The organism is Sphingobacteruim zhuxiongii (assembly GCF_009557615.1).
GTDB classification, from domain to species: domain Bacteria; phylum Bacteroidota; class Bacteroidia; order Sphingobacteriales; family Sphingobacteriaceae; genus Sphingobacterium; species Sphingobacterium zhuxiongii.
Window position 1 is genome coordinate 749731 of sequence record NZ_CP045652.1, and the last position, 115343, is coordinate 865073.

At 38.2% G+C, this 115343-nt stretch carries 103 protein-coding genes and 6 tRNA genes (2 of these 109 only partly in view); 56 read left to right on the forward strand and 53 right to left on the reverse strand.

All coding sequences use genetic code 11. The features are described from left to right. The 11 genes from GFH32_RS03270 to GFH32_RS03315 all read right to left on the reverse strand — a co-directional run. Positions 1 to 40 carry the 5' end (the start) of an AP2 domain-containing protein gene (locus GFH32_RS03270; RefSeq protein WP_153509720.1) on the reverse strand. 611 nt of this gene lie to the left of the window's left edge, so 40 of the gene's 651 nt are visible here — the first part of the coding sequence; it begins with the start codon at positions 38 to 40; its stop codon lies beyond the left edge, outside the window. 87 nt (positions 41 to 127) lie between these two features. Beyond that, positions 128 to 724: a hypothetical protein gene (locus tag GFH32_RS03275; protein ID WP_153509721.1), complete on the reverse strand. Its 597-nt coding sequence runs from the start codon at positions 722 to 724 to the stop codon at positions 128 to 130. A gap of 11 nt (positions 725 to 735) precedes the next feature. Beyond that, positions 736 to 1425 (reverse strand): DUF6633 family protein, encoded by a 690-nt coding sequence (locus GFH32_RS18235; RefSeq protein ID WP_194285666.1) that lies wholly within the window; start codon positions 1423 to 1425, stop codon positions 736 to 738. Continuing rightward, a complete protein-coding gene (locus tag GFH32_RS03280) occupies positions 1340 to 2275 on the reverse strand; it encodes a DUF6291 domain-containing protein (RefSeq protein ID WP_153509722.1) in 936 nt (311 codons plus the stop codon). The genes GFH32_RS18235 and GFH32_RS03280 overlap by 86 nt, the downstream gene beginning before the upstream one ends. Positions 2276 to 2286: 11 nt before the next feature. Further along, entirely contained in the window at positions 2287 to 2523 is a 237-nt protein-coding gene (locus GFH32_RS03285; RefSeq protein ID WP_153509723.1) for a hypothetical protein, read from the reverse strand. Between the two features lie 315 nt (positions 2524 to 2838). Continuing rightward, on the reverse strand, positions 2839 to 4086 hold the full coding sequence (locus tag GFH32_RS03290) for an SIR2 family protein (protein ID WP_153509724.1): 1248 nt from the start codon (positions 4084 to 4086) through the stop codon (positions 2839 to 2841). 2 nt (positions 4087 to 4088) lie between these two features. Continuing rightward, a complete protein-coding gene (locus GFH32_RS03295) occupies positions 4089 to 4568 on the reverse strand; it encodes a hypothetical protein (RefSeq protein ID WP_153509725.1) in 480 nt (159 codons plus the stop codon). A gap of 2 nt (positions 4569 to 4570) precedes the next feature. Next, the gene (locus tag GFH32_RS03300) at positions 4571 to 5212 is read right to left on the reverse strand and encodes a phage replication initiation protein, NGO0469 family (protein WP_153509726.1); all 642 of its coding nucleotides are present in this window, start codon (positions 5210 to 5212) and stop codon (positions 4571 to 4573) included. Between the two features lie 239 nt (positions 5213 to 5451). After that, positions 5452 to 5745, reverse strand: a complete 294-nt coding sequence (locus tag GFH32_RS03305) for a hypothetical protein (protein WP_160366923.1) — start codon at positions 5743 to 5745, stop codon at positions 5452 to 5454. Between the two features lie 289 nt (positions 5746 to 6034). Beyond that, positions 6035 to 6811, reverse strand: coding sequence for a phage antirepressor KilAC domain-containing protein (locus GFH32_RS03310; RefSeq protein WP_153509728.1), 777 nt, complete (start codon positions 6809 to 6811; stop codon positions 6035 to 6037). After that, entirely contained in the window at positions 6811 to 7038 is a 228-nt protein-coding gene (locus GFH32_RS03315; protein ID WP_153509729.1) for a hypothetical protein, read from the reverse strand. The genes GFH32_RS03310 and GFH32_RS03315 overlap by 1 nt, the downstream gene beginning before the upstream one ends. Positions 7039 to 7202: 164 nt before the next feature. On the opposite strand from GFH32_RS03315, the gene GFH32_RS03320 reads away from it, so the two are divergent. The 7 genes from GFH32_RS03320 to purE all read left to right on the forward strand — a co-directional run bounded on the left by GFH32_RS03320 (position 7203) and on the right by purE (position 12941). Continuing rightward, complete coding sequence (locus tag GFH32_RS03320) at positions 7203 to 7970, forward strand: LexA family transcriptional regulator (RefSeq protein WP_194285667.1); 768 nt, start codon at positions 7203 to 7205, stop codon at positions 7968 to 7970. Between the two features lie 19 nt (positions 7971 to 7989). After that, on the forward strand, positions 7990 to 8571 hold the full coding sequence (locus GFH32_RS03325; RefSeq protein ID WP_153509731.1) for a DUF4468 domain-containing protein: 582 nt from the start codon (positions 7990 to 7992) through the stop codon (positions 8569 to 8571). 137 nt (positions 8572 to 8708) lie between these two features. After that, positions 8709 to 10052: a signal recognition particle protein gene (gene ffh / locus GFH32_RS03330; RefSeq protein WP_153509732.1), complete on the forward strand. Its 1344-nt coding sequence runs from the start codon at positions 8709 to 8711 to the stop codon at positions 10050 to 10052. Between the two features lie 122 nt (positions 10053 to 10174). Beyond that, complete coding sequence (locus GFH32_RS03335) at positions 10175 to 10768, forward strand: NADH-quinone oxidoreductase subunit A (protein WP_153509733.1); 594 nt, start codon at positions 10175 to 10177, stop codon at positions 10766 to 10768. Further along, the gene (locus tag GFH32_RS03340) at positions 10765 to 11277 is read left to right on the forward strand and encodes an NADH-quinone oxidoreductase subunit B (RefSeq protein ID WP_153509734.1); all 513 of its coding nucleotides are present in this window, start codon (positions 10765 to 10767) and stop codon (positions 11275 to 11277) included. The genes GFH32_RS03335 and GFH32_RS03340 overlap by 4 nt, the downstream gene beginning before the upstream one ends. A gap of 8 nt (positions 11278 to 11285) precedes the next feature. Further along, positions 11286 to 12428, forward strand: coding sequence for a 5-(carboxyamino)imidazole ribonucleotide synthase (locus GFH32_RS03345; RefSeq protein ID WP_153509735.1), 1143 nt, complete (start codon positions 11286 to 11288; stop codon positions 12426 to 12428). Between the two features lie 12 nt (positions 12429 to 12440). Beyond that, positions 12441 to 12941 carry a 5-(carboxyamino)imidazole ribonucleotide mutase gene (purE, locus tag GFH32_RS03350; protein ID WP_153509736.1) on the forward strand — a complete coding sequence of 167 codons (501 nt, stop codon included), beginning with the start codon at positions 12441 to 12443 and terminating at the stop codon, positions 12939 to 12941. A gap of 28 nt (positions 12942 to 12969) precedes the next feature. On the opposite strand, the gene GFH32_RS03355 is transcribed toward purE, so the two are convergent. Next, positions 12970 to 13965 (reverse strand): sugar phosphate isomerase/epimerase family protein, encoded by a 996-nt coding sequence (locus tag GFH32_RS03355; protein ID WP_153509737.1) that lies wholly within the window; start codon positions 13963 to 13965, stop codon positions 12970 to 12972. Positions 13966 to 14093: 128 nt separating this feature from the next. Between GFH32_RS03355 and GFH32_RS18320 the strand changes: the two genes are divergently transcribed. Beyond that, positions 14094 to 14522 (forward strand): helix-turn-helix domain-containing protein, encoded by a 429-nt coding sequence (locus GFH32_RS18320; RefSeq protein ID WP_228384109.1) that lies wholly within the window; start codon positions 14094 to 14096, stop codon positions 14520 to 14522. Positions 14523 to 14536: 14 nt separating this feature from the next. After that, positions 14537 to 15385 (forward strand): IS3 family transposase, encoded by an 849-nt coding sequence (locus GFH32_RS03360; protein ID WP_237249276.1) that lies wholly within the window; start codon positions 14537 to 14539, stop codon positions 15383 to 15385. Positions 15386 to 15455: 70 nt separating this feature from the next. On the opposite strand, the gene frr is transcribed toward GFH32_RS03360, so the two are convergent. The 3 genes from frr to bshA are packed head-to-tail and all read right to left on the reverse strand — an operon-like array spanning position 15456 to position 17956. After that, entirely contained in the window at positions 15456 to 16019 is a 564-nt protein-coding gene (frr, locus tag GFH32_RS03365) for a ribosome recycling factor (protein WP_153509738.1), read from the reverse strand. Between the two features lie 30 nt (positions 16020 to 16049). After that, entirely contained in the window at positions 16050 to 16754 is a 705-nt protein-coding gene (gene pyrH / locus GFH32_RS03370) for a UMP kinase (RefSeq protein WP_153509739.1), read from the reverse strand. 53 nt (positions 16755 to 16807) lie between these two features. Next, a complete protein-coding gene (gene bshA, locus GFH32_RS03375; protein ID WP_153509740.1) occupies positions 16808 to 17956 on the reverse strand; it encodes an N-acetyl-alpha-D-glucosaminyl L-malate synthase BshA in 1149 nt (382 codons plus the stop codon). 92 nt (positions 17957 to 18048) lie between these two features. Between bshA and arfB the strand changes: the two genes are divergently transcribed. The 6 genes from arfB (at position 18049) to GFH32_RS03405 (ending at position 22372) form a co-directional block, all read left to right on the forward strand. Beyond that, complete coding sequence (gene arfB, locus GFH32_RS03380) at positions 18049 to 18456, forward strand: alternative ribosome rescue aminoacyl-tRNA hydrolase ArfB (protein ID WP_153509741.1); 408 nt, start codon at positions 18049 to 18051, stop codon at positions 18454 to 18456. Positions 18457 to 18699: 243 nt separating this feature from the next. After that, positions 18700 to 19071, forward strand: coding sequence for a BlaI/MecI/CopY family transcriptional regulator (locus GFH32_RS03385; protein ID WP_153509742.1), 372 nt, complete (start codon positions 18700 to 18702; stop codon positions 19069 to 19071). 188 nt (positions 19072 to 19259) lie between these two features. After that, positions 19260 to 20318 (forward strand): M56 family metallopeptidase, encoded by a 1059-nt coding sequence (locus GFH32_RS03390; RefSeq protein WP_160366879.1) that lies wholly within the window; start codon positions 19260 to 19262, stop codon positions 20316 to 20318. Between the two features lie 33 nt (positions 20319 to 20351). After that, a complete protein-coding gene (locus GFH32_RS03395; RefSeq protein WP_153509744.1) occupies positions 20352 to 21194 on the forward strand; it encodes a hypothetical protein in 843 nt (280 codons plus the stop codon). A 236-nt stretch (positions 21195 to 21430) separates the two neighbouring features. Then, positions 21431 to 21868, forward strand: a complete 438-nt coding sequence (locus GFH32_RS03400; protein ID WP_153509745.1) for an energy transducer TonB — start codon at positions 21431 to 21433, stop codon at positions 21866 to 21868. A gap of 18 nt (positions 21869 to 21886) precedes the next feature. Beyond that, positions 21887 to 22372 carry an energy transducer TonB gene (locus GFH32_RS03405; protein ID WP_153509746.1) on the forward strand — a complete coding sequence of 162 codons (486 nt, stop codon included), beginning with the start codon at positions 21887 to 21889 and terminating at the stop codon, positions 22370 to 22372. A gap of 44 nt (positions 22373 to 22416) precedes the next feature. Here the strand turns inward: GFH32_RS03405 and GFH32_RS03410 are convergent, their stop codons facing one another. Together GFH32_RS03410 and GFH32_RS03415 are read right to left on the reverse strand one after the other, a co-directional pair. Then, positions 22417 to 22689 (reverse strand): chaperone modulator CbpM, encoded by a 273-nt coding sequence (locus GFH32_RS03410; RefSeq protein WP_153509747.1) that lies wholly within the window; start codon positions 22687 to 22689, stop codon positions 22417 to 22419. A gap of 3 nt (positions 22690 to 22692) precedes the next feature. Then, a complete protein-coding gene (locus GFH32_RS03415) occupies positions 22693 to 23619 on the reverse strand; it encodes a DnaJ C-terminal domain-containing protein (protein ID WP_153509748.1) in 927 nt (308 codons plus the stop codon). A 150-nt stretch (positions 23620 to 23769) separates the two neighbouring features. Between GFH32_RS03415 and GFH32_RS03420 the strand changes: the two genes are divergently transcribed. Beyond that, positions 23770 to 24324 carry a ferritin gene (locus GFH32_RS03420; RefSeq protein ID WP_153509749.1) on the forward strand — a complete coding sequence of 185 codons (555 nt, stop codon included), beginning with the start codon at positions 23770 to 23772 and terminating at the stop codon, positions 24322 to 24324. 131 nt (positions 24325 to 24455) lie between these two features. Here the strand turns inward: GFH32_RS03420 and GFH32_RS03425 are convergent, their stop codons facing one another. The 14 genes from GFH32_RS03425 to GFH32_RS03490 form a co-directional block, all read right to left on the reverse strand. Beyond that, positions 24456 to 25238 (reverse strand): hypothetical protein, encoded by a 783-nt coding sequence (locus tag GFH32_RS03425; RefSeq protein WP_153509750.1) that lies wholly within the window; start codon positions 25236 to 25238, stop codon positions 24456 to 24458. Continuing rightward, complete coding sequence (locus GFH32_RS03430) at positions 25235 to 25594, reverse strand: GntR family transcriptional regulator (RefSeq protein WP_153509751.1); 360 nt, start codon at positions 25592 to 25594, stop codon at positions 25235 to 25237. Before GFH32_RS03430 ends, GFH32_RS03425 begins: the two co-directional genes overlap by 4 nt. Beyond that, positions 25595 to 26380 carry a hypothetical protein gene (locus GFH32_RS03435; RefSeq protein ID WP_153509752.1) on the reverse strand — a complete coding sequence of 262 codons (786 nt, stop codon included), beginning with the start codon at positions 26378 to 26380 and terminating at the stop codon, positions 25595 to 25597. Next, entirely contained in the window at positions 26377 to 27192 is an 816-nt protein-coding gene (locus GFH32_RS03440; protein WP_153509753.1) for an ATP-binding cassette domain-containing protein, read from the reverse strand. The genes GFH32_RS03435 and GFH32_RS03440 overlap by 4 nt, the downstream gene beginning before the upstream one ends. Positions 27193 to 27322: 130 nt before the next feature. Then, the gene (locus tag GFH32_RS03445; protein WP_153509754.1) at positions 27323 to 28912 is read right to left on the reverse strand and encodes a M28 family peptidase; all 1590 of its coding nucleotides are present in this window, start codon (positions 28910 to 28912) and stop codon (positions 27323 to 27325) included. A 24-nt stretch (positions 28913 to 28936) separates the two neighbouring features. Beyond that, a complete protein-coding gene (gene rpiB, locus GFH32_RS03450) occupies positions 28937 to 29374 on the reverse strand; it encodes a ribose 5-phosphate isomerase B (protein ID WP_153509755.1) in 438 nt (145 codons plus the stop codon). A 9-nt stretch (positions 29375 to 29383) separates the two neighbouring features. Beyond that, entirely contained in the window at positions 29384 to 30253 is an 870-nt protein-coding gene (tatC, locus tag GFH32_RS03455) for a twin-arginine translocase subunit TatC (protein WP_153509756.1), read from the reverse strand. A gap of 92 nt (positions 30254 to 30345) precedes the next feature. Next, entirely contained in the window at positions 30346 to 31707 is a 1362-nt protein-coding gene (gene accC, locus GFH32_RS03460) for an acetyl-CoA carboxylase biotin carboxylase subunit (RefSeq protein ID WP_153509757.1), read from the reverse strand. A 60-nt stretch (positions 31708 to 31767) separates the two neighbouring features. Continuing rightward, entirely contained in the window at positions 31768 to 32241 is a 474-nt protein-coding gene (gene accB, locus GFH32_RS03465; RefSeq protein ID WP_153509758.1) for an acetyl-CoA carboxylase biotin carboxyl carrier protein, read from the reverse strand. Positions 32242 to 32309: 68 nt separating this feature from the next. After that, entirely contained in the window at positions 32310 to 33299 is a 990-nt protein-coding gene (locus tag GFH32_RS03470; RefSeq protein WP_153509759.1) for a beta-ketoacyl-ACP synthase III, read from the reverse strand. Between the two features lie 5 nt (positions 33300 to 33304). Next, a complete protein-coding gene (gene plsX, locus GFH32_RS03475) occupies positions 33305 to 34243 on the reverse strand; it encodes a phosphate acyltransferase PlsX (protein WP_153509760.1) in 939 nt (312 codons plus the stop codon). Positions 34244 to 34348: 105 nt separating this feature from the next. Next, on the reverse strand, positions 34349 to 34540 hold the full coding sequence (gene rpmF / locus GFH32_RS03480) for a 50S ribosomal protein L32 (RefSeq protein ID WP_149527021.1): 192 nt from the start codon (positions 34538 to 34540) through the stop codon (positions 34349 to 34351). 15 nt (positions 34541 to 34555) lie between these two features. Further along, the gene (locus GFH32_RS03485) at positions 34556 to 35095 is read right to left on the reverse strand and encodes a YceD family protein (RefSeq protein WP_153509761.1); all 540 of its coding nucleotides are present in this window, start codon (positions 35093 to 35095) and stop codon (positions 34556 to 34558) included. 73 nt (positions 35096 to 35168) lie between these two features. Beyond that, entirely contained in the window at positions 35169 to 35837 is a 669-nt protein-coding gene (locus GFH32_RS03490) for an epoxyqueuosine reductase QueH (protein ID WP_228384206.1), read from the reverse strand. Positions 35838 to 35943: 106 nt separating this feature from the next. On the opposite strand from GFH32_RS03490, the gene GFH32_RS03495 reads away from it, so the two are divergent. Continuing rightward, positions 35944 to 37011 carry an SdiA-regulated/phytase-like domain-containing protein gene (locus GFH32_RS03495; protein WP_153509762.1) on the forward strand — a complete coding sequence of 356 codons (1068 nt, stop codon included), beginning with the start codon at positions 35944 to 35946 and terminating at the stop codon, positions 37009 to 37011. Between the two features lie 107 nt (positions 37012 to 37118). On the opposite strand, the gene GFH32_RS03500 is transcribed toward GFH32_RS03495, so the two are convergent. From GFH32_RS03500 to GFH32_RS03540, 9 genes are all read right to left on the reverse strand, one after another. Further along, positions 37119 to 37964 carry a transglutaminase-like domain-containing protein gene (locus tag GFH32_RS03500; protein ID WP_153509763.1) on the reverse strand — a complete coding sequence of 282 codons (846 nt, stop codon included), beginning with the start codon at positions 37962 to 37964 and terminating at the stop codon, positions 37119 to 37121. 40 nt (positions 37965 to 38004) lie between these two features. After that, positions 38005 to 38670, reverse strand: a complete 666-nt coding sequence (locus GFH32_RS03505) for an ABC transporter ATP-binding protein (protein WP_153509764.1) — start codon at positions 38668 to 38670, stop codon at positions 38005 to 38007. Between the two features lie 100 nt (positions 38671 to 38770). Beyond that, positions 38771 to 41104, reverse strand: coding sequence for an ABC transporter permease (locus GFH32_RS03510; RefSeq protein ID WP_160366880.1), 2334 nt, complete (start codon positions 41102 to 41104; stop codon positions 38771 to 38773). Between the two features lie 368 nt (positions 41105 to 41472). After that, positions 41473 to 43869 (reverse strand): ABC transporter permease, encoded by a 2397-nt coding sequence (locus tag GFH32_RS03515; protein ID WP_153509766.1) that lies wholly within the window; start codon positions 43867 to 43869, stop codon positions 41473 to 41475. A 251-nt stretch (positions 43870 to 44120) separates the two neighbouring features. Further along, a complete protein-coding gene (locus GFH32_RS03520) occupies positions 44121 to 46505 on the reverse strand; it encodes an ABC transporter permease (RefSeq protein WP_153509767.1) in 2385 nt (794 codons plus the stop codon). Between the two features lie 70 nt (positions 46506 to 46575). Further along, positions 46576 to 49002, reverse strand: coding sequence for an ABC transporter permease (locus tag GFH32_RS03525; protein ID WP_160366881.1), 2427 nt, complete (start codon positions 49000 to 49002; stop codon positions 46576 to 46578). 198 nt (positions 49003 to 49200) lie between these two features. Continuing rightward, complete coding sequence (locus GFH32_RS03530; protein WP_153509769.1) at positions 49201 to 51549, reverse strand: ABC transporter permease; 2349 nt, start codon at positions 51547 to 51549, stop codon at positions 49201 to 49203. 44 nt (positions 51550 to 51593) lie between these two features. Beyond that, positions 51594 to 52274 carry an ABC transporter ATP-binding protein gene (locus GFH32_RS03535; RefSeq protein WP_153509770.1) on the reverse strand — a complete coding sequence of 227 codons (681 nt, stop codon included), beginning with the start codon at positions 52272 to 52274 and terminating at the stop codon, positions 51594 to 51596. Positions 52275 to 52364: 90 nt separating this feature from the next. Next, positions 52365 to 53618 carry an efflux RND transporter periplasmic adaptor subunit gene (locus GFH32_RS03540; RefSeq protein ID WP_153509771.1) on the reverse strand — a complete coding sequence of 418 codons (1254 nt, stop codon included), beginning with the start codon at positions 53616 to 53618 and terminating at the stop codon, positions 52365 to 52367. Positions 53619 to 54135: 517 nt separating this feature from the next. Here GFH32_RS03540 and GFH32_RS03545 point away from each other — a divergent pair. From GFH32_RS03545 to GFH32_RS03555, 3 genes are read left to right on the forward strand one after another with little or no spacing between them, the layout of a single operon-like run. Then, positions 54136 to 55449, forward strand: coding sequence for a TolC family protein (locus GFH32_RS03545; protein ID WP_194285668.1), 1314 nt, complete (start codon positions 54136 to 54138; stop codon positions 55447 to 55449). A gap of 16 nt (positions 55450 to 55465) precedes the next feature. After that, positions 55466 to 56821: a sigma-54-dependent transcriptional regulator gene (locus GFH32_RS03550; protein WP_153509773.1), complete on the forward strand. Its 1356-nt coding sequence runs from the start codon at positions 55466 to 55468 to the stop codon at positions 56819 to 56821. A gap of 4 nt (positions 56822 to 56825) precedes the next feature. Continuing rightward, entirely contained in the window at positions 56826 to 58145 is a 1320-nt protein-coding gene (locus tag GFH32_RS03555) for a sensor histidine kinase (protein WP_153509774.1), read from the forward strand. A 440-nt stretch (positions 58146 to 58585) separates the two neighbouring features. Here GFH32_RS03555 and GFH32_RS03560 read toward each other — a convergent pair whose 3' ends face one another. Next, the gene (locus GFH32_RS03560; protein WP_153509775.1) at positions 58586 to 59755 is read right to left on the reverse strand and encodes a BamA/TamA family outer membrane protein; all 1170 of its coding nucleotides are present in this window, start codon (positions 59753 to 59755) and stop codon (positions 58586 to 58588) included. Positions 59756 to 60040: 285 nt separating this feature from the next. Between GFH32_RS03560 and GFH32_RS03565 the strand changes: the two genes are divergently transcribed. The 16 genes from GFH32_RS03565 to GFH32_RS03640 all read left to right on the forward strand — a co-directional run bounded on the left by GFH32_RS03565 (position 60041) and on the right by GFH32_RS03640 (position 75954). After that, a tRNA-Thr gene (locus GFH32_RS03565) sits at positions 60041 to 60113 on the forward strand. 25 nt (positions 60114 to 60138) lie between these two features. Further along, positions 60139 to 60219 (forward strand) — tRNA-Tyr (locus tag GFH32_RS03570). A gap of 59 nt (positions 60220 to 60278) precedes the next feature. After that, positions 60279 to 60351, forward strand: a tRNA-Gly gene (locus GFH32_RS03575). An 88-nt stretch (positions 60352 to 60439) separates the two neighbouring features. Next, a tRNA-Thr gene (locus tag GFH32_RS03580) sits at positions 60440 to 60511 on the forward strand. A 71-nt stretch (positions 60512 to 60582) separates the two neighbouring features. Continuing rightward, positions 60583 to 61770 (forward strand): elongation factor Tu, encoded by a 1188-nt coding sequence (gene tuf / locus GFH32_RS03585; protein ID WP_153509776.1) that lies wholly within the window; start codon positions 60583 to 60585, stop codon positions 61768 to 61770. Between the two features lie 245 nt (positions 61771 to 62015). After that, a tRNA-Trp gene (locus GFH32_RS03590) sits at positions 62016 to 62086 on the forward strand. Positions 62087 to 62109: 23 nt separating this feature from the next. Then, positions 62110 to 62304, forward strand: a complete 195-nt coding sequence (gene secE / locus GFH32_RS03595; RefSeq protein WP_153509777.1) for a preprotein translocase subunit SecE — start codon at positions 62110 to 62112, stop codon at positions 62302 to 62304. 20 nt (positions 62305 to 62324) lie between these two features. Next, on the forward strand, positions 62325 to 62870 hold the full coding sequence (gene nusG / locus GFH32_RS03600; protein WP_099365880.1) for a transcription termination/antitermination protein NusG: 546 nt from the start codon (positions 62325 to 62327) through the stop codon (positions 62868 to 62870). 314 nt (positions 62871 to 63184) lie between these two features. Continuing rightward, on the forward strand, positions 63185 to 64396 hold the full coding sequence (locus tag GFH32_RS03605) for an FG-GAP repeat domain-containing protein (protein ID WP_153509778.1): 1212 nt from the start codon (positions 63185 to 63187) through the stop codon (positions 64394 to 64396). A 245-nt stretch (positions 64397 to 64641) separates the two neighbouring features. Further along, on the forward strand, positions 64642 to 65085 hold the full coding sequence (rplK, locus tag GFH32_RS03610) for a 50S ribosomal protein L11 (RefSeq protein ID WP_153509779.1): 444 nt from the start codon (positions 64642 to 64644) through the stop codon (positions 65083 to 65085). Between the two features lie 22 nt (positions 65086 to 65107). After that, positions 65108 to 65806 carry a 50S ribosomal protein L1 gene (rplA, locus tag GFH32_RS03615; RefSeq protein ID WP_153509780.1) on the forward strand — a complete coding sequence of 233 codons (699 nt, stop codon included), beginning with the start codon at positions 65108 to 65110 and terminating at the stop codon, positions 65804 to 65806. A 2-nt stretch (positions 65807 to 65808) separates the two neighbouring features. Then, the gene (rplJ, locus tag GFH32_RS03620; protein WP_153509781.1) at positions 65809 to 66327 is read left to right on the forward strand and encodes a 50S ribosomal protein L10; all 519 of its coding nucleotides are present in this window, start codon (positions 65809 to 65811) and stop codon (positions 66325 to 66327) included. A gap of 79 nt (positions 66328 to 66406) precedes the next feature. Then, entirely contained in the window at positions 66407 to 66784 is a 378-nt protein-coding gene (gene rplL, locus GFH32_RS03625) for a 50S ribosomal protein L7/L12 (RefSeq protein ID WP_153509782.1), read from the forward strand. A gap of 176 nt (positions 66785 to 66960) precedes the next feature. Next, on the forward strand, positions 66961 to 70755 hold the full coding sequence (gene rpoB, locus GFH32_RS03630; RefSeq protein ID WP_370626524.1) for a DNA-directed RNA polymerase subunit beta: 3795 nt from the start codon (positions 66961 to 66963) through the stop codon (positions 70753 to 70755). 72 nt (positions 70756 to 70827) lie between these two features. After that, positions 70828 to 75105: a DNA-directed RNA polymerase subunit beta' gene (rpoC, locus tag GFH32_RS03635; RefSeq protein ID WP_153509784.1), complete on the forward strand. Its 4278-nt coding sequence runs from the start codon at positions 70828 to 70830 to the stop codon at positions 75103 to 75105. A gap of 135 nt (positions 75106 to 75240) precedes the next feature. Beyond that, a complete protein-coding gene (locus GFH32_RS03640) occupies positions 75241 to 75954 on the forward strand; it encodes an MgtC/SapB family protein (protein ID WP_228384207.1) in 714 nt (237 codons plus the stop codon). 5 nt (positions 75955 to 75959) lie between these two features. On the opposite strand, the gene GFH32_RS03645 is transcribed toward GFH32_RS03640, so the two are convergent. Next, a complete protein-coding gene (locus GFH32_RS03645; RefSeq protein WP_228384208.1) occupies positions 75960 to 76625 on the reverse strand; it encodes a beta/alpha barrel domain-containing protein in 666 nt (221 codons plus the stop codon). Continuing rightward, positions 76612 to 77601 carry a sugar kinase gene (locus GFH32_RS03650; protein ID WP_153509785.1) on the reverse strand — a complete coding sequence of 330 codons (990 nt, stop codon included), beginning with the start codon at positions 77599 to 77601 and terminating at the stop codon, positions 76612 to 76614. The genes GFH32_RS03645 and GFH32_RS03650 overlap by 14 nt, the downstream gene beginning before the upstream one ends. Before the next feature lie 145 nt (positions 77602 to 77746). Between GFH32_RS03650 and GFH32_RS03655 the strand changes: the two genes are divergently transcribed. Then, a complete protein-coding gene (locus tag GFH32_RS03655) occupies positions 77747 to 78568 on the forward strand; it encodes an SDR family oxidoreductase (protein WP_153509786.1) in 822 nt (273 codons plus the stop codon). 13 nt (positions 78569 to 78581) lie between these two features. Then, positions 78582 to 79751 carry a mannonate dehydratase gene (uxuA, locus tag GFH32_RS03660; protein ID WP_153509787.1) on the forward strand — a complete coding sequence of 390 codons (1170 nt, stop codon included), beginning with the start codon at positions 78582 to 78584 and terminating at the stop codon, positions 79749 to 79751. A gap of 243 nt (positions 79752 to 79994) precedes the next feature. On the opposite strand, the gene GFH32_RS03665 is transcribed toward uxuA, so the two are convergent. Both GFH32_RS03665 and GFH32_RS03670 read right to left on the reverse strand, forming a co-directional pair. After that, entirely contained in the window at positions 79995 to 80636 is a 642-nt protein-coding gene (locus GFH32_RS03665) for a LolA family protein (protein WP_153509788.1), read from the reverse strand. Between the two features lie 2 nt (positions 80637 to 80638). Then, complete coding sequence (locus GFH32_RS03670; protein WP_153509789.1) at positions 80639 to 83254, reverse strand: FtsK/SpoIIIE family DNA translocase; 2616 nt, start codon at positions 83252 to 83254, stop codon at positions 80639 to 80641. A 202-nt stretch (positions 83255 to 83456) separates the two neighbouring features. On the opposite strand from GFH32_RS03670, the gene GFH32_RS03675 reads away from it, so the two are divergent. Continuing rightward, positions 83457 to 84110: a DUF4397 domain-containing protein gene (locus tag GFH32_RS03675; RefSeq protein ID WP_160366884.1), complete on the forward strand. Its 654-nt coding sequence runs from the start codon at positions 83457 to 83459 to the stop codon at positions 84108 to 84110. A gap of 57 nt (positions 84111 to 84167) precedes the next feature. Here the strand turns inward: GFH32_RS03675 and tyrS are convergent, their stop codons facing one another. Further along, positions 84168 to 85451 (reverse strand): tyrosine--tRNA ligase, encoded by a 1284-nt coding sequence (gene tyrS / locus GFH32_RS03680; RefSeq protein WP_153509791.1) that lies wholly within the window; start codon positions 85449 to 85451, stop codon positions 84168 to 84170. 92 nt (positions 85452 to 85543) lie between these two features. On the opposite strand from tyrS, the gene GFH32_RS03685 reads away from it, so the two are divergent. Both GFH32_RS03685 and GFH32_RS03690 read left to right on the forward strand, forming a co-directional pair. Next, entirely contained in the window at positions 85544 to 86227 is a 684-nt protein-coding gene (locus GFH32_RS03685) for an ACP phosphodiesterase (protein ID WP_153509792.1), read from the forward strand. Positions 86228 to 86270: 43 nt separating this feature from the next. Beyond that, a complete protein-coding gene (locus GFH32_RS03690; protein ID WP_153509793.1) occupies positions 86271 to 87962 on the forward strand; it encodes an amino acid permease in 1692 nt (563 codons plus the stop codon). A gap of 285 nt (positions 87963 to 88247) precedes the next feature. Here GFH32_RS03690 and GFH32_RS03695 read toward each other — a convergent pair whose 3' ends face one another. Together GFH32_RS03695 and GFH32_RS03700 are read right to left on the reverse strand one after the other, a co-directional pair. Beyond that, complete coding sequence (locus GFH32_RS03695) at positions 88248 to 89474, reverse strand: IS110 family RNA-guided transposase (RefSeq protein ID WP_153509794.1); 1227 nt, start codon at positions 89472 to 89474, stop codon at positions 88248 to 88250. A 113-nt stretch (positions 89475 to 89587) separates the two neighbouring features. Next, positions 89588 to 91528: a KUP/HAK/KT family potassium transporter gene (locus GFH32_RS03700; RefSeq protein WP_153509795.1), complete on the reverse strand. Its 1941-nt coding sequence runs from the start codon at positions 91526 to 91528 to the stop codon at positions 89588 to 89590. A gap of 208 nt (positions 91529 to 91736) precedes the next feature. On the opposite strand from GFH32_RS03700, the gene GFH32_RS03705 reads away from it, so the two are divergent. Next, positions 91737 to 92192 carry a T9SS type A sorting domain-containing protein gene (locus GFH32_RS03705; RefSeq protein ID WP_153509796.1) on the forward strand — a complete coding sequence of 152 codons (456 nt, stop codon included), beginning with the start codon at positions 91737 to 91739 and terminating at the stop codon, positions 92190 to 92192. A 429-nt stretch (positions 92193 to 92621) separates the two neighbouring features. On the opposite strand, the gene GFH32_RS03710 is transcribed toward GFH32_RS03705, so the two are convergent. Beyond that, positions 92622 to 93908 carry a citrate synthase gene (locus tag GFH32_RS03710; protein WP_153509797.1) on the reverse strand — a complete coding sequence of 429 codons (1287 nt, stop codon included), beginning with the start codon at positions 93906 to 93908 and terminating at the stop codon, positions 92622 to 92624. 300 nt (positions 93909 to 94208) lie between these two features. On the opposite strand from GFH32_RS03710, the gene GFH32_RS03715 reads away from it, so the two are divergent. Beyond that, positions 94209 to 94571 carry a BlaI/MecI/CopY family transcriptional regulator gene (locus tag GFH32_RS03715; RefSeq protein WP_153509798.1) on the forward strand — a complete coding sequence of 121 codons (363 nt, stop codon included), beginning with the start codon at positions 94209 to 94211 and terminating at the stop codon, positions 94569 to 94571. 4 nt (positions 94572 to 94575) lie between these two features. Beyond that, positions 94576 to 96687: a M56 family metallopeptidase gene (locus GFH32_RS03720; protein WP_153509799.1), complete on the forward strand. Its 2112-nt coding sequence runs from the start codon at positions 94576 to 94578 to the stop codon at positions 96685 to 96687. Positions 96688 to 96767: 80 nt separating this feature from the next. Here the strand turns inward: GFH32_RS03720 and pth are convergent, their stop codons facing one another. Then, complete coding sequence (gene pth / locus GFH32_RS03725) at positions 96768 to 97331, reverse strand: aminoacyl-tRNA hydrolase (protein ID WP_153509800.1); 564 nt, start codon at positions 97329 to 97331, stop codon at positions 96768 to 96770. A 230-nt stretch (positions 97332 to 97561) separates the two neighbouring features. Here pth and azu point away from each other — a divergent pair, with 230 nt between their 5' ends. From azu to ric, 3 genes are all read left to right on the forward strand, one after another. Continuing rightward, complete coding sequence (gene azu / locus GFH32_RS03730; protein WP_153509801.1) at positions 97562 to 98113, forward strand: azurin; 552 nt, start codon at positions 97562 to 97564, stop codon at positions 98111 to 98113. A 75-nt stretch (positions 98114 to 98188) separates the two neighbouring features. Then, on the forward strand, positions 98189 to 100429 hold the full coding sequence (locus GFH32_RS03735; protein ID WP_153509802.1) for a nitric-oxide reductase large subunit: 2241 nt from the start codon (positions 98189 to 98191) through the stop codon (positions 100427 to 100429). A gap of 1 nt (position 100430) precedes the next feature. Beyond that, on the forward strand, positions 100431 to 101153 hold the full coding sequence (gene ric / locus GFH32_RS03740; protein ID WP_194285669.1) for an iron-sulfur cluster repair di-iron protein: 723 nt from the start codon (positions 100431 to 100433) through the stop codon (positions 101151 to 101153). Positions 101154 to 101329: 176 nt separating this feature from the next. Here ric and GFH32_RS03745 read toward each other — a convergent pair whose 3' ends face one another. Both GFH32_RS03745 and GFH32_RS03750 read right to left on the reverse strand, forming a co-directional pair. Then, positions 101330 to 101926, reverse strand: a complete 597-nt coding sequence (locus GFH32_RS03745) for a 50S ribosomal protein L25/general stress protein Ctc (protein WP_153509803.1) — start codon at positions 101924 to 101926, stop codon at positions 101330 to 101332. 369 nt (positions 101927 to 102295) lie between these two features. After that, a complete protein-coding gene (locus GFH32_RS03750; RefSeq protein ID WP_153509804.1) occupies positions 102296 to 103252 on the reverse strand; it encodes a ribose-phosphate pyrophosphokinase in 957 nt (318 codons plus the stop codon). A gap of 501 nt (positions 103253 to 103753) precedes the next feature. Here GFH32_RS03750 and GFH32_RS03755 point away from each other — a divergent pair. The 4 genes from GFH32_RS03755 (at position 103754) to GFH32_RS03770 (ending at position 105905) form a co-directional block, all read left to right on the forward strand. Continuing rightward, on the forward strand, positions 103754 to 104251 hold the full coding sequence (locus GFH32_RS03755) for an RNA polymerase sigma factor (RefSeq protein ID WP_153509805.1): 498 nt from the start codon (positions 103754 to 103756) through the stop codon (positions 104249 to 104251). 18 nt (positions 104252 to 104269) lie between these two features. Continuing rightward, positions 104270 to 104551 carry a transposase gene (locus GFH32_RS03760; RefSeq protein ID WP_153509200.1) on the forward strand — a complete coding sequence of 94 codons (282 nt, stop codon included), beginning with the start codon at positions 104270 to 104272 and terminating at the stop codon, positions 104549 to 104551. Continuing rightward, complete coding sequence (locus GFH32_RS03765) at positions 104548 to 105432, forward strand: IS3 family transposase (RefSeq protein WP_153509806.1); 885 nt, start codon at positions 104548 to 104550, stop codon at positions 105430 to 105432. Before GFH32_RS03760 ends, GFH32_RS03765 begins: the two co-directional genes overlap by 4 nt. A gap of 68 nt (positions 105433 to 105500) precedes the next feature. Beyond that, positions 105501 to 105905 (forward strand): transposase, encoded by a 405-nt coding sequence (locus tag GFH32_RS03770; RefSeq protein ID WP_228384209.1) that lies wholly within the window; start codon positions 105501 to 105503, stop codon positions 105903 to 105905. A gap of 117 nt (positions 105906 to 106022) precedes the next feature. Here the strand turns inward: GFH32_RS03770 and GFH32_RS03775 are convergent. Then, positions 106023 to 106093: transfer RNA gene (locus GFH32_RS03775), tRNA-Gln, on the reverse strand. A 258-nt stretch (positions 106094 to 106351) separates the two neighbouring features. Between GFH32_RS03775 and GFH32_RS03780 the strand changes: the two genes are divergently transcribed. The 5 genes from GFH32_RS03780 to GFH32_RS03800 form a co-directional block, all read left to right on the forward strand. Next, entirely contained in the window at positions 106352 to 109372 is a 3021-nt protein-coding gene (locus GFH32_RS03780) for a glycosyltransferase family 117 protein (RefSeq protein ID WP_153509807.1), read from the forward strand. 115 nt (positions 109373 to 109487) lie between these two features. Then, positions 109488 to 110033, forward strand: coding sequence for a bifunctional pyr operon transcriptional regulator/uracil phosphoribosyltransferase PyrR (gene pyrR / locus GFH32_RS03785; RefSeq protein ID WP_153509808.1), 546 nt, complete (start codon positions 109488 to 109490; stop codon positions 110031 to 110033). 28 nt (positions 110034 to 110061) lie between these two features. After that, positions 110062 to 111000 (forward strand): aspartate carbamoyltransferase catalytic subunit, encoded by a 939-nt coding sequence (locus tag GFH32_RS03790; RefSeq protein WP_153509809.1) that lies wholly within the window; start codon positions 110062 to 110064, stop codon positions 110998 to 111000. A 300-nt stretch (positions 111001 to 111300) separates the two neighbouring features. After that, positions 111301 to 114330, forward strand: a complete 3030-nt coding sequence (locus GFH32_RS03795; protein WP_153509810.1) for a tetratricopeptide repeat protein — start codon at positions 111301 to 111303, stop codon at positions 114328 to 114330. A gap of 12 nt (positions 114331 to 114342) precedes the next feature. Next, positions 114343 to 115343: the 5' portion of a TonB-dependent receptor gene (locus tag GFH32_RS03800; RefSeq protein ID WP_153509811.1), read on the forward strand. Its footprint extends 727 nt past the window's final position; the window shows 1001 of its 1728 coding nt (coding positions 1-1001); the start codon lies at positions 114343 to 114345; the stop codon falls past the right edge of the window.

Below are 115343 nucleotides of genomic sequence, written 5' to 3' on the forward strand. Positions count from 1 at the left end.
TACCTCCTATGAGATTTTCTAAGTTTATTTTTACAGCCATTTCGATCTATTTTAATAAACAAATATACTAAAAATTTTAGTAAAACCTTGCCATGCTTCGTTAACTGATAAAGGCTTAATATCAATCCTAATCATGCCCCTTTAAACCATTTATGAGAAAGCGAATATCATCATACTGAACATCAGTAAGCGGAGAAACTTGATCTTTCAAAAACGCTAAGTTATTGACACAAAATTTTTTCTTTGACACGGATGTTACTTCTCCTACGATAGCGCAGTCTGTTCGGATGCCGATTACTTTATCGCCGAGTTTTAGATCTTCTTCGGGTTTGATACGGTATTCATAGTTTTCACCATCCCATATAGGATTAGTAGCTTTAGTCCAATCACCAATCCAATTTTTAGGTATCGACTCAATCACCGCTCCATTACTATGAGCTTCTTTAAGTTCAGCGAATTTGTCCTTCACTTCCTCTCTTGATATGTAAAGCTCAAACAAATCATTTAGCGATCCTTCTTTTGAGTGGTTAGGCGTTGGATCTTCTACTAATGTTAATTGTCCTTGTTGGTGGACTAAGTGATCGTGGCCATGTGCATGAAAGTCGTAGTACATTTCCTTATCGTAAGGGATGTTATTTTTTCTTGCTCTAGTGATTACCTCATCTAACATCTCATGTCCGTAGACTACTACGTGGATGTTATCTATTGTTGTTTTATCTGACATAATTAAATTGTTTATCTACTAGTGTTAGCAAATTTTCTTTCTAGAAATTTATTAAGGTCGAAAACTGTATTTCCTATTTTTATAAATCTCCCAGAGATGTTAGTGATCCCATATCGTGAAAAAAGATTGTCGAATTGTCGAATGCATTTTTGCGTAAATATTTCCGATGGAGTAATAACTCTTTCTACTTTTTCAATTTTTGGAACCTTTTTTTCTCCTATAGCTTTTTTAATAGCTGCGATAACATCCGGATGATATCCTTCGCCTATTGGGTTTTCCTTGATTTCCTCCCTATGTTTGGCTAATCGTAGCTGTTCAAACTCGTTCATTCTATCCTGCGAGTATTCTTCCATCTTAGACAGTATTAATTGCCCGTCTACGCTATCGTAAAACTTACCATAGTGTCCTAGCTTCATTTTGTCAAAAAAGAGCTTTAAATCGCCTAAATTGAAGTGAGGAAAATATTTAAGAATGTAACTCGATGTTTGGGATATCTGTTCCTTGTTCATTATTTTTCCAACGTTCAGAAATTCAACCAAATCTGAAACTAGTTCCTTAACAACCATTTGAGCAATTTCAGGGTCTTGTTTTCTAATTTTAGCTATAGATGGTAGGTTACTCTGGATTACTTGTGATATACTGCGAAAGTCTATCGGCAAGAGCTTGTCTATTATCGGATCTGAACTCTCGAACTTCCTCAACTCTTTCCTGTCTTGATTGATTTGTTGTATTTGATTGTTTTCCTGCTGCATACTTTTGTTTGTTTAAAATCCATTGATATTCAAAGCCGCGCCAACTGTATTCAGCGCACGCCTGAACTGCTCGCGCAACCGGATAATTATTCCTGTCACACTCGTTTAATAATTTGTTTAAGGATGTTTGAGTAAACGAGGCTTTAGCAGCAGTACGAACTTTTAACCAATCGTCTACATGCTGTTCGTTTGCGTCTCTGTCAAGCAAGGCTTGTTTGAAGTCTGATTTCCCGAAAGCTTTTTCTTTTTGCGCGGAACTTTTTTCTTTTTCTTCTTTTGGTGGTGTAGAAGACCTAAAACATAAATTATCAACTGTTTTTTTTTCAGCGTCAGCGCCTAAAAAATTATTAATATCAGTATCATTAACAGTTACAGTATCATTTACATTAACAGTATCATTAACAGTATCAGCGATGTTTGCGATAGGTGCCGATCGGCTACTATCGGTAGGCGATTCCTTGCGAGTAGAGGCGATTTTTACAGCTTCTTCTAAACTAATTTCCTTCTTTATATACTTTTCGTATAGATCAAGATGCCATCTTTTCAAGTTTCCTATGATTCCATTAACAGCTTTATCTTGTTTTGCAGACTCGTATTTTTTTAAATCTCTCTTAAGTTGGAGCTTTATAGGTTCAAAGGCAATCTGTATAATTCTGTCATCTTGGGGTAGCGTTGGGTTCTCGTCATTGACATAAGACAATATGTGTTTTATCAAAATCCCTGCTTCCTCATTTGATAGTAGATTAAATTGAGTCTTCCAATCGGCATAAGCGAGAAATGATTTTTTATCTTCTGCCATTTCCTACCTCCTTAATAAGCCTTAGCTCTTATTTCTCGGCTATAGCCGATGATATTAGTCACTACTTTGTTAGTATCTACTTTTGAGAGTATTCCTTGAATACCCATGTCCTTGCAAGCGTTTAAGGCTTCTGTAGCTTTTTGTTCATCGCTGAATCGAAGCGTTACTAAGGAATACTTAGGGGCTACTAAACGAAAGGGCTTAGTAAAATCTTCTTCACTAAGCCAGTTTTTATAAATGTTTTTCATTATTCTGGAAATATAACCCAAGATTTAACCTGCTCATTGGGATCAGGTATATAAACCCCGAGGAACTCTATGGCCCATCGTTGAATATCTTCTTTGAACAGGAAAAATTGGGTGTTATTAAGTTCGTTGACTGATTTGGGGGATACTATATATTCTCCCTTTTCGTTGCTCCACGTTTCTTGTGTTGGGCAAAATCGTTCTCGTAAATACATATGCACTACTTCCTTTGGATATACTTCTGATTGAGGTACACCAATGTCAATTAAACACTGTTGGACGATAGGAACTATAGTGCACATGTAGTACTTTAATAGCTTAGGCGACAGCATCGTTAATTAGATGATATTCTATTTCTCCTCCGTCAAAGTCAGGACGCTCGATAAGTAATTGAAGGTCGTTTTCTTCTGCCCACTTTTCAATGTCTTGAAGTGAGTTTTTGTCAAGATATGAAGCGTCGAAATGAAGCGTCTTAACCTCGCCAATATTGAGCGCTGCTAATTTTAGAGCTGCAATGTAAATAGCTGAACTGCTTAACTGCTCTTTAGATAGCGAATGGCCCAAGTAAGTTACGCCATCATCAGAGAAGCCGAAACCGTCAGGTAGCTTTGCTTTCTTAATAAGATTCAGCTTTTCTTTTTCAATCGATTTCACTAGCTCATCGGCGGCTTTTGCTTCCTTAACATACTTATCGTATTCTTTTTTGATTAGCTTGGCTTTGTTGTTTTTTTCTATTTTCGAGTTTGTTTCGATGATGTCAAGAATTTTACGGTCGATGTTATCAGCTTCATCCTTCGTCTTAGGTTTGTTTTCTTCAATACCTAACCATTTCAAACCTCGGTCGATATCTTCGTTTAATTCTTTTATCTTCTGCTTTACTTCCTCGAGAAGACCTTGAAGTCTGATCAATTCCTGTTCTTGCGCATCAATTTGCCTTTGCTTCTCCTGCATGCCGTTTTCGACATACGTGTACTTTTCGTTGTGCGAGTCGATGCCAGCAAGCTCCTTCTGTAGTTCTAAGTAGTCCGAAGGCTCTGTGGGTAATGTCTCATCAATATCGATTAGTTTTAGTTTTTCGATTTCGACCTGCTTGTTGGCAAAAGTCCTGTTTTCGTAGGCTTGCTTATACCTAGTGTCGATATCTGCAAAGTCAATCCCAACAATCTTTTGCAACATTTCTCTTTGAATTTTTGGGCCTTCTTTAAGGAACTTATCAATATCAAATCCTTTAGGGAAATAACGATCCGCCAGCTCACGGGTTAATGAAGTTTTGATGTTGTCTTTTGTGATGAAAATTAGTTTTTCTCCTGCTTTGGTTTTGTTATCAAATTGCCAAATCAGTTTCTCGCCTGTAGTCAATTCCCATTCAGCGAATCCTTCTGACTCTCCATCTTTTAATATGACATCTGGCTTAACTTGTTTTAAGCGGTCAGGGAGCGATTTAAGAAAGGAGGATTTACCTTTGTTGTTACCTCCTGTGATAATTGCTGTGCAGCCGTTAAAATCGGCTGTAAGGTTAGATATAGCTTTTAGATTAGATACCGTAATCTTTTTTACTTTGCTCATAATTATTTTTTTAATGAAAGTTTATAACCTAATTTTCCAGTTCTTAAAGGCGGCTGGATAACTTCGCCTGTGTCTTCGTCTATAAACTCTTTCCTTAGAGTTTTAAGAAATTCTTCCCTGTTCTTCTTTTGGATAAGTAGGGGTTCTATTTTTTCAGTAATTGTATTCCATTCTGAATCATTACAGATCGAATAGTCGTATTTAACCCCAGTTTCTTCTTCTTTTATTTCTACATCAAACGCAAGGTGTGATTCTCCTTTTTGCAGCTTAATTTTGCCAGAAACCAATTGACGAACCGATTCATTATATTGCTTGGATAGTTCGTCTAATTTCTTTCCGATCACAAGTGCTTTGACAGGATCTTCGTTGCCTTCATTAATGCTGTGGCAAACTTCACTTACAAGAAGATGGATGGTTGATTTATTTAGAGAAAGGAGAGGTGATTGTTCAGGGAGAATTATTAATTTTTTATCTTTCTCCATTTCTAAAAGGGTAGTCCGTCGTTATCTTCAGGCGGTGCGTTTTCAAATCCCTGTGTTTGGTCATAATCTGCACGTTCTAAGTTTCGCATGTGATTGTATTCCAAGGACTGCGATACCTTTTCCTTGATGAAGTTAGGCAGACTATTAAATGTATCTTCGCTCCAATTGTCATATTCTAAAGTGACAGGAGTATTAATTGGTTCAGGTATTGTTGTTCCTTTAACCACATTTGAAATTGACGCTATTTCTTCATATACTTTGCCGTTGGTACTTTTTTTATGAGTGATTGTTAGTAAACAAGGGACACCTACTAAGACCGAAATATCAAATTGTTTTACTTCTTCTTCGGTAAAGTCCTTGCTTCTCCAGGATTTCAAGTCTTTTCGTAGATGTGCATTTTCATGCAGAGATAAAGTGTATTCTTTTGAGATAACAAGTGGCTGAGGGCCATTTTCCTCTTTAAATACTTTTAATTCTGTTGGAAGTTCCCATCCTATACGTACTTTGTTTAGAGTTTTTTCATCGCCTTGGATCGTTTCTTTCACTGTTCCAATATGAATCATTTGATAGCACCGAGCAATGTATGTGCCTTCTGCTATAAGTTCTCTCGGGGTTGTGGGTTCTGATGTCGCGTAAATAGCCATTTTAATATTATTTTGGTGAGTTAATTAATTCATGTAAGTAGACAAATAAGAGAGGAAGACAAGCGACTATCATTATCATCAAAAAGACGCCTATTCCAAGTATGAACTGCCTGAAAACAAATCTTAAATTATCCTTATCATTTACTCCTAAATAACAAAGTCGCCCTACTAGAGCGACCATTACTGAAATCCATCTTTCTAAAAGTGGATGTAGTGTTTCTTTCTGTTGGTGCATAGGTTTATGAATTGGAAGCAAGCTTTTTTAAGTTTGTCCTCGACTGCTCGCTTAATTTGATAATTGTTTTATGTGAATAGTAAACCTTAGCCCCTCGGCCATTTTGACTTACAGGCTTCAGTAGTTTTGCTGAAATCCAATCTTTAACCCGGCTTTGACCGTAAAGCTCGATAGCTTCTTTGTAGGTTAGTTGTGGTTTAGCTAATGTTTTGTTCACCAGGAAAAGGGCTACCTTCTCTACTAGTGGGTAATCTTCTTCTAGTATCATGACTGTATATTTTTCAGTTAGCTGTTTCATCGTTTCCGAATCATCAGTACACGCACACACGTGTATACAGCTTATTTGTGCCCGTAGTACTATTTCAAACTTGAGGGTCTGCTTCGATCCAAGTATAATGCTGATACTTTCAAACAGCTGGTCGGCGCTTTAAACCTGCGCACGGTTTATAAAGAACTATTGTGTTGATCCCGATCAAGGTTTCGAGCCTTACTGCCTATAGTTTATCGGGAAATTTTAAACATGGCTCACGCCTGAACAAGTCGTTTTAAAACTTGTAACTAATTGATTTTGAGATGTTATTTAGATTTTAGTTCTTGAATAATGAATGGATAAACTCACGTCCTTTTTCTGTCCAGCGCATTTCTATATTAGTTGCACTTTCGCCTTTAGAATTTATATACTTAAACGTCGATGTGCCTGAATATCCTTTATCTCTATACTTAGATGATATAAGCCATTTATCGCCCTGCTTATATTGCACGCCCTTTTCTTTAAGAATTTTATTCAGTTTTATAGATGACATCCCTAATTCCATAGCTATTTGATTGATAGTAATAAGAGATGTTGAAAAAAGAACATCATCATAATACAACTCCTTAGGTCTTACTCGATTGAAATATTTCTCAGCGACTTTTAACTGATGATCTTTTTTCTGATTTTCAAGTCGCAACTGCTTCAATTTCGTAGCCATTTCAATGATCATGTCGGGATTTGACAACATGTCTTCAATTGTCTGAGGTGTAGCAGTAATTCCTACCGAAAGAAGTTCTTTGATACGGTCATTACACCAAATCGAAAATGCGGGGGATAGCCATCGGCTAAATTCTAATGCTACATCTTCATGCATCCATGTGCCAGGATTTGAACCACCTTTGCTAACTATCACTAATTCAGTCAAAGTGTGATTTCTCACTTTGGATAATTCATTAAGAAAATTCTGCGCCTGTTCAAATCTTAGCCAATCCGTTGGTCTTTTGTCAAATGATTTAGCCATTTGAGTTGCATTAACATAAGCAACCCCTTCTGAATTCCTGAAAGTAACCTCGTTACCGTTATAGGAAAATAATTTGGTTAGTTGGTTCATTACGCAGTCCTCCCGATATATGCTCCATCACTTTCTTCCCATACAACAAAAGCACGTCCTTTAAATAAGCCTTCTAGCTCTTCCTTGATATTCTTAGCGTACCCCTTGGATCGACCAACTTTAGTGTATTGATCAACTTCTAATCTCCTCGCCCTTTCTTTTACTGGTGTCGTTTTTTCGACAGCATGTCGAGGAATTCCTGTCATGATAATGTCTTTTGTAATCATTTCTCTACAAATTGTTTAATTACTGGTGTCTAAAAATTTAGTAAAGTGTCGAAAAGTGTTATATTTGCATTGTCAAAGTAAACATAACGTCTAATACACTGATTCAAATGTCGAATTATTTTTCGACACTTGCAATAAAAATTAGACACTTTACTCTATTTTTTATGCAAACATCTGATAGTCAAGGAGAAAAATTTCGACAGATTGTCGAAAAATCAGGATTAAGTATTGCTGAAGTTGCTAGGAAACTAGACACAACTCGTGATACTGTATATGCATGGTTTAAAAAGGATTCATTGATGCTAAAGAACAGAATTAAGATATCTAAGGCGTTCAATGTGGATATGCATAAGATTTGGCCAGATGTAAATGATCCTATGTTAGAAGCTTATGAATTTACAGGGGATCATCTTGTTGATAAAGCAATAGAAAAAAACTTTACCAAACCAAAACAAGAAATTACACCAATACCTTATGAAGATTATATGATGGTTGAATACGTCGACCTATCAGCGAGCGCCGGAATGCTTGGGGGATCCAATGTGGATGTATTACCGGACTCGAAAAAGCGTTTAGTTCCGAGGGAATTTGAACGAGGGAATTATTTAGTTGTTCGTGTTAATGGGGACAGCATGACGGACGGCACCGACATTTCAATTCCTGATGGCGTTGGCGTTGAGATACTGGTCAAAGAGCATGTCCTAGAAAACGGAGATAAACTGCCGATTAGAGGTAATCTGTTCGTGGTAGTATCAAGGGATGGCAACGTCTTTAAACAGATCGTAGAACACAACACCGAATTAGGGTATATTAAATGTCATTCTTACAATCCTAAATATGAAGATTACATAATTCCTATGGATGATGTATTCCAAATATTTATTTACCGCAAAATAGTAGGATATAGACCAAATATTCCAGAAATTAGATAAATTCTAACCTAATTATCAAATGAAAAATATATTGATAGCCCTAATATTATTAATGCCTCTATTAACGATAGGGCAAGACTTACCGATTGTGAATGACAAAATAGTCTACGAACGAATAATCGAGTCACCAAACCTCTCTAAACCGGAACTATACGCTGCTTGTAAAAGGTTTATTGCAAATACTTTTAAGAGTGCGAAAAGTGTAATACAAACCGAAGATGAGAATACAGGATTAATTATTTGCAAGGGGAATACCATTCTTGATTATCCAAAGACAAGAAATTCGCTAATCGTGACAGGCATGCCGGTAGGTGGTCGGAAGTCATTTACAATGCAATTCGAAAACAAAGAGGGCAGATGTAGAGTAAAGATTTATGATATATTCGAAGACAATTCGTTGAGTGCTTATCAGCGAAATTATTCTTTAGAAGAAATTATGTTTGATTTAGCAAAGAGAGCTAATTCATCGAAAGGTAAGACAAAAGAAAAAAGGACTGCCGTATTTGACGAATCAGTATCAATCGTTAATAACAGTTTTCTAGGTTTGATAAAAGAGTTTGAAGAAAGTATAGCAACCTACAAATCAAACGATAATTGGTAGCGATTAAGCTATTAATCAGTGTCAAATATTAAATCAAAGGGTTATATTTGCGTATTGGAATTCGAAAAGCTTGTTTTATAAAAGTTTTATAAGAATTCTAAAAATAACTAAAAGTATTGATAATTAGATAGTTATAGATGTTTTCAAATCTACAGGATAAATTAGACAGAGCCTTTAAAGTACTTAAAGGGCAAGGGAATATTACGGAAATTAACGTAGCAGAAACAATGAAAGAGATTCGCAAGGCATTACTCGATGCCGATGTGAATTATAAAACTGCGAAAACATTTACCGATGATGTTAAAACCAAGGCTTTAGGACAAAATGTATTAACGAGTATTTCTCCTGGTCAATTATTGACCAAGATTATGAACGATGAGCTGACCGAACTAATGGGCGGTACAGTGACAGAGTTGGAGATTACAAAGAATCCTACGGTTATCTTGATTGCTGGTTTGAACGGTGCGGGTAAAACTACCTTTACTGGAAAGTTAGCGAACTTCTTGAAAACGCAGAAAGGTAAAAAACCATTATTGGTTGCAGGCGACGTTTATCGTCCTGCGGCGATTGATCAATTAGAGGTTTTAGGCCAACAAGTGGGCGTACCTGTATTTGTTAATCGTGAGTCTACTGATCCGATTGCAATTGCTGTTGCGGGTGTTGAAGAAGCAAAACGCAATGGACATAATGTAGTTATCATCGATACGGCAGGTCGTTTAGCGATTGACGAGGCGTTGATGAATGAGATTACTGCAGTTAAGGCGGCAACACAACCACATGAGATTTTGTTCGTTGTGGATTCTATGACAGGTCAAGATGCGGTTAATACGGCAAAAGCTTTCAATGACCGTTTAGACTTTACAGGGGTTGTCTTGACTAAGTTAGATGGTGATACACGTGGTGGTGCTGCACTATCAATCAAATCGGTTGTCAATAAACCAATCAAGTTTATTGGTACTGGCGAGAAGATGGAAGCGCTTGATGTATTCCACCCGGATCGTATGGCATCTCGTATTCTTGGTATGGGTGACGTTGTATCCTTAGTAGAGCGTGCACAACAACAGTTTGACGAGAAACAGGCTGCGGAATTACAAAAGAAAATCCGTAAGAATAAGTTCGATTTTAATGACTTCAAATCTCAAATTCAACAGATCAAGAAAATGGGTAATATGAAGGATTTAATGGGGATGATTCCTGGGGTTGGAAAAGCAATTAAAGATGTTGAAATTGATGATGATGCTTTCAAACCTATCGAAGCGATCATTGACTCGATGACACCTTTTGAGCGTGAAAATCCAGATGCCATCGATCAACGTCGAAGAGTGCGTATTGCTAAAGGATCAGGTACTGATATCAATGAGGTAAATAAATTAATGAAGCAATTTGGCGACATGCGTAAGGTGATGAAACAAATGTCAAACCCTGCAATGGCCGCTAAAATGATGAGAAATATGCCTAAAATGCCAGGTAAGCCATTTTAGTAAGGAATAAGCGAAGATTTAGGTCTTCATTTTAAGAAAAGGGCATCCAATTGGATGCCCTTTTTTATGCATATACCGTTTTGATTCTACTAAATACTAGAATTAATTGTTAATTTTGTAACATGGAGGACCCCGGGCAGTTATCAGAATATGGTAAAATCCTACTAATAGCAATAGTAGGAATGCTATTGGTGTGTGCTACCATCTTCCTTGCGAAAGTACTTTCGCCAAAGAATCCCAATCCAATAAAACTAAGTACGTACGAATGTGGGGAAGATAGTGTTGGAACCGCATGGATTCAGTTTAATCCGAGATTCTATGTAATAGCATTAATTTTTCTATTATTTGATGTGGAATTAACCTTTATATTTCCTTGGGCTACTGTCTTCGGTAATGCAGACTTTATTGCTACAGATGCACGTTGGGGATGGTTTACGTTAATTGAGATGGCGATCTTTATCGGTATTTTGATTGTAGGATTAATCTATGTTTGGAAAAGTGGGGATATTAGTTGGATTAAGCCCGAGCATAAAACGCCAAGTGTTGCGGTTAATATTCCAAGCAATGCATATGAACGATTAAATCAACAGCAATACGCTGTTCGAGATTATAAGGAGCCGTTAGTTGAAGAGGTAAATACGGAACATAGTCCGATTGCTACTGCACCTAAAATAGGATTCAAACCTAAATTCAAGAAACCAAGTTCAGAATCATGAGTCTAGACCAAAGTCTGCAACAGAATAATGGCGTCATTATCGCTAAGATGGATGACCTGTTGAATTGGGCCAGATTATCTTCGATGTGGCCAATTAGTTTTGGTATTGCATGTTGCGCAATTGAGATGATGGGGGCAATGGCCGCTACTTATGATTTGGATAGATTAGGTGTGTTCCCGAGGCCTTCTCCTAGACAGTCTGACGTGATGATTATCGCAGGGACAGTGACATTCAAAATGGCAGATCGAATCCGCAAGCTCTATGAACAAATGCCTGACCCGAAATATGTGATATCGATGGGTTCTTGTTCGAATTGTGGGGGGCCGTATTGGCAGCATGGCTATCATGTTGTTAAAGGTGTCGATAAAATTATTCCTGTCGACGTTTATGTGCAGGGCTGTCCTCCACGACCAGAAGCCTTGATAAGTGCTTTTTTGGAATTACAAAAGAAAATAGATGAACAGTCTTTACTGAAGGGAGATATTTTCCCCATCGCAGTAGAGCAATAGAATAATATATGGCAAAAGATTTTTATGGGGATTTACGCTTAGGGATCCTAGGTGGCGGACAGTTAGGCCGTATGTTGATCCAGGAAGCAATAAATTTTAATGTAAACATCCATGTACTAGATCCAGATCCAAATGCGCCATGTAAGCGTCTTTGTAACCAGTTTGAAGTAGGTTCATTAGGCGATTATGATACGGTTTATAACTTTGGTAAGGATTTGGATATGATTACCATTGAGATCGAAAAGGTTAATGTAGATGCATTAGAGGCTTTGGAATCCGAGGGAGTAATCGTCTATCCGCAGGCGAGAGTAATTCGTTTGATCCAAGATAAAGGGCTTCAAAAGCAGTTTTTTAAACAGAATGATATTCCAACCTCCGCTTTCCAATTTATTTCGAACAAGGATGGTTTAGCGCAATCAAATATCAGCTTGCCATTTATACAAAAGTTGAGAAAAGATGGATACGACGGAAAAGGCGTAAAGAAAATAAATACTGCAGTTGATTTTGATACAGCATTTGAAGAACCGAGTATTGTAGAAGAGTTGGTTGATTTCGAAAAGGAGATTGCTGTAATTGTTGCTCGAAATGATCGCGGTGACATGTCAACATTCCCAATGGTGGAAATGGAGTTTAATCCGCAGGCGAATTTGGTTGAATTCTTAATTTCTCCTTCAACCTATGCTGAAGCTATTCAAGCTAAGGCAGAGCAAATCGCTAAAAAGATTGCTAATGATTTACAAATCGTTGGTATCCTAGCTGTAGAAATGTTTTTGACAAAAGATGGAGATATTCTAGTTAACGAACTAGCACCTAGACCTCATAATTCAGGTCATCAAACGATAGAAGGGAACTATGTTTCTCAGTTTGGACAACATTTACGTGCTATCTTTAATCTACCATTAGCAAATACTGCCTCTAGAGGGAATGCAATTATGATCAATCTACTTGGTGAAGAAGGGTATGAGGGTCTTGCGGAATATGAAGGTTTAGAGGAAGCGCTTGCTATAGATGGTGTCTATATCCATTTATATGGAAAGAAATATACGAAGCCTTTCCGTAAGATGGGACATGTAACGATTGTACATGAAGATCGTAATACAGCAATTGAAAATGCTCGTAAAGTTCAGAATTTAATTAAAGTTATCGCTTAAACATATTATAGAATGAGTAATCCAAAGATCGGCATTATCATGGGTAGTAAGTCAGACTTACCTGTAATGCAAGATGCTATCGAAGTATTAAAATATTTAGGAGTTGATGCAGAAGTTACGATCGTATCGGCACATCGTACCCCGAAGCGGATGTTTGATTATGCAGAGCAAGCAGCTTCTCGAGGGTTGAAAGTGATTATAGCAGGTGCTGGTGGTGCAGCTCACTTACCAGGAATGGTAGCGTCTATTACACATCTTCCTGTCATTGGTGTACCGGTAAAATCTTCTAATTCGATTGATGGTTGGGATTCTGTATTATCAATTCTGCAGATGCCAAATGGAATACCAGTAGCGACGGTTGCTTTAAATGCAGCGAAAAATGCAGGTATTCTTGCAGCACAAATACTCGGGACACAGGATGAAACTATTGCGCAGGCTTTGATTAAGTTCAAGGAAGAGTTGAGAGATAAGGTAGAAGAAACAGCAAGAGAAGTTGAGCAATTAAAATTTTAAATAAATAAGGCGGGATTTCCCGCCTTATTTATTTAAAATTCTTTTGCATATAATCATAGCTCTTTTTGATACTACCGTACTTATCTTCTGTGTAAATATCATCTTGCTCAACAAAAGCATATTTCAACCCACTTTCATTTGCAAATGTTGTCAGGTTAGGATAATTAATGCTGCCAGAGCCAACTTCCGTATAGCGGATTGTCTTCATTACTTCCTCAAAATTCAATGTGTCACGTTTTCCCGTCTTCGCATCAAATTTATTTTGTTCAATAGGATTAGAGAATTGGCGATCCATATCTTTCACATGCCATAATGGGAATCTTCCCGGATACTTTGTAAAGTATGTCTGCGGATTTTCGCCAGCTTTATTTATCCAAAATAGATCAAGTTCGAAGCATACTAAGTCGGGCTCTGTAAAGGCTAGTATAATATCTAATCCTTTTGTACCATTTCCAAATTCCTTAAACTCCCAAAAATGATTATGGTAGCCGATTTTAATACCTGCTTTTTTAGCCATTTCCCCAGCCTTATTTAACTGCTCGGCGATATATTGATAAACTGCAACATCGAGCTTGTTCAAATTATCCATTGGAGGAACTGGTGCAATAACGTATTCTTGACCTAGATTGTGTGCTATCTCAATATACTTCTCAATATTTTCTTTATCAGTATGGTCTTTGCTCAGATATTTACTCATATCATAATGGCCACTATGACTTATGAGGTTATTGTCATTGAGAACTTTCTTCAGTTCATCCACAGGGAGGCCCCAGAATGAATTGTTATTTAAATCTACCCCGAAGGTTTCTACGTGTGTGTATCCGATCTTAGCAACGCTCTTTAGTACCTCTTTTGGGTCTTTTGCTAATAAGTCACGAAGAGTAAAAAGTTGAAGGCCTATATTTTTCAGTGGTGAACCAGAAGCAGCGCCAGTTCCTTTGCAGGAAAAAAGTTGAGGAGCCAATAGACCACCCATCACGCCTAAGCTCGCTTGCTTCAGGAAGTTACGTCTTGATTGTGTCATACTTACAATAAGTTTGTTAATTGAAGATAAGTATTATTTTAATAAAAAAGAGGGATTCTTTTTTGGAACCCCTCTTAATATGCGTTAAATGTCTCGTCCTGAAATAGCGATACATAAAAAGAATCGTTATGAAAGAAATATCCAATTATGTAAAACGTACGCAGCGTGATTACACTTTAAGCTTCAAACTGAATGTTGTCAGAGAAGTTGAATCCGGAGAATTGACAAGCACACAAGCACAAAGAAAGTATGGTATCCAAGGAGATAGCACAATTCGTAACTGGTTGAAAAAATATGGTAACTTTGATTGGGAGAATCAAATACCATCCAGTATGGCAAAGTCACCAGAACAACGCATTTTAGAATTAGAAGCCAAAATCAAATTGTTGGAGAAGCAGAAAGCGCAGCTTGAGCGACAGAATTACATTGCTGATTCCAAAGCGATTATCTTTGATATGATGATCGATATTGCCGAACAAGAATATAAAATAGACGTAAGAAAAAACTTCAAACCCGCACAATCGATTGTTTCCGACAAGAAAAACAAAAAAGCCTAAGTTTTACTTGTGGGTTGTTCGGGTTAAGTAGGCAAGTGTATTATCGAAGAATCAGACGAACTAAAAGAAGTCAAAATATAGCGAGTAAAGTTGTGAGCTTAGTCCAGGAACTACGCGCTGTTCAGCCAAGAATTGGTACACGGAAACTCTATCATTTATTGGTCCAAGAGCTACAGGTATTAAAAGTTGGCAGAGACAAGTTTTTTGATATTTTACGAGCCAATCACTTATTAATTATTCCAAAACGGAGTTATCGTACCACGACCATGTCACATCATCGATTTAAAAAATATCCTAATATTATTAAAGAAATGAATATTTATCGTCCCAATCAAGTTTGGGTGAGTGACCTCACTTACATCGGAAAGCGAGAAAAACCTTGTTATCTAAGTTTGATTACAGATGTATATTCTAAGAAGATAGTAGGCTTTGAAATCTCAAGCACAATGTGTACAAGTCATGTTGTAAAAGCATTGAAAATGGCTCAAAAACAAAGAAAAATAAAGGAATCATTAATCCATCATTCCGACAGAGGTATCCAATATTGTTCAGACGAGTATCAATATTATCTAAACAAATACAAGATTAAGTGCAGTATGACAGAAAACTCTGATCCTTATGAAAACGCCATTGCTGAACGTATAAACGGTATTCTGAAACAAGAGTTCATGATTGATACCTATCATTTAGATCTAACTTTGATGAAGCAAATTGTAGAGGAAGCAATCAATATCTACAACAATGACAGACCACATTGGTCTAATCATATGCTAACTCCCAATCAAATGCATCTCAAATCAAATATGAATTACAAAACTTATAAAACAAAAAGCAGTAGAAACCTCTCGGCTACTACTGCATAAAATTATGTATTTTTAATCACTGAAAAACTGTATCTATTTTTCAGGACTAGTCAAAAGGCCGATTTATAGACTATACAGTCATTATATCTTTCTCTTTTAATTCTGCTAATTGATCAACTTTTACAATGTTAGCGTCAGTTAGTTTTTGTATTTCACCTTCACCAACTTTGATCTCATCTTCTGAAGCGCCATCATTTTTCAATTTCTTGATTGCTTCATTCGATTCTTTACGAATGTTACGGATAGCAACACGTCCCTTTTCAGCTTCTTCCTTCACTTTCTTAACTAAATCACGACGACGTTCTTCAGTCAATGGAGGTACAACTAAACGGATGATATTACCATCATTTTGAGGGTTCAAACCAATGTTTGAGTCCATAATTGCTTTTTCAATTGCTGATAGCAAAGATTTTTCCCAAGGTTGAATCACGATTGTTCTTGCGTCAGTAGTATTGACATTACTAACTTGAGAAAGAGCAGTAGCGGTTCCATAGTAATCTACAAAGATTCCATCAAGCATACCAGGACTAGCTTTTCCAGCACGTATTTTCGTAAGTTCAGACTCGGTATGTGCGACTGCTTTGTTCATTCCTTCTTTGCAATCGTCCAACTGAAGTGAAATTAATTCGTTCATATCTTGATATATAAATTATCGTAAAAAATATTAGCTTACAATTGTACCAACATGTTCACCGTTCGCTAACTTCATTAGGTTCCCAGGCTTATTCATGTCGAATACTATGATAGGTAAGTTGTTTTCTTGACATAAGGTAAACGCTGTCATATCCATTACATTTAATCCTTTCTCATATACTTCCGTAAATGAAATGTGATCAAATTTCTTCGCTGTAGGATCTTTCTCCGGATCAGCGGTATAGATACCATCAACGCGCGTTCCTTTCAATACTGCATCGGCGTTAATCTCAATCGCACGTAATGAAGCTGCTGTATCTGTGGTGAAGTAAGGGTTTCCTGTACCCGCTCCGAAGATTACAATACGTCCCTTTTCTAAGTGACGAACCGCTCTACGACGAATAAATGGTTCGCAAATTTGCTCCATTTTAATCGCTGTTAATAGACGAGTTTTCATGCCTTCTTTTTCCAAAGCATCTTGCAGTGCCATGCTGTTGATTACGGTTGCTAACATACCCATGTAATCAGCTTGAACACGATCCATTCCAGCTTTTTCAGCGCTCAAGCCACGGTAAATATTACCACCACCGATAACGATCGCGATTTCCATGCCTAAACTATGAAGTTCTCGAATGTCTTTTGCGTATTGCTGAACGCGATTAATGTCGATTCCGTAGCTTTGTTCGCCCATCAAAGCTTCGCCACTGAGTTTTAGTAGGATGCGCTTGTATTTCATATTTGATTTTTGGAGTATTTCCAAAAGCCAAAGATAGGATTTTTTAACATCCGTTAAACAGTTTTGTTCTGATTTTTTAAGGATTCTACGACTTTTGAATAAAATTCTTCATAATGAGGAACAATTTTACTTAGTTCAAAATCATGTGCTCGTACGAGTGCATTTGCTTTAAACTCAGCCAGTGTATCATCATCTTTAAGAATGTGGATGGCATTTTTAGCCATATCATCAATATCGCCAATGTCACTCAAATAACCACTAAAGCCTTGTTTATTTAATTCGGGTAAGCCTCCTGTATTTGATGAAATAACAGGCACCTTGCAAGCCATAGCCTCCAAAGCCGCTAATCCAAAACTCTCCGAACCGGAAGGCATTAAGAATAAATCGGAGATAGATAAAATCTCTTCGATTGCATCTTGTTTACCTAAGAAACGGATTACATCGCAAATACCTAAATCACGAGCAAGCTCTTCCGCATTACGACGTTCAGGACCATCCCCAACCATTAATAATTTACTTGGAATAACTTTATTGACTTGATCAAAAATACGAACAACATCTTCAACGCGTTTTACCTTACGGAAGTTGGAAGTATGAACTAAAATGCGTTCATTATTAGGTGCGATTGCCTTCTTAAAGTGTTCGTGGTTCTTATTGCTGAAACGCTTAAGATCAATGAAGTTAGGGATAACTTGAATATCTTTAGCCACTTCAAAATATTGCAATGTTTGCTCTTTTAGATTATCTGAAACGGTGGTTACCCCATCAGATTGGTTGATAGAGAACGTAACGACAGGACTAAAACTCTTATCTTTTCCTACTAGTGTAATATCGGTACCATGGAGTGTTGTCACCACTGGTATATCAATACCATATGTTTTTAATATCTGCTTTGCTAAAAAGGCCACGGATGCGTGTGGGATAGCATAGTGTACATGCAAAAGGTCAAGTTTTTCAAAACGAACAACATCAACCATTTTGCTTGCTAGTGCTGTTTCATATGGAGGGAAGTCAAACAATGGATATTGCGCCATGGAGACTTCATGATAAAACAAGTTCTCAGAGAAGAAATCCAAACGGGCAGGTTGGCTATACGTAATAAAATGTACTTGATGACCATTATTGGCTAATGCTTTTCCCAGTTCTGTGGCAACTACACCACTTCCCCCAAAGGTTGGATAACAAACGATTCCTATCTTCATATGTTGTGATTTCTTGCATAAAGATAGTGATGCTTTTATAAATGGCGATTAATATTCTTTCGAGAACAAGAAATATTCTATTTTTATTACAAATGGATGAACAAATATTAAAGTTAGTGGACGAATTACAATTCAAGACCTCAAGAGCCGGTGGTAAAGGGGGGCAAAACGTGAATAAAGTATCTTCAAAAGTAATGCTCATTTGGCAAGTTGATCGTTCATCGCATTTTACGATAGAACAGAAGGAACTTTTAAAACAGCGTTTAGCAAATCGGATTAATAACGATGGAGAATTGCTATTGGATGCCTTTAACGATCGTAGTCAGTTAAGGAATAAGGAAATCGTAATTGAACGATTTTTGACCCTAATTGGTGAAGCTTTAAAGATTGAAAAACCACGCATCCCGACGAAAATCCCCAAGTCAAAAATTTTAGCGCGATTAGACCGTAAAAAAATACAGTCCAGTAAGAAAGCCAACAGACGTTGGAAACTTGAATAAATACCTAATTTTTCCTAATTCCAATCACTTCATTGGGTTGGTTACAACAAATATTTTTGGATTGTACATTACAATTGTAGGTGGTTTTGTGTTTTGTGTTTTGAAAATATGTGGTTGATTGATAGTTTGTTATGTTGTTTTATAATAAAATAAACTAAACAATTAGTTGTATAACTAAAAATTTAGTTATACATTCGGTTTATAATCGATTATAGGCAATATTGTCTTTTTATTAAAACAAGTATGGACGAATTAAAAGAACTTACAAAGGCTGAGGAACAGATCATGCAAGCATTGTGGGATAGGGAAGGTGGATTTGTTAAAGAAATCATTGACTTGCTTCCAGAGCCGAAACCTGCTTATAACACTGTCTCAACTATTATTCGAATCCTCGAAACCAAGGGTTTTGTAGATCACGAGTCTTTCGGCAAGAGCCATCGCTATTTTCCGAAGATCCAAAAAGAAGAATACAAAAAATTAATCACAGGAAAACTCCTGCAAGGGTACTTTGAGAATTCTGCAAGCAGTATGTTATCTTTCTTCCTTGAAGAGAAGAAGTTAAACGTACAGGATATGGATGAAATCTTAAAAATTATCCATAAGCATAAATCCTAATTATTCACAGGCCTATGTTGTATTTAATTATTTCCAATGTTGCGTTGCTTTTGTTTTTTAGCATTTACTGGTTTGGAACCCGTAAACTAACATTCTTTCACTGGAATCGCTGTTACCTCATATGCAGTTTGGTTGTAGCATATTGTATCCCGCTGGGACTATATTTAAAATTGCCTACGAGTGAGTTAATGCACTTTAAACTTCCAGAAATAATCGTTGGTTTAAGTCCGGTATCGGCAACCAGCAATGCTCAATCGGCGGAGGTGACCGGTAATTTTTCATTGCCAAGTTGGTCGACGATTTATTGGATCGGTGTATGTTTATTTGCCATTTGGCTTATTATACGCCTAATCCGGTTATTGCAATTGATTCAGCAAGGTAATGGAAAACAAAGCTTCTCCTTTTTTGGGAAGATTGTTATAAACAACGAGCTGCGTGATGATGAATACAATCAGGTGTATTTACACGAAGAAGAGCATCGTAAACAAGGTCATTCTTTTGATATTATGCTAATTGAGCTTTTTAGGGTGTTTAATTGGTTCAATCCTGTATATCAACTGCTGATCAAGGAGCTGAAGTTCTTACACGAATGCATCGTGGATGAAAAGCATGCAGAAAATAAAGTGTCCTATGCTGAACTTCTTTTAGCACAGGCAATGGATACTCAACGTACGGTCCTGCAACATGAGTTTTCTAATCATTCCTTATTAAAAAATAGAATAATGATGTTATTTAAAGAAAAAACTGACTATAAATTTAAAGCAACCTATTTATTAGCTCTACCTGCTAGCCTATTACTTTTGATGCTGGTCGTTAATTGTAGGCAAGCAGAAAAGGAGACGAAGACCGTCGAAACAGAAGTTGCTAAACCGAAAACTGAAGAAATCGTGTTGGAAGATGTTCCAGATAATGAACCATTTCAAGGAGAGCTGGTTGAAAAGGCTGAAATCTTAGCAGAATATCCTGGTGGATTTAATAACTTTCGCTCGTTTGTACAAGAGAATTACACCTATCCGCAGGCAGCTATAGACGCCGGAGTTAAGGGTAAAGTTGAAGCATCATTTATTATTGGTTCCGATGGGAAAATTTCTAATATCAAAATAATCGAAGATTTGAAACATGGCACTGGGGAAGCTCTCATTGCTGCAATTAAAAAGGCTGAGGATTGGAAACCTGCAATCCGCAACGGACAAAAAGTAGCCACAAAATATACAATTCCGCTTCGACTGGATCTAACGCAGATGTAGTCTAATCTTTCTTTTCTTAAGTTAAATTAAACGATGACAAAAATCAAAGTAAGGGAGTTGTTATATGTATTGTTGGGGCTGCTTTTTATGTGGAACTGTCAGTCCTGCAGAACAAATGAATTTCAAAAAGGGGGCTATTTTTTCCAAGATGTTGATAGATACTTTAATCTGAAAGATATTAATGTCTGGGTGTATAGCGACTTTAAGCCTTACTTTGATAACGTCGGAGGAGTCAAGTTAGACGAATATTATGAGAAAAATATAGCAGTTTTAAAGGAAATCAAGTTGGATAGGAAAAAAAGAAAAGTGCTATTCACTGTTGTTGCTCAATCTAAACCACAATATCATTTAATTGCGATTAAACATGAGATACAGAACGTTGATATAAGTATCTACGATCGCAAAAGTCATAACGGGGCTTACTATTTCCAACGAGACTTTACAATGGGCGAATACGATATTCGACACGCATATATACCTTTTGACAAAAGCAAAGCTTTAAGCTTGGTATATTATATTCGGAAGGAAGCACATCAGTCATGCCCATTTTGTAAATTTAATTATTTGGTTAACATAAACGCGGGAGAGCTTCAAGTCAATCCTCGTCAGAAGGATGTATGGCAGGTTTTTGATTGCTATAGCGAAACAAGCACAGTTCAAATTAACCCACCTACTCAAAACTTAGGAAAGTCTAAGTTGATTGTATTAAAAGTTTTTGCAGTTTATGGTGAGAATGAAGGAATCTCCTATGTTCGGCTTTTTAATAATGGCAAGATGAAACCTTTCGAAATCAAACTATGTCCCAATAAATATCGATTGGAATATTCAAATGAGAAGCATCAGCTATTGGCTAGCGATTCACTAACGATCAAATAGATTTCTGAAAGATGGAGCGTTTATTGAAATCAAAATATCGCTATTTTGATATAAAATCCATCCCTTTAATTACATGGTTTACCAAATAAGTAAAGGTGATTAATAATTTAAGAGCCTCAAAGTTTTGTGAATTGAGAATAATAGTCTATAACTTGCACGTTATCGGATAGTTTTTATTATTATCTTTTTTACGTATCAAGATTTTGTTGTTTCTTTGAGGTAAAACCATTCTGATTATGAAACTTAAAATAATGACTTTTGCAATTGTCCTCTTAGGAATGATAATATGTCAAACGGCAAAATCTCAAGAGATTGTGGATTCCATTCTTACAGTCGATGCAGCAGATGATTCCATTGTGTTTGAGACGTTATCTTATCCAGAGCAAGGAACTGTTGCCTTTAGAGGGGATTTAGCAAAATATTATAATCTTCCAAGGGCTGCAATTGATAGAAAATTAAGCGGCCAATTGGCGGCTTCGTTTGTCATCGATATTGATGGCAAATTGAAAGACGTCGTTATAATAAAAGATTTAGGCTATGGCACGGGGAAAGAACTTAAAAAAGCGCTACAATTTTTATCTAAAAGACATCAATGGACGAAGGCAATAGTTAACGGTAAGCTTGTCAATGTACGCCACACAATAACCTTTTCTATTTCTAGTGGCCCATTTTAAATGTTGTGAAGTTGATCAATGGATTTTACATTGTTTTATAGTTGGTTGTTGCTAAATACAGCTTCCAATTTATTTGGTTCAGGAATCGACAAGGTTCAATTGGCTGTTCAAAAGGGTGAGATGCACTGGTCGGCTGAACAAAATAGCCAATCAGAGAAGAGAATCATTGAGTCTGCACCATCAGAGAAAGAAGTATCGGCACAACCTAAGGCCGGCTTTAAAAACTTCTATGACTACCTTGAAAGGCATTATCAAGTTCCTCGTGCTGCTCGAAAAGACGGTGTCAAAGGAGAACTACTGGTGTTTTTTCATGTAAATGCCGATGGAAGTTTGAGTAATTTCCAGGTTATGAAAGATTTAGGTAAAGGGACTGGAGAGGAATTAATTCGAGTAATCAAATCGGGTCCTAAATGGATAGCGGGCAAAGATAGTGAAGGAAATTTTGTTACGACATCTTTTTCGATACCTTTAAAAATTGGCGTAGATTTTACGAGTTCCTTCTAATAAGAACTAGACGCTTAAGTCCTTTAAGCGCCTAGTTCTTATTTCTATCTGCCTTTTAGAATTCTAACTTCTTGTTGCAGTTTTTCAATTCGGTCAATTAGCTGTTGCACAACCTCGATACCTTGAACATTGATTTCAAGCTCATAATGCCATGTTGAAAAACGCTCAATCTGCGAAATTTGTTCTTCTTCGATGAATTCTGTTTCTTGCTCAACAATAATTTCGATTAGACCATTTTGATGTAATTCCTGAATGAATCTGCGTTCGATTTTATTTGATTGACAGATATCAACTACCCTAAATAATGTCTTTTCCATAGCTTATTTCATTGAATCAGCAAATTGTTGAATTATTTTCTTCTGTTCTTCTGTCAAATTTGTAGGAAGTTTCACGTGAACCTCAGCATACAAATCGCCAAATTCTCCATCTTTCTTATAGACAGGATATCCTTTTCCTTTTAAACGTATTTTTGCGCCGTTTTGTGTTCCTTCTTTAATTTTTACATTGATTTTTCCAGTCAACGTGTTTACGATGGTCTCTCCACCCAATAGCGCAGTAGGAAGATCTATCGAAATATTCGTGTATAAATCGTTTCCGCGACGTTGGAAATTCGGATCAGCTTTTATACTGAACGTAATATATAAGTCACCCTTCGGCCCACCATTCACACCATCACTTCCTTGACCTTTTAAACGAATCTTTTGTCCATCTTCGACTCCAGCAGGAATAGTGATACGAATGTTTTTGCCGTTAACAGAAAAGGTTTGTTGATGAGTTTGCGTGGCCTGTAATAGTGTTAATTCTAGGCTTGTGTTATAGTCCTGTCCTCGGAAGCCAGCACTTCGGCGATTGGAGCTTCTTCCAGAAAATCGACTGCCAAAGAGTTCTTCGAAAAAGTCTGAATACTCACCGGTGTCGTAGTTGCCGTCATAATTGAAGTCATAACCCTGGAATGGATTCTGTCCTGCTCTTCCAGTATTAGACCGGTTATATTGTTGTTGAGCTTTCTCATACTCATCACCATGCTTCCAATTCTCACCATATTGATCGTATTTCTTCCGCTTTTCCGGATCTGTTAATACTTCATTGGCCTCGTTGATTTCTTGGAACTTCTTCTTCGCCTCTTCGTCGTTCGGATTCAAATCAGGATGAAACTTGCGAGCAAGCTTACGATACGCCTTTTTGATGTCCTCCTGGCTGGCTGTTTTATCTAATCCTAGAACTTTATAGTAGTCTAAAAACGCCATATATCTTATTGATTTATAATAAAAACAAGTACTTTGCCTATTTGTTTCTCTAGGCTCTAACTCAAATTTACAACCTTCTTGGATATTAAAAAAGTCTAATAGTTCAAACAATATAACAAGATGGCTGTTGATTGATAAAACGAGCGTGTGATGGATACGAATAGACTTTCAAAAGCGATGGAGACATCGTTGATAAAACAAATGACTAAGGAGAACCAAGCTTCACAGACCTACTTGGCCTTAGGAATATGGGCAGATACCAAGGGATATGGTGGTATAGGGAATTTTCTTTTTCGGCATGCGCAAGAGGAAAGAAATCATATGATTAAGATTATGATGTATATACTTGAGCGGGGAGGGGAGCCTAAAGTTGAGGCTGTTGAAGCGCCGAAAAAATTGCCAAAGAATATTACCGAGTGTTTTAACATGGTATTTGAACATGAAGTCGACAATACGAATGCCATTTATAATTTAGTTAATCAATCAATGGAAGAAAAAGATTGGGCGACTTGGAATTTTGCGCAGTGGTTTGTGAAGGAGCAGATCGAAGAGGAGAAATTGGCTATGCAATTGATTGATAAATTGAAAATAGCTGGAGGAGACCGTGCAACCGATGAGTCCTTATTCGAATTGGATAAGTATTTGGAAAATGCCTCGGATGAGGTGACGCTAGCGCGAGAATCTACCGCCGATAAACCCGAATAAAGACGTTCTCTATTAATCTTAATAAATAGGGTTGAGCGCTTGCGTCCAACCCTATTCTTTTTATATACCCTTGATTAAATTTATCAAGGATTTGAAAAGCCTGATTATGATTTGAGGGTTCATAGCGCAATCTATTTTTTAGGATATCGGGCGTCATAGTAGGCCGTTTCTCCCGTAAGGTTAAACACACTGATGTTTTTAGAGTCCCGCGGACGAATTACATGACTAAGACCCTGAAGGTTAATATTCACCGAATCAGCGATTAAATTAGGGGATAAATCCATCCGAGCATTAGTCAATGTTGCATTAAGGTCCTGAATTTTCAGGTTTTCTAATTTGACTATAGACTCTTCTTTTGCTTCTATTTTTAGTTTAGAAAGCAGCATTTGCTGTCTATCCGTTCCCGTTCTGATATTTAAAGTTCCATTTTTCCCAACGTTGATTTGTGGCATCGTAACTTGGCTTTCTCCTTGTGCAATGACATCACAATAAAAGGACGTGTTATTTAGTGTAATCGACTTTATCGAAGGCGAGGCAAGACTCAAGTGAAGGTTAAAATAGGAATCATTTGTTTCGTTTATTATGATCGTGTTTCCTTCAATCTTTGAACTAAGCGTTGCTAAATAGGGTGTTTTAGCTTTCCAAATTTGATTTTCATCGCCTTGACGAATCTCAATGAATCCACGTTGACCTTTTCCTGAGCCATTGATGATAATGTGCTCAATGTGTTGTAAGTTAGTGGGCTGTACCGTGTCGGGTTTGCCAAGTTTCATCATCATTTTTGATATTGTGCCGATTGGTTCTTTTGATTCGTAGCTCGAGGTCAATATATTCCCAGATAATGGATGTAATATAAACAGCCCAATGAATATAATTAGTGCTGCACTTAATATGTATATCGTTGACTTTTTCATAAAGATAGTTTTTGATAAAGATCAGTTAGTTCTTCGATGGATATTTTTAAAAGTTTCGCAGTTTGATAAAATTTTGGTACTTCATGTTCGATAAAAGTTTCTTTTTTTAATTCTATAATTCTTTGTTGGGCATTCTCTGTAACAAAGAATCCTACACCGCGTTTGTTCACAATAATTTCATCGAGTTGAAGTTTCTCGTAAGAGCGCATTACTGTATTTGGATTAACTTCTAATGTCGCTGCCAATTCTCTGACAGAGATAATCTTGTCTCCTGCAAGCCACTCGTTACTGAGTATTTTTTCCATAACAACATCGATAATTTGGATGTAGATGGGCTTATCATTTGAAAATTGCATCTATACCTCCTTATCTTTTAATAAATAGTAAAAACCTATAAAACATAATATAGCAGCACAAGTTATGAGCACGAAGGGATAAGTTTGAATGTATTCTTCGTTGTTGATGTATCCATTATAATTTGCCCAAACATGACGGCTATAGAATCGTCCAACTATGATCGAAGTCGCGATTATTGCAGTGAATTTTAATATGCTATTTTTACGAAAGTAAAGCTGTACAATATAACACACCGGCAAAAGAAGTATGAATAATGAACCAAACTTGATTAATTCTGTGCTAACATTCCCATTATATAGAATGCTTGTGTTTGGAATACTTTCGTATAGGTAACCCAATTTGTTATATGCTTCTTGACAAACCGATAAAAATTGTGTTTGTAAATACACCTGTAAAATATAGTTGAACAGAATCAGGATTAGGAGATTTGAAAGAAAGATAATTAGCCCAACTAACATATAGGATAAATAGCGTGCTCCTGGTCCAATTGGTAAGGTGAATTCGTATGGCTTATAGAATAGCTTTTGGAAAAATAGGAGATGTATCAGCGGAAGAATGAATACCAATACGAATGATTCCCGGAAGAATTGCCTTTGCGAAAGCTGTATAGCCAAGTCGTAATTAACAGCGCTAGATTCTGTCAACGCATCAATTAGTGTGATTGTTTGTTCGTTTGTAAGGTAGAAGAGACCTACAAATGCAACCAAAGCAAAAACAGGAATAGAAATAAGTAGATATTTCTGTCCTAGAAAGATGGTCTTTACATATAAAAGGGATGTTCTCATAAGTCGATACTTTGTTTAGATTGTGTGAAAGCATTGAATAAGAATTCGATGTCAATTTTTGAGTCCGCTGATTCGTTTTGTACTAGATATACAGAGCCGTCGAACTCTTCCTGACTGTAGATAATTTGATCACTCGGCGAAGGATTTCTACTGATATGATATTGACTAGCAATTTCTGTTAAACTTGAATCAAGTATAAGTCTTCCTTCCTTGAGGATAAGTAATTGGTCAAATAGATTATCTACATCTCTAATTTGATGGGTGGCGATCACGAATATTTTGTCTTCGCTCATGTTTTTCGCCAGTAGCTTTCTAAAAATTGCTTTGGATGGAATATCGAGACCATTAGTCGGTTCGTCCATAAGTAGTACCGACGTATTGCAAGCTAAAGCAAAGGCGATTTGAACCTTACGGTGTTGTCCTAATGAAAGTGCTTTAAGACCATTTTCTAAAGGTATGTTAAATGCCTTGAGGCTACTCAAATATTCGTTATGATTGTATCTAGAGTAGAAAGCACCGTAGATCTCGCCAAAGGCCTCAATCTTCATGTCGGGTAATTTACTCTGATCAGCTAGGTAGTACACCTCATTAAAATATTCTGCAGAGCGTGTGGTGCTTTTTAGTGTTCCAAAGCAGATATTTCCATTCTTTGGTAACAGCATACCGACTATGAGTTTTAAAAGAGTGGTTTTACCCTCTCCATTCAAGCCTAATAAACCGTAGATGTGTCCCGGTTTTAATGTAGTGCTGATTTCATCTAGCACCTGCCTTTTTTTGCTGTAGGCATATGAAAGTGATTTAATGATTAACATAATTTATAGTTTAGTGTATTAAGATACTAGTACACTGCAAATATAATTATTGATTTCAATATTCCAAGAATAAAATAAAAAAGGGACGAAAATTCTTTCGTCCCTTTGTATACTATTAAAAAATATCCTTTTACTTCGCTGCAGGTGTTTTGTCTACCACTAATTTATTGTCGCGGTTTGCAATTTCCCATGCTGTATGAAATACCAATTTCTCGCGTTTAGTCATCATGTTGAAATCGATACGATCTACGGTATCATTTGGTGTATGGTAGTCTGGATGTAGACCTGAGAAAAAGAAAATAACAGGAATACCATGTTTCGCTAAATTATACTGATCGGAACGGTAATAAATACGCATAGGATCTTTAGGATCGTCATACATATAATCTAATTCCATTTGCGTATATGTTTTATTTGCTTGCTCATTGATTGCTTTCAACTCGCTACTTAACATATCGGACCCAATAGCGTGAATATAATTATGATTCCCTTTTAAGTGCTTGTCATCAATACGTCCAATCATGTCCATATTTAAACAAGTTACCGTATTCGCTAGTGGAAAAACTGGGTGTTGTGAATAGTAATCAGAACCTAATAATCCTTTTTCTTCCGCCGCAAAGCCCATAAAGAGAATAGTTCTTCTAGGTCCGTGTCCATCATTTTTAGCCGCAGCAAACGCTTTAGCCAGCTCTAGTACGCCTACAGTACCAGATCCGTTATCATCAGCACCAGGGAAAAAAGTTCCGTCAGGTAGGATACCATCGTGGTCATAGTGACTAGAGATAATTACAATCTCGTCTTTTTTGTCCGTTCCTTCGATGTAACCTAGTACGTTTGGATCGTTGAATTCTTCGGCTTTAATTCCCATCGACGCTTTCACAGCTGTCTTTACGACAAATGAATTAGGCTTCTGGGTATTGTTAATCTTACTAACCGCTTTCTCTACAGTAGTTTTTTTCGCCGAAAGTATATTGTTAGCGGCTTCCAATGTAATATTTACTACCGGAGGATTCGTGTTGGTATTTGTTTGTTTTTCACTTTTATCGTTACGTAAGGTAAAACGACCTCCTGTCAGTCTTGCTCCAAAACGAGCAATCATATCTGATGTTTGTCTTCCCGTTGCAATGATTAATTTAGGCTTCAATTTCATTAATTCTTGAGCCTTCTTAAAACGACTAGTTGACCAGTCCGATTGTGTTTTATCTCCAGTGATTAATGAGTTTCCATTCTTGTCCGTAGGTTCTCCATCGCTAAGAAACATGACAATCTTTCCAGCGATATCAAGACCTTTTAGGTCATTGTATTTTTCAGATTGAATGCCGTACCCTACAAAGACGATCTCGTTTGCATCGTAATTCGTTAAATCATTTGTGCCTTGAACGAACAAATCTTTACCATTGATCAGCTCAAGGTTATTAATCTTAAAATTATCCACAACATACGAGGATTTCTCTAATGCTACCGGTTGGAAATATGATCCATTAACCGCTGGTTTTAATCCAAGATCTTTAAAAGTCTTGGCGATATATTCTGCAGCTTTTTGACCACCTTCTTGTCCGGTACCACGACCAGCATACTCTTTCGAGGTCAATGTAGTTAGATGTTCTCTTGCGGATTCTACTGTTAGTAATTCTGCGTATTTATTTTGAGTCGGGTTCTGCGCCATGCTACAACTGAACATTGCTGGCAGCAAGAACGACAATACTAAATATTTTCTCATATAAACCAGTTTAATGATTTTTCCTTATGAACAAGCAATCTTGTTCACTCGGTTTTCATGACGACCACCTTCAAAGTCAGTTGTCAAGAATGTTTTTACGATACGTTTAGCTAAGTCTAGATCGATAAAGCGTGCTGGGATACAAACTACATTTGCATTGTTGTGTTGGCGTGCTAAGGCAGAGATTTCCTCTAACCAACAAATTGCTGCACGAATACCTTGGTGTTTATTTGCTGTAATAGCAACCCCATTTGCAGATCCACAGATTAAGATACCCATGTCATTAGACTTATCCTCTACACTGCTAGCCACAGGGTGAGCAAAATCAGGGTAATCAACTGAATCAGTAGAATAGGTTCCGAAGTCCTGTACGGTATAACCTAATTCTTTTAAAAACTCAATGATCTCTGCTTTGTATTCAAATCCAGCATGATCTCCACCAATTGCAATTTTTTTTGACATGATATGTTATTAACTGTTATAGAATTCTTTTTCTGCTTGTTGTTTGGCTCTCTTAACATTCGCTGAAACCATAATACTTAGTTCATATAAAATGAACATTGGTGCACTTACCGTTAATAGGGTTATTATATCGGCAGTTGGAGTAATGATTGCAGCAATAACTAAGATAACAACAATAGCATAACGACGGCTCGCACGCATAAATTCCGGCGTCATAATGCCAATTTTTGATAAAATAAAGATTAAGATAGGTAGGAGGAAGATAATTCCACAGCCTAATGTTAAAGTCGCTACGGTTGATAAATAAGAATCAATCGTAATTTCATTCGTTATTTCGGTACTTAGCGAGAAGTTGGCTAAAAAGTTTACAGAGAGTGGCACAACAATGTAATATCCAAATAACGCTCCTAATATGAATAGCATCGTTGCATAGAAAACAAAGCCTCTTGCAGATTTGCGTTCAACATCGGTAAGTGCCGGTTTTATAAATAACCACACTTCAAATAAAAGATATGGGAAACCCATGGCTACCGCCATTAGGAGACATGAGTTGATTTGGATCATAAATTGTCCAGCCAACTCTGTACTAATAATATTGAAAGCCATACTGTCGACACAGAAGCCTTCAAGATTCATCATCTCACCGACTTTACACATCATGCGATATGTCCAGAAATCAAGCTTCTTTGGACCCATAATAATTTCGTTGAAAACGAAATCGTAGAAGGTAAAGGAAAGGATAGCAAAAATGGTGATCGCAATCACCGCACGAATAATATGCCAACGGAGGACCTCTAGGTGATCAAAAAAGGACATCTCAGCTTCTATATTCTTGCCTTTATTCTTAATGGCTTCAATTAGTTTTAGATTCTTGGACATGTAAGTTTATGTACGTGTAAATTGTTCGTAAGTAAACAAAAATACCATTCTTCGGGAGAAGAATGGCATGTTTTGCTTATGTAAAATAAATATTATACAACTTCCTCATCAGGATACTGCGTCAGGTCGAATGTTTCCATAAATTTAGTGGTGAAATTACCAGCTCTAAAGTTTGGATCACGCATTAGACGTAGGTGAAGTGGAATAGTTGTTTTTACACCTTCGATTACAAATTCACTTAATGCTCGTTCCATTGTGTTTAGCGCTTCTTCACGTGTCTGCGCCACACAAATTAACTTAGCAATCATTGAATCATAATTCGGAGGGATTGTATATCCTGAGTACACATGTGTATCGACACGAACGCCATGACCTCCCGGTGAATGGAAGTTCGTAATTTTTCCTGGCGACGGGCGGAAATTATTGAATGGGTCTTCCGCATTGATACGACACTCAATAGCATGCATGGTTGGTTCATAACTCTTACCTGAGATAGGAATTCCTGCCGCTACTTTAATTTGTTCTTTGATTAAGTCGAAGTTAATAACCTCTTCTGTTACCGGATGTTCTACTTGGATACGTGTGTTCATCTCCATGAAGTAGAAGTTACGGTGTTTATCAACCAAAAATTCAATGGTTCCAGCGCCTTCATATTTCACTGCAGAGGCACCTTTGATTGCCGCTTCACCCATCTTAGCACGTAATTCCGGCGTAATAAAAGGTGATGGCGCTTCTTCTACCAATTTCTGGTGACGGCGTTGAATAGAACAGTCACGTTCTGAAAGGTGACAAACAGTACCGTATTGATCTCCGATTACTTGGATTTCAATATGGCGTGGGTCTTCAACGTATTTTTCTAAATAAATACCATCATTTCCAAAGGCAGCACCTGCTTCTTGACGAGCTGAATCCCATGCTGGTTCAAACTCTTCATCTTTCCAAACGATACGCATACCACGTCCACCACCACCGGCAGTAGCTTTCAAAATAATAGGGTAGGTCATCTCGTTGGCTAGTTTCAGACCAGTCTTTACATCAGGAACTAAACCGTCCGAACCCGGAACAGTTGGAACCCCAGCTAGTTTCATGGTCTCCTTCGCAGAAGCTTTATCTCCCATTTTCTCTATTTGCTCTGCTGTAGCACCAATAAACTTGATACCATATTCAGCACAAATAGCAGAGAATTTCGCGTTTTCAGATAAGAAACCGTATCCCGGGTGAATGGCATCAGCATTTGTTAGTTCTGCTGCTGCGATAATATTGGGGATATTTAAATAGGAATCTTTACTTGCTGGAGGACCAATACAAACCGCTTCGTCCGCAAAACGAACGTGTAAACTATCGCGGTCAGCAGTGGAATACACAGCCACACTTTGAATACCCATCTCTTTACAAGTACGGATAATTCTTAATGCGATTTCGCCTCTATTGGCAATTAATATTTTTTTAAACATAGTTTTAAATGATGTAATACTTTTCCCTTAGGCTTAAATTCTAGAACTTGCGTTCAGAGTTTAGCGAGGATCTACCAAGAATAACGGTTGATCGTATTCCACAGGTTGTGCATCATTAACTAGGATTTTCACGATTTTACCAGAAACTTCTGATTCAATTTCGTTGAAAAGTTTCATTGCTTCTACAATACACAATACTTTACCTGGAGCTATTTCGTCTCCAACGTTTACAAATGAACCTTTTTCTGGACCCGGTGAACGGTAGAAAGTACCGATAATCGGAGATTTAATCGTAATAAACTTAGATTCTTCATCAACAGGTGCTGCTGCAACAGGAGCTGCTGGAGCAGTAGCAGGTACTGCAACCGGAGCGGCAACTGGTGCTACTGTAGGTACTGTTGCTGTAACGTAAGTTGGTTCTTGATTTGTTTTAATTGTGATTTTGAAATCTTTTTCTTCGATAGAAACTTCATTAACACCCGATTTTGAAACAAATTTGATTAAATCTTGAATTTGTTTAATATCCATACTCATATGCTAGTAGGTTAAGTTATTTTAATGTGAAAAAATTGTAAACTGTAAAGGTAATAAATTCTCGGAGATTAGTATGCCCATTTTAAATATACGGACCCCCAAGTAAAGCCACCTCCAAAGGCAGCCAAGATCAAATTATCGCCCTTTTTCAACTTGCTTTCCCATTCCCATAAACACATAGGAATCGTTGCGCTAGTTGTGTTACCGTATTTTTGTATATTGACCATTACCTTTTCTTCAGGTAATCCAGCTCGTTCTGCAGTCGCATCAATGATACGTTTGTTTGCTTGATGTGGAACTAACCAAGCCACATCTTCGGCCTTTAAATTATTGCGTTCCATAACCTCGGCTGCAACATCAGCCATATTGGTTACTGCGAACTTAAACACTGTACGACCTTCTTGGTACGCATAGTGTAATCCCGCGTCCACTGTTTCGTGACTCGCAGGATGTAATGAACCTCCACCTTTAATATTTAGGTATTGTCCACCTGAACCGTCAGTGCGTAGAATAGAGTCTTGTAGGCCATATCCTTCGGTATTTGGTTCTAGGAGTACACAACCACATCCGTCACCAAATAGGATACAAGTATTTCTATCCTTATAGTTAACGACTGATGACATCTTATCTCCACCAACAACTAATACCTTTTTATGTTTGCCAGATTCAATAAATTGAGCTGCTGTTGTTAGTCCAAATAAGAAACCAGAACATGCTGCTTGCAAATCATATCCCCAAGCATTTTTAGCACCAATCTTATCGGCTAAGATATTTGCAGTAGCAGGGAACAACATATCCGGAGTACTCGTACAGAAAATGATTAATTCAATCTCTTCTGCAGAGATTCCTCTTTTTTCTAGTAAACCTTTAACTGCTGGTACTGCTAAGTCGGAAGTCGCTTTATTTGGATCTTTTAAAATTCTTCTTTCGCTGATACCTGTGCGGCTAACAATCCACTCGTCATTCGTATCAACCATTGTTTCCAACTCTTTGTTGGTTAGAATATAGTCTGGAACATAGCCATTTACAGCGGTAATTGCCGCTTGAATTTTCGACATATCAATTAATTAAAAGCTGATCTGATCTTCTCAATAAACTGAGAAGCTATCATATCTCTTGACAATAAAACCATATTTTTAATAGCCTCAGGAGTTGATATACCATGGCCAATGATAACCGGTGCATTCACCCCTAAAATCGGGCTGCCGCCATAGCGTTCATAATTAAAGCGGTCGAAGAATGGGTCTTTAAAACCTTTCTTCAATGTAACCACATAAAATGATTCAGCTAGCTTCAGCGCCACATTTCCAGTGTATCCATCACAAACGATAACATCTGCATGGTCGCTAAATAAGTCACGTCCTTCAGCGTTTCCAATAAAATTGATTTTGTTGTTTGCTTTTAATAATGGGTAGGTGGCAACGGTTAGGTTATTTCCTTTTTCTTCCTCTTCACCGATGTTTAATAGACCAACTTTCGGCGTAGGGATGCCATAGACATGCTCCGCGTATAAACTGCCAAGAAGGGCAAATTGGTTTAACATTTCAGGTTTACAGTCTGCATTAGCACCTACGTCAAGCAGGATTCCAAAGCCTTCCTTTAATTTAGGGACATTGGTTGCGATAGCAGGGCGTAAAACTCCTGGGATAGTCTTCACGCTAAACATAGCGCCAACTAACATTGCTCCAGTGTTTCCCGCCGAAGAAAAAGAATCTATCTCCGCAGATTTTAGTAGTTCAAACCCTTTTGCAATAGATGAATTGGGTTTCTGTGTGATAGCTTTGGTTGGGTGTTCGTGCATACTGATATTCTCAGGAGCATGAACGTAATCAAATTTTGAGGGGTCGGATCCCGCCGCTTCTATAGCTTTTCTGGTGGCATGTTCGTCGCCAAATAACACTATGCGTTGAGATTCGTCTAGCAATTTTTGAGCTTCAATTGCGCCCTTGATGTTCGACTCAGGTGCATAATCTCCCCCCAATACGTCTAATCCAATCTTCATTCGTAATTATTTAGAATATTCAATATTACGCAAAAAACATCCCAAAGTAAAGTGAATAATATAAAATATTACACTTTTTTGGGATGTTTACTCTGAATGATGTCGTTAGACAGTAGCAGTGTTTTCGATAATTAATTTACCGTTGTAATATAAATTACCATCTACTGTGTAAGCACGGTGTGGTGTGTGAACCGCGCCAGTTTCTTTACAAACTGTTAAGCTAGGTAACTCAGCTTTATAGTGTGTTCTTCTTTTGTCTCTTCTAGATTTAGAAGTTTTACGTTTTGGATGTGCCATCTCGTATTTCTCGTTTTAGTTATTCTTAATATTTTTTAATGCTTCCCAACGCGGATCGATATTCTCGTCATCCGCAATTGATGATTCTTCGTCCTGCTCGCTTTGCAACATGTTTAACATCTCCGGATCGCAGCTGATGTTTTCACCTTGTTCACTACATTTAGTGTACGGTGGAACTGCAACATTGATGTACTCGTATAAAAGAGGGGCGATGTCTAATTCGTAATCGTTTTTAGAAAGCATGATAACCTCTTCGGTCTCATCTTGCCAATCTTCTTCCGAAAACTTAATTAGCGCGCGCTCTTTAATTTGAATTGGAGCGTCAAATTGTGATAAACACACATCGCAAGTTAGTTTCATGCTGCCTTTGATGACAAAATTAGCAATCAACATGTTTTCCTGTTTCTGTATTTCTACTACAACTTTCAAGTCGCCTTCCTTTACTAAGGAATGTTCATAACAAGCAAAGAACTTCTCATCTACTTCAAAGTCAAAACTGTGCTTTCCTGTCGAAAGACCTGAAAATGGTATTCTATATTGTTTTAGATACTTCACAATCCTGCATTTGAGCCTGCAAAAATAACCATTAATTAGGTATAAATGAAATTTATTTTAAAAAATGTTATACCTATTCGTAATAGTTTTTGCCTAATTCTATTTTAGGGCGGTCTGTCGACATTCGCCATTTATTTGTATCCCGAAGAGAATATGCGCACCCGCAATACTCTTGCATATAAAAGCGTTCACGTTTGCTAATTTCTAACATACGTGAGGATCCTCCTTTTTTTCGCCAATTAAGCGTCCAATAATCCATATTGGGGTGACGTGAAGCAGCACGAACACCGCAATCGTTTATCTGGCTCATCGTTTTCCAACGTGAAATACCCAATGAGCTTGAGATAACGTCGAAACCATTTGCGGCCGCATACTCAGCTGTTTTTTCAAAGCGCATATCGAAACACATTGTGCAACGAATGCCTCTTTCTGGTTCATTTTCCATGCCTTTAGCCAGCTCAAACCAGTGATCAACATCGTAATCCGCATCAATAAAGGGAATGTTATGCTTCTCTGCAAAGCGGATGTTCTCCTCTTTGCGTAAATCATATTCCTTACGTGGATGAATGTTCGGGTTGTAAAAATAGATTGTAAATTCGATGTCAGATGCTATCAGCGCCTCCATCACTTCTCCTGAACATGGTGCACAACAGGAATGTAGCAATAGTTTCTTCCCTTCATTGGGTAATACCAACTTTTCCCTTTCGAAATCTTTATTCTCCATTGCATTCAATTCAATCATGCAATGTTACATAAATACCTTTATTTAATCAAATTAACATTTCTTCACGCTCGAAGATCGCCCTGAATAGCGATAATTTTTTACATTTGTAATAAAATAAAGAAGCATGAGTTTAAGATGGTTTTTTGGGTTAGCAATGTTAGCAACACTAATAGGGTTTATTTCCTGCAAGCGCGATGATGATGAGCCCATTGTAAATAGAGATTTTTCTAGACTCTATATGTCATTTTCAGAATATGATAATAGTAGCCAGCCGATTAAACCAGTGAATGTCGGGGTATTAGCTCGTGCGGATTCTACCAATTTCGATGATCAGAGAAATTTTCAATCTTTTATTTCTGCTACAAATGGAGCAAGTGCAATAACTTTTAATCCAGCAGCTCAACGTATTTTTGTGGCTTCAAGTAATATTAGGGGAAGGGATTCAACTATTCAGATTTTCACGGTTGCTAAAGAAGGAACGGTCGCTAATTCGGGAGTAATTGAAAATAAGCATATTATTTCCGTTACTGGACTTTTGTATTATCCTAGTTTAGATAATTTATATGCGGTAGAATATAGTAAGAATACAATTATAGTCTATAATAGGCCAAAAGGTAGAAATGGGCGAATGAATGCGTCGCATCGCTTTATTATACCTGATGACAAGAATCTCAAACCATGGGATATTGCCATGTATAAAAATGTCGTTTATGTAACTCGAACAGGTAACAACGGAGGTATCGATGTTTTCGAGAATATTGCGTCGGTTAGACAAGATACGCTCACTGAAGATGTGAAGCCTCAAAAACAGTTACGTTTAACAGGATCTCATAATATAAAAGGTATTTCACTCGATACAGTCAACAATATGCTTGCCCTCACGGATTACTCTGGAAGTGGAGATGCTGCTGTAGGTCGAATCCTTATTTTTGATAATTTTAATGCTTTGCTAGACGCTGGAGGTGAGATGACTCCATCTAGAATTATTACTGGACCCAATACCGGTTTACGACAACCGTCTGACGTTGAGCTTGATTTTAAGGCAGGGAGTAAATATCTATATGTATCCGATCCTCAATCGAAGTCGGTATACCGATTCTTGAAGACTGCGGATGGTGATGAAAAACCTGAGAGTACTTTCCGATTAGGTGAAAATTCTTCGCCAGTTGGTTTATCACTGGATTCCAGGTAATATAAAAACAAAACTTATTGAAGGGATAGTGTTTACTATCCCTTTTTGCATTTATATAAGTCCATTTGTAAGTCGAATTTATTGAGCCAAGAAACGATAACGTTGCTTTAATCCTCCAGTAGACGCAGTAATAATTCTATATCCATGCGTTTTTCAGCATTGTCTATATGCTCGTAAGCGGCAATCAGATTCCTCAGCACACGTTTAATAATAGAAAGGTTATCGCAGGGCAATGTGTATTCGTCTGATAGTGGAAGGTTTAATTGTCTCAAGAAGGCGAAAATATCTTCCTCACGCATGATTTGCCCTCGGTTGAATACATTGATATAAAAAGCAACCTTTTCTGGGTCTTGACTGTCCATAAAGGCTAAGACAAAATGCTTTGGAAGGTTAACTCCGTAAACAGGAATATCCAACTTCTCGGCGACCAATGCATATATACATGCTAAACTTATTGGGTTGCCTTTCTTGCTTTCTAAGACCTTGTGAATAAATGAATTTTGAGGATCATGGTAGTTCGAAGTATTTCCTGAAAGTCCGAATTCGCGAAAGATAATATTGTTCAATAATTTCACTTGCTCGAGCGGACTCATATCATACATGAGGTTATACCATGCATTACGACGAAGTTCTGCCAACTGATAGTAAACCTGATCTTCGTTGAGATTTGGATATTGATAGCGATTGATAATCAATAAGCCCTCGAGAAGGTCTTCTTGGTTATTTAACTTCCAAAGTTGTAAATCATTTTTGACCTGATCGAATTGAATTTTATGAATAATATTCTCTATTCGGCTTTGAGATAAGGGGTCGAAGGAGGATTCCCAGGAACTTTCCAATAATGGAATTACTTCGGGACCACAAGTGATAAGTTTGTGTTCTATCTCCTGAAAAATTCCTTTATCCGGGTCATCCAATAAGGATATAAGTGCCTTTATTTCCTTTTCATTCACATTTAAAATTAGCGAAATAAAGACACAAATACAAGTTTTGCTAATGCTTAACAATTTGCCCGTCGAGCAAATCTATAATTCTTTTACCGTACTCAGCGTTCTTTTCAGAGTGCGTAACCTGAATAATTGTTACGCCTTCATTGTTCAATTGTTTGAAGAGATCCATTACTTCTTCGCCCTGTTTGGAGTTTAGGTTTCCGGTTGGTTCATCGGCCAACAGTAATTGTGGGGAGCCGGCTAAAGCACGTGCGATACCAACAATCTGTTGCTGTCCACCTGATAATTGTGCTGGAAACAGATCTTTCTTTCCCACTATATTAAACCGGTCTAACATATCACTAACAATCGCCTTTCGTTCGGAAGAGGAGATATTCTTGTAGATTAACGGAGTTTCAATGTTTTCATAGACCGTCAGTTCATCGATTAAATGGTATGATTGAAAGACATAGCCTATATGTGATTGAAATAATTGATTTCGTTTCTTAGTTTTCATAGCTAGTACATCTTCGTCCATAAAGAAGTACTTACCTTCATCAGGTTCATCTAGCATGCCAATTACATTGAGTAGGGTAGATTTTCCGGAGCCTGAAGGCCCCATAATAGACACAAAGTCACCCTCTTCAATTTCTAGATTAATATCTTTTAAAACGAAGGATTTGCTGTTTCCTAGGGAATACCATTTGAATATATTTTCTAATTTAATCATGTTCGTACTTTGTTCGTTCTTTGTATGTACTTTTAATGTCTGATGTTGTTGATTGTTGGAGTTTCTTATTCACCTTCTTGAAGGCTTTCTCTTGGTTCTCCTATTCATCTCTCAAACTATCCACAGGATTGGCTTTTGCAGCTTTTACGGCTTGTGTTCCGATTGTCGCAAAAGAAACGAAAAGCGTAATTAGTCCCGCTAATAGGAACACCCACCATTCCATATTGGTATGGAAGGCAAAATTGTTGAGCCATGTATTCATTACCAGAAAGCCTAATGGTACAGCTAAAAGGAAAGCGATACTAATCATCCCGACATAGTCAGCCGTTAGTAATCCGACAATTTTGCTGATTGAAGCTCCCAACACCTTCCGAACACCGATTTCTTTAACTCTTTTTTTAGTGGCATAAGCGGAAAGAGCAAATAGACCTATACAGGCAATGCTGATTGTGATAATCGCAAAGAGCTGCATAATCTTGGTCGTTTGTTGTTCTTGTTGATATAGTTTCGCATAATCATCGTCTAAGAAATGAGACTCGAAAGTACTATTCGGTTTCAGGGATTTCCACACGGACGCAATTTCATCTAATGCTATTTTCGTATTTGCATTGGTATCCAGTTTTACGAAGATATTGCCAAAGTAATTGTACTCTGGAAATAAAATAACAGGTTGAATCTCGTCACGAAGGGATGCGAAATTAAAATTATCAACGACAGTTTTTACCGTTCCTTTTCGACCATTTAAGACTATTCGCTTCCCGATCGCTTGCTCTGCTGTCCAGCCTAAACTCGTTGCAGTATTTTTGTTAATGATGAAAGCATAAGAACGATTCGCTCTTGTATCTATCGCTTTCGTTATATCAGCGTCACTGAGACTTTCTCCTGTCAAAATAGGTATTTCAAAAACGGATAAGAAGTCTTTTTCAATAGGAATAGCGGTCAGGCTAAATGAGAAGTCGCTGGGCTTTCCTTCAGCCTCCGTTATTGTATAGCCTCCTTGAATATTAATAGGAGAGTCATATGAAGCAGAAACAAACTTGACGGATGGTTTCGCTAACAGCATATTCTTAAGGGTTTCTCGCTCTTTTTGATTCCATACATCTCCATCGAGTACGATTATACGATCTCTATTTAATCCAGTATTTGTATTCTGTAAATATTGCATCTGCCTGTATGCAAAAAATGTACATATCACTAAGAATATAGAAATTGTGTATTGGAAGGTAATTAGGATATTAGAAAGGTTGAATTTGGAAATTCTTGTAGAGAGTTTACCTTTAAGTATTTTGATTGGACGATACTGTGCAATTAACCAAGCGGGCCAACCACTCGCTAAAAAGGAAAGGACAATAAAGAATAATGCAATAAAACCATAGAAAAGTGGCTCTCTCCAAATATCTAATTCCATCTGCATCCCTAAGTAAAGGGAAAATATTGGAAACAGGAGATATGCTAGTAATAGGCCGATAGTGAGACTTATAAATACGACTAAACTTCCCTCAAATAGAAATTGTTTAAATATGGAATCTTTGCTTGCGCCTAAGACCTTCTTAACACCTATCTCTTTAGCTCGTGCAGTAGCTTGTGCTAAAGATAGATTCATAAAGTTAATACAGGATATTAATAGTAAAGCAAAAGCCAAACAAGCGAAGACGTAAATATAAATGAGGTTTCCAGTTCCAGCCGATTTCGAATGAAGATGTAAATCGGCGATACGCTCCATTTGTAATTTGAAGTGAAATCCTTGCGCAAATTCCTGCTTAAACATTTCTTCAATGCGCTGGTTGAATTTCTTTTCTAGCTTGCTAAGCTGACTTGGATCTTTCATTAATAGAAAGGTTTGATCATTAGCAGATCCCCAATTCTCTTCTTTGTAGCGTTCCAACGCGGTATTTGATAATAGTGCCGAGAACTGAATTTCAGAAAATGTAGGTGGATTCTCGATCACAGCAGTGATCATTCGGTCGGTATCATCAATTCTTAAGGTTTTTCCAATTGGATCTACATTCGGAAAATATTTGTCCGCAAGTCCCTTGGTTAATACAATAGCGTTGGGATTCAACAAGGGTTGCTCTGGATCGCCAGCAATTATCCTATAGCCCAGAACTTTTAAAAAATCGGCATCTACGAATTTTAGCTTACTCTCTTTAACCCACTCATTTCCATTTTTGACTAATGCCGCGTCGTTATATTGATACATCCTAACAGCTTTTTCCACTTCTGGGAATTCACGTTGAAGGGTAGGAGCAACAGCAGTTGGAGTTACGATCGATTGCTGATACTCTTGCGTATCTCCAGATTTGAAGGCGGCTGATACGAATGCAATACGATTATGGTTGCTTAAAAATCGGTCATACGTTGACTCGTGATAGATATAACCTGCTAACAATAAGAAGCAAGTGATGCCTAGGCTAAAACCTAAGATGTTAATCACAGAAAATCCTCTGTTTTTTCGAATGTTACGCCACGCTATTTTTAGATACATTGGAAGAAAATTAAATAAGAGCCTTAAACGTCAATATATAAAAGCGGTTTATATCCTGGATAAATGCATTAATTACTACAAACACCTAAGGTATTAGTACCGTAAAAAGAGAATTACAAGGTAATTGCCAAAGTTGTAATATTTTGTTATTCAATTGTTTGTGTTTATGATCTATCTTGTTATCATTCGATTTCGGACACATCTCGTGCGATTATGGAGAGAAATTTATTTACATATTCTTATGTGTATTCAATTTCCCAGACGTATGTACTCGAGTCAATTTTCTTTAAGTGATGAGATCGGTTAATTGCTCAACATTATTCGTCCCTCAAGCTATCGACTGGATTTGTCCTTGCGGCTTTAAAGGTTTGCCAGGCGATAGTTATCATGGCAAATCCTAATGCTGTACTACCTGCTAACACAAGCATCCACCACTGAATCTCTATTCGAAATGCGAAGCTTTGGAGCCAATTATTCATGATAAACCATGAAATTGGAGCACCTATGAGGAATGCTATGCTAATAAGCTTGATGAAGTTTTTGGAAAGTAATAAAATGATATTACCGATTGAAGAACCAAGTACTCTACGTATACCTATTTCTTTGATTTTTCCATTGATCAGGAGTATCGTCAATGCGAATAATCCTAAGCATGAAATAATAATAGCCACTGAAGCCCCGGCAATAACAATCTTTGCAAATCGGCGTTCATTTTTATATTGGTTCTGCGTGTTTTCATCCAAATAGCTTGCTGCAAAACTCGCTTTGGGGTTTATCGTCTTCCATGTCTTTTCAACATTCTGTAACGTTTGACTCAGGTTGTCAGTTTCAACTCGTACAAAAAGATATTGAAGCGGGAAACCAGATGGGTTTATCGACATAGTTAACGGACCAACTTTTTGTTTAAGGTCATCAAAGTTGAAATTGTCGACTATCCCAATGACAGTGGGCGAACCGTCCATTTGTAATTGCTTGCCTAAAATTGCCTTTTCCCCGCCAACGAGAGCCGCCATTTCTTTATTGATTAATACAGCGTTAGAATCTGTCCCAAAGGAACGGTCAAAGTCTCGACCAGCGAGGAGCTTAATGTCCAATGTTTTTAAATAATCATAATCTATATTGAGGAAATTGGTAATAACTTCTTTTCCTTCGTGGTCAAAACCGAATCTGCTTGTCGACGTGCTTCCATCTCTACCTTGTCCTAAATTAATATCAGTTCCTGTGATACTTTTTACCCAAGGATAGGCGGATAACTCGACACGCATACGAGCCAAAAGCTGACGACTATCGACACCGCTACCTATTGGAATGCTAATCACTTCGTTTTTATTGAAGCCCAAAGGTCTATTTGCCAAGTAATGGAGCTGGGAGCTTATTACAATGGTTGCAATACAGAGTATTATCGCAATTGCGAATTGCAATACAGTTAAACTGTTCTGCATGTGAGTAGACTTAAGCTTACCCGTCCCTTTTAAACTTTCAATGATATTTGCACTCGATATTCGCATTGCTGGATATCCGCCGGTAATTACGGTTAGAAGAAGAAAAGACGAAAGAAATATAATAATATTTAAGGGCTTAAAAAGCTGTGTGATGCTGAAATTATACCCCAAGGTCGCATTATATTCCGGCAATATTATAGCGGTCAATAGCAAGCCTAATATTAACCCTATTAAGCATATTAGAAAGGACTCTATCCAGAGCTGTTTAAATAATTGAAAGGTTGTTCCTCCGATAGTTTTTCTGGTTCCGATTTCTTTAATTCGAGTCAGCGAATTGGCAAGCGAAAGGTTTACAAAATTAGAACCTGCAATAAACATGATCAGTCCAGCTATTAATAGCAAAATCCAAGGGAAATTAGCTGTGCTATTCGAACCAGTTCTCAAATCGCTTAGATGCAGATCGCGAAGAGGTAGTAAATGTATACTGAGGTATTTTCCATTTTTGTCAAGCATTGCGCCATCGCGTTTTAGTTTTCCTATTTCATCTTTGTAATGCGTATCTAGGAAGGATTGCGCAGCAATGGTAAATTGTTGGACATTAAGTTTTGGACTCTTAACTTTGACAAACACAAAATGATCTTTGTGTCCCCAATCCATACTCCTGGCTTGAAAATTTGGTAGATTCTCAACGCGTGATAGGCTATTGTAGTGGATATTAGAATTTGAGGGGGCATTCTCTATAACTGCGCTAATCACACGGTTTTCCCATTCTCCAGATTGGTTTAATTCGATAGGCCTACCGATAATATTTGTGCTTCCATATAAACTCATTGCGGTATTCTCATCAAGAATAACCCCATCTAACATGTCAAGCCCTTTTTTATTTCCCTGAATCAACTTGAAATCAAATATGTTGAAGAACGATTGATCGACAGATCTGTTGATGCTGCGCACTTCCTTATTGTCATTTCTGAGCAAGACATGGTTTTGGTAAACGCGCGTGACGTTCTCGACGTCTGGCAGTTCTTTTTTCATCAATGGAGCTAAAGGTGCGGCAACGCTTGGGTTATATTCGACACCACCCTGACTGTTGCTTTCCATGTAGACCATTCCGATTCGCTCCGTATCTTTATGGAATCTATCAAACGACAGCTCGAACATGGCTGTCAAGAATAAGATTGTCGATGTTGTAATCGCAATCGCGAAGCCGAAAACTTGTATAAAGCTTAATGACTTAGTTTTTAGTATGGTGCGAAAAGCTATTTTTAACATAATTTCAAGTTTATTATCAACTGTTTATGCTCGTCGTTGATTTCCCTGTTATCAATTTTAATTATTTATCTCTCAAACGCTTTATTGACCTCATCGTAGCTTTTTGAAGTATCGGATCCATTCGTAGCATAAGCGATAAGTCTCCTGACATTAACAGCTAGCATGAATAATCAGCAAGGTATTTGGATTCTATAGGAGAAATCCACTAGCATGCTACACACGCTTGAATTATAAGTACTAGTTGAACTACACTATTCATTTCTTAGGCTTGTCACAGGATTAGCTATTGCCGCTTTTATTGATTGCCAGCTAATGGTCAAGAAGGTAATCATAAGCGCTAATACACCAGTTAGGACAAAAACCCACCAAGATATCCCGGCACTATAGCTGTAATCAGCTAGCCAAATATTCATAGCATACCAAGCGATAGGAGATGCTATAATAAACGAGATGCTGACTAAGATCAAGAACTCGCGCGAAAGTAGCCCTGTTACCTGTAGAACTGAAGCACCCAAAACTTTACGAATACCAATTTCTTTTGTTCTATTTTCGGCGAGATACGCTGCTAATCCAAAGAGACCTAAGCATGAAATTAGTATGGTAAGGATTGCAAACAGCGTCACTAATTTTGCAGTACGTTCTGCTGATGCGAATTTCCAAGCATAGCTTTCATCAACAAAGGTGTAGTTAAATTCATAATCGGGATTAACCTTCTTGAGTACCTCTTCAACCTTTCCCAGACTCGCTTTGGTGTCAAATTGTTCGCTCAACTTCATATGAAGCGTCGTCGCGTAGTAGCCTCTCGGTCCACAAATCATCATTGGTTGGATTTTATCCATAAACGGTGACTCAAATACAAAGTCTTTAACAATACCAACGATCTTATAATTGTCTTCTTTATAGCCGACATGGTTCAGTAGTTTACCAATTGGATCTTTGATACGCATCGCATTAATAGCTGATTCGTTTAATAAGACAGCACTGGTATCCGTAGGGAACTTGTTGACATCTATATCTCGGCCTTCAATGATTTTAAGCCCCATTGTTTTTACCAGATCTGCATCTGTTCCAAACTTGATAAACGTTATCTGTCCATCTTGCTTATTGCTACCATCCCATTCCAAACCCCACTGATCACTCCATCTCTCGGTAATTGGACTAAGGCTTTTTGTCATTGTGCTAACAGCGCCAGTATTTAGAATTTCTTGTTTTATAAGGTCATAGTTACTACGTATTTTTCCTTCGATCGGAATATAGATCAATTGCTCTCGATCATAGCCTGACTCGCGGTCTAACCCATAACGAATTTGATTGTAGATAATGATAGTCGAAATGATTAGGATCATAGCGAAAGTGAATTGCAAAACTACTAGTACTTTTCGCGCGGATACCGTATTTCTTGCAGATTTATATGTTCCCTTTAATACTTTAATTGGATTGAAAGAAGAAAGGAAAAATGCAGGATAACTACCCGCCAAGAGTCCCGTAAACAAGATAAACCCAATACTGAATAGCCAAAAGCTAGGGTCCTGTATTGGAACAATCAATTTACCTCCAACCAATTGATTATAGTGAGGGATCGTCAAATAGACGATAACCATGGCCAATATGAAGGATAGAAAACTGAGGAATAGACTTTCGAAGATAAATTGCATGATTAATCCGGCTTTCGTTACGCCGACTACCTTGCGAATACCAACTTCCTTCGCTCGTTTTTCACTCTTAGCCGTACTAAGATTCATAAAGTTAATACAGGCGATAAGTAATATAAATCCTGCGATAACACTAAAAAGTCGAATTTTATTGATTTCACCGCCGACTAAATAGCCGTTGATATCCTTATTGAATAAATATTTTTTATCAATGCGATGTAAGAAGGGTTCGGCTGTAATAGGAAGTCCCTTGTCTTTAGTATTATTGCGTGCTAAATTCTTAATTTTCTGATCAACTTTAGTTGATGAGGCACCAGGTTTTAGCAAGACGTAACTTGTTGTAGAGAAAGCCCCCCAGCTATCGTTTTCCGGATTAATTTGAGCTTTATAGGATCGCGGTAATAAATATTTAAAACTGAATTTAGTGTTATTAGGTAGGTCTTTCAAAATGCCCGTGACCGTAAATTGAGAAGCCGAGTCTAACGTAAGGGTTTTGCCCATTGCATTCTGATTGCCGAACAGAGACTTTGCGAATGATTCAGTTAAAACAATATCAGATGGGTTTTTTAGTGCAGCTTTTGAATTGCCTTGAAGAAGTGGAAAGCTAAACATCTCTAGAAAAACACTATCGACTACAGCTCCATAGCCTTTTAGTTTTTTATCGCCGTTCGTTATTAGATTTGAACTCCCATTATACATAGTCACGGCTTCTACCTCCGGATAATCCGTTTTCAAAGTTTTAGACAAGACCATTTGAGTATTATTATTTACCCAAGTCTTTTTGCCGTCAGTATCGCGATTATAGATAACATATAATCGCTCTGATTTCTCGTGAAACTTATCCATGCTGTATTCTCGCTGAATCCATAGAATGATCAGCAGTGCCGCAGCCGTACCGATTGTTAATCCAATGATATTAATGAAGGAGAATGCTTTATTCTTCGCGAGGCTACGGAAAAGTATTTTGAAGTAATTGCGAATCATGGGCTTTATAAGTTAGCGTCTCTTTGTAATAAAAGAAACCGGTAAAAATATCTATTCAATATTCTGGATTTTATTCATCTCTTAAACTATCGACAGGGTTTGTTTTTGCAGCTTTGATTGCTTGATAGCTCACTGTTAATAGGGCTGCTAAAATCGCTAGGGATCCCCCAAGAATAAATGGCTTCCAGGAAATGTCGATTCGGTAGGCAAAGTCTTCTAGCCATTTGTTGCATGCCCACCATATGATGGGGCTTGCGATTAGTATGGCAAGCAATACCATCTTTACGAAATCCCTAGAAAGCATGCTGACGATGCCTGTGATGGAAGCGCCTAATACTTTCCGAATTCCAATTTCTTTACTACGCTGAAAGGCAGTAATTGTTGCTAAGCCAAACAGGCCTAAGCAGCTAATAATAATCGCAATTCCTGTGCTGATATTGGTCAGCTTATAAAGATTTTGTTCCTTCTTGTACATTGCAAGAATTGATTCATCATAAAATGAATATTGTAATGTCTCTACAGGGAAGAACTTTGACCAAGTAGATTTTAGTCGTTCCATGACTTGAGGCCATTCTTTTTTATTTGCAGGATCAAGGCGTATGGCATACTCATCCAATCTCTCTGTATCGTGAAGGAGTGCCATTGGTTGAATATTCGAATAAAAATCTTTTGCGTGGAAGTCTTTTATTACGCCTACAATGGGATGTGCATAACCTTTTTGACCAATGATTTCACCTATCGCATCCTGTGCCGATTTGAAACCGTAGGTTCTAGCTGCGGTTTCATTGATAAGAAATCCATTTGTGGTGTCGGAGGCTAGAAGCGGAGAACCTGCTATTAATTTTAAATCATAGAAATCGAGATATTCATCGTCAATAATCTTTAAAAAGATATTAGGTACGATAGGTTCCAACTTTCCTTTCGGCATATAGTCCATTGCCATCGAACTATAGTCTAATGAAAGCGGTGCAGTACCCATCGTTACGGCTTCAACTCCTGGGATTTTTCTTATTTCATTGGCCAGGGTAGTTTTTTTAGAATAATTAGGATTTCGGAACAGTTTATAAGGAAGATTGATTAAGACGACCGCGTCTTTATAGAAGCCCATATCTTTCTCCACGACAAACTTTAACTGTTGTCCGACGATTAATGCTCCCACAATAAAAATTTGAGCGATAATAAATTGAAATACAATAAGTGTTTTACGAAGATTCAGTCTATTTTGTCCCACAGCCACTGATCCTTTGTTTCTAAAAATATCTACAGCATTCACTTTACTAATCATCCACGATGGATAGAAGCCCGCTAGTAGAATCGTAATACCTAAAACAACCGATAGGAAAGTTGCAAATAACAGGGGATTAGCATACGCTTTGATGTTTTCTGTAATCAAATCCCCTAATAACGCGAATGCAAATTGAACTACGAACGTGGATAAAATAGTAGCTATTCCAACAATTAGCGTGGTTTCCAACATCATTTGGAGGATTAGTGACTTTCGTGAGCCGCCTAATGTTTTTCGGATTCCAATTTCTTTATGACGTTGTGGTAGTTGGGCTGTTGTTAAATTGATGTAATTGATACAGGCGAGTAATAATAGGAAAATGCCAACGCCAATTAAACCATAGATTACATTTAAACTCGTTTTCTCAGCGCCACGCTCATTCATTGAAGTTGCGAAATGTGACTCTTTGATCGGCATAGTAACAATCGAGCGATTGTATTCATATGTGGGATTCGTCTCTGCTTTAAAATCTTCCCATTTACTTTTAACAACGGCTTGAATTTTATTTAAAGCTTTCGTTGCAGAACTGGGGTCTTTAGCAACAAAGTATACCTTGTCGTTCCCATTGCTATTTGTCCAATTTGCGAGTCTCTTGTCAGCAGCGGTTTCTTCTAATAATACAAACTCTTGCCCGTTAAATTCGGAGGGGTAGGTTAAATTAGCAACTATACCAGAAACCACTTTTTTAATACTATCATTATACACAATCGTTTTTCCGATCATTTCTAGATAGTCTAGTTTTGGGAAATAATGCTTAGCGCGCTTTTCTGTCAATACTAATTGATAGGGAGCATTAAGAGCGGTCGATTTATCCCCAGCCAACCAGGTGTGAGGAATCAAGTCGAAATAACTAGGGGCAGTGCTAATGACTGCTGTTTCTGTAAACTCGGGTTCTTCTTGTTTTAAATCTTGCCCAGGTATCGCCGGAATGTCAATCTTTGAAACAAACATCCTAAAGGAGGGAACGACGTTTTCGAGTCCATCCATTTCATTCTTCATATAGAAGTAGATAGGTCTGGATAATCCGCCAAATATTTCGTCCTGACCATCTCTTTTGAAATTAGAAAGGACGCGATAGACATTATCTTTATTTGGTAAGCCTTGTTCATAGCTGAGTTCAAAACTTACATAGCGGTAGATAACCCAACAAGAGCTAATACCAATCGTTAAACCAAGAATGTTGAGAAACGTGAAAAGTTTGTTTCTTTTCAAGTGTCGAAGACTGTTTTTAAAAGATAACCACATGTCTATTCATATTTAGTAATTTGTCTAGCGCATCTGGGTAGCGGATAAAATATCTACAGCATGCTTTACGCTAAGGCAAGTATTTATCAATTTGTTATTCGTTCAGCCTATCGTGACACAATCATTTATAGGGCGAACAATTAGAATCGAACTCCTTTTAATTTCTTATTCGTCTCTAAGGCTATTTATCGGATTTGCAATAGCGGCTTTTATCGATTGATAGCTAATGGTTAAAATTGCTATTAAGATCGAAGTGAATGCTGTGATTGCAAATATCTCCCAGCTGATGGAGATACGATAAGCGTAACTGCTTAAGTAAGTATTCATCGCCCAATAAGCTATTGGGAATGCGATGAGACATGCAATTATTACTAGAATGATAAATTCTTTGGACAGCATGCTAGTTACAGAGAAAATTGATGCCCCCAAAACCTTACGAATTCCAATTTCTTTAGTTTTATTCTCGGCCATAAATGCCGATAATCCAAATAAGCCTAGGCAGGAGATAAAGATGGTTAAACTAGCAAACAAGGATGCCAATTGACCGGTTTTTTCTGATTCATCAAATTTCTTTGCGTAGTCATCATCAACAAATGCATACTCAAAGGGATAATCTGGATTGTACTTCTTTAAGATAGCTTCTGTTTTATCCAAAGCTTCTCGGGTATGTATTTCCGGTTTAAATTTGATATGTGTTATGGCGAGCATGCCTTTCGCTCCCTCTATAATCAAAGGTGCTATTGGATCATACGGCGATTCTTGAATAAAATCTTTAATCACGCCAATGACCTGGAAAGATTGACTGCCGTCTTTTATAATTTGCCCAATCGGATCTTTAAAACCAATTTCCTTAGCTGCAGTTTCGTTAATAATAGCTCCAGCCGAGTCTGTGGGGTATTTGCTGAGGTCGAAGTCTCTTCCTTTAATGAGTTCTAATCCCATTGTTTCAACAAGTTTATCATCTGCCGCCGAGCGATTGAAAATAACTGTATTATCCTTTAATTTTCCCGCCCATTCAAAGCCATTACTATTGCTCCGACGTTGTGTGATGGGAGACATCGTACGTGTTACACTACTTGCGATTCCCTGTTCAAGTAACTCTTGTTTGATAGACTTAAAGTTTTTTTGGAAGTCACCCTGCTCAATTGTAAACATTAAACGTTCTTTATTAAAACCGACTTCCCGATCTTGAGCATATTGGATTTGCTTACGAATTACAATTGTGCTAACGATAAGTACAATAGCAATGACAAATTGGCTTACAACGAGCACTTTTCGCGTACTAAACTTATTTACTTTGAATACAAATTTCCCCTTAAGAACGCGTATGGGTTTGAACGAAGAAAGAAAGAAAGCAGGATAGCTCCCCGCTATAAGTCCGGTAACAACAATAAACAGTATCATTGCCATCCAAAAGAATAAACTGCTATAGGGGATTGTTAGGGTACGGTCGACGAGCTGAGAATAGCTAGGGAGCGCAAGAAATACAATAATTAAAGCGAGTACCCCAGCAATACTAGAGAGCAGAATGGATTCTGACAGAAACTGTTTGATTAGCGAAGCTTTCCCAGCACCTACAACCTTACGAATTCCAACTTCTTTGGCTCTTTTCTCACTTTGCGCAGTACTTAAATTCATGAAATTAATACATGCTATTAATAAAATGAAAGCTGCGATAAGGATAAAAACGCGAACCGTATCAATACGACCACCAACTAATACGCCATTTTCGTATGTTCTATATAAGTGAAAGTCTGATAAGGCATTAATGACATTGTCGGCGTTAGTTTCTGTGTGTTTTTTCAAGAAACCTGTCATATTTCTCCCAAATTGGTCTGCGTTCGTACCTTCTTTCAAAAGTACAAAGGTTTGCAGGGTATTGTTATTCCATTCAACGTTCGATGGATAGCGGGCGTCGAGGTATTTCATTGATAAAAAATAACTCGTTTTATTGTACATGCTATTCGAGGGAATGTCTGTAAGTACCGCAGAAACGGTAAATTGCTCATCCTTGTTACGCTTGATTATCTTGCCAACAACATCAGTGCTCTTAAATAGTTTAATTGCCAATTCTTCGGTGATAACAATATTATTGAGGTTGGAGAGCGCAGTTTTTATATCCCCTGAAATAACATCATAATTGAAGAGTTTAAAGAACTGTTCGTCTGCATAAAGTCCTTTTTCTTTGTTTAATTTGTTTTCTCCGACCGTTAATAGATCTTCTCCAGCATTCTCGACACGAACCGCATGTTCGACTTCGGGAAACTCGGTTTCTAGTGCTCGCGCCATAACGCGTGGAGTCCAGAACCATACTTGTATTTTTTCACCCCATGCAGCTTTGTTTCCAATTACATAGATGCGATCTAAAAATTGATGCTGACGATCAAAAGTGACTTCACTACGAACCCAAAGCATAATCAAGATTGCAGCGGCCATACCGATAGCTAATCCAGTAATATTGATGACAGTGAATCCTCTATTCTTTTTTAGGTTTCGAAAGGCTATTTTAAACATGATAAATATTCTTAGGAGTAAGACAATAGATCTTAAATATTCAACTAAACAACGGAGGATGTTTCTAAAATTACCTGCCCATCCAGCATCCGAATTACACGGTCAGCAAACTTAGCATCATGTTCCGAGTGAGTTACCATAACGATAGTTGTTCCGGCTTCATTGAGTTCGGTCAGGAGTTGCATAACTTCATTACCATTGCTAGAGTCTAGGTTACCCGTGGGCTCATCGGCAAGAATAAGTTTCGGATTATTAACTACCGCACGTGCAACAGCAACACGCTGTTGTTGACCTCCTGAAAGTTGCTGTGGAAAGTGGTTTCTACGATGCATAATTTGTACTTTCTCAAGCACTTCTTCCACACGCTTCTTGCGTTCTGCAGCAGGTACATTCGTGTAAACTAAGGGAAGTTCCACGTTTTCGAAAACAGTTAATTCATCAATCAAATTGAACGATTGGAATACAAATCCAATGTTGTGCTTCCGCAAATCGGAACGCTTATTTTCCTTAAATTTTGCGACTTCAATATTGTTAAATAGATAGCTACCCTCATCTAAATCATCTAATAGACCGACAATATTTAACAATGTTGATTTTCCGCAGCCAGAAGGGCCCATGACAGCCACAAATTCGCCCTCTTTCACATGTATGTTCACATCGTTAAGCGCTACTGTTTCCACTTCCTCGGTGCGATAGAATTTCTGTAGGTTAGTTATCTTGATCATATGGTCTTAATAATTATCGTTATTAGTTTTAAAAAAGTCTTTGCAGACTGCCACCTTGGTTAGGGAGTAAGGCAGCAGTTGCATTGACCTCTACTGTTTTATTTTTAATTCTTGAATCTTATCGTACGTTTCATAACTTGAAATGACGACTTTATCACCTGGCTTTAGACCGCCTAAGACTTCATAGTATTCGGGGTTTTGTCGACCTAGTTGAATGTCCGTACGATAGGCTGTGTTGCCGGCTTTATCCAATTTGAAAATCCAGTTGCCGCCAGTTAGTTGATTAAAGCCACCTTTTGCTAGCAATACGGCCTTGGTTTTATCACTCAAAGCCAAGCGAATAGGGAGGGTTTGACCGCGACGAATACTCTCCGGCCTTGCGCCTATAAATTCCATATCGACTAGAAAGCGACCATCTTTAACCTGTGTGTAGACTTTCTTTATACGTATTTCATAGGGTTTATCATCAATACTAAATTGTCCTTTCAAATCAGGAAAAATACGGTTGATATAATGCTCATCAATCTCTGCACGGACTTTAAAGCCAGTCAGCACATCAATTTGCCCCAAACGTTCGCCAGCTGTTTTGTTTTGCCCAATCTCTGCATCAAATGACGTTAATTGACCATCTACAGGTGCTCTTAGGATTAAATCACCAACTTTTTGGCGCATTAACTGTAAGGCGCTTTGCGTACGCTTATAGGTTTCGCGGTCTTGACTTAGTTTCTGTGCATTGGAAACTTCATCCTGTTTAACAATTTGATTGGTCAAACCAACTCGCTCTTTTTGATAATTGAATTCATTCAAAGATTTTTGATATTCCTGCGAACCTATAGCTTTTTCCGAAAGCAGTTTTTTATTTAAGTTGTATACACGTTCCGATTCTTTCAGTGCCTGTTCTACATCCGCCATTTGGTTGCGGTTATTTATTGTCGCTTGTTGTGCGCTGGTCTGTGCGATCTGAGCTTGCGTCAATAGGTTTAAAACCTGGGTCTCCTGATTAATTAAACTAAGTTCTAAATCGGTATTTGATAGTCGCATTATGGGATCTCCTTTTCTCAAATGTGCGCCATCCTCTACATATTTCTCTTCTACGCGCCCGCCAACCGAGGCATCTAAATAGATGCTGCTAATTGGAAGAACTGTTCCATTGATTGGTATAAATTCTTGAAAGGTATCTTCTTTAACTTCAAAGATGGAAATACGTTCTGCTTCCACGTTTAGTTTGCTGTTTCCGCTAGTGTAATAATAACTAGCACCGATTAAGCCAACTAATGCAATCACGCCGCCAACCGTTAAGATCCGCTTGGTATTCCATGTCTTCTGTTTAATTGGTCTGTCCATTTATTTTTAATCTTTATACAAGATGCATAGATAAGGTTGTGCCAAAATCGTAATACGTTGTAAATCAACGCATGTCCGCTAAGAATCCTGATTGTACTGTTCGCTAATGGACAGTTGTTGTGCGATGCTGAACAGGTTTGCCACGGTATCTGTGTCATTAACTTTTAAAAATCTGCAATAACTGGTTTTTATTCGCTGTTCGAAGCCTGTTCGACTACAAAAGATGATGATGCAAAGACACCGATCATACGGAGAGAACAATTGATGCGGTTGAAATAACTTGTCTACGTGTAATTTAAATACAGTATCGGATATTTAAAATCTTCTTGTGTTCGATAAACGTTCATTCTAGCAGATTAGGATCAAAATACGTCTATCGGGAATCTAAAATGTTCGCTACCGAACACTTTCCTGTTCGACTCCGAACAGTTGTTTGTTTATTTAGAGTGTAATGAATTGTAAATCAGTGTTTAAAATATTTGGCATAAGCTATGGAATGCTTATGAAAATTAAATTCATGAAATACATAACCATCTATTTATATATCGTAACAATTTGTTGTTGTTTAGTTAGCAATCTTAAGGGGCAGACTCGCACACTGTCCCTTTCGGATTGCATTAAGCTGGCAATAGAGAATAACCCGACTTTATTACGTTCGGAGTTGAATTTGAATCGAGCAGATTTAAGACATAAACAGGCTCAGTATGATCGATTGCCTCAAGTTAATGGTGGCGCATCACATGAATTAAGTCAAGGTAGAAGCATTGACCCGACGACCAATCAGTACGTTGATCGAAACAATAGTTATGGGAATCAGTATTTGAGTGCAAATGTTCCCATTTTTAACGGTTTTTCTATTTTACATAATATTCGTCGCAGCGCCAATGCAAAGGAGGCCGGGAAGTTGGAGTTTGAAGGAGAGCGAAATGAATTGAAATTAGATGTTATCGAGGCCTACTTGAAAGTTTTAACGGCGCAAGATATGTTAACCCAAGTTGAAGGTCAAATAGCAGTAACGAATGAACAATTGCATCGGCACGAAGTACTTAACAGAGAAGGTGCCGTAGCGCCAGGCGACCTGTATGATATTAAAGGGCAATATAGCAGTGATTTGAACACCTTAGAACAAACTAAGCAGTCGCTAAACGACGCTAAACTCGGACTAGCGAGTCTTTTGAATCTAGCGGTTAAGGATTTACCTGAATTGGAACAACTGGAACGATCGGCTGCTGCAACAAGCTATAATGCGGATGATTTGTTCCAATCTTCGTTAACGGTATTGCCTCAATTTCGTGCGCTTGATTGGCGGAGAAAGGAAATGGAAGAAAGTGTGAAGGTAGCGAAGTCTGCATATTTCCCTTCACTCTCTTTAGGTGGCGGATTAGGTTCTAATTATAGTAAGGATGGCGGAGATGCTTTCAATCAAATCAAAAATAATCTGCGAAAGAGTGTCTCTGTCAGTCTTAGCATTCCAATTTTTAATAGGTTCGCGACGCGTACACAAGTCAGACTTGCGCAGTTGGATGTTGACGACGCTGCGCTTAATAAACAAGTTCTAGAGAACCAATTGCGTCAAGAAACCGCGAAGGCAGTATTTGATCTGCGAGCAGCACAAACCAATGTTCAGAATTTAAAAGAGCAGGCCCAATCTTACGAGGAAGCCTTCCGCATTGCCAATGTACATTTTGAAGCAGGAAATAGTAATTCGGTTATCTATCTCATGGCAAAAAATAAATTAGACAATACGCGTAGTCAGTTAGTAATCAAACAGTACGAGTGGTTATTGCAAAAATATATTAATGATTACTATGCAGGGGCATTGGATTTATAAGTAACTTAGACCTAGCATGAAGAAAGCGACTGTACTTGTTGTAGATGATGATCAGGATTTATTAACCGCCACCCGCATCCTGTTAAGACCTAATGTAAAAGAGGTTATCGTAGAACATAACCCCGAAAAACTATTGAACATTCTGGAGAAAAATGCCGTGGATATCCTATTGCTGGATATGAATTTTAAGAGTGCAATTAACACGGGGAATGAAGGTTTGTATTGGTTGGGGAAAGTAAAAGAGAGTTTTCCGCAAGTCCATGTTGTTATGATTACAGCATATGGTGCAGTTGATCTTGCTGTCAAATCGTTAAAACAAGGTGCAGCGGACTTTATTGTCAAACCTTGGCAAAATGAGCAGCTTTTGAGTACGCTGCAGACATTATTAGATGAGCAGAAAAATGTGAACCCAATCCAAAAAGGCAAACCCTTAACCGATGAGCAGGGGATTGTAGGCAAATCTGCTATTATGGACGATTTGTTTTACAAGCTCGACAAAGTGTCGCCAACAGAGGCTAACATTTTAATTCTTGGAGAAAACGGTACAGGGAAAGATCTAATAGCAAATGCGATTCATCAACGTTCTTTGCGCAATAAAAAACCTTTTATTAAAGTAGACGTCGGTTCACTAACCGAAACACTCTTCGAAAGTGAGTTGTTCGGATATAAAAAAGGGGCGTTTACAGATGCGAGAGAAGACAGAAAGGGACGATTTGAAAATGCAGATACAGGTACGCTATTTCTTGATGAAATTGGAAATATTAGTCTTCAGCAACAAGCTAAATTGCTTAGCGTATTGCAGAACCGCGCCGTAGTTCCGTTGGGGTCCAGTGCGGCTATACCCGTCGATATTAGACTTCTTTCGGCAACAAATGTTCCTTTAAAAGCGCTAGCAGATGAATCTAGATTTCGGAAAGATTTAATTTATCGAATAAATACCTTAGAGATACAAGTTCCTGCCTTACGTGATCGATTGGAGGATATCCCTTTATTAGCTAATCACTTCTTGGACTTCTATAACCAGAAATACCATAAAAATATAGCTGGGATAGAAGCTGATGCATTGCAAAAACTGAAACAATATCATTTCCCAGGTAATGTACGGGAACTGCAATATAGTATTGAACGTGCGGTAATAATGTCGGATCAATCGAGCCTTCGTGCGGATGATATATTATTCTCTCCCATCGAGTCTGTCCCGGAACCTTTGAATCAGGGTAATGACTTCTCTTCTCACAACCTTGAAGAGATAGAGAGAAAGGCTATTAAGTCGGCAATTGAACGTTATAACGGGAATATTAGTAAAGCGGCCAAAGAATTAGGTTTAACACGAGCAACATTATACAGACGCCTAGAGAAATACAATTTATAAGCAAATGTCGAGAATAGCAATTGCTGATTTTTTTAAAGTATTAACGATTCTTCTTTTATCCATAGGTATTGCCTATCTCGCATTCCTTGGGTACTATAGCTATGCTTTTGTCTCCTTTTTATTGACACTTTTCTTTGCCTATCGATTCATCGCCAAGCATCGTTTTCTTATTAAACAGCTCCTTGAATTTTCAGAGGCGGTAAAATATCGAGATTTTACCCGCCGCTTTGTGGTTAAAAATGGGAATTCTGCCGAAGGGAAATTATTTCAAGCATTTAATCAGATCAATGAAATTTATAAAAATATAAGTATTGATCAGGCGCTTCAGCATCAGTATCTGAATAAGGTAATTAATATGCTTGATACGGCGATCTTGTTCTTCCATGCGGATACCGGTAAGGTAATCTGGGTTAACGACGCCTTCAAATCATTGTTTCAAGTACCACACCTCGGTAATATATCAGGATTACAGCGTAGAAATGCAGATTTGTACGAGAAGACTATACAGCTGAAGGCGGGTAAGCAACAAATGGAAACAACGAGCTCAAGCTCTGGTAAGATCAAGGTACTTCTTCAATGTTCAGAATTTGAAACTCAGGACGGACAGTTTCGAATTGTAGTTTATCAAGATATCAATGAGGCGATCGACGAGACGGAGACCAAAGCATGGCATAAACTTTTACGGGTTTTGACCCACGAGATTATGAATTCTATCGGTCCGATCAGTTCGCTTGCTGAAACCCTACACAGTCGATTGGAACAATGGGAGGGGGATCAGGATATCGATGATCTGAAGTTAGGAATATTCACAATCAAGCGTCGAAGCGAGGGTTTATTACAATTCGCGAAAAGTTACCGCCTAATCAATAAAGTTGATCAGCCGCAAGTTGCAGAAATCCTCCTTGTTCAGCTCTTTGAGAATATCTATCAGCTGCTTGAACCAACACTGCTGCAGAAAAATATCGATGTCGATATTATTATCAAAAATACCCGGATGGTACTACAAGCAGACATCAATTTGCTTGAGCAAGTGTTGATTAACTTATTGCTCAATGCAATCGAGGCCGTTAAGGACCAAGAGGAGCCTTATATCAGCTTAACCGCCCTAGAAAACGGTGGTCGTACTCAAATCAAGATTCAAGATAATGGTGTTGGAATGTCTTCTGAAATTCAAGAGCAGATTTTCACGCCTTTCTTCACGACTAAAAAAACTGGAACTGGTGTAGGGCTTACGCTTAGTAAACAAATCATGTTAATGCACAAAGGAAATCTACTTGTCGACAGCAAAGAGGGGGAAGGAAGTGTGTTTACATTACAGTTTTAGTGTCAAACATCGCCTAACAAACAATTCCGCTCTCAAGCCAACATCAAAACGCAATTCTACCTTCTTTCTAACAGCACCGTTTATGCTATGATTTCTAATTTATCCAGTTTGGGAATGATGGGCATATACTTTTTTCACAATAAAAGCTTCGTTCAATTGCATTAGATGCTGCGGTATTTTTATAGCTGATTATTGCAAGTTGGAATTTCGAAGGATACATCGGATCACTTCAGTCTAGTTCCCTTTCACATCCCTTTCAAACCCCTTTCAAAACCCAATCAGGGCCGATCGTGAAGGGACCTGATAAGGATTTTAAAAGGATATCAAAGACTTGAATTAAAATTGAAAATAATAGCATTGCCAAGCTTGAAGTTTCTCTTTTCAGAAAAAAGTAGTGAAAACGAATCGCTAAGTGCTAACCTCTCAGAACTAGACTTTGATTAAAAAGCTTCACTAATGCTCAAATAGAAGCCAGATTGTCTCTTTTCACCTGGGCGTTGTTCACCGAAGGCATAATCGAATCGAATACTGCTATTATGTTCGAGGCTGAAGAAGTAACGAATGCCGGCACCATAGCTAGGTAGAAGACGCATATCGTTTTCTTTTGAAAACGTACTTCCTGTGCCGAGAAAACCATTAATACCCACGCGTGGATGAAATCTATAGCGGAGTTCAGCTTGCGCTGTAGCGTAGTTATTGTCTTTATATCGTCCAAGATAATATCCGCGCATGCTCATGTCGCCACCCAAGTCACGAAGTACATAAAAAGGGATTTTATCGCCGTATGTTCCACGGTATAAACCTTGCGCTGCTACTGTTAGCGACTTACTGATCGGATAGAAGCCTCTTAAATCAATTTCAACTTGGGATCCTATGAAATTATCCTTTCCGAAGAAATTAGGTGCATAGCTGTATTTTGCACGTCCGTAGAATCCTTCGGTTGTATAAGTGGTGTTATTTCGGGTATCGTAAAGTGCGGAAGCCCCTAATGCAAGATATTGTCCTCCTGTCTTCCCGTATACTGTTGGTTCCTCGAAAATACCCCCTGCTTCCATATCTTTGAATTTGAGATATTCATAGTTTACATTGAGCCCTGCGTAGAAATTTGGTGCAAAGCGCTTCTCGCCATCTAGTTTTATACGATATAATTTCTGATCGAGATAGTCTTCATCTGCTTTCCAAGTATCATTCCCTATCCCGTAAAAATTAAATGGCCAGTCGCGATACCGTAGCTCTGATAGGATATGATATTCGTTACCTTTAGTCCAGATATCTGAAATAAGTTTGATGTTTTTCTGTTTTTTTGTTGTCAATGTACCGATCAACGTAAGATTTGAGGTGCGACTATTTAAATCGTTTTTGTCTATATAGAAATTGTATGTACTTGCGATACCATATTCGAAGCCTGTTTCTTGTGCGTACCCAACTGCCGGAAGTACCATAAAACTTGCCGAACGGGAAGAATCTTTTTCCGATGAGACGAATTTTTTGATGATTTTTTTGATAAAATTAGTGGAATCGAGCGAGCTTTCTTGTGCCTTCGCACTTAACTGCAATCCCAATGATAGGACCGCGAGGAGTAGAATTTTGGATAATCTAGAATAAAACATGCGCAAATATAGGGCTTCTGAATAATTGAAAATAAAAATTATTTACTTGCATATCAGGTAAATGGTTTTTTGCGCAGAAAAAAAAGGATAAATATATTTTGTAATATGCTTCGAGTAGCTATCTTTGCATCATCAAAACGGGGAAATAACAAACAAAGTTTTGATGAGTTCTTTAACTGAAAAAAAATATAAATAAAACTTGCAGAAGTCAAAATAATATTAGATTTTTGCACTCGCTATCCAAGGGTAGTCGTTCTTTAAGAAAGTTTTATTAAATTTAAATACGCCTCCTTAGCTCAGCTGGTAGAGCAACTGACTTGTAATCAGTAGGTCATTGGTTCGATTCCGATAGGAGGCTCAAACGTAACTTAGGTTACAGGTCTGGAGGGGTTCCAGAGCGGTCAAATGGGACGGACTGTAAATCCGTTGCTTCGGCTTCGAAGGTTCGAATCCTTCTCCCTCCACACTAATTTTGTATACGCTTTAGCTGCTTGCAGTTTTCTCAAAGCGTATACAATTAAAAGCGGAAGTAGCTCAGTTGGTAGAGCGATAGCCTTCCAAGCTATAGGTCGCGAGTTCGAACCTCGTCTTCCGCTCAATTTATAAAACAAAATAAGTCTCTGTCTTCTTTGATATTTTTATGTAAAGACTAGAGGCTTACAGCTGTAAATAAGGTTTTTGTAAGCCGAAGTAGCTCAGGGGTAGAGCACTTCCTTGGTAAGGAAGAGGTCGTGGGTTCAAATCCCATCTTTGGCTCGACACAAAAGTTTTTTTAACTTTGTAACATAATTAAAAGAAATATTTTATAATTACTAATTCGCATAAACATGGCAAAAGAGAAATTTGACCGTAGTAAACCGCACTTAAATATTGGTACTATTGGTCACGTTGACCACGGTAAAACAACTACAACAGCTGCTATCACTAAAGTTTTAGCTGATAAAGGTTTGTCAGAAGCTCGTTCATTTGATTCAATTGACTCTGCTCCTGAAGAAAAAGAGCGTGGTATCACAATCAACACTGCACACGTAGAATACCAAACAGCTAACCGTCACTATGCACACGTTGACTGTCCAGGTCACGCCGATTACGTTAAGAACATGGTAACTGGTGCTGCTCAAATGGATGGTGCTATCATCGTTGTTGCTGCTACAGATGGTCCTATGCCTCAAACTCGCGAGCACATCCTATTGGCTCGTCAGGTAGGTGTTCCTGCGTTAGTAGTATTCTTGAACAAAGTTGACTTAGTTGATGACTCTGAGTTATTAGACTTAGTTGAAATGGAAGTTCGTGAATTATTATCATTCTACGAATTCCCAGGTGATGATATTCCTGTAATCCAAGGTTCTGCATTAGGTGCATTGAACGGTGAAGAGAAATGGGTTGACGCAATCATGGAATTAATGGACGCTGTAGATAACTACATTCCAATTCCTCCACGTTTGACTGAATTACCTTTCTTAATGCCTATCGAAGACGTATTCTCGATCACTGGTCGTGGTACAGTTGCAACTGGTCGTATCGAAAGAGGTGTAATCAACTCTGGTGATCCAGTTGAGATCTTAGGTATGGGTGCTGAGAACTTGAAATCTACAGTAACAGGTGTTGAGATGTTCCGTAAAATTTTAGATTACGGTGAAGCAGGTGATAACGTAGGTTTATTGTTACGTGGTATTGAGAAAACTGATATCCGTCGTGGTATGGTTATCTGTAAACCAGGTTCAGTAACTCCTCACACAGACTTCAAAGCTGAGGTTTACGTATTATCAAAAGCTGAAGGTGGTCGTCACACTCCATTCTTTAACAAATACCGTCCTCAGTTCTATTTCCGTACAACAGACGTAACTGGAGAAATCACTCTAGAAGCGGGTACTGAGATGGTTATGCCAGGTGATAACGTTACAATCAATGTTAAGTTGATCAACGCAATCGCTATGGAAAAAGGTCTACGTTTCGCTATCCGTGAGGGTGGTCGTACAGTAGGTGCTGGTCAGGTAACTGAAATCGTAGCGTAATCTCTTTCGAGATTATCTCTAAACATAGATATAAGCTAACCGATGCAAGTCGGTTAGCTTATTTTTTCAAAACCATCTGATTTTTAGATGTTCCAAGGATAGTGGGTTTTTTGTGTCGCTTTTGTGATATTGGATAATACCCTTCCTAGTACATGAAAAGCCGATTTTTTTGATAATAAAGTGAAATAATATTTGTTGCAATGCGCTTGAAAACCTATATTTGCAACATCAAAATACAAAGCTACACGGGCATAGTTCAAAGGTAGAATAGAGGTCTCCAAAACCTTCGATCTGGGTTCGAATCCTAGTGCCCGTGCAAATAACTTAGAAAAATTATAAATGGCAAAAGTACTTGATTTTATTAAAGACTCTTATACAGAGATTACTGAGAAAGTGACTTGGCCTACTTGGTCTCAATTGCAAAGTCACGCAGTAGTCGTGCTTGTTGCTTCCTTGATTATTGCAATCGTTGTTTTAATTATGGACAAAGCTTCAAGTAACATTATGGAGTTGTTGTACGGTACGGGAGCTTAATTTTCTAATCCAATATTAGTATGGCAGATCAAAGTTTAAAATGGTACGTGGTACGTGCTGTGAGCGGTAAAGAGAAGAAAGTAAAACAATATTTAGAGGCAGAAATTAATCGCTTAGGCATTCAACACTTAGTTACGCAAGTATTAATCCCGATGGAAAAATACTATCAAATGCGTGACGGTAAGAAAGTTGCGAAAGAACGTAACTATTACCCTGGTTATGTTTTGATCGAAGCGGCATTGGATGGTGAGATTGAACACGCGATCAAAAACGTAAATAGTGTAATTGGATTTTTAGGTGATAAAGCTGGTAATGCAATTCCTTTACGTCCAGCAGAAGTTAATCGTATTTTAGGTAAGGTTGACGAGATGGCTGAACAAGGTGAAAGCATTAACGTTCCTTACTATGTTGGTGAAACTGTAAAAGTAAGTGACGGTCCTTTCAATGGCTTTACCGGTGAAATTGAAGAGGTTCATGAAGACAAGAAGAAATTAACTGTAATGGTAAAAGTATTCGGTCGTAAAACTCCTCTTGAATTGAATTACATGCAGGTAGAAAAAGAGTAACTTAATACTTATTAGCGTTATTTTTAATAAGTATTTGATATAAAAATATTAGGCGTTGCAACTGCAGCGCCTTTTTTTTGTTTTGTATTTTTTTCGGAGCTCGCATGTTTATAAACGATTAATTTCTGCGGTTTGTTAGTTCACCTACATCGGCTTTAGGCGTATATTATCCTTCTATCGTTTTATCTTTGGTTTCAGTAGATTCACTGTTCTTGATGTGAAATCTTGTAAATTAGATTAATGGCTGGAAATGACTTTTCAAACAATATTGGTTGTTTATTGTTTTCTCTGTTCAGCCGCTTAACATTCCTACGATGAATATGTCTAAAATTTCTCCTGTATTCTTGTTTATACTTTTTTTCTGTTTTAATTGTTCGGCACAACCTGCTGAAAACGAATCAACATACTTTATTGATTTGACGGAAAGTAATATGCCAATCGATTCGAATACCCATGCGTTAGATGTTGCATTGGCGGATATCGATAGAGACGGTTGGCTAGATATTGTGTTGGCTTTGGAAAAGGAACCGAATCGATATTATCGAAATTTAGGAAATGGAAAATTTCAATGGATTAAGAATGTCTTTAAAAATGCTAGTCATGATTCTGAACATGTGCGCGTAGGGGATTTGGACGGCGATGGATTTATGGATGTATTATTCGTGGCAGAGGATGATCAAAATCATGAATATTATTTAGGGAATGGCGATGGTACTTTTCGAGATGTATCAGACCGACTACTGGCAAAGAGTGAGGGAAACGGTTTAGCTATTGGGGATGTAAATAATGACGGTTTGCTTGATGTGGTTATTGGGAATACGGGGGAGTCGCCAAAGAATTTTCTCTGGTTAAATAGTAATGAAACACCTGGTAAATTTAATAATTCTTCACCGGGAGATTTGCCCAATCATCATGATCTTACGCAATCGGTGTTGTTAGTTGATGTGGATAATGATGGTGATTTGGATATCGTTTTAGGTAACGAGCGGCCGCCAAGTCGTTTGTATTTTAATGATGGAAAAGGCAAGTTTAAGGAAGAGGAAGGGAAGTTGGCTCAAAGTGTAGATTTACACAGCAGGCAAGTTATTGCGGTGGATGCTAATGCGGACGGCTTAATAGATTTGTTTTTCGCGAATTTGACTAGCAACGGGGGGAAGCGAGAGCGGGATCCACGCGGTCGCCTGTTTATCAATAAGGGGCGAGGTCTGTTTGTTGATGAAACGGAGCAACGTATACCAGCATATGATTTTTCGACTTATGCTGCTGCAGCTATCGACTTTGATCGCGATGGGGACATGGATATTATTTTAAGCGCCATTAAGATTCCACCGTTTGAGGCCTTTCAAATGCAGGCACTTCGTAATAATGGGAAAGGGGTTTATGAATTTGCGACGGCGGATGTTATTCCAAAGATTACGGTAGAAAGAGCGTGGGGTATTGGAGTTGGCGATGTGAATGGTGATGGTAAGGAGGATTTGGTTGTAGGTGCTTGGGGAGGACAGGTCCGTCTTTTATTAGCGAAATAAACATCTTGATTATCTGGGGGTTTAATCTTAAATTGAATAATATATTTGTTTAATTGCTTAAAAATTCTTTCTTTTGAAATACTCCTAATAAAAAGTAAAAAATCTTTTAGATTCTCGGAATTAATATATATCTTTGCACCTCGTTTGTATGCAAAACTCCGTTTTGTTCAAACGAGAAAAGTAAATGTTACGTTATTGCTTCCAACTTACTAACAAACATTTAACAAATTAAATAACAAAACAAAATGGCAAAAGAAGTCAGTGCGTTAGTAAAATTACAAGTGAAGGGCGGTGCTGCAAATCCATCTCCTCCAGTAGGACCTGCATTAGGTGCTAAAGGTGTGAACATTATGGATTTCTGTAAGCAATTTAACGCTCGTACGCAAGATAAACCAGGTCAAGTATTGCCTGTTGTTATCACTGTATATGCCGACAAATCTTTTGATTTTATCATCAAAACTCCTCCAGTTGCAGTTCAATTAAAAGACGCTGCTAAGCTGAAAAGCGGATCTGGAGAGCCTAACCGTAAAAAAGTAGCTGCTATTACTTGGGATCAAGTAAAGACTATTGCGGAAGATAAAATGCCAGATTTAAATGCATTTACAGTAGAGTCTGCTATGAAAATGGTAGCAGGTACTGCGCGTAGTATGGGTATCACTGTATCTGGTGATGCTCCTTGGAAAAATTAATTAACGAAATCAGTTTAAGAAAGTGGCTAGATTAACAAAAAATCAAAAAGCGGCACTATCCAAAATTGAAGCTGGTAAAGCGTACTCTTTGAAAGAAGCCGCGGCTTTAGTAAAAGAGATTACTACTGCCAAATTTGATGCTTCAGTGGATATCGACGTTCGTTTGGGCGTAGATCCTCGTAAAGCAAATCAAATGGTTCGTGGTATTTCAACATTACCTCACGGAACTGGTAAGACTGTTCGCGTTTTAGTATTGTGTACTCCTGATAAGGAAGAAGAAGCTAAAGCGGCAGGCGCCGATTTCGTAGGTCTTGATGACTATATCAGCAAAATCGAAGGTGGTTGGACTGACGTTGACATCATCATCACTATGCCTAGTGTTATGGCAAAAGTAGGTAAATTGGGTCGTATTTTAGGTCCAAGAAACTTAATGCCTAACCCTAAAACTGGTACAGTAACTACCGAAGTTGGTAAAGCTGTAACAGAGGTTAAAGGTGGTAAGATCGATTTCAAAGTTGATAAAACCGGTATCATCCATACTTCAGTTGGTAAAGTGTCTTTCGATGCAGACAAGATTTATGATAACGCATTAGAGGTATTACAAACTATCTCGCGTTTGAAACCGTCTGCAGCAAAAGGAACGTACTTCAAGAGTATTCACATCTCTTCAACCATGAGTCCTGGTATTCATGTGGAGACTAAATCAGTAGCGGGAATTTAATCATGAGAAAAGAACTAAAACAAGAAATTGTTCAAGCTTTAGCAGAGCAGATTAAATCCTACGGTAATTTTTATATTGCTGATACCGCTGATTTATCTGTTGAAAAAGTGACTAACATTCGTCGCAAATGTTTCGAGCAAGGCATCGAGATCCAAGTGGTTAAGAACACTTTGATTAAGAAAGCTTTATTAGAAGCAGGTGTTGATTCAGAAGAACTTTTCGGCGTGTTAAAAGGTGCATCTACAATGATGTTCTCGGAAACCGGAAATGCTCCAGCGAAATTAATTAAGCAATTACGTAAAGAAGGTGACAAACCAGTATTGAAAGCAGCGTATATTCAAGAAACTGCATTCGTAGGTGACAACCAACTTGAGGCATTAGTAACTCTTAAATCTAAAGAGGAACTTGTTGCAGACGTTATCGCTCTATTACAATCGCCTGCGAAGAATGTTATCTCTGCTCTTCAATCGGGTGGAAATACAATTTCAGGCTTAGTAAAAGCTTTAGAAGAAAGAGGCTAACGAACCCTCTATTAAAACAACGTTCGTTGCAAATTAATTAACAATATTTTTTAAAGAACATTCAAAAATTCAAAATAAAATGGCAGATTTAAAACAACTTGCTGAACAGTTAGTGAACTTAACAGTAAAAGAAGTTAAAGAATTAGCTGACATCCTTAAAGATGAGTATGGCATCGAGCCTGCTGCTGCTGCTGTAGCTGTTGCTGCTGCACCTGCTGGTGAAGGCGCTGCTGCTGCTGAAGAAAAAACTTCTTTTGACGTAATCTTGAAAGAAGCTGGCGGTCAAAAATTAGCAGTAGTTAAATTAGTAAAAGACTTAGCTGGTCTAGGTTTGAAAGAAGCTAAAGATTTAGTTGACGGAGCACCTAAAGAATTGAAAACTGGTGTTTCTAAAGACGAAGCTGAAGCTTTGAAAAAACAATTAGAAGAAGCTGGAGCTGTTGTTGAGATTAAATAATCTCGCATAAAGCACCAAAAATTTAGACTCTGATAGGTATAATCTATCAGAGTCTATTCCTGTTTATAACAATACTATGGATCGCACGCCTGTTGAGGTGCGATCGGCAGAAAAATTCAACAGACGTTAGCTCAGTTTTTTTAAACTAAATTCTTATTCCCTTGGCAAACAATAATATGCAAAAAGAAAGAATAAATTTTGCGACAAGTAAGAAGGTAATTGATTACCCAGATTTCTTGGATGTGCAATTGGAGTCTTTCAAGGAGTTTTTTCAATTAGAAACTACTTCCGACGACCGCCATCAGGAGGGGCTTTATCAGGTTTTCGCCGAAAACTTCCCTATTTCTGATTCAAGAAACATCTTTGTGCTTGAGTTTTTGGATTATTTCATTGATCCACCGCGTTACGATATCCAAGAGTGTATAGAGCGTGGCTTGACTTATAGCGTACCTTTGAAGGCAAAATTGAAGTTATCTTGTAATGATGAGGAACACGAAGATTTCGAAACCATAGTACAAGATGTGTATTTAGGAACTATTCCATACATGACTCCAAAAGGTACTTTCGTGATCAATGGAGCAGAGCGTGTAATCGTTTCTCAGCTACACCGATCACCTGGTGTTTTCTTCGGTCAAAGTAGACATACAAATGGTACTAAACTTTATTCTGCAAGGGTAATTCCTTTTAAAGGATCTTGGATCGAATTTGCAACAGACGTTAATAACGTGATGTATGCATATATCGACCGTAAGAAAAAATTCCCGGTTACTACGTTATTACGTGCAATCGGTTTTGATTCAGATAAAGATATCTTAGAATTGTTCGATCTTTCTGACGAAGTTAAAGTTAGTAAATCGGGCTTGAAGAAATATGTTGGTCGTCGTTTAGCGGCTAGGGTATTGAATAAATGGACAGAGGATTTTGTAGATGAGGATACTGGTGAAGTAGTATCTATCGATCGTAATGAGATCATCTTTGAACGTGAAACAGTTTTAGAAGAAGACCACATTGACTTAATCATTGAAGCAGGTGTTAAATCTATTATCCTTGCTAAAGAAGATGAGTCTAATAATGCGGACTATTCAATTATATACAACACTTTACAAAAGGATACTTCGAACTCCGAGAAGGAAGCGGTGGAGCATATCTATCGTCAATTACGTAACGCTGAACCACCTGATGAGGAAACTGCTCGTGGTATCATCGATCGTTTATTCTTCTCAGACAAGCGTTATGATTTAGGAGATGTGGGTAGATACCGTATCAACCGTAAATTGAAACTTGGTACAGATTCAAATACTAAGGTTTTAACGCGTGAAGATATTATCGCAATTGTGAAGTATTTGATCAATTTGATCAACTCTAAAGCAGAGGTTGATGATATTGACCACTTGTCAAACCGTCGTGTTCGTACAGTTGGTGAACAATTATACGCACAATTTGGTGTTGGTTTGGCTCGTATGGCACGTACGATTCGTGAACGCATGAACATTCGTGATAATGAGGTGTTCACTCCTACAGATTTGATTAATGCTCGTACATTATCATCTGTTATCAATTCGTTCTTCGGAACAAATCAGCTTTCTCAGTTCATGGACCAAACCAATCCATTAGCGGAGATTACGCACAAGCGTCGTCTTTCAGCTTTAGGTCCTGGTGGTCTTTCTCGTGAGCGTGCTGGTTTCGAGGTTCGTGACGTTCACTACACACACTACGGTCGTTTGTGTACAATCGAGACTCCAGAGGGTCCAAACATCGGTTTGATTTCTTCTCTTTCTGTACATGCGAAGATTAATAATTTAGGTTTCATTGAGACACCTTATCGTCAAGTTAAGGACGGTAAAGTAGTCGTTGATCAACCTGTTGTTTATTTGTCGGCAGAAGACGAAGACGGTAAAACTATCGCGCAAGCAAACGCGCTTTATGATGATAAAGGTAATTTCTTAGATCCTAAGGTTAAAGCAAGATATGAGGGTGACTTCCCGATTATTGAGCCTGAGAAATTAGACTATATGGACGTTGCTCCTAACCAGATTACTTCAATCGCGGCTTCATTAATTCCTTTCTTGGAGCATGATGATGCTAACCGTGCATTGATGGGATCAAACATGCAACGTCAAGCTGTGCCATTATTACGTCCACAAGCACCTGTTGTAGGTACTGGTTTGGAAGCACGTGTTGCCAGCGATTCGCGTACATTAATTAACGCTGAAGGTTCCGGTACTGTAGAATATGTTGATGCTCAAGAAATCCATATTCGTTATGACCGTAACGAGAATGAACGCTTAGTTTCATTCGATGATGATGTTAAAGTGTACAAATTAACGAAGTTCAAAAAGACCAACCAGAATACTTGTATCAACTTAAAGCCTATCGTAAGAAAAGGTCAGAAAGTTCAAAAAGGTGAAGTATTATGTGAGGGTTATGCAACGGAAGACGGAGAATTAGCATTAGGTCGTAACTTGAAAGTAGCGTTCATGCCTTGGCAAGGATATAACTTTGAGGATGCGATTGTAATCTCTGAGCGTGTTGTATCGCAAGATTTATTCACTTCATTGCATATTGAAGAGTTTGAATTAGAGGTTCGTGATACTAAACGTGGTGAAGAAGAATTAACAGCAGATATCCCTAATGTTTCGGAAGAAGCAACAAAAGACCTTGATGAGAACGGTATTATCCGTATCGGTGCTGAGGTTGGCGAAGGTGATATTTTGATTGGTAAGATTACACCTAAAGGTGAATCTGATCCTTCACCAGAAGAGAAGTTATTACGTGCAATCTTCGGTGATAAAGCAGGTGATGTTAAAGATGCATCTTTAAAAACTCCTCCTTCAATCAAGGGTGTTGTTATTGATACGAAATTATTCTCTCGTGCGAAGAAAATGTCCAAAGAAGTTGAGCGTAAAGCTTTAGAGAAATTGGAAACAGTACATGAGAAAAACTTAAGAGTGCTTAAAGAACGTTTGGTTGACAAATTGTTCAATATTGTAAATGGCAAGACTAGTCAAGGTGTTTACAATGTTTACAAAGAACTATTTGTAGCTAAAGGTGCGAAATTCACTCAAAAGATCCTTACTGATATCGATTACACAAACGTTAATCCAACAGGATGGACGACTGATGAAGATAAGAACGAATTGATCAAGTATGCGCTACATAACTACAGCATTAAAGTTAATGAAGAGTTAGGTGCATTCAAACGTGAGAAATTTGCGATTTCAGTGGGTGATGAGCTTCCATCAGGAATTGTTCAAATGGCTAAGGTTTATGTTGCTAAAAAACGTAAATTGAAAGTTGGGGATAAGATGGCTGGTCGTCACGGTAACAAAGGTATCGTAGCACGTATCGTACGTGATGAAGATATGCCTTTCTTAGCAGACGGAACACCGGTAGATATCGTATTGAATCCACTAGGGGTACCATCTCGTATGAACCTTGGACAGATCTATGAGACTGTTTTAGGATGGGCTGGACAGAAATTAGGAATTAAGTTTGCCACTCCAATTTTCGATGGTGCAGAGATGGGCCAAGTGGAAGATTGGGTTGAAAAAGCTGAGTTACCAAAATCTGGTCGTACTTATCTATACAACGGTTTAACTGGTGAGCGTTTTGACCAACCTACTACTGTAGGTGTGATTTACATGTTGAAATTAGGTCACATGGTTGATGATAAAATGCACGCACGTTCTATTGGTCCTTACTCGTTGATTACTCAACAACCATTAGGTGGTAAGGCACAGTTCGGTGGTCAGCGTTTTGGTGAGATGGAGGTTTGGGCATTAGAGGCATTCGGTGCTTCGAATATCCTACAAGAGATCTTAACTGTGAAATCGGATGACGTTGTCGGACGTGCTAAAACTTATGAAGCGATTGTTAAAGGTAATAACTTACCAACTCCATCGGTACCTGAATCATTCAACGTATTGGTGCATGAGTTACGCGGCTTAGGTTTAGATATCACATTGGATTAATCAAGCAATACAGAGTTTAAGAGGACTCGTTCCTCTTAAACTTTTACATACAGCTATAACTTTTTACGAAGTATGTCTTACAAAAAAGATAATAAAATCAAAAGTAACTTTACATCGATTACGATCAGCTTAGCTTCTCCAGAAACTATTCTAGAGCGCTCAAGTGGTGAGGTTACTAAACCAGAAACTATCAACTACCGTACTTATAAACCGGAACGCGATGGTCTATTCTGCGAGCGTATTTTCGGTCCAGTAAAAGACTATGAATGTCACTGTGGTAAATACAAACGTATTCGTTATAAAGGAATCGTTTGTGACCGTTGTGGTGTTGAAGTAACGGAGAAGAAAGTACGTCGTGAGCGTATGGGACACATCAACTTGGTGGTTCCTGTTGCGCATATTTGGTATTTCCGTTCTTTACCTAACAAGATTGGTTACCTTTTAGGTCTTCCTACGAAGAAATTAGATATGATCATCTACTACGAAAGATATGTGGTTATCCAACCAGGTATCAAAGAAGATGATGGTATCTCTTATATGGATTTCTTAACGGAAGAGGAATACTTAGATATTTTAGATACACTACCGAAAGAAAACCAATATCTTGATGATAACGATCCTCAGAAATTCGTTGCTAAAATGGGTGCTGATGCTCTTGAGGATTTATTAAGACGTCTTAACTTAGATCAGTTATCATACGACTTACGTCATCAAGCTGCCAACGAGACTTCTCAACAACGTAAAAATGAGGCGTTAAAGCGCTTACATGTTGTAGAGGCTTTCCGTGGTGCTAATGATCGTATTGAGAATCGTCCAGAATGGATGATTGTTAAGATTGTTCCGATTATTCCACCAGAATTACGTCCTTTAGTTCCTTTGGATGGTGGTCGTTTTGCGACTTCCGATTTGAACGATTTATATCGTCGTGTTATTATTCGTAATAACCGTTTGAAACGTTTGATCGAAATCAAAGCTCCAGAAGTAATCTTACGTAACGAGAAGCGTATGCTTCAAGAAGCTGTGGATTCCTTGTTTGACAACTCACGTAAGGTAAACGCAGTGAAAACTGAAGGTAACCGTGCGTTGAAATCTCTTTCTGATATTTTGAAAGGTAAACAAGGTCGTTTCCGTCAAAACTTATTAGGTAAGCGTGTTGACTATTCTGCTCGTTCGGTAATTGTCGTTGGTCCTCACTTGAAATTACACGAGTGTGGTCTTCCTAAAGACATGGCGGCGGAATTATACAAACCATTCATCATTCGTAAGATGATTGAAAGAGGTATTGTTAAAACGGTTAAATCTGCGAAGAAAATCGTTGACCGCAAGGATCCAGTAGTATGGGATATCCTAGAAAATGTATTGAAAGGACACCCTGTATTATTAAACCGTGCACCTACGCTTCACCGTTTGGGTATTCAAGCTTTCCAACCTACGTTAGTAGAAGGTAAAGCAATCCAATTACACCCATTGGTTTGTACAGCGTTCAACGCCGATTTTGATGGTGACCAGATGGCGGTTCACTTACCTTTAGGTAATGCTGCAATTTTGGAAGCCCAAATCTTAATGTTGGCTGCACACAACATTCTTAACCCTGCAAACGGATCTCCAGTTACGGTACCATCACAAGATATGGTATTGGGTCTTTATTATATTACTAAAGGCCGTAAGTCTGATGATAGCCGTAGAATGCAAGGTGAAGGAAGTACATTCTATTCTGCGGAAGAGGTTATTATTGCTTTAAATGAGAAGAAAGTTGATCTTCACTCATTCATTAAGGTAAAAACTAACATCAGAACCAAAGAAGGAGAGATTGTAGAAGCAATTATTGACACAACTGTAGGTCGTGTAATCTTTAATCAGGTTGTTCCTGAAGAAGTAGGTTACATTAATGAGTTGTTGACTAAGAAATCTTTGCGTAATGTTATTGGGGAAATCGTGAAGAGCACAGGTATGGCTCGTGCTGCGAAATTCTTAGATGATATGAAAGAGTTAGGATTCCAAACAGCCTTCAAAGGTGGTTTGTCGTTCAACTTGCAAGATTTAAATATTCCTGCTGCGAAAGCTGATCTTATTGCTCAAGCTACGAATGAAGTTGAGGAAGTAATGAGTAACTATAACATGGGTTTCATTACGAACAACGAGCGTTACAATCAGATTATCGATATCTGGACGCGTATCAACAACCGTTTGACAGCGCACGTAATGGATATTCTTTCGAACGACAACCAAGGTTTCAACTCTGTTTACATGATGTTGGACTCTGGAGCTCGTGGTTCTAAAGAGCAGATTCGTCAGTTATGTGGTATGCGTGGTTTGATGGCGAAACCTCAGAAGTCTGGTACTTCAGGTGGTGAGATTATCGAAAACCCGATCTTATCTAACTTTAAAGAAGGATTATCCGTATTAGAGTACTTTATTTCTACCCACGGTGCGCGTAAAGGTCTTGCCGATACGGCGTTAAAAACGGCGGATGCGGGTTACTTAACTCGTCGTTTACATGACGTTGCACAGGATATGATTGTTGTAGAACAAGATTGTAACGGTTTACGTGGTATCTACACTACAGCATTAAAAGATAACGATGATATCGTTGAACCATTATACGATCGTATTTTAGGTCGTACACCATTAAACGATGTTATTGATCCTGTTACTGATGAATTAATCGTTGCTGCAAATGAAGATATCACAGAAGAAATTGCTGAGGCTATCGAAACTGCAGGTATTGAAGGCGTTGAAATTCGTTCAGTATTAACTTGTGAATCAAAACGTGGTGTATGTGCTTGTTGTTACGGACGTAACTTAGCATCTGGTAAACGTGTTCAATTAGGTGAAGCTGTCGGTGTAATTGCAGCGCAATCAATTGGTGAGCCAGGTACACAGTTAACACTTCGTACGTTCCACGTCGGTGGTACGGCGTCGAACATTGCTGCTGAATCTTCAGTTATCGCTAAATATGATGGTCGTATCGAATTTGAAAACGTTCGTACCGTTGAAAAAGAAGGCGAAGATGGTCCTTACCAAGTAGTGTTAGGTCGTTCAGGTGAGATTAAAGTTGTGAACGAAGAAAATAAAGTTCTTTACCAACAAATCATCCCTTACGGTTCGAATTTATTCGTAAAAGAAGGCGATACAGTAGAAAAAGGTTCTAAACTAGTTGATTGGGATCCATATAATGCTGTGATTATCTCGGAATTTGCAGGTAAGGTTGAGTTTGATGCGATTATCGAAGGTGTTACTTTCCGTGAAGAATCTGATGAACAAACAGGTCACAAGGAGAAAGTAATTATCGAAACTCGTGATAAGACGAAAAACCCGATGATCAAGGTATTGGATAACAAAGGCGAAATTATTCGTTCTTACAATATTCCAGTAGGAGCTCACGTATCCGTTTCAGATGGACAGAAAGTTAAAGAAGGTGCAGTATTAGTTAAGATTCCTCGTTCAACAGGTAAGACCCGAGATATTACGGGTGGTCTTCCTCGTGTAACAGAGTTATTCGAGGCTCGTAACCCTTCAAACCCTGCTGTTGTTACTGAAATTGACGGTGTAGTTTCATTAGGTGGTGTTAAACGTGGTAACCGTGAGATTTCTATTGAATCTCGTGACGGTCAAGTGAAAAAATACTTGGTTCCACTTTCTAAGCACATCTTAGTACAAGATAACGACTTTATTAAAGCAGGTATGCCTTTATCTGACGGTCAGATTTCTCCTTCAGATATCTTATCAATCAAAGGTCCTGCGGCAGTACAAGAATATATCGTAAATGGTATCCAAGAGGTTTACCGCCTACAAGGGGTAAAAATCAACGATAAGCACTTTGAAACTATCGTTCACCAAATGATGCAGAAAGTGAATATTGAGGATCCAGGAGATACTCGTTTCTTAGAGAAAGAAGCTGTAAATAAATGGGACTTCATGGAAGAAAACGATTCATTATACGACAAAAAAGTTGTTGTTGAAGCGGGAGATTCTAATTCTTTACGTCCAGGTCAGATTGTTACATTACGTAAATTACGTGAAGAAAACTCTGTATTAAGACGCCAAGATATGAAGTTAGTGGAAGTACGCGATGCTATTCCTGCTACCTCAAGTCCATTATTACAAGGTATTACTAGAGCGTCCCTAGGTACTAAATCATTCATCTCTGCAGCTTCCTTCCAGGAAACTACAAAAGTATTGAATGAGGCAGCAATCGCAGGTAAACGCGATAACTTGTTAGGCTTGAAAGAAAACGTAATTGTTGGTCACTTGATTCCTTCAGGTACTGGTTTACGTAAGTACAGCAATATCATTGTAGGTTCTCGTGAAGAATACGATCAATTATTAGCTTCTAAAGAAGAAGACTAGTCATTAAGATCAACGTGCCTTTTAGGCATGGATATAAAATGGTCTGGATTCCTTTGGAGTCCAGACCATTTTTTTGCTTGTTAAAATACAGGATTTATCGATATTATCGAACGATATGTGTTTTATATGAATTTAATGTTAAGTAGATTTGATTTAAAACAGAAGGAGTTTATAGATACTATGAATATGGAGATGATCACGGATCAATTTATTTTTGACTGGAATGATTTGTTCAAAGCATTTTTATCGCTGGGAGCAGGATTTTTATTAGGATTTGAAAGGGAGTGGAAAGATAAATCGGCGGGTTTTAAAACCATATCGATTATTTGTTTAGGGAGTACCTTATTTTCTATCCTTTCCATGAAACTAGGAGCGGGGGAGTCGGAAGATGCCACGCGGATTGCCTCTTATGTTGTCTCAGGGATTGGTTTTCTGGGCGCAGGAGTGATTTTTAAAGATGGTGTTAATGTCAATGGCTTGACGACCGCTAGTATTATTTGGATGTCCGCAGCGGTAGGTATGGCTATCGGTTTTGGGATGTTTATCACCGCAATTATATTCTTAGGAGCGTGTTTTTCGATTATTATTTCTGGACCGATTCTAAATCGGTATGTGTTAAGGAATTTAGTAAAGGTGGTGACCGTAAAATTCGATAGCCATCAATTATCAGGAAAGGAAGATTTTATAGAAGATATTCGTCCGTTGACAAAGCAATTGAAGATAAAGAATCAAACGTTGAATAAGGAAGGTTTAGTACTCGTTCTGGAGGTCTTAATCGATAAGGGTAACATACGAAGTTTCGAAAATAGAATCATGGCTCATCATTCTATTTCCGAAGTCTCCTTGTAAGGTTTTTAGGCTTTAGCCCAGCCTAAAACTTTGCGACAATTTTCGCTAATGTCTTGCAGGTTATAGTGTCCGTCTTGTAGTTTAAACAATTTGGAACCCATACCGACAGAAGTAACTCCTGCGGCGAACCAATTTTTGATATTATTCTCCTCGACATCCACACCACCAGTCGGCATAAACTTCATAGTCGGGAACAAAGGTTTAATTCCATTTAAAAATGATGGACCAAGTGTCTCGCCAGGGAATAGCTTGACAAAGCCACAACCAGCAAACATGGCATTGGCAATTTCCGTAGGAGTCATACATCCTGGAATCCAAAGACAGTTACTTTTCTTGGCTGTTTCCGCAAGTTCAGCAACAAAGATTGGGCTCACTAAGAATTCGGTACCTAAAGCAAGAAAGCTTTCGGCAGCGTCACTGCTGAGGATTGTTCCAATACCCAAAGTCAATTCTGGCATAGCAAGCTTTTTATATTCTACCAATGCCTGGAAATTTACTTGTGCATTCTTTCCTCGATTAACAAATTCAAAAACACGAATACCCCCGTCGTAGCAAGCCTTTACAACTTGTTTACAGACTTCAACATCATCATGATAGAATACCGGTATAACCGGGTAAGCTTTAATTTTCTCTATTATTTGATCGATTTGCATCTTCTTAATATTTTCCATTTCCAAAATCGCCTTCAACGAATAGTTTTTCATAACCAGCCCCTGTTGCGATATTAATTATTTCTTGAGCATCCTTGGTCATGCATAGCGCATGAATGAGTCCCGCCATAAATGCATCACCCGAACCAATACGATCAATAATCTCATTTGTTTCGTAGGTTGTCGATACGGTATTTTCTGTTTTTGAATGGTAGGTGCCAAAGAATAGATTATGCGTTGGGTTATCCATAAAGCGGAACGTATTTGCAATATGTTCCACTTGCGGGAATTTTGCGAATAATGCTGCAGCAGAGCTATTCGCAGCTTCTACTAGATCAGATTTCGCTGTGTGCCGATCTAGAGATTCTGGTACAGGAATTCCTGCCATAGTGTTTGCTGCCCAGATATTACCCATTATAACTTGGCAATACGCCAGTAATTCAGGCATGATCTCCAATGGAGACTTCCCATATTGCCAAAGGCGGTTTCTATAATTTAAGTCCACAGAAATATAAATCCCACGGTTTTTTGCTTCTTGCAGAACCAAGAGCATAACATCTGCCATTTCTTGATTTAAAGCAGGCGTGAGCGCTGTCCAATGTAACCAATCAACATCCTCGAACAGCTTGTCGAAATCCAAATCCGCTGCTTGTAATTGAGAAAAGCTAGAATACTTACGGTCGTATATGACTTCTCCTTTTGTCAATCCATTAGCTGACAAAAGAAAATAAGATCCAATTCGATCGCCAATTTGGAGGCATTTTGATGTATCTACTTGGTGTTGATTTAATACGGATAAAACTTCCTCGCTAAGCTTATTTGTAGGGAAGGCACTTGCATATTGGACTGCTGTACCCATCTGTCCTAAAGAACAAGCAACATTTGCTTCAGATCCGCCGGGGTAAATTCTTAATAAGTTCTCTTGACTTCCAAAGAAACTATCTCCAACACTTTGTTGTCTGATTAGTATTTCTCCAAATGATAAAACGTGTGGCATAGGTTATTAAATAATGCAAGATAGTGGTTTTAAATCGCTTCCCAAGGAATATCTTCGCAAACGATTACGTAATAAATGTCTTAAAAATGCATAATATTTATCGATAAATTGTTTATCATTGAAAGAATTAATCAGACCATAAACTATGAGTATTCTAGATAAATTTTCTCTGAAAGATAAGGTAATTGTTATAACCGGTGGTACCGGTATCTTGGGTAAATCCTTTGTCCGGGCGGTTGCTGAAGCCGGCGCCAAAGTTTGTATCATTGGGCGTAGTCAGGAGAAAATCGACGAACGAGTTGAACAAGCAAAATCTTTAGGAGCAGAGGCCATTGGTGTGATTGCTGATGTAATGAATGAGCAATCTGTACACGAAGCGAAAGAATCAATCCTAAAGGCATTTGGAACAATAGACGGTTTGATTAATGCTGTAGGTGGAAATATACCTGGCGCAACGATCGGAGACGATCAAAACATATTCGATAATAAGATTCAAGATACGATCAAAGCAATTGAACTTAACTTGTATGGTACTATCATTCCAACGATGATTTTGGGACAAGTGATTGCAGAGAAAGGAATAGGAGCCATTATCAATATTTCTTCCCTTGCTGCTAGCCGACCATTAACTCGCGTATTGGGATACACCGTTGCAAAACACGGAATCGATGGATTTACGAAATGGATGTCAACGGAATTAGCACTTCGGTATGGCGATAAAGTACGGGTAAATGCAATTGCACCTGGGGTATTTTTGACTGAACAAAATAGAGCATTATTAACTAATCCTGATGGAACTTATAGCCCAAGAGCGCAGAAGTTCATCAATGGTACACCTTACCAACGTTTAGGAGACCCAAGCGAATTAGAAGGAACATTGGTATATCTACTTAGTGAGGCTTCAGCATTCGTCTCTGGTGAGACTGTATTTGTTGACGGTGGATTTAATTCTTGGTGTGGCGTATAATATAAAGACCTGTATGCAATTTTTAGAACAAACATGGAGATGGTATGGTCCGAATGATTCGGTGTCCTTACAAGACGTTAAACAAGCCGGAGCAACCGGTATTGTTTCAGCGCTACATCATATAGCGCATGGCGAAGTTTGGCCATTAGAAGATATAAAAGAAAGAAAACGAATTATAGAAGAAGCAGGTTTAACTTGGTCTGTTGTCGAAAGTGTACCTGTTCATGAGGCAATCAAAACCGGCGCTCCCAACAGAGATGAGTATCTTGAGCGTTATAAGCAATCCCTGAAAAATCTAGCCTCTTGTGGTATCAAGACCGTATGCTATAACTTTATGCCGGTATTAGATTGGACGCGCACGCAGCTAGACTTAACAATGAAAGACGGTTCTAAGGCATTGTACTTCGATTGGATTGATCTGGCTATCTTCGATATTTATATATTGAAGCGTCAGGATGCTAAAAATGATTATCCAACCAATGTTCAAGAAGACGCGGAAAATAAATTTCAAAGCTTGGATCAAAATGCGTTAAGTGAATTGGAAAGAGTCGTTCTGATGGGAATTCCTGGAGAGAGCGATATTACGTTAGATTCATTGCAAAATAGTATTTCGGTTTATTCTGAAATTGGTTTTGATGGCTTACGAAAAAATTTACTCTACTTCCTAAACAGCATTGCTGAGGTTTGTGAAGAGAACGGTGTCTTAATGACTATCCATCCGGACGATCCTCCTTATCCAATATTGGGTTTACCTCGTATTGTGAGTAATGCCGAAGACTTAAATTATATTATAACAGAGCAATCGAAGGAATTTAACGGTATCTGTTTTTGTACGGGTTCCTTAGGAGCCGGACCAAAGAACGATCTTCCTGCAATATTTGATTTAGTGAAACACCGAGTGAATTTTGTTCACCTTAGAAACGTAAAACGTGACGCGATTGGCAGTTTTTATGAAGCTGATCATTTAGACGGTGATGTAGATATGTTTAAAGTGATGGAAGCGCTAGTTGCAGAGAATCAAAAGAGAAAGCAGCCAATTCCATTCCGTCCAGATCATGGCCATCAAATGTTAGATGATTTAAATAAAGTTACCAATCCCGGGTATTCGGCGATAGGACGTTTGAGAGGCTTAGCAGAGCTCCGTGGTCTAGAGCTTGGTATTATTCGTTCGAATAGCAAATAATTAATCTTTAGCACATAGTAGACGAAAGTCTGAAAGGGTATTGAACAAGCGTCAATACCCTTTTTTTATGTCTTCAAACGTACCTTTACTATTCGTCTTGCTACAGTCTTATGTTGTTCTCTCGCAAAGGGCTAAGGTATGAAGCAGTTTCGAAGAATTGAAGCAGAAGTATATTGTCTACTCCAAAAAAAATGAGCCCCTTTGCAGGAGCTCATGTGATATCTTATTTCTAGAATAGAATAGCTATCTCAAGTCAACGACTTCAAATCCTGGATAATTTCCCTTTTGGAATTGAAACGTTTGAGGAGTAACTGAGTTATTGACAAACAAGGTGTTAATCGTATAGGTATAACGTGATCCAGATTTATCAAAAACGGTGACATCGTGGATGTGATTATTCTTGTTTACCCGCAGTTTAATCTTAAAGTAATTTCGTTTAGTGTCGATTGGCGACAACTCGACTACCTTTAATTTTCCAGCGCTCGATACCGTTTCATCATCCATACTGATGTATTTGAAGCCAGTTTTATAGAACGTGAAAATGTTGTTTGGACCGATAGATTCATTACTATGATCAGCCTCTGAAACTTGAACTTCTTTATCTTCTTTCAAAACAGACCATACAGATTTACCATCAGAAATCAATTCTTGCGCTGGCAATACGATTTTATATTGCTGTGCTGGCTTGTTTAAAAACATCTCGCCCTTGTCTGTATAGCTTTCGCCTTTAGTTTGTACAGCCTTGAACGTGAAGTTTGACTGAATGGTTTTGTAGCTATCATATTTTTTGGATACTTCGTCCAAAAGGGATTTCGCATAGCGATCCTGTGCAACGGCACTACTCACCGAGAACAATGCCAACAATAAATAAACAACTCTAATCATCTTTAATTATCTTTTCTTAATGTTTCCAAAAATTGTTCTAACGAATAATCATCTGGATAGAGCACCTCGCGTGCTTTACTTCCTTCAAATGGACCTACAATCCCTGCAGCTTCCAATTGATCGATAATTCGTCCAGCGCGGTTGTAACCTAATTTTAATTTCCGCTGTATTAAAGATGTTGAACCTTGTTGATGCATAACGATTAATCGCGCAGCTTCTTCGAATAGCTGATCGCGGTCAGAAGGGTCGAAGTCTGGAATACCATCACTATCACCATTCGGATCAATATATTCCGGTAGGTAATGTGCTGAAGGATATCCGCGTTGCGATCCGATAAATTCAGAAACATCATCGACTTCCGGCGTATCCACGAATGCACATTGGATACGGATTAAGTCAGAACCTGTTGCTAGTAGCATATCTCCACGTCCAATCAATTGATCCGCACCGCCACTATCTAAGATGGTGCGTGAATCGATTTTCGACAAAACGCGGAAGGCTAGACGTGCTGGGAAGTTCGCTTTAATCGTACCAGTAATAATGTTCACAGACGGTCTTTGCGTAGCAATGACCAAGTGAATTCCTACCGCACGTGCTAACTGTGCTAATCGAGCAATCGGTGTTTCTACCTCTTTACCTGCCGTCATCATCAAATCGGCAAACTCATCAATAACAAGAACTATAAATGGTAAGAATCGATGACCCTCCTCAGGGTTTAATCGACGATTGATAAATTTTACATTATATTCCTTTAAATTCCTTACTTGTGCATTTTTTAACAAATCATAACGTTGATCCATTTCAATACACAATGAATTTAAAGTGTTAATCACTTTCTTCGTGTCGGTAATAATTGCATCATCCTCGTTTGGAAGCTTCGCTAAGAAATGCCTTTCGATTTTCTTGAATAGCGAAAGCTCAACTTTCTTGGGATCGACTAATACAAATTTTAATTCTGCGGGGTGCTTTTTATATAGCAAGGAAGTCAAAATTGCATTGATACCAACTGATTTACCTTGTCCTGTTGCCCCAGCAACAAGTAAGTGAGGCATTTTTGCTAAATCGGCAATATAAACCTCATTGGAGATTGTTTTACCTAAAGCAATAGGTAAATCCATATCTGTCTTTTGAAACTTCTCTGTAGCGAGGATAGAACGCATAGACACCATTTCTGGGCTGCTATTTGGAACCTCAATACCAATAGTTCCTTTCCCTGGCATCGGCGCGATAATACGAATTCCTAAAGCGGCTAAGCTTAGGGCGATATCATCTTCCAAGTTTTTGATTTTTGAAATACGAACACCTGGTTTCGGGATAATCTCATAAAGCGTTACAGTAGGACCGATAGTCGCTTTGATATGTTCGATTTCAATGCTATAATTTCTTAAGGTTTCTACAATTTTATTTTTGTTCGCCTCTAGTTCTTGTTGATTTATAGTGATTTTTCCAGTGCCATAATCTTTTAATAAATCCAATGTAGGATATTTATAGCCTGATAAATCAAGTTTAGGGTCGTATTCGCCGAATTTTTCTACTAAATCATTTGCTGAGATCGGTTTCTCTTCCACAACCTTGGCAACTGTTAAGTTTGGACTCGCAACAAGTTCTTCATCCGCCTCTTCAAATTCAGGCTCTTCGATACTGAATGCAATTTCATCCGTTTTTTCTGGCGTAGTTACTGGTGCAGATTTAACCGTATTAACCGATAAAGGAAGCGAAACTGTTAAGTCTTCGGGTTCTTCTATTTCCTCTTTTTCCACAGGACGAGGTCGTGTCACCGCCTCTTCTACAGGGTGCGCGTAAGTATGAGTCGCTACCTCGTTTGCTTTCGGTTTGTTAATGGTATTGCTGTGACTGATGAGTTGCTCATCCGTCAATTCTTCATCCTCTTCTTCTTCATCGTCTTCCAGGGCATTGTTTCCTTGGAACGATAGTTTCAAGTCTAGATTATAAACTAAAACAAGGGCGGTTAGTAGAATAAAGATTAGTAGTCCTGCGGTTCCAACAACACCGATTTGAGACTTGAGGATTTGATTTGTCCAGAAGCCAAATTTACCTTCAAGAATATGTGGTGTATCGTAGATAAAGTCTTGAATAAAACCGAAAGTTACCGATAGAAAAAGTATAGACACTGCACAATACAGTAAGGTTTTCCATACCGGAAGGATAGATTTTTTATAAAGGAATTTATACCCAATAACAAAAAGTACAACGATAAATAGGAAAGATGCGGCACCAAACCATTCATAAATAAATTGGTTGGCGAGTAACGCACCAAACTTCCCTAGCTTGTTTTCGACGAGGGGAATCTCCGTGTTATCATCATGTAGTTCATCTGCTGTGTTCAAGAGCGTACTCCAGCCACCATTGGTCGCTGCTATGTAGCTTTGATCCGCTTTCCAAGTGAATAAATATGAAATAAAGGCAACTGCGAAAAGTCCGGCTAATAATAGCAGAAATAACCCTAGGATTTTCAACGCTTTCCGTTGTCCTTCAGAGAAGTTAATTTGGTCGAATGATTTGCGTGTGCTTCGTTTTTGATAGGATAAAGTAGTATTCTTAGCCTTCTTTGTCCCTGTCGATCCACTACCGTTTTTAAATGTATTTAATTTAGCCATGTAAATGACGCTATTTTTCTTCTACAAACTTAAAAAAAAATGAGAGAATTGTTCGCTTTGATTGATTTGATTTATCTATCCTTGTAGCAATAAGCTTTCCAAACTCGTTAGTAAGGGTAAATAATAATTGTTTTTTGTTGATATGAATATTCTGAGAAGCCTCAAACATATATCTGTTGTTTTTTTCAGCGCTCTACTTTTCATGAGTTGCCAAAAAGATGATCTATCTTCTGATCTCCCACATAACCAAACGACGTTTTCTGGTGCTGCTGCCTATAATGCTATTTACGGGAGCCTTGGGCTAGATTTTAAAATAGATGATAAGGTTCTGAATACAAATGAATATTTTGATTTGGGAAGTTTTGTTAGGCATAAAAGTGTGTTTCCTGGTGAGCGTAGTATATCCCTTTATAATCGGGAGAAAAATAGTGAGGTATTTCGTGCAGGGCAGCAATTTTCTGCGAGTAAAGTGTATTCTTTATTCTTCTATGGACGAGATAAGATAGAGATGAAGGTTGTTGAAGATAATTTGATTACACCTCCAGCTGGAAAAGTTAAGGTTCGCTTTGCGAATTTTGGAAACAACGTTAGTAAAGATTTGAAGATCCTTAAAGGGCAATCGACTTCCATAGGAGATAGAACCTTAGCAGTGCACGAGGTAAGCTATTTCCATGAATTTAATTCTAGTGAGCTTCGTTTTCAATTCTCAAACAAGTCTGATATTTCATTTGTTGGGATTTCCTTTGTACCTGAAGATCGAAGTGTCTATACGGTATTTTTAGTGCCTAGAATGGTTAGTAACCAGCGCGAACTGCAAGAGGTTGACTATGAAATCAAGATAATTAAGCACAATTAACCATAAAAAGAAGAAGGGCCAATCGTCGATTGGCCCTTCTTCTTTTTATGGTTGTGTTTATCCAACAGTGACTAAATAATAGTTTTTCTTTCCGCGTTGGATAATCAAGTATTTATTGTCAATCAAGTTGGACTCATTGATCATTTGTTCAATATCCGTAAGCTTTTCTCTGTTTAGAGAAACACCTCCCCCTTGTAGCATTTTACGCGCTTCGCCTTTGGATGGGAAAACTGCGGTATCAACTGCTAATAAGTCCAGAACGTTGATGCCAGCTTCCAACTTTTCTTTCAATAAGTTGAATTGAGGTACTCCATCAAAAACTTCTAATACTCCATCATGTTCTAAATCCGCAAGGAAATCTAATGATCCGTTTCCGAATAAGAACTCGGAAGTCTTCACTGCGGTTTCATAATCCTTCTCAGAGTGCGTTCTGATAGTGATATCTTTTGCTAATGCCTTTTGGACTACACGTAGATGTGGGGCAGTCTCATGTTCGGCGATAATAGCATCGATTTCTTCTTTCGGAAGTAGCGTGAAAATTTTAATCCAGTTTTTAGCGTCATCGTCTGAAGTATTCAACCAGAATTGGAAGAACTTATATGGTGATGTCTTTTTCGCATCTAACCATACAGCACCAGATTCTGTTTTTCCGAATTTCTGACCGTCTGCTTTCTTGATTAGTTGTGTGGTCAATGCAAAGGCTGTTCCTTGATCCTGACGACGGATCATTTCACTTCCAGTTACAATGTTTCCCCATTGATCGGAGCCACCCATTTGAATTTTACAATTGTGATGTTTCCATAGATAATAGAAATCATAACCTTGAATTAATTGATAGGTAAATTCGGTAAAAGATAGACCATTGTCACCCTCCAAACGTTTCTTTACAGAATCTTTGGACATCATGTAATTCACGGTAATCAGCTTACCAACATCACGAATAAAATCTAAGAATTTAAAATCCTTAAACCAGTCGTAGTTGTTGACCATCTTTGCATCGGTTTCACCATCACCGAAGTTTAAAAACTTCGCTAATTGCTTTTTCAAACAATCTACATTGTGGTTTAGTGTAGCCTCATCCAAAAGATTTCTTTCAGCTGATTTAAATGAAGGGTCGCCAATCATACCTGTTGCTCCACCCACTAACGCTACTGGCTTATGGCCAGCATGTTGGAAATGGATTAAGGTCATGATTTGAGTTAAATGGCCTACGTGTAGTGAATCTCCTGTAGGATCGAATCCTATATAGCCAGATACTTGTTCTTTATTTAACAAATCCTCTGTGCCTGGCATGATGTCTTGAAGCATGCCTCTCCAACGTAATTCTTCTACAAAGCTCATAGTTTAACCCTTAAGATTTTTTAATTAAGTTGCAAAGATAAGAGATATTACTGTATCTTACAGATAATTTATAGGATTATAGCCAGGATAGGATGAACTTTCTTTCTCATTTCTATTTCGAACGATATGCTACACAATCGGAACGTGTGCTGGGATCTTTGCTCCCTGATTTGCTGAAGAATGTGGATAAAACTTATGTATTTCATCCGCAGCGTTTCGAAGAAGAACTTTTTGTACAACCACTTAGTCTAGCGATATCCGAGGGATGGTATCGACATGTCGAAGTGGATAAACTATTCCATAGTAGCGAATTCTTTTTGGAGCATTGTCATGTGCTTCGAAAAAAGTTGGAACCTGTATTAAAAGGCCTGCCAATCCGAGCCTCTTTTCTCGCGCATATTGCAATTGAACTTTTACTGGACCATTTATTAATCAAACATGAGTTGGTTAACGTCGCGCGCTTATATGAGCATCTGGAGCACGTGAATCGAAGCGCATTGACAAATTATTTGTCGATAATCGGTGTGACAGATATGGATGGTTTCTTTAAGTTCTACGATCGTTTTATTGAATCCCGTTATATCTTCGAGTATAAAGACCTAAGTCAGATTTCCAAACCGTTATTCAACATCTCAAAGCGGGTTTGGGACTTCCAAACAACACCTGACTATCATCAGAACCTAACCGAAGTTTTAGTAGAATACGAAGCAGAACATCTGCGAAATTTTAAAGATATCTATGTATATATTCAGGATAATATGACATATTTATCATAAATTTTTAGACTTTTGTATTCTTAATCCAATAATTTAACTAAATATGGCAAATAGACTGTTCCGCAAAAAAAGCGTAGATCAGATTCTTTCCGATGCTGAACATGGCGGTTCAGGCTTAGCGAAAATACTAGGCGTCAAGGATTTAATTTCTCTAGGAATTGCTGCGATCGTGGGAGCAGGGATCTTCTCTACGATTGGTTTAGCAAGTTATAATGGCGGCCCAGCTGTATCACTCCTTTTTGTATTCGTAGCATTTGCATGTGTGTTTACGGCATTGTCCTATGCACAGTTTGCGAGTACGGTTCCTGTTTCTGGGAGCGCGTATACCTATGCTTATGTTGCCTTTGGGGAGTTATTTGCTTGGATCATTGGGTGGGCACTCGTCTTAGAATATGCCGTTTCCAATATGGTGGTTGCAATATCTTGGTCTCAATATTTTGTTTCTATGCTCGAGGGCTTTGGAATAAATCTACCCAAATGGATGACGATGGCTCCTGGATACGCTTTAGATGCGCATACGAAGGCATTGTCAGTTGGCGCAGATCAATTAGAGAACATAGAGAAAGTTGCGTTACAAGCCTATGAAACCGCTCCTCGTTTTCTAGATATGCCGATTATCTTTGATATGCCAGCGGGCTTAATTACGGTATTGGTTACCGCCTTAGTTTACATAGGGATAAAAGAATCGCAACGAGCGAGTAATATCATGGTTATTATTAAAGTGGGGATTATTCTCGCTGTAATTTTCGGTGGTATATTCTTTGTTAAGCCTGAAAATTGGACTCCATTTGCTCCAAATGGTCTTGCGGGGGTGATGAGTGGTGTTGCAGCTGTGTTCTTCGCCTTTATTGGGTTTGATTCGATATCTACTACTGCAGAAGAATGTAAGAATCCGCAGCGTGATTTGCCGCGAGCAATGATTTACTGTTTGGTTATCTGTGCTGTACTCTACGTTGCCATAACGATCGTGTTAACTGGTATGGTAAACTATAAGGAACTTAATGTCAAGGATCCATTAGCCTATGTGTTCTCTTACGTCGGTTTTGATCATATGGCGGGTATTATCTCGGTCACTTCGGTTATCGCTATCACATCGGCACTTTTGGTGTTTCAATTAGCGCAACCAAGAATTTGGATGACAATGAGTAGAGATGGTCTACTTTGGAAGAAATTTTCTACGATTCACCCTAAGTATAAGACACCTTCATTTGCGACGATCGTTACGGGCTTTGTTGTTGCTATTCCTGCTTTGTTTTTTAAGATGGATTTCTTCGTCGATTTAACGAGTGTAGGAACATTCTTTGCCTTTATCCTCGTATGTGCTGGGGTGTTATACATGGATCATTCTGGTTTATCGGCACGCTCTAAATTTAAAGTTCCCTATATCAACGGGAAATACATTGTAGGTGTAGGGATGATTATTGCATTGATTCTAACCTATAAATACAGTGATGAGAATTTATCACATTGGTTGGAAATGGGTTCTGCGAATATTCTAATCCATAAGTCATTAGTGATCATCTTTTGGCTTACTTGGGCTGTTTTAAGCGTCATGAGCTTTAAGTATAAGTTCTCGCTATTGCCAGTAATTGGCGTGTTAATCAATCTTTATTTGATGTCTGAGCTTGGGGCAAGTAATTGGATCATATTTGTAATTTGGTTGCTCATAGGATTAGTCATATATTTCTCATACGGCTACAAGAATTCCAAGTTAAATAAAACGAAAGAAGCATAAAAAAAAGGGCTGTATTAACAGCCCTTTTTTTTCTGAAAGTTATTATTGTTTTTTTTAGTAATCCAATACAATGTTAGACCAGTGATTATTCAAGGGTCTATTCTTTTTGTCCGGATAATTTTGTTTCTGTTTCTTGTGTATGATTATTTATGATGAAATGACTTGATTAATAAAAACAAGAGTATAATTTTTTCTACGAGCTCTAAAGGCATCAACTGTTGGTTCTTAACGTCTGATATCAGTTTTATTTCCGGGGAGTCTAACCACCAAAAAAAGGTCGATCTTTTATTTGTAAGACGTGTTTTTAAGGGTACTCAATTGTTTCTGTAATCTGTCAATTCTTTTAAGTCGTCTATTTTCAAGTATTTTCTTATCCTGTGGATGCAATTGATAGGCTTCATTGTCCCTCAGGACATGGTATGCTGCAATCAAGATCTTATGTGCGATGGCTATTGTAGCCTTCTTCTGACCTCTTCGTGCAGCGATTTGATGATGCTTGACCGCAAGTAATGGATTTGCCTTGGATCTAGAGGCCACCCATGCTGCCTCCACGAGCGTCGTCTTGAGATACTTGTTTCCACGTGTTATTTTCGAGGAGTACTTCTTTCCTGCACTCTCATTGTTGCCTGGGCAAACCCCAGCCCATGAAGAAAGGTTCTGATGTGTTGCAAATTGAGCCATGTCCGTACCGATTTCTGAAACGATTCCCAGTGCCACCCTGGAAGATACTCCAGGGATAGATTCCAGTAGTTCCAGCTCCTTGTGCATGATCCTTGCGTACTGTTCCATCTGAGCCTCTGATTGTGCTATTTGTAGATTGATATGATCGATGGATTGCAGTATTAGGTTCAACATGAAGCGGTGATGATCCGTGATCTTGCCAGTAAGTGCCTTAAGTAGCTCTGCGTGTTTCTTGACCAGCGAACCCTTGGCCATGCTTGCCAATAGCAAAGGATCGAGTTGACCTTTGGCCATGGCCCGGACCATTTCCATGGCGCTTACCCCAAATACGTCGCTGACTACGCTCCTCAGTTTGATGTTGGCGGATTCAAGGATGTTCTGTAACCGGTTCTTTTCTGCGGTCCGCATAGCGATAAGCTTACGTCTATGTCGGAAAAGTTCCCTGAGCTCCCGGATATGTTGTGGTGGGATGAAGCTCCCCTTCAGTAAACCGGAAAGAAGCAGTTTAGTGATCCATTCGCTATCCTTCTTGTCGGTCTTCTGTCCCGGAACATTTTTGATATGCCGGGCATTGACCAGTAGGATGTGAAAATAGTCTTCCAGAACCGCGTAAACCGGTCGCCAGTAAACCCCAGTGCTCTCCATGGCAACCTGTGTAATGGAATGGGCCTGGAGCCATTCCACTAAATTGTACAAGTCATCCGTAAAAGTTAAGAAGGTTTTTGTCTCTGTATCAAAATCACTACCTTTAATGGTAGCAACTACTGTGTCTTTGTGGACATCCAGTCCACAACCACGGTCAAGAATAAAGGGTAATCCGCTGACAGCCATAGGTCTTATATTTATTGGTACTAAGATACCGTTTTGGCTAAATGCCTATTGGGACTATGAGCCCGTGACTTTCATGGCTGTTGGTGATACCCGATGTATCATGAACGTTTTATTTATAGTCTCGTTAGCTTAACGTCTTCGGTGTTCGGGATCGTCAGCGGAACGCGTTCGAGCGTAACAAAGCTGCTGTCCAGACCAAAACCTTTCTCTTCGGATAAGCTGAATTTCTTTAAGATCTTGTAGATTTCTAAGATTACTTTCTCGTTCCATTTTAAGAAATGAGTTTTTGAGATTACTTTCTCTAAGACTACGAAATTAAAGTCTCCTGGGATATTGTGTTTTCTTAGGGTATCATAGTGACTTGTAATGTCGATTTCACCATTCTTCACCATCTCTTCTACGACTTTACGGAAAAGCAAACTAATCTTCTGTTCCACGCGGAACCCTAAGTGGAAATCTATACGAATAAATTTGCCTGGAATCAGCTGTGTTACTTTATATTCTCTAGTATGCGGATTATCCATCACATCAACGTGCGCGAGCCAATACACATCTGCACGCTTAGGTTTTTTATTAATGATGGAATAAGTAATCTTTGATTCCACTTCATGGATGTTATTTGCTGATGTTAAGTAGACTAGATGCGAAGAGAATTGAGGAACAGATTTGTCTTCACTCAATTCTGCTAGAATGTCATAGTAGTCTTTCACATTGACAAATTTCACAAAGCGATTTTTGATTTTTCGAGCTCCAAACCAAGCATACATGACGATGTATAGTGATGCAGCGAGTAATAAAGTGAGCCAACCTCCGTGGGTAATTTTACTAATATTACCTATTAGGAATGCAAGTTCGATAAGTAGATATACTCCCGTAAACAGGACAATAAGAGCAATGTTTATTTTCTTGCGTGACATGAAGACTGCCATTAAGATGGTCGTCATGATGAACGTCATGTTAATCGCCAACCCATATGCAGCTTCCATATTACTGGATTCTCGGAAGATTAAGATAATCAACATACATCCTAAATATAATATCAAGTTGACCGATGGTACATAGATTTGCCCTTTATGATCACTAGGATAACGGATAGTTACTTTAGGCCAAATGTTTAGACGTACAGCCTCTGCAATCAAGGTGAAAGATCCAGATATCATCGCCTGGCTTGCAATGATAGCCGCAATCGTCGCAATAGTTACTCCCCAAACGACAAACCAGTCTGGCATGATTGAATAGAAGGGATTCAATTCTCCTAACATCATTCCTTTGTGTTCTAACAACCATGCACCTTGTCCGAAATAATTGAAAATCAACATGAGTTTAACGAATATCCAACTTATACGAATGTTGTTTTTCCCACAGTGCCCCATATCAGAATACAATGCTTCGGCACCTGTTGTACAAAGAAATATTGCTCCTACGATAAACCACGCATGTGGATTGTCAGCAAGTAGTTGATAGGCATAATAAGGATTAATTGACTTCCAAATCTCTGGAGAATGCCCCAAATAGGAGAGTCCCAAAATACCAATAGTACTAAACCAGATAAACATTAATGGGCCGAATACCCGACCGACAATATTAGTTCCAAAACGCTGAATGATGAACAGGAGTGAAATGATGACTACAACAATTGGAATAGTGGGTAATCCTGGGTTTTTGATAGCCAATCCCTCTACAGCAGAAGATATCGTAATAGCGGGGGTTATCATACCGTCGGCAAGTAGCGTACTTGCTCCAATAATCGCCGGGATGATTAGCCATTTCGCACGCTTTCGGACAAGAGAAAATAACGATAAAATACCGCCTTCACCCTTGTTATCTGCGTTTAGCACAATCAATACATATTTGATTGTCGTTTGTAACGTCAGCGTCCAAAAGATACAGGAAAGGCCGCCATAAACCATTATTTCTTGGACTTCGCCTTTATTGAAAATTGCTTTGAAAACGTAGAGAGGAGAGGTTCCGATGTCACCAAATATGATCCCTAAACTTATTAATAAACCGCCCATACTAACCCTATGAAGGGCCTGTTTGTGATCTGTGGACATAGCTTTTCTTTATGTGATCTAATGATTAAAAAACGTTCGAAATTACAACTTTTTATGCGACAACGTAATTTCCTGTTAAAAATTGTTAAAGACTGTAGATTTCATGGCTAAAAAAATCAAAAAAGATGTACTTTTGTATGAGGAAGTATGGAATTAATTATTACATTTGATTAAACCATAACCACACGATCATAATCCAACGGACATAATGAAGTTTGAATTGAGTAAAATAGCACGTCTTAGCATCTTAAATACCCTGGTATTATGGATGTTTATTGGCTTTGCTCAAGCAAATACAACCCAGTCCGATAGCACGAAATCGTTATTAAGTAAACAAAGTCTAATCTCTGCTAAGAATAGAAACGCAAATCGTGTTGCTGTTATTGCAGAAGAGACCGATAAATTAATCAACAACGTAAAGGTTTATTATAATCCTATTGCAGATCAGGTTACTGTTAACTTCAAGCTAAGTAAGAATAGTCATGTGTCTATCAAGGTGATGGATGCATTAGGAAATGAAGTTCTTTCACTGCATAATGGTGATGTAGATGCTGGAACGCAAAACTTAAACTTCGATTCTAGCGGAAAACTTAAAGAAGGAATCTACTTCGTGAGAGTGATGGCTGGATCTGAAACAGTAGTTAAGAGAATATCTGTACGATAAATAACATATCGTATTTTAAATAGATACTTAGGCGACCATTATGGACGCCTTTTTTATGCTCTATGATGGACAATATCTTTGTCGATTAAAGAATTGCCCTTTATATGCAGTGATTTGATTGCTAATAATCTTCCCAATACCTTATTTTTTCGTGATTGTATTTCCTTGAATAATTTCTCAAGCCAAATAAAGACGTAGGGACCTTCCATCTACGATGGCGCTTTTTAGGGTGTTCAATTTAAGCGCTACGAGGAAAAGGCAACCTTGAAGTTCAACAATAAATAACCATCCATTTCATGCGTTGTCTAATCTCTATGGTATTTTATTATCTTGTTGCTTTCAATTTGATTATGAAACTATGGAATTAAAAAAGGGATAGTCATGTTTAAGTGACTATCCCTTTCCTTATAAAATTGAAAAGTGTTTTTATTATCTGTCTTTGATGCTTACGTATGGACGAAGTGTTTCACCAATGTAAACTTGTCTTGGACGACCAATTGGCTCTTTATTATCGCGCATCTCTTTCCATTGAGCAATCCATCCTGGAAGACGACCTAATGCAAATAATACGGTAAACATATCAGAGTTAAATCCTAATGCACGGTAGATGATACCTGAGTAGAAGTCAACGTTTGGATATAGTTTACGATCGATGAAATATTGATCATTTAATGCTGCTTCTTCTAATTTCTTAGCGATTTCCAAAACAGGATCATTAACACCTAATTTTTCTAATACGTCATCACAAGCTTTCTTGATGATTTTCGCACGTGGATCGAAGTTTTTATAAACGCGGTGACCAAAGCCCATTAAACGGAATGGATCGTTCTTATCTTTCGCTTTCGCTAAGTATTTCTCTGCGTCTCCACCGTCATCTTTAATTGCTTCTAACATTTCGATTACTGCTTGATTTGCGCCGCCATGAAGAGGACCCCATAGTGCGTTAATACCTGCTGAAATTGAAGCGTACATATTAGCATTCGAAGACCCAACGATACGTACAGTTGATGTCGAACAGTTTTGTTCGTGATCAGCGTGTAGAATCAATAGTTTGTGCATTGCATCAATTACTAATGGATCGAATGTTTTATCTTGATTCACTTCACCAAAAATCATGTTTAGGAAGTTCTCGATATAACCGAAGTTGTTTTTAGGATAAACAACAGGATGACCTAGAGATTTCTTTTGAATCCAAGAAACAATTGTTGGCATTTTCGCCAATAAGTTGATGATCATCTTGTCCTCGTCTTCATCCGATTGATTAGGGTTTAATGATTCAGGATAGAAAGATGATAAAACACCAACTAAACATGATAATTGACCCATTGGGTGAGACTTTGATGGAAATCCAGTGAAGAAGTTTTTCATGTCTTCATGGATCATCATTTGCGCACGGATATCCGAACGGAATTTCTCTAATACTTCTTTCGATGGAAGATTGCCATAAATTAATAAGTAGGCAACTTCTAAGAAAGTTGACTTTTCTGCTAATTCTTCAATAGCATATCCTCTGTAATGAAGAATACCTTTTTCACCATCTAAGAAGGTAATCGCGCTCTTTGTCGCTCCGGTATTTTTATAACCAGGGTCTAATGTGATATAACCCGACTGATCTCTTAATTTTGAAATATCAATTGCTTTCTCATTTTCCGTTCCAGTGATTACTGGGAACTCATAAGAAGAGCCATTTAAGTTAATAGATGCTGTTTCTGACATAGTCAATTTCTTGAATTTATTGTAGTATTACTAAAAGTCGTATATACAAATGTATGAAATTGATTTATAAAATCTAAAGCATTGTCCCGCCAAAATGACACAATCTCGTCATTTTAGAACCGATTTATTAGCTTATCCCTATAAAAAGTCTTTACAATTTAAATGTTTTCTTTCTTAGAAAATTCAGTGGAGAAATAATAGAGAATTTAAGCTCTGACAACAGGAAAAATTTCAAAAAAAATGTTAAAATATTTTGGAGTCTACGAAAAGTTCGTACTTTAGTGAAAATTCAGTAGATAAATGGAAAAGTTAACAATACAAGAAGAGGAAGCGATGCTATCTATTTGGCAACTAGAGGGTGGCTTCATCCGCGATATATTAGATAATTTGAAATCTGACGAAATGCCCTATACAACTTTGGCTTCTACCATCCGTAATTTGGAGAAAAAAGGGTATGTAAAAGCAGTGAAGTTTGCTAATGCAAAACGCTATGAACCTCTTATCTCATCCGTTGAATACAAAGCTAAATTCATGAATTCTTTTGTAGGGGATTACTTCAAAAATTCGTACAAAGAAATGGTCTCTTTTTTTGTGAAAGAAGACAAGCTCAGTACGAATGAACTGGAAGAAATAATGGATATGATTCGAAACAATAAATCTTAGCTTTATGGAAAGCATCCTAACCTACCTATTACAAGTAAACCTGTTAATCGTCTTGATTTATCTAGGTTATTATTTCTTATTAAAAGGGCTAACTTTTTATAATCTCAATCGCATTTATTTCATTGTCGGAACACTATATGCCTTTATATACCCCTTCTTGGATATCAAATCGTGGTTTAGCAGACAAGTTGAACTTCCAATTGGTGAAGTATTGCAGTATTTTCCAATCGTTTTTCAAGAAAAAGCGAGCTTCTTTTCTTTGAGTGACCTATTAATCATGCTAGCATCAGCAGGCGCGATTGCCTTATTTGCTAAGTTGCTCATTCAATTATTTAGTCTTTTTAGGATACACTTACATTCCGAGCCATCGGCTTGGCGTCAGTATATTTATCGCAATGTAATTTTCCCTATTGCACCATTTTCATTCTTCAACAAGATCTATGTGCATAAAGATCAGCATATGGAGAATGAACTCTACGATATTTTTAAACACGAACATGTTCACGTTGAGGGCCATCATACTTGGGATGTTTTGCTGTTTGAAATAGTATTGGTAAGCTGTTGGTATAATCCTTTCGTGTGGCTAATGCGCAAAGCTGTACGTCAAAATCTAGAATACTTGACCGATCAACAAGTGCTAGATAAAGGTGTCGATCGTCAGACTTATCAGTACTCATTGCTTAACGTCTCCAAGCAGGGTGCTTCGGTAGCGATAAGTAATCAATTTAACTTTAAAACCTTAAAAAAGCGCATTATGATGATGAACAAAAAACGCTCATCCAAATTGGAGTTAAGCAAATATGCTTTTCTATTACCAGTATTTATATTGGCGGGAGCAACATTCACCCTGCAAAAAGCAGAGGCTAAGATCGAAACCGTGGTGATTAAAGCCGCTGAGACGAATGTTTCGGCGATTGGAACTAAACTCTCGGGAAATATAATTCAGCAAGATACAACGAAGATAAAGTACGTTGAGCAGGATGTAAACACGTCGAATGAGGACGTCGTCGTCCAAGGGTTTCCGACCGATAGTTTAAAAGGAAAAGTCACTGGTGTCAGAGTCGTTACAGGCTATAAATCGAATATCCCCGATCAGTTGAGTAACGAAGAGGCTGCCAAACACAACATTATTGTGGTTGACGGAAAGGTGATGCCTAAGGATTTCGATATCTCATTAATTGATAACAGCCGGATTGACGACGTTCGCGTGTTGACGGGAAATGATGCGAAAGCATATGGTGCTAAAGCGAAAGAGACCGTGCTTTCTGTAAAAACTAGAAAAAAGGGCGATGCAGCAACTCGTACTTGGTATGTACAAGATAATAAGGGAATAACATTCACTGGAAATTCTGTTGCAGTACGCGGATATGCTGCGGATAATCAGCATGTTGAATATGAGATTGACGGTAAGATTGTAAGTAAGGCTGTATTTGAGCAACTTAAACCTGAAGATATTCACAGTGTAAATGTACTGAAGGGCGAAGGGAAATCTGACGACGGTAAACAGCATGTTGGATCAGGAACTGTAAAGGTTTATACCAAAGCATATGCTAAAGAGCATAACATAGAAAATCCAAACTCGGTTCCAAATTTATTTGAAGGAACAGCAACCGATGGAAAAGGTAAAACAAGTACTTTTAAAGCAGAGCAGTCAGGTAATAAAAAAACTTCGGAACAACTCATATTAAATAATGGCCAAACCAAAAACATTGCTTATGTTAAAAACGGTGAGCTCGTGAATTCGAATGTGTTAAAAGAGCTAAGTCCAGATAAAATTGCAAGTGTTGAAGTGCTGAAAGGGGAAAATGCTAAATCAAAATATGGGGATAAGTACGATGGAGTAATAATAATTACAACCAAGGACTCACCATTAGCCGATAATATACAGCACAAAGAACACGACGTCATTATATCGGCGAAGAAAGAAGGTACGCTACCAAAAGATGTACTTTATTTTATTGATGAAAAAGAAGTGACTTGGGAGCAAGTAAGTAAGCTTAAGCCTGAAGAAATCAAGTCCATGAACGTTTTTAAAGCGGGTAAGGCTACAGAAAAATTTGGTGAGCGAGGTAAGAATGGAGTAATTAAAATTGAAACAAAAAGTGCCGAAAAATAAAATTGAAACTTTAAAGTTTGTTGTTTAGATAATAGAAAAGCACCGGAAAGGTGCTTTTTCTATTTTAGCATATCAATATGTTATTTTGTATTCAAATTAGTCATGGTCAGTCCAATACCGATATTAATAAAACTGCTGACCATTTTAACAGCATGTTCTATTAAGGCTGGTAATTCTCTTTGCTCTTCCTTATCAAATGGACCTAACACATAATCTACTTGGCGTCCTTTTGAGAAGTTATCGCCAATTCCAAATCGAAGTCTAGGGTAATGTTGTCCGCCAATGGAAGCTTCAATGGAGCGAAGACCATTATGACCTGCGGCAGATCCTTTAGGCTTTATACGAATAGAGCTGAAAGGAATCGCTAAATCATCAACAATAACCAATACATTCTCCACAGGAACTTTAAGCTCCTGCATCCAATAGTTAACCGCTTTTCCGCTTAAGTTCATAAAAGTTGTAGGTTTGATCACATAGATATTGTGTCCGCGTTGCTTGTATTCGGTGTAATAAGCATGCTTCAGTGTCGACCAGGTCGTGCCAGCTTGATTAGCAAGCTCGTCTGCAACCATAAATCCTATGTTATGTCTTGTATCAGCATACTCTTTGCCGATATTCCCCAATCCTACAATTAAATAGTTCATGCCGCAAAAATAGTATTTACATTTTAGATAATATATATCAGAACTGTAGATTACAAGGATATATGGTCAAAATACCTCCAAGAAGCGGGCAATTTAGCGGTATTTAAAATTGTTGATCGGTAAAGATGATTGCCAAATCTGTTGCTTATATCTCACTTAAAAAAATGTTCGCTATCATTTTTTATACAATCTATTTAGGACACTTTTGTCTTAAATAGAAAAGTGAAATCATGAATAAAATAAACACACTCGCAATCAAAGCATTAGCTATCGCGCTCTTTGCAAGCTCATGCGGTAATTCTAACTCAAATGGCAATGATACAGTCGAAAATAGCAATCAGCAAACAGAGACGCCAACTGTTGTTGAAACGCCTACTCCGATAAAGGAGGAGTTACCTATTGCGACAGAAACTAGTAATGAGGTAACGATTGAAAGCAACGATCAGATGAAGTACAACCTCAGTGAGATCAAAGTTAAAGTAAGTGATCCGGTAAAATTAACGTTGAAACATGTTGGCCAAATGAAGAAAGACGTGATGGGACACAATTTCGTTTTGCTGAAGTTAGGGACCGACGTCGCGGCCTTTACTTCCGAAGCGATGAATGCGAAAGACAAGGATTATATCCCTAATCAGAAAGATGTCATTGCGCATACGAAAGTAATTGGAGGAGGGGAACAAGATGTTATCGAGTTCACACTACCGAGTGTAGGAGTCTATGATTTTATCTGCTCATTCCCAGGACATGCAGGGATAATGAAGGGAAAGATCATTGCTGAATAAGCTTCACTAGTCTCCAAGGAAAAAATCCAATAGAATATTAACAAAACTATCTGACACGTTTGATATCTACCTCCAATGCGTAAAGAAAGAAAACTATGGTGGTCATTTATATTAGTAGTCGCGATTTCGTTTAGCGTTCTGCTTTATTATGGCTACGAAATATATCAAGTATCGCCACCCGTCCCAGAACAAGTTGTCGATACCCAAGGAAATGTGTTATTCACCGGCCAAGAGATCAAAGATGGTCAAAATGTATGGCAAAGTATCGGTGGTCAAGAAGTTGGAACAATATGGGGTCACGGCGCGTACGTGGCTCCAGATTGGACAGCAGATTGGTTACATCGAGAAGCGGAACATATGCTGAATAGCTATAGTCAAAGTGAGTTTCAAAAAAACTATTCATCGCTCAATGATGAAGATCAAGCGAAACTACAAATCCGTTTAAAAAAGAGCATTCGAAAGAATACGTTTAATGAACAGACGAAAATACTAACGATAGATACAGATCGAGTAAATGCGATCACTGCGTTGTCAAGCTACTATACAGGTTTGTTTACGGATGATCCGCAATTCGACCAATTGAGGAAGGATTATGCTATTCCAAAGAACGCTATTAAAGATGCCGATCGATTGCAAAAAATGAATGCCTTTTTCTTTTGGGCAACATGGGCAACGGTGACTGAAAGACCGGGCGAGAGTGTATCTTACACCCATAACTGGCCGAATGAAAAATTGGTCGGGAATGAAATGACGATGGATCTTCTCGCATGGTCGGGAGTAAGTATTATTCTGTTAATCTTCTGTGTGGGCGCATTGGTGTTGTGGCAAGTAAAATCTGGCGAAGAGGAGGAGTTGCTCTATCCAGCTCAGGATCCGCTACTACGTCAGGGAATTACCCCATCAATGCGTCTAACGAAGAAATACTTCTGGATCGTTAGTTTACTGATGCTCGTGCAGGTGGGATTAGGGATTGTCACTGCGCATTATGGGGTCGAAGGAGACGGGCTTTACGGTATTCCTTTAGATCAATTTCTTCCCTATGCTGTTACGCGGACTTGGCATACGCAATTAGCAATATTTTGGATTGCTACAGCCTGGTTAGCAACTGGTTTATATATCGCTCCTGCAGTTGGCGGGAAAGACCCGAAGTTTCAATGCTTTGGTGTAAACTTCCTATTCATTGCACTGTTAATTATCGTCGCTGGGTCAATGATCGGACAATGGTTCGGCGTTATGCAGAAATTAGATTTAGTGCAAAACTTCTGGTTTGGACATCAAGGATATGAATATGTTGACTTAGGCCGATTTTGGCAACTCTTTCTGTTTGTTGGTCTGTTTGTTTGGTTAGCATTAATGGTACGACCTCTTATACCGGTGCTGAAGCAGGGTGGCGCTGAAAAAAATCTGATCATCATGTTTCTAATATCCTGTTCGGCAATTGCCTTATTTTATGGGGCAGGGCTGATGTGGGGGAGACAAACTAATTTAGCAATCGCTGAATATTGGAGATGGTGGGTTGTTCATCTTTGGGTAGAAGGCTTTTTTGAAGTATTTGCTACTGTCGTTATGGCTTTCCTGTTTGTAAGGTTGGGTTTGTTGAAACCCAAAGCGGCGACCGCAAGTGTGCTATTTTCAACGATTATTTTTCTCTCAGGTGGAATCCTTGGTACATTTCATCATTTATACTTCTCAGGGACCCCGACAGCGGTAATGGCGCTTGGAGCCACTTTTAGTGCGTTGGAAGTCGTGCCCCTTACGATAATAGGGTTCGAGGCCTACCATAACTATAAATTATCTAAGTCGACAAAATGGCTACAAGATTATAAATGGCCAATCTACTATCTGATTTCTGTCGCATTTTGGAATTTCCTAGGAGCAGGTGTGTTTGGTTTTATAATAAACCCACCAATTGCTCTATACTATGTACAAGGGCTTAACACGACCCCATTACATGGACATACCGCATTATTTGGTGTTTATGGGATGCTTGGTATAGGACTTATGCTATTCGTTCTACGAAGTCTATATCGCGAGGTGCAATGGAACGAAAGGATATTAAAAATTGGCTTCTGGAGCTTAAATATTGGCTTACTTGGAATGGCATTATTAAGCTTACTACCGGTAGGTATTTGGCAAGCAATTGCTAGTATCGAACATGGAATGTGGTACGCACGGTCGGCAGAATTGATGCAACAACCTTTCATGGTGTTTCTGAAGTGGATGAGAACTCCAGGCGATGTGGTTTTCGCGATTGGTGTATTGGCCTGCGCATGGTTTGTATTTGATCTTACATTAAAAAATAAAATAAAAAACTGATATGGAAAATTTGATAAATGAAAAAATAGGAGACATTGTAGCAAAGAATTTTCATGCTGCAGCGGTATTTAGTAAATATGGAATGGACTTTTGTTGTGGAGGTCAGAAATCGATTAAAGAAGCCGCAGAAAAAAAATCTGTCGATCTTGTAAAGTTACAAGAAGAGCTTGTCGCCGTGCTCAATGAACCAAATCAAAGTAATATTGACTATACAGCTTGGCCGGCAGATCTACTAGCATCTTACATCGAAAAAACTCATCACCGCTATGTTCGTGAAAAGGCACCAGTTATACTAGCTTATTTAAATAAATTATGTCAGGTACACGGAGCTCGACATCCTGAATTATTGGAGGTGAATAAGCTTTTTCAAGAAAGTGCAAAAGAGCTCAATCAACATTTACTAAAAGAAGAGCGTATTTTATTTCCCTACATTGTGCAATTAATAAATGCCGAAATAGATCATACGGAACCTTCTGAGACAGCTTTTGGTACCATTGCTAATCCAATACATATGATGGAGCATGAGCACGATACAGAAGGAGAGCGATTTGAGAAGATTGCAAAATTGACCGATAATTATTCAGTTCCCGCAGATGGCTGTAGTACCTACAGCGTGACATATGATATGTTGAAAGAGTTTGAAGAGGATTTACACAAGCATATCCATTTGGAGAATAATATCTTATTTCCTCAATCAATTGCTTTAGAGCAAGCTTTAAATTAAAATTTTGCGGTTTAGCGATGGTTAGAAGACCTGACTATACTGAAGATGAAAGGTCTAAGAACGGGATGCTAGTGCTTAGTGTATAAACAAAAAAAAAAGAGCTAATCAGTTGATTAGCTCTTTTGATATCTCCAATCAGATCGTCATAAAATCGACTATCTAAAATTAAAGATTGATTATTTTTTACCGCCTTTAGCTGCTTTAGCTGCTTCTTGCTCTGCTTGACGTAAAGCACGAGACATAACAACAGAAACGATAGTATCGTCAGAATTGTTTAAAACAACTGCGTTTTCTAATTTAACTTGACCTACGCGGAAAGATTTACCAACTTCTAAGCTCTCTAAAGGAACTTCAACCTCTTGAGGCAAGTTGTTAGGTAAAGCTTTGATACGTAAGTTACGTAATTTCTGAACTAATTTACCCCCCATTTTAACACCTGGAGAAGTACCTGTTAATTTTACAGGGATATTGATTGAAACTTCTTTGTTGTCAAATAACTCTAAGAAGTCTACGTGAGTTACTTGGTCAGTAAGTGGGTGGAATTGAGCATCTTGAACGATAGCTTTTGTTTTCTTGCCGTTGATTTCCAATTCTACGAAGATTACTTCTGGTGTGTATAGAATAGATTTCAAATCAGCTGCGGATACCGAAAAGTGTGTTTGCTCTTTACCTCCGTAAAGTACCGATGGGATTTGTCCCTCGTAACGCAATTCTTTCGAATCTCTTTTCCCTACGTTCTGTCTTGCAGAACCGCTAATAGCAATTGATTTCATGTTTTAATTTATTATAAATTGAGGTGCAAAGATAGTGATTTAGAAAATAGGAACAAATAAATTTGTTCCTATTTTCTAAATACTTTGTCTGCCTAAGTAATTAAACGATAGGCCTTTGTCAAAAAAATAAGAATAGCTTTGATAGGTTGCAGTCAGAGCGCACAATCTCTATCTTGGCCTGTTCTCCTTTTTATTGATTGTAAGGTGTTAGGTAATAGGGGTTTGAGCGATTCGGTGATGGAGAGAATTAAATAAAATAGGCGCCCAATTTGGTCGCCTATTTTATTTAATTTATGACTTAGAACATCTAAAAGCTAGTGTCAAACAATCATGCTAGGATTAGAAGTCTAATAGCAAATGTTTAAACGATTAATCAACATTAAAAAGATCAGAAATCGATCCATGTTCATTGACGTTCTTGATTGCATTTGCAAATAATCTATCAGTAGATAAAACCTTGATTTTGCTGCAAGAAGCTGCTTTTTCAGGGTTTAATTGAATCGTATCTGTAACGATCATCTCTGTAAGTACAGAGTTTTCAATCGTTTCATACGCTTTACCTGACAATACTGCGTGTGTACATACAGCGCGAACAGATCTTGCACCGTTCTCCATAATTAAAGCAGCTGCTTTTGATAGGGTACCAGCAGTATCACAAATATCATCGATTAATACAACGTCTTGACCAGTAACATCACCAATAATCGACATCGATTCGATTTCATTTGCGCGTTTACGACGTTTATCACAAATAATTACTTCAGCATTGAAGAATTTTGCAAATGTACGAGCACGATATGAACCACCCATGTCTGGGGAAGCAATCACTAAGTTTTCTAAATTTAATGATTTGATGTAAGGAACGAAGATGATAGCACCATCTAAGTGGTCAACAGGGATATCGAAGAATCCTTGGATTTGAGCAGCATGTAGATCCATGGTCATGATGCGGTGAGCACCCGCAGCGGTAATCAAATTGGCGATCATTTTCGCGCCGATTGCTACGCGTGGCTTATCCTTACGATCTTGACGAGCATAACCGAAATAAGGAACTACAACAGTAATATAGTGTGCAGAAGCACGCTTTGCTGCATCGATCATCAATAACAATTCCAACAGGTTGTCTGTCGGTTGGTTAGTAGATTGAATAAGGAAAACATCACTACCACGAACAGATTCGTTGTAGAAGGGTTGGATTTCTCCATCTGAAAATTTTGAAAGAGTCTTGTCTCCAAGTGGTTTTCCGTATGCTTTCGAAATTTTGTCTGCTAATTCTAGGGTTCCAGAACCAGCAAATAGTTTTACCGTGTTGAATTGCAAAGGCATGGTGAGGTATATTTGGGGTTTTTATTTAAAGAATTTTGATTTTTCGCTTTTCCTTACTTCAACATTAGCGTGTTTTTAACCTAATGTTGCCGCAAAGTTAGGTAAATGTTTGAGAATTTAAAACAATATATAAACAGCTGTTTTATAAGCTGCTCTTTTAACACGATATCGCAGAAAAAAACAACGGAAATATTGATAAATTCATCCCTTTTCAGTAGGATTTCCTCGGAATAATTTATGATCAAATGTTGGATACTGTTTGCCTATCCTTCAGACTTGCTTCGGACTTGAGCCCTTTGGTCTTGAATCGCTATCATGCGAGCTGTGCTTTTTTTTAATAGTGCTATAGCCGAGCGTTGCTATTGCCTAGATTGATGTTAGGTTTCAATGAATAGATTATTGTCTATGTTTTGGTTTATAGTTAGTTAACAAAAGGATAACAATAAGCAAACGACCGCGATAATTATATTTGCATTGAAAGATTGTATTGGTTTGGTAGATATGCTAAATAATAAGCTAAAGCACACAGAACTTGATGATCAAGCTTTATGGGCTTCCTTTAAAGAGGGAGATCGAATGGCTTTTGAAGCAATTTACAATCGATATATTGGTCAATTGTATCGTGAAATAGCGAAGCGTATTGCTCATCAAGACGCTGTCGAGGATTTGTTACAGGAGATCTTTCTTACACTTTGGGAACGAAGGACAGTTTACCAACCAAAAGGTGACATATATCCCTATCTATTTGGCATGGCAATCAATCGCGTTTTGAATTATTATCGAACGAATAAAAGATTACCGATAATGCTGGAGATTTGGGAAAATATGCCTGAAGATTTAATGGGATTGGAAGAGCTTTCTTCCGCATTTAAACAGGCGCATACCTTAGAATTAGAACTCCTCTTGGATAAGGCGATCGCTAATCTTCCTGCGCGAATGAAGGAAGTGTATCATATGGAGTTGCTACCTTTAAGTGGAGACAGATTTAAAATAAAATAGAATTAAATTTGTTAAGACATGGCAAGAATATTTGATGAGTCATTTAAAAAAATGGCAGTAGAGTTGTCCTATCTAAAGGGCTCGGTTTTGGAAGCAGCAAAAGAGTTGAATCTAGATGCAAGTAGATTAAGTAAATGGCGTGTAGATCCTAGATATAATGGAGGTACACTATTACCAAAGAATGATAAATTAACTCCAGAGGAGCAAGAGATTAGGGAGTTAAAAAAGCGTTTAAATGAAGCAGAACTAGAAAACGTAATCTTAAAAAAGGCGGTAGCCATCTTTTCCAAGGGCGACTGAGAAAATATGAGTTCATAAAATCGCATATGAACCTATTCGCAGTTGAAAAGATGTGCAAGATTATAAATACAAGCAGAAGTTCGTTTTACAAATGGATTTCTAGACCAAAAAGCAACAGAGATAAGAGAACAGAGGAATTATCTATACTGGTAAAACAAGCACATCAGGACAGTGACCAAATATACGGCAGTCCTCGAATTACTTTAGAACTGAATAAGAAAAATCATAAAATATCACGTTCTTATGTCGCCAGATTGATGAGAAAATTGAATCTAAGAAGCAAGATTCGGAAGAAATTTAAGATAACGACAGATTCCAACCACAGTTTTCAACTTGCTGAGAATCTCCTTGGAAGAAATTTCTTTACAGATGGCCTATCGCAAAAATGGGTTGGTGATATTACCTACATCAAGACTGGATCAGGATGGCTGTATCTTACTACTGTTATCGACCTTGCCGATAGAAAAATCATAGGTTGGTCGTTCAGTAATGACATGACGGCAGAGCATACAACTTTAAAAGCACTTAAAATGGCTATTGCACAAAGGAATGTAAAACAGGGTCTGATTTTCCACTCAGATAGAGGTGCTCAATATGCATGCAACGAGTTTAAGTCTTTCTTAGGAAAAAATGAAATTATCCAAAGTATGAGCAGGAAAGGTAATTGTTGGGATAACGCAGTCGCGGAAAGCTTCTTCAAAACACTAAAATGTGAATTAGTTTATCACAGAAAATTTGCAAACAGGGAAGCTGCGAGATTAGAAATCTTTAGATACATCGAAGGATTTTACCATCAAAAAAGAATCCATTCTGGATTAGGTAATAAAACACCAAATGAAATGGAAAAATTTTATAAATCAACTAGTTTATTAGTGGCATAAAAAGTCTCCACTTTTAAGTTGCAATTCCACCGGAATTGTTGCCAAATGGTGATACGCTCAAACAGCTGTTGGCTAGATCCAGACACCTATTGTTCAAGCATCCAAGCCGATGGTCGGAAAGCCAGAAACATCGTGCTGAATTATTATTCCTGCGGTTCTCCAAGCTAAAACAGGCTTATGATCTTGGAATTGCCTTAGGGGACATCTTCAACAAATGCAAGGACAAAAAGGTAGCATTTACCAAACTAGGCCTATGGCACAATCAGGTTGAGAATGCGGGTATTGCTTCCTTTGAGAGCGTGGCAAAATCCATTGCAGCGCATCATCAATACATCCTACACTACTTCGACAATAGAAGTACCAATGCTTCCGCAGAATCCTTCAATGCAAAACTCAAAGCTTTCAGAAGCGTCTTCCGTGGCGTAAGGGACACAACATTCTTCCTGTACAGAGTGATGAAATTGTATGCTTAAAAATCTTTACCCCCCAAACTTTCGGTATGATCCCTGGTTCATATGATTAATATTTTAGCATAAATAAGAATAAAGAAAAAGGACTGAATTTCTTCAGTCCTTTTTCTTTTTGGAGAGTTGCCCAACCTGGATTCGAACCAAGACAAACGGCACCAAAAACCGTCGTACTACCTTTATACTATTGGGCAATCTTTCAGTTTGTCTTCAGGTTTGTTCCCTTTTGACGATGCAAATATACGTCGAGTTTTCGATTCTGCAAATAAAAAATACGCTTTATCATTAAATATACTGATTTTCAGTCAAATATTTTTTCAATGAATCTTGCTCTAGGTCTTCCGTTAAGGCTTCACGCGAAAATTGCCATGTTAAAAACGAAACTATTTGTTTGAATGTACTCAGGAATCCTTATTTTCGAAGCAGATTTTTAGACAACCTTATCATTTAGTATGAACTATACGAAACTCAATAATCTGTTGGGATGGGCCTGTGGTATTTTAGCAACCCTGGTTTATGTGTTAACGGCGGAGAAAACCACGAGTTGGTGGGATACTGGTGAATTTATTGCATCAGCTTATAAGATGCAAATCGTTCACCAACCTGGAGCTCCATTATTCTTAATGATTCAAAACGTGTTCTCTAACCTAGCAATGGGGGATAAGACACAAATTGCTTATTGGATGAATATTGGATCTGCTGTATGTAGCGGTATGACCATTTTGTTTTTATTTTGGACAATCACGGCATTGGCGCGTAAGGCCTATGTGAAATATTCGCGAACAGAAGAAGTGTCACAAGCAGCTTTGATTAATATCATGGGCGCTGGTTTAGTTGGGGCATTAGCTTATACGTTTTCAGATACGTTTTGGTTCTCAGCTGTCGAGTCTGAAGTATATGCCATGTCGTCTTTATGTACGGCTGTCGTTTTTTGGGCGATTCTGAAGTGGGAAGTTCGTGCTGATGAAGCGGGGGCGGATAAATGGTTATTATTAATTGCTTATGTAATGGGTTTATCGATTGGCGTTCACTTATTGAACCTTTTGGTAATTCCAGCAATTGCTCTGGTGATTTATTTCCGTCGTGCTGAAAAAGTAACCTCTAGTGGAGTGGTCAAAGCATTAGCGATTGGCGTAGTGATTCTTGGACTTGTTCTTTGGGGCATCATTCAGTTTCTAATTAAGTTTGCCGCTTATACCGATTTATTCTTTGTGAATACGCTAGGATTAGGATTCGGAACAGGCGTTACCTTCTTTGCTCTCTTAATTGTAGGCGGATTAGTGTTTGGACTTTGGTACTCCATTAAGAAGATTAAACCTCTTTTAAATATTACATTATTAAGTGTTGCTTTTATCATTTTCGGATATAGCTCATTTTCGATGATTCTAATTCGTGCGAAAGCCAATCCTACACTGAATAACTCAGATCCTGACAACGCTTTTGCATTCTTAAGTTATCTAAACCGTGAGCAGTATGGCGATGAGCCGCTGATTAGTGGTCGTTATTTTGATGCAAAGCCAACTGATATCTTTGAAACAGGAAATGTTTACCGCAAGGATGGAAATAAGTATGTCGTAGCGAAGAAGAAATACGATTATACATTTGATCATACGACTTTATTTCCACGTGTTTATTCCGATAAGCATGAGAGTTTTTACCGAGATTGGTTAAATATGGGTGCAGGTGATAAACCAGCAATGGGGAACAACTTGAATTTCTTCTTTACCTATCAAATAGGCCATATGTACAGTCGTTATTTCATGTGGAACTTTGTTGGGCGTCAGAATGATCAACAAGGACATGGATCTTTTACCGAAGGGAACTGGATTTCAGGGATTAAACCGATTGATAATATTCGTTTAGGCGGACAAAATGTGTTGCCGACCAGCGAAAAAGAAAATGCAGGTCGCAATACTTATTTCTTCCTACCATTGATTTTAGGCGTATTAGGCGCATTATGGCAGTTTAAGAAACAGAATAGAGATGCTGCGGTTGTGGCGCTACTATTCTTCTTTACGGGTTTAGCTATTGTACTCTACTTGAATCAGACACCGATGCAACCACGCGAGCGTGATTACGCTTATGTTGGTTCGTTTTACGCGTTTTGTATCTGGGTCGGATTGGGCGTCATATGGATTGCTGAAAAACTAAGTGGCAAAATCAATGCAAAGAATGCGGCAATTGGCGCAACAGCCGTTTCATTCTTAGCAGGACCTGTGTTACTCGCTAGCCAAAACTGGGATGATCATGATCGCTCAGAGAAATCTTTAGCGCGTGATATGGCGAAGAATTACTTAGAATCTTGTGCACCAAACGCTATCCTGTTTAGTTATGGTGATAACGATACTTACCCACTTTGGTATGTGCAAGAGGTGGAAGGATTCCGTCCGGATGTACGTGTCGTAAACCTAAGTTTATTAAGTGCCGATTGGTACATGAAGCAAATGATGCATAAGGTGAATGAAGCAGATGCATTGCCGATTAATATCGATCCTGAGAAAATAAAAGATGGTGTTCGTGATGTGATTTACTATAATGATTTCAACGTTCCTGAACATATCGAGATTAAGACTTTGTTGGATATTATGCTATCAGATAATCAACAAAACATGGTGCAGCTACAAAGCGGTGAATATGCAAACGTTCTGCCGACTAAAAAGATGCAATATACCGTAGATAAGGCTTCTGTAATTGCAAATAAAGTTGTTCCTAAGGAATGGGAAGATGCAATTGTTGATACGATGAAATGGAACTATAGCATGGGTATTGTAAGCCGTGCGGAATTATCCATATTATCGATCTTAGCAAATAACAACTGGAAGCGACCAATTTACTTTACGACGACAACGCCAGATGAAAATATGATTGGCTTGAATAAGTATATGGTTTCTGAAGGCTTTGCGATGCGTCTAATGCCTGTTGCTTTAGCAGCGGATTCAGCAAGCAATAATGAGCCTATCTCTGATGTAGAGGGTACTTACAACAATATTGTTAATAAATTCCAATGGGGTAACATTTCGAAATCTAATTACTTAGATCCAGACTCTTACCGCTATATCTCTATGTACGTTGGTTCGTTATTTGGTGAAACCGCACAGAATTTAATCGCAATGGGTAAGACAACCGAAGCGAAGAAATTAGTGCTAAACGCTTATGATAATATGCCGAAACGTATTTACCAAATGGCAGAAGTATTCAGTTACGCGAGTTTAATTGATGCCATGTATAAGGTTGGTGAGAAAGACAAGGCAAATGAGATTGCGAAACGTAATTTGCAGTTCTTACGCGAGAATATGGCATACTATTCAGCGATAGCCGAAACTAAACCAAATTTAGAATATAGAAATATGCGATTTGGGCTTGCTTCGATTCAAAACTACCAACGTGTTTTAACGGATGCCAATCAGAAAGAGTTGTTGGATGAGGTGAACAAGATTTTCGAAGTTTACCGACCACTATTCGAAGGGAATTAAATATTTGATAAAAAGCAGCTTAAATTATAAGCTGCTTTTTTTATGCATTAACTTCAGGCATGTTGATTACGATTTTTGGAAAAAATGCCTTAAGTTTGCCTAAATAAATCCATAAATGAAACAATCGATATTATTAGATGGACCCAAGTTTCAGATTACGCTCAAGCGATTGTCTCAACAATTAATTGAAAATCATGGGGATTTCAGTAATGCCGTAATCATTGGTATTCAACCGCGCGGAACCTATTTGGCAAAACGCTTGATTCAGGAGATTAAGGAAATGACTGGAATTGAAGTGCCGCTAGGTATCTTGGACATTACCTTTTACCGCGATGATTTCCGTATGAAAGGTCAGTCGCCGTTATTGGCAAATAGTACACTAATTGATTTTATCGTAGACGACAAAGATATCATCTTCGTCGATGATGTACTTTGGACTGGACGAACTATTCGATCGGCAATGGATGCCATTCAGGCATTCGGGAGGGCCAAGTGTATAGAATTAATGGTGTTAGTTGATCGTCGATTCTCTCGACAAATCCCTATTCAACCAGATTATATCGGGATTCAAGTCGATTCTATCGATTCTCAGAAGGTTATTGTAAGCTGGAAAGAAGTCGATGAGAACGATAGCATTGTGCTGATCACCGAAAAGAAATAATGATTTTTTATTGTTTAACATTTAACAAATGTCAACTTCCGAACAACTTAGTACCCGCCATCTATTAGGTATAAAGGATTTAAATAGTAACGATATTCAATTGATTTTGGATACCGCTGCAAACTTCAAAGATGTCTTAAATCGCCCGATTAAAAAGGTGCCTTCCTTAAGAGACATCACAATCGCGAATGTGTTTTTCGAAAATTCAACACGTACAAGATTATCATTTGAACTAGCCGAGAAGCGTCTTTCCGCTGATATCGTCAATTTTGCTGCCTCTTCTTCCTCTGTGAGTAAAGGGGAGACCTTGATTGATACAGTGAATAATATCCTAGCAATGAAAGTGGATATGATTGTTATGCGACATCCATATGCAGGTGCTGGGGTGTTTCTAAGCAAACATGTGAATGCTCAGATTGTCAATGCTGGTGATGGTGCTCATGAACATCCAACTCAAGCGTTATTGGATTCATTCTCTATTCACGAGCGTTTAGGCGATGTTGCAGGTAAGAAAGTAGCAATCATCGGGGATGTGCTTCACTCCAGAGTTGCTCTGTCAAATATTCTTTGTCTGCAAAAACAAGGTGCAGAAGTCATGGTTTGTGGCCCTACGACGCTTATTCCGAAATATATAGGCTCATTGGGTGTCAAAGTTGAGCATGATTTGATGAAGGCCTTAAACTGGTGTGATGTTGCAAATATGCTCCGTATACAGTTAGAACGTCAGGATATCGCTTACTTCCCGTCTTTGAGGGAATATTCGATGTTGTATGGTTTGAATAAAGAGATCTTAGATTCGCTAAATAAAGAAATTGTAATTATGCACCCAGGTCCTATCAACCGAGGTGTCGAGATTACTTCCGATGTTGCTGATAGCAGTCATTCCATCATACTTGATCAAGTTGAAAATGGGGTTGCTGTTCGTATGGCTGTCTTGTATTTATTGGCCGGTCAACGCGGTAGTTAAAACCGATATTGTCTAATTCCAATACAACGAAGGGCTGTCGATTAAGACGGCCCTTCGCTGTTTAATATATTACATAGAATCTTCATATGTGGGTAACATTCCTTGTTGTATTTTTAGGATATCATTAATGTTAAACATTGTTAAAATACTGTGGTTATTAACAGGTGTTAACAACTTTTGAGGAAAACATTCAAGTTATCTTTTAATTTCGTAGGTTGAAGATATTGTATCACAAAGCCAAGGTTTTTGAGACAATGTTTTGTTATTGGAAAGCATTCATTAAATAGGAGTAATCATCGTATGTATAAAAAAATTTACCAGGTAGGTGTCGCGTTGAGCTTGATGAGTACACCTGTATTCGCACAGCATTCCGCTTGGCAAGAGGTGAACAAAGCTTATAAGGAGGGTTTGGAGCTATATGAGCGTGGCAAATACAGTTCAGCAGCAAAGCAGTTTGATATTGTAGAGGATATCCGAACGAAATCTACACTGCAACTGGACGAAACTGAAGAGTTAAGCTTATTAAAAGAGAATGTTCGATTCTTCCAAGCAGTTTGTGCTTTAGAACTTGGTGAATCAGATGCTGAAAATAGATTCTTAAAATATATTCGTGATTTCCCGGCTTCCGCAAATTCAAAGGCTGCATATTTCCAGATTGGTAAATCATACTATGCTAAGCAAGATTATGCAAAGGCAATTGAATGGTTTGAGAAAATCGATAGTAAGAATTTGGCAGGTGCTGAGAATACTGAATATAGATTTAAACTTGCATATGCTAAGTTTATGACCGGCGATTACGAAGCTTCGAAGCCTGTTTTCACTGAACTAAAAGATAAATCGGGCCAGTATCAAGAGGCTTCAATTTACTATTACGCTTATTTGAGCTATTTAGATCAGGAATATAAAACAGCTTTAAACGAATTTGAACGTTTAGAGGGGTCAAAAACATATGAGAACTCGTATCCGTATTATATTACGGCATTATACTTCTTAGACAAGCGTTATGATGAGGTATTAGCTTATGCACTTCCAAAACTTCAAAGTACAAAGCAAGAGAGCGAGACAGAAATGTTTCGTATCGTAGCGGCGACTTACTTTATCAAAGGAGATTTGGCAAAGTCTAAAGAATATTACGACAAGTTCCAAGCTCAAGATCAAGGAAAGACTCAAAATAATCAGGATAGTTACCAAATCGGTTATATCAACTATAAATTGGGGAACTATGAGAAGGCAATCCAAGAGTTAGAGAAATTGGGCGAGCCAGATGCGTATTTCCAAAGTGCAATGATTACCCTAGGGGATTCATTCTTAAAAACTGGGAATAAACAGAGTGCTAGAAATGCTTTCTTCCGAGCTTCGAAGTTAGACTTTGATCCACAATTGAAAGAAGAGGGTTTATTTAACTACGCTAAATTGTCATATGACTTGGAATTCCACCAAGTTGCGCTAGATGCCGTTCAGGAGTATATTAAAACTTATCCTAAATCGAAGCGTAATGAAGAAGCAAAAACATTATTAGCGGAGGTTTTATTAAGTACTAAAAATTACCGTGCTGCTGTAGACGTTTTAGAAGATTTAGATAGAAGAAGTAAGGAAGCAAATGCTGCCTACCAAAAGGTGACTTTCTACCGTGGTTTAGAGTATTACAATGAGCGTGCTTTTGAAAACGGTATCTCTATGTTTATGCGCTCTGAAGCGAATCGTTACGATGAGGAGATTTATGCTTTATCAACGTATTGGAAAGCAGAAGCAATGTATGAGGTTCGTAAGTATAAAGAAGCAGTTGCAAACTTTAATAAGTTCTTACAATTGCCTGCGGCTCGTAAGACCGATGTATACAATTACGCGAATTACGCTTTAGCTTACGCTGCATTCCGTGCAGACAACTATAGCACTGCTGCCAACTATTTTGAACGCTTTTTATCTGGCGGAGGAAAAGATGGCATTGACTTAAATACTAGAAATGACGCAATGGCGCGTGCTGCTGACTCTTACTTAGCAATTAAGAACTATAGTAAGGCAGCAAATTATTACGATCGTTTAATTGCTTCTGGAGCTCAATCTCAGGATTATGCTTTATTCCAGAAAGGTATTTTATTAGGACTTCAAGGAAATAACCAAGCGAAGGTTGAAACGTTGAATTCTGTAATGGCAAAGTATCCGAAATCGAACTATGCGGATGATGTTGCCTTCGAGGTTCCTTATACTTACTTCTTAATGGGGCAACATGACTTAGCAATCACTGGATTGCAGAAGATGGTCGAGCAATACCCAAGAAGTTCTTATGTTCCTAGAGCTTTAACGACAATCGGATTAGTACAGTACAACAAAGACGATAATGATGCTGCGTTGGCTACTTTCCAACGTGTAGTTAATCAATATCCAACAACCGACGAAGCAAAACAAGCATTATCGTCGATTGAAAATATCTACTTGGATAAGGGAGATGCATCTGGATACATTCGCTATGCGACAAGTACAAATATTGGAGATTTAAGTACCGCAGAGCAAGATGCGCATGCATTCTCTGTTGCACGTACTTTATTTGATCGAGGTAATCACCAAGCAACTGTGGAAGCTGTAAATGCATACTTCGATAAATTCCCTAAACCTATTCAAGAGAAGCACGCACGTTTCTTGCGTGCAGAGTCTAATGCTGCATTAGGTAAAGACAAAGAAGCAATGCACGACTTCAATATCATTATGAATGATTGGACGTCTGCTTATACAGAGCGTACGTTAATTTCTGTAGCGAAGCTACATTTACGTAATAAAGCTTATAACGAAGCTGTTCAGGTATTAAAGAAACTAGAATTAACGTCTGAATATAAAGAGAACTATGGCTGGGCAGTGAATAACTTACTGGTTAGTTACTTTAACATTGGCGACTATGCAGAGACGCTAACCTATGCGAATATCATCAAGAAGTATGAAAAGGCTTCAGAGGAAGATGTCGCGAAGGCGCATTTATATGCAGCAAAAGCTTATTTAGCAACAAGCAAAGGTTCTGAAGGAATGAAAGAATTAAACCTTGCGGCGTTAAAATCAAAAACAGAAACTGGCGCAGAAGCACGTTATCTTGTAGCAGAACAACAAGTGAAGAACAAGAACTACGATGGTGCGATTAAGTCAGCGATGGATATTTCAGATTCGTTCTCATCATACGATCTTTGGGTAGCTAAAGGATTTATCTTAATGGCCAAAGCCTATATCGGTAAGGGCGATAAATTCCAAGCGAAATCTACTTTGGAAAGTATTATTGACAACTACGAAAACACTACAGATGGTGTGTTGGATGAGGCAAAGAATCTATTAGCAACAATTAAATAAGAATAGGAAAAGATGAAGTTGAATACTATAGTAAAACAATCTGCGCTTTTAACCGTGTTATTGGCAATGGGATCACAAGCCTATGCGCAACGTGATACTACGAGTCGACCAGTGACACTAGATTCATTTGATATTGTTCGTGACTACCGACCTATTCTTGCGGATGCTGTAAAAATCCGTCGTAGCCCTGATATGTCAAACAAAAGGGAATACATGCCTAAGCTAAACTATGGCAATGTACCTGATAAAAAATTAGATATTAATACAGGTCTTAAGGAGTTGAAAGTAATGGAAACTCCATTCTCTAAGATCATTGACCATAACAGCAATTACGTGAAGTTAGGCGTTGGTAACTTAGGAACTATTCTAGGTGAAGCCTATTTTGCTGTCGAAGATTATGAAGATATCCGCTTCGGAGGTTTTGTGAAACACCTAAATCAAAAAGGGAATCTTGATGATCAGAAATTCTCAAGACAAGAAGTTGGTGTGTTTGGGCGTCGTATATTTCCAATGTTTACTTTAAATGGTTTGGTTGGATACAATGGGTTTGGTACTCGTTTTTACGGAATCCCTTACGATGTAGATAAGAATAATTTGAATCCTACTCGTGAAGCGCAACGCTTTAATGATATTTATTTTTCTGGTGAACTAACTAGTAATTATGATCCAGCAAATGAGGATGCGGTAAGCTATTCTGTAAAGGCAGATGCCTATACCTATAAAGATAAGTTTGACGGTAAAGAGAATTCGGTTGCTTTATCTGGATATTTAAATAAGCGTCTTCGTACCTTTAATGTTGGAGCAAATGTTGCTTTGGATTTCAATAGTATCGGCGGCGTAAATACACCGGATGGTAATTTGAACAATTCGATTGTCAATGCAAATCCTTACATAAAATTCAAAGGTGATAATTACAATATTACACTAGGAGCGAACATTGTTTCTGAATTTGGTGATAGCACAAGGTTTAACATCTTCCCTGTAGCAGAGATTGATTTCTCACTAGTACCGGG

Bases quoted from the DNA above. Each gene is read 5' to 3' on its own strand.
- GFH32_RS03275 (WP_153509721.1), bottom strand. From the start codon at position 724: ATGTCAGATAAAACAACAATAGATAACATCCACGTAGTAGTCTACGGA.
- GFH32_RS03280 (WP_153509722.1), bottom strand. From the start codon at position 2,275: ATGGCAGAAGATAAAAAATCATTTCTCGCTTATGCCGATTGGAAGACT.
- GFH32_RS03285 (WP_153509723.1), bottom strand. From the start codon at position 2,523: ATGAAAAACATTTATAAAAACTGGCTTAGTGAAGAAGATTTTACTAAG.
- GFH32_RS03290 (WP_153509724.1), bottom strand. From the start codon at position 4,086: ATGAGCAAAGTAAAAAAGATTACGGTATCTAATCTAAAAGCTATATCT.
- GFH32_RS03295 (WP_153509725.1), bottom strand. From the start codon at position 4,568: ATGGAGAAAGATAAAAAATTAATAATTCTCCCTGAACAATCACCTCTC.
- GFH32_RS03300 (WP_153509726.1), bottom strand. From the start codon at position 5,212: ATGGCTATTTACGCGACATCAGAACCCACAACCCCGAGAGAACTTATA.
- GFH32_RS03305 (WP_160366923.1), bottom strand. From the start codon at position 5,745: ATGAAACAGCTAACTGAAAAATATACAGTCATGATACTAGAAGAAGAT.
- GFH32_RS03310 (WP_153509728.1), bottom strand. From the start codon at position 6,811: ATGAACCAACTAACCAAATTATTTTCCTATAACGGTAACGAGGTTACT.
- GFH32_RS03315 (WP_153509729.1), bottom strand. From the start codon at position 7,038: ATGATTACAAAAGACATTATCATGACAGGAATTCCTCGACATGCTGTC.
- GFH32_RS03320 (WP_194285667.1), top strand. From the start codon at position 7,203: ATGCAAACATCTGATAGTCAAGGAGAAAAATTTCGACAGATTGTCGAA.
- GFH32_RS03325 (WP_153509731.1), top strand. From the start codon at position 7,990: ATGAAAAATATATTGATAGCCCTAATATTATTAATGCCTCTATTAACG.
- ffh (WP_153509732.1), top strand. From the start codon at position 8,709: ATGTTTTCAAATCTACAGGATAAATTAGACAGAGCCTTTAAAGTACTT.
- GFH32_RS03335 (WP_153509733.1), top strand. From the start codon at position 10,175: ATGGAGGACCCCGGGCAGTTATCAGAATATGGTAAAATCCTACTAATA.
- GFH32_RS03340 (WP_153509734.1), top strand. From the start codon at position 10,765: ATGAGTCTAGACCAAAGTCTGCAACAGAATAATGGCGTCATTATCGCT.
- GFH32_RS03345 (WP_153509735.1), top strand. From the start codon at position 11,286: ATGGCAAAAGATTTTTATGGGGATTTACGCTTAGGGATCCTAGGTGGC.
- purE (WP_153509736.1), top strand. From the start codon at position 12,441: ATGAGTAATCCAAAGATCGGCATTATCATGGGTAGTAAGTCAGACTTA.
- GFH32_RS03355 (WP_153509737.1), bottom strand. From the start codon at position 13,965: ATGACACAATCAAGACGTAACTTCCTGAAGCAAGCGAGCTTAGGCGTG.
- GFH32_RS18320 (WP_228384109.1), top strand. From the start codon at position 14,094: ATGAAAGAAATATCCAATTATGTAAAACGTACGCAGCGTGATTACACT.
- frr (WP_153509738.1), bottom strand. From the start codon at position 16,019: ATGAACGAATTAATTTCACTTCAGTTGGACGATTGCAAAGAAGGAATG.
- pyrH (WP_153509739.1), bottom strand. From the start codon at position 16,754: ATGAAATACAAGCGCATCCTACTAAAACTCAGTGGCGAAGCTTTGATG.
- bshA (WP_153509740.1), bottom strand. From the start codon at position 17,956: ATGAAGATAGGAATCGTTTGTTATCCAACCTTTGGGGGAAGTGGTGTA.
- arfB (WP_153509741.1), top strand. From the start codon at position 18,049: ATGGATGAACAAATATTAAAGTTAGTGGACGAATTACAATTCAAGACC.
- GFH32_RS03385 (WP_153509742.1), top strand. From the start codon at position 18,700: ATGGACGAATTAAAAGAACTTACAAAGGCTGAGGAACAGATCATGCAA.
- GFH32_RS03390 (WP_160366879.1), top strand. From the start codon at position 19,260: ATGCACTTTAAACTTCCAGAAATAATCGTTGGTTTAAGTCCGGTATCG.
- GFH32_RS03395 (WP_153509744.1), top strand. From the start codon at position 20,352: ATGACAAAAATCAAAGTAAGGGAGTTGTTATATGTATTGTTGGGGCTG.
- GFH32_RS03400 (WP_153509745.1), top strand. From the start codon at position 21,431: ATGAAACTTAAAATAATGACTTTTGCAATTGTCCTCTTAGGAATGATA.
- GFH32_RS03405 (WP_153509746.1), top strand. From the start codon at position 21,887: ATGGATTTTACATTGTTTTATAGTTGGTTGTTGCTAAATACAGCTTCC.
- GFH32_RS03410 (WP_153509747.1), bottom strand. From the start codon at position 22,689: ATGGAAAAGACATTATTTAGGGTAGTTGATATCTGTCAATCAAATAAA.
- GFH32_RS03415 (WP_153509748.1), bottom strand. From the start codon at position 23,619: ATGGCGTTTTTAGACTACTATAAAGTTCTAGGATTAGATAAAACAGCC.
- GFH32_RS03420 (WP_153509749.1), top strand. From the start codon at position 23,770: ATGGATACGAATAGACTTTCAAAAGCGATGGAGACATCGTTGATAAAA.
- GFH32_RS03425 (WP_153509750.1), bottom strand. From the start codon at position 25,238: ATGAAAAAGTCAACGATATACATATTAAGTGCAGCACTAATTATATTC.
- GFH32_RS03430 (WP_153509751.1), bottom strand. From the start codon at position 25,594: ATGCAATTTTCAAATGATAAGCCCATCTACATCCAAATTATCGATGTT.
- GFH32_RS03435 (WP_153509752.1), bottom strand. From the start codon at position 26,380: ATGAGAACATCCCTTTTATATGTAAAGACCATCTTTCTAGGACAGAAA.
- GFH32_RS03440 (WP_153509753.1), bottom strand. From the start codon at position 27,192: ATGTTAATCATTAAATCACTTTCATATGCCTACAGCAAAAAAAGGCAG.
- GFH32_RS03445 (WP_153509754.1), bottom strand. From the start codon at position 28,912: ATGAGAAAATATTTAGTATTGTCGTTCTTGCTGCCAGCAATGTTCAGT.
- rpiB (WP_153509755.1), bottom strand. From the start codon at position 29,374: ATGTCAAAAAAAATTGCAATTGGTGGAGATCATGCTGGATTTGAATAC.
- tatC (WP_153509756.1), bottom strand. From the start codon at position 30,253: ATGTCCAAGAATCTAAAACTAATTGAAGCCATTAAGAATAAAGGCAAG.
- accC (WP_153509757.1), bottom strand. From the start codon at position 31,707: ATGTTTAAAAAAATATTAATTGCCAATAGAGGCGAAATCGCATTAAGA.
- accB (WP_153509758.1), bottom strand. From the start codon at position 32,241: ATGAGTATGGATATTAAACAAATTCAAGATTTAATCAAATTTGTTTCA.
- GFH32_RS03470 (WP_153509759.1), bottom strand. From the start codon at position 33,299: ATGTCGAAAATTCAAGCGGCAATTACCGCTGTAAATGGCTATGTTCCA.
- plsX (WP_153509760.1), bottom strand. From the start codon at position 34,243: ATGAAGATTGGATTAGACGTATTGGGGGGAGATTATGCACCTGAGTCG.
- rpmF (WP_149527021.1), bottom strand. From the start codon at position 34,540: ATGGCACATCCAAAACGTAAAACTTCTAAATCTAGAAGAGACAAAAGA.
- GFH32_RS03490 (WP_228384206.1), bottom strand. From the start codon at position 35,837: ATGATTGAATTGAATGCAATGGAGAATAAAGATTTCGAAAGGGAAAAG.
- GFH32_RS03495 (WP_153509762.1), top strand. From the start codon at position 35,944: ATGAGTTTAAGATGGTTTTTTGGGTTAGCAATGTTAGCAACACTAATA.
- GFH32_RS03505 (WP_153509764.1), bottom strand. From the start codon at position 38,670: ATGATTAAATTAGAAAATATATTCAAATGGTATTCCCTAGGAAACAGC.
- GFH32_RS03515 (WP_153509766.1), bottom strand. From the start codon at position 43,869: ATGTTAAAAATAGCTTTTCGCACCATACTAAAAACTAAGTCATTAAGC.
- GFH32_RS03520 (WP_153509767.1), bottom strand. From the start codon at position 46,505: ATGATTCGCAATTACTTCAAAATACTTTTCCGTAGCCTCGCGAAGAAT.
- GFH32_RS03530 (WP_153509769.1), bottom strand. From the start codon at position 51,549: ATGTTTAAAATAGCCTTTCGAAACCTAAAAAAGAATAGAGGATTCACT.
- GFH32_RS03535 (WP_153509770.1), bottom strand. From the start codon at position 52,274: ATGATCAAGATAACTAACCTACAGAAATTCTATCGCACCGAGGAAGTG.
- GFH32_RS03540 (WP_153509771.1), bottom strand. From the start codon at position 53,618: ATGGACAGACCAATTAAACAGAAGACATGGAATACCAAGCGGATCTTA.
- GFH32_RS03545 (WP_194285668.1), top strand. From the start codon at position 54,136: ATGAAATACATAACCATCTATTTATATATCGTAACAATTTGTTGTTGT.
- GFH32_RS03550 (WP_153509773.1), top strand. From the start codon at position 55,466: ATGAAGAAAGCGACTGTACTTGTTGTAGATGATGATCAGGATTTATTA.
- GFH32_RS03555 (WP_153509774.1), top strand. From the start codon at position 56,826: ATGTCGAGAATAGCAATTGCTGATTTTTTTAAAGTATTAACGATTCTT.
- GFH32_RS03560 (WP_153509775.1), bottom strand. From the start codon at position 59,755: ATGTTTTATTCTAGATTATCCAAAATTCTACTCCTCGCGGTCCTATCA.
- tuf (WP_153509776.1), top strand. From the start codon at position 60,583: ATGGCAAAAGAGAAATTTGACCGTAGTAAACCGCACTTAAATATTGGT.
- secE (WP_153509777.1), top strand. From the start codon at position 62,110: ATGGCAAAAGTACTTGATTTTATTAAAGACTCTTATACAGAGATTACT.
- nusG (WP_099365880.1), top strand. From the start codon at position 62,325: ATGGCAGATCAAAGTTTAAAATGGTACGTGGTACGTGCTGTGAGCGGT.
- GFH32_RS03605 (WP_153509778.1), top strand. From the start codon at position 63,185: ATGAATATGTCTAAAATTTCTCCTGTATTCTTGTTTATACTTTTTTTC.
- rplK (WP_153509779.1), top strand. From the start codon at position 64,642: ATGGCAAAAGAAGTCAGTGCGTTAGTAAAATTACAAGTGAAGGGCGGT.
- rplJ (WP_153509781.1), top strand. From the start codon at position 65,809: ATGAGAAAAGAACTAAAACAAGAAATTGTTCAAGCTTTAGCAGAGCAG.
- rplL (WP_153509782.1), top strand. From the start codon at position 66,407: ATGGCAGATTTAAAACAACTTGCTGAACAGTTAGTGAACTTAACAGTA.
- rpoB (WP_370626524.1), top strand. From the start codon at position 66,961: ATGCAAAAAGAAAGAATAAATTTTGCGACAAGTAAGAAGGTAATTGAT.
- rpoC (WP_153509784.1), top strand. From the start codon at position 70,828: ATGTCTTACAAAAAAGATAATAAAATCAAAAGTAACTTTACATCGATT.
- GFH32_RS03640 (WP_228384207.1), top strand. From the start codon at position 75,241: ATGTTAAGTAGATTTGATTTAAAACAGAAGGAGTTTATAGATACTATG.
- GFH32_RS03645 (WP_228384208.1), bottom strand. From the start codon at position 76,625: ATGGAAAATATTAAGAAGATGCAAATCGATCAAATAATAGAGAAAATT.
- GFH32_RS03650 (WP_153509785.1), bottom strand. From the start codon at position 77,601: ATGCCACACGTTTTATCATTTGGAGAAATACTAATCAGACAACAAAGT.
- GFH32_RS03655 (WP_153509786.1), top strand. From the start codon at position 77,747: ATGAGTATTCTAGATAAATTTTCTCTGAAAGATAAGGTAATTGTTATA.
- uxuA (WP_153509787.1), top strand. From the start codon at position 78,582: ATGCAATTTTTAGAACAAACATGGAGATGGTATGGTCCGAATGATTCG.
- GFH32_RS03665 (WP_153509788.1), bottom strand. From the start codon at position 80,636: ATGATTAGAGTTGTTTATTTATTGTTGGCATTGTTCTCGGTGAGTAGT.
- GFH32_RS03670 (WP_153509789.1), bottom strand. From the start codon at position 83,254: ATGGCTAAATTAAATACATTTAAAAACGGTAGTGGATCGACAGGGACA.
- GFH32_RS03675 (WP_160366884.1), top strand. From the start codon at position 83,457: ATGAGTTGCCAAAAAGATGATCTATCTTCTGATCTCCCACATAACCAA.
- tyrS (WP_153509791.1), bottom strand. From the start codon at position 85,451: ATGAGCTTTGTAGAAGAATTACGTTGGAGAGGCATGCTTCAAGACATC.
- GFH32_RS03685 (WP_153509792.1), top strand. From the start codon at position 85,544: ATGAACTTTCTTTCTCATTTCTATTTCGAACGATATGCTACACAATCG.
- GFH32_RS03690 (WP_153509793.1), top strand. From the start codon at position 86,271: ATGGCAAATAGACTGTTCCGCAAAAAAAGCGTAGATCAGATTCTTTCC.
- GFH32_RS03695 (WP_153509794.1), bottom strand. From the start codon at position 89,474: ATGGCTGTCAGCGGATTACCCTTTATTCTTGACCGTGGTTGTGGACTG.
- GFH32_RS03700 (WP_153509795.1), bottom strand. From the start codon at position 91,528: ATGTCCACAGATCACAAACAGGCCCTTCATAGGGTTAGTATGGGCGGT.
- GFH32_RS03705 (WP_153509796.1), top strand. From the start codon at position 91,737: ATGAAGTTTGAATTGAGTAAAATAGCACGTCTTAGCATCTTAAATACC.
- GFH32_RS03710 (WP_153509797.1), bottom strand. From the start codon at position 93,908: ATGTCAGAAACAGCATCTATTAACTTAAATGGCTCTTCTTATGAGTTC.
- GFH32_RS03715 (WP_153509798.1), top strand. From the start codon at position 94,209: ATGGAAAAGTTAACAATACAAGAAGAGGAAGCGATGCTATCTATTTGG.
- GFH32_RS03720 (WP_153509799.1), top strand. From the start codon at position 94,576: ATGGAAAGCATCCTAACCTACCTATTACAAGTAAACCTGTTAATCGTC.
- pth (WP_153509800.1), bottom strand. From the start codon at position 97,331: ATGAACTATTTAATTGTAGGATTGGGGAATATCGGCAAAGAGTATGCT.
- azu (WP_153509801.1), top strand. From the start codon at position 97,562: ATGAATAAAATAAACACACTCGCAATCAAAGCATTAGCTATCGCGCTC.
- GFH32_RS03735 (WP_153509802.1), top strand. From the start codon at position 98,189: ATGCGTAAAGAAAGAAAACTATGGTGGTCATTTATATTAGTAGTCGCG.
- ric (WP_194285669.1), top strand. From the start codon at position 100,431: ATGGAAAATTTGATAAATGAAAAAATAGGAGACATTGTAGCAAAGAAT.
- GFH32_RS03745 (WP_153509803.1), bottom strand. From the start codon at position 101,926: ATGAAATCAATTGCTATTAGCGGTTCTGCAAGACAGAACGTAGGGAAA.
- GFH32_RS03750 (WP_153509804.1), bottom strand. From the start codon at position 103,252: ATGCCTTTGCAATTCAACACGGTAAAACTATTTGCTGGTTCTGGAACC.
- GFH32_RS03755 (WP_153509805.1), top strand. From the start codon at position 103,754: ATGCTAAATAATAAGCTAAAGCACACAGAACTTGATGATCAAGCTTTA.
- GFH32_RS03760 (WP_153509200.1), top strand. From the start codon at position 104,270: ATGGCAAGAATATTTGATGAGTCATTTAAAAAAATGGCAGTAGAGTTG.
- GFH32_RS03780 (WP_153509807.1), top strand. From the start codon at position 106,352: ATGAACTATACGAAACTCAATAATCTGTTGGGATGGGCCTGTGGTATT.
- pyrR (WP_153509808.1), top strand. From the start codon at position 109,488: ATGAAACAATCGATATTATTAGATGGACCCAAGTTTCAGATTACGCTC.
- GFH32_RS03790 (WP_153509809.1), top strand. From the start codon at position 110,062: ATGTCAACTTCCGAACAACTTAGTACCCGCCATCTATTAGGTATAAAG.
- GFH32_RS03795 (WP_153509810.1), top strand. From the start codon at position 111,301: ATGTATAAAAAAATTTACCAGGTAGGTGTCGCGTTGAGCTTGATGAGT.